General features: G+C 60.9%; 108 protein-coding genes and 4 pseudogenes (2 of these 112 only partly in view). 56 read left to right on the top strand and 56 right to left on the bottom strand.

Annotated features, from left to right (window positions below; translation table 11 throughout):
• On the top strand, nucleotides 1–780 hold the 3' portion of the coding sequence (gene cls / locus ACMGGN_RS22360) for a cardiolipin synthase (RefSeq protein ID WP_046786766.1). 660 nt of this gene lie to the left of the window's left edge; only the last 780 of its 1440 coding nucleotides appear in the window; its start codon lies beyond the left edge, outside the window; its stop codon occupies nucleotides 778–780.
• Between the two features lie 35 nt (nucleotides 781–815).
• Here cls and cfaB read toward each other — a convergent pair whose 3' ends face one another.
• Nucleotides 816–2000, bottom strand: a complete 1185-nt coding sequence (gene cfaB / locus ACMGGN_RS22355) for a C17 cyclopropane fatty acid synthase CfaB (RefSeq protein ID WP_237859666.1) — start codon at nucleotides 1998–2000, stop codon at nucleotides 816–818.
• Nucleotides 2001–2201: 201 nt separating this feature from the next.
• Between cfaB and lpdA the strand changes: the two genes are divergently transcribed.
• Both lpdA and ACMGGN_RS22345 read left to right on the top strand, forming a co-directional pair.
• Nucleotides 2202–3602, top strand: coding sequence for a dihydrolipoyl dehydrogenase (lpdA, locus tag ACMGGN_RS22350; RefSeq protein ID WP_046786768.1), 1401 nt, complete (start codon nucleotides 2202–2204; stop codon nucleotides 3600–3602).
• Between the two features lie 203 nt (nucleotides 3603–3805).
• Entirely contained in the window at nucleotides 3806–4714 is a 909-nt protein-coding gene (locus ACMGGN_RS22345; RefSeq protein WP_115273191.1) for a LysR substrate-binding domain-containing protein, read from the top strand.
• Nucleotides 4715–4781: 67 nt separating this feature from the next.
• Here the strand turns inward: ACMGGN_RS22345 and ACMGGN_RS22340 are convergent, their stop codons facing one another.
• On the bottom strand, nucleotides 4782–6485 hold the full coding sequence (locus tag ACMGGN_RS22340) for a BCCT family transporter (protein WP_174142383.1): 1704 nt from the start codon (nucleotides 6483–6485) through the stop codon (nucleotides 4782–4784).
• A gap of 397 nt (nucleotides 6486–6882) precedes the next feature.
• Between ACMGGN_RS22340 and ACMGGN_RS22335 the strand changes: the two genes are divergently transcribed.
• The 13 genes and pseudogenes from ACMGGN_RS22335 to arsJ all read left to right on the top strand — a co-directional run bounded on the left by ACMGGN_RS22335 (nucleotide 6883) and on the right by arsJ (nucleotide 17749).
• Nucleotides 6883–8073 carry an aromatic ring-hydroxylating oxygenase subunit alpha gene (locus ACMGGN_RS22335; RefSeq protein ID WP_281869701.1) on the top strand — a complete coding sequence of 397 codons (1191 nt, stop codon included), beginning with the start codon at nucleotides 6883–6885 and terminating at the stop codon, nucleotides 8071–8073.
• 10 nt (nucleotides 8074–8083) lie between these two features.
• Nucleotides 8084–9529, top strand: coding sequence for an aldehyde dehydrogenase family protein (locus tag ACMGGN_RS22330; RefSeq protein ID WP_115273194.1), 1446 nt, complete (start codon nucleotides 8084–8086; stop codon nucleotides 9527–9529).
• A gap of 12 nt (nucleotides 9530–9541) precedes the next feature.
• A pseudogene (locus tag ACMGGN_RS22325) lies at nucleotides 9542–9703 on the top strand (rubredoxin); the annotation flags it as partial.
• Complete coding sequence (locus ACMGGN_RS22320) at nucleotides 9692–10927, top strand: FAD-dependent oxidoreductase (protein WP_223255142.1); 1236 nt, start codon at nucleotides 9692–9694, stop codon at nucleotides 10925–10927. The pseudogene ACMGGN_RS22325 and the gene ACMGGN_RS22320, both read left to right, overlap by 12 nt.
• A 9-nt stretch (nucleotides 10928–10936) precedes the next feature.
• Complete coding sequence (locus tag ACMGGN_RS22315) at nucleotides 10937–12265, top strand: NAD(P)/FAD-dependent oxidoreductase (RefSeq protein WP_414156305.1); 1329 nt, start codon at nucleotides 10937–10939, stop codon at nucleotides 12263–12265.
• Nucleotides 12262–12633, top strand: coding sequence for an ethanolamine utilization protein EutQ (locus ACMGGN_RS22310; RefSeq protein WP_119687993.1), 372 nt, complete (start codon nucleotides 12262–12264; stop codon nucleotides 12631–12633). The genes ACMGGN_RS22315 and ACMGGN_RS22310 overlap by 4 nt, the downstream gene beginning before the upstream one ends.
• Nucleotides 12634–12661: 28 nt before the next feature.
• Nucleotides 12662–13819, top strand: coding sequence for an MFS transporter (locus ACMGGN_RS22305; RefSeq protein ID WP_115273195.1), 1158 nt, complete (start codon nucleotides 12662–12664; stop codon nucleotides 13817–13819).
• Between the two features lie 170 nt (nucleotides 13820–13989).
• Nucleotides 13990–14185: pseudogene (locus ACMGGN_RS22300) on the top strand (hypothetical protein).
• Between the two features lie 8 nt (nucleotides 14186–14193).
• Nucleotides 14194–14550, top strand: a complete 357-nt coding sequence (locus tag ACMGGN_RS22295) for a metalloregulator ArsR/SmtB family transcription factor (RefSeq protein ID WP_115273196.1) — start codon at nucleotides 14194–14196, stop codon at nucleotides 14548–14550.
• A pseudogene (locus ACMGGN_RS22290) lies at nucleotides 14516–14647 on the top strand (arsenate reductase ArsC); the annotation flags it as partial. The gene ACMGGN_RS22295 and the pseudogene ACMGGN_RS22290, both read left to right, overlap by 35 nt.
• A 17-nt stretch (nucleotides 14648–14664) precedes the next feature.
• The gene (gene arsH / locus ACMGGN_RS22285) at nucleotides 14665–15381 is read left to right on the top strand and encodes an arsenical resistance protein ArsH (RefSeq protein ID WP_414156304.1); all 717 of its coding nucleotides are present in this window, start codon (nucleotides 14665–14667) and stop codon (nucleotides 15379–15381) included.
• A 121-nt stretch (nucleotides 15382–15502) separates the two neighbouring features.
• Nucleotides 15503–16507 carry an ArsJ-associated glyceraldehyde-3-phosphate dehydrogenase gene (locus tag ACMGGN_RS22280; RefSeq protein WP_237859675.1) on the top strand — a complete coding sequence of 335 codons (1005 nt, stop codon included), beginning with the start codon at nucleotides 15503–15505 and terminating at the stop codon, nucleotides 16505–16507.
• 9 nt (nucleotides 16508–16516) lie between these two features.
• A complete protein-coding gene (gene arsJ / locus ACMGGN_RS22275; protein ID WP_174142379.1) occupies nucleotides 16517–17749 on the top strand; it encodes an organoarsenical effux MFS transporter ArsJ in 1233 nt (410 codons plus the stop codon).
• A gap of 59 nt (nucleotides 17750–17808) precedes the next feature.
• On the opposite strand, the gene ACMGGN_RS22270 is transcribed toward arsJ, so the two are convergent.
• The 3 genes from ACMGGN_RS22270 to ACMGGN_RS22260 all read right to left on the bottom strand — a co-directional run bounded on the left by ACMGGN_RS22270 (nucleotide 17809) and on the right by ACMGGN_RS22260 (nucleotide 21381).
• Nucleotides 17809–18684, bottom strand: a complete 876-nt coding sequence (locus ACMGGN_RS22270; RefSeq protein ID WP_115273200.1) for an isocitrate lyase/PEP mutase family protein — start codon at nucleotides 18682–18684, stop codon at nucleotides 17809–17811.
• A gap of 117 nt (nucleotides 18685–18801) precedes the next feature.
• Nucleotides 18802–20109: a C4-dicarboxylate transporter DctA gene (gene dctA, locus ACMGGN_RS22265; RefSeq protein WP_115273201.1), complete on the bottom strand. Its 1308-nt coding sequence runs from the start codon at nucleotides 20107–20109 to the stop codon at nucleotides 18802–18804.
• A gap of 102 nt (nucleotides 20110–20211) precedes the next feature.
• Complete coding sequence (locus ACMGGN_RS22260) at nucleotides 20212–21381, bottom strand: mandelate racemase/muconate lactonizing enzyme family protein (protein ID WP_089230364.1); 1170 nt, start codon at nucleotides 21379–21381, stop codon at nucleotides 20212–20214.
• 99 nt (nucleotides 21382–21480) lie between these two features.
• On the opposite strand from ACMGGN_RS22260, the gene ACMGGN_RS22255 reads away from it, so the two are divergent.
• A complete protein-coding gene (locus tag ACMGGN_RS22255) occupies nucleotides 21481–22374 on the top strand; it encodes a LysR family transcriptional regulator (RefSeq protein ID WP_115273202.1) in 894 nt (297 codons plus the stop codon).
• A 223-nt stretch (nucleotides 22375–22597) separates the two neighbouring features.
• Here the strand turns inward: ACMGGN_RS22255 and glmS are convergent, their stop codons facing one another.
• The 21 genes from glmS to rpmH all read right to left on the bottom strand — a co-directional run bounded on the left by glmS (nucleotide 22598) and on the right by rpmH (nucleotide 42855).
• Nucleotides 22598–24433: a glutamine--fructose-6-phosphate transaminase (isomerizing) gene (gene glmS / locus ACMGGN_RS22250; protein WP_046786781.1), complete on the bottom strand. Its 1836-nt coding sequence runs from the start codon at nucleotides 24431–24433 to the stop codon at nucleotides 22598–22600.
• Between the two features lie 2 nt (nucleotides 24434–24435).
• Nucleotides 24436–25212, bottom strand: coding sequence for a DeoR/GlpR family DNA-binding transcription regulator (locus ACMGGN_RS22245; protein WP_039602579.1), 777 nt, complete (start codon nucleotides 25210–25212; stop codon nucleotides 24436–24438).
• A gap of 214 nt (nucleotides 25213–25426) precedes the next feature.
• Nucleotides 25427–26794 (bottom strand): bifunctional UDP-N-acetylglucosamine diphosphorylase/glucosamine-1-phosphate N-acetyltransferase GlmU, encoded by a 1368-nt coding sequence (glmU, locus tag ACMGGN_RS22240; RefSeq protein ID WP_046786782.1) that lies wholly within the window; start codon nucleotides 26792–26794, stop codon nucleotides 25427–25429.
• 120 nt (nucleotides 26795–26914) lie between these two features.
• Nucleotides 26915–27334 (bottom strand): F0F1 ATP synthase subunit epsilon, encoded by a 420-nt coding sequence (locus ACMGGN_RS22235; protein WP_012316945.1) that lies wholly within the window; start codon nucleotides 27332–27334, stop codon nucleotides 26915–26917.
• 43 nt (nucleotides 27335–27377) lie between these two features.
• A complete protein-coding gene (gene atpD, locus ACMGGN_RS22230; RefSeq protein ID WP_016489910.1) occupies nucleotides 27378–28754 on the bottom strand; it encodes a F0F1 ATP synthase subunit beta in 1377 nt (458 codons plus the stop codon).
• A gap of 27 nt (nucleotides 28755–28781) precedes the next feature.
• Entirely contained in the window at nucleotides 28782–29642 is an 861-nt protein-coding gene (gene atpG / locus ACMGGN_RS22225) for a F0F1 ATP synthase subunit gamma (RefSeq protein WP_414156303.1), read from the bottom strand.
• 48 nt (nucleotides 29643–29690) lie between these two features.
• Nucleotides 29691–31235 (bottom strand): F0F1 ATP synthase subunit alpha, encoded by a 1545-nt coding sequence (gene atpA, locus ACMGGN_RS22220; RefSeq protein ID WP_021785310.1) that lies wholly within the window; start codon nucleotides 31233–31235, stop codon nucleotides 29691–29693.
• Between the two features lie 21 nt (nucleotides 31236–31256).
• Nucleotides 31257–31793 (bottom strand): F0F1 ATP synthase subunit delta, encoded by a 537-nt coding sequence (locus ACMGGN_RS22215; protein WP_003253191.1) that lies wholly within the window; start codon nucleotides 31791–31793, stop codon nucleotides 31257–31259.
• A 12-nt stretch (nucleotides 31794–31805) separates the two neighbouring features.
• Nucleotides 31806–32276, bottom strand: coding sequence for a F0F1 ATP synthase subunit B (locus ACMGGN_RS22210; RefSeq protein ID WP_003253189.1), 471 nt, complete (start codon nucleotides 32274–32276; stop codon nucleotides 31806–31808).
• Nucleotides 32277–32332: 56 nt separating this feature from the next.
• The gene (gene atpE / locus ACMGGN_RS22205) at nucleotides 32333–32590 is read right to left on the bottom strand and encodes a F0F1 ATP synthase subunit C (protein ID WP_003097235.1); all 258 of its coding nucleotides are present in this window, start codon (nucleotides 32588–32590) and stop codon (nucleotides 32333–32335) included.
• Between the two features lie 143 nt (nucleotides 32591–32733).
• Entirely contained in the window at nucleotides 32734–33603 is an 870-nt protein-coding gene (gene atpB / locus ACMGGN_RS22200; RefSeq protein ID WP_003260030.1) for a F0F1 ATP synthase subunit A, read from the bottom strand.
• Nucleotides 33604–33619: 16 nt separating this feature from the next.
• Nucleotides 33620–34027 (bottom strand): F0F1 ATP synthase subunit I, encoded by a 408-nt coding sequence (locus ACMGGN_RS22195; RefSeq protein WP_012316950.1) that lies wholly within the window; start codon nucleotides 34025–34027, stop codon nucleotides 33620–33622.
• 149 nt (nucleotides 34028–34176) lie between these two features.
• Complete coding sequence (locus ACMGGN_RS22190) at nucleotides 34177–35049, bottom strand: ParB/RepB/Spo0J family partition protein (protein ID WP_046786784.1); 873 nt, start codon at nucleotides 35047–35049, stop codon at nucleotides 34177–34179.
• 9 nt (nucleotides 35050–35058) lie between these two features.
• Entirely contained in the window at nucleotides 35059–35850 is a 792-nt protein-coding gene (locus ACMGGN_RS22185; protein WP_012316952.1) for a ParA family protein, read from the bottom strand.
• Between the two features lie 18 nt (nucleotides 35851–35868).
• The gene (gene rsmG / locus ACMGGN_RS22180; RefSeq protein ID WP_115273204.1) at nucleotides 35869–36519 is read right to left on the bottom strand and encodes a 16S rRNA (guanine(527)-N(7))-methyltransferase RsmG; all 651 of its coding nucleotides are present in this window, start codon (nucleotides 36517–36519) and stop codon (nucleotides 35869–35871) included.
• Nucleotides 36516–38408 (bottom strand): tRNA uridine-5-carboxymethylaminomethyl(34) synthesis enzyme MnmG, encoded by a 1893-nt coding sequence (mnmG, locus tag ACMGGN_RS22175; protein ID WP_012316954.1) that lies wholly within the window; start codon nucleotides 38406–38408, stop codon nucleotides 36516–36518. Before mnmG ends, rsmG begins: the two co-directional genes overlap by 4 nt.
• 514 nt (nucleotides 38409–38922) lie before the next feature.
• Nucleotides 38923–40293: a tRNA uridine-5-carboxymethylaminomethyl(34) synthesis GTPase MnmE gene (mnmE, locus tag ACMGGN_RS22170; RefSeq protein WP_115273205.1), complete on the bottom strand. Its 1371-nt coding sequence runs from the start codon at nucleotides 40291–40293 to the stop codon at nucleotides 38923–38925.
• Nucleotides 40294–40379: 86 nt separating this feature from the next.
• Complete coding sequence (gene yidC / locus ACMGGN_RS22165) at nucleotides 40380–42062, bottom strand: membrane protein insertase YidC (RefSeq protein ID WP_012316956.1); 1683 nt, start codon at nucleotides 42060–42062, stop codon at nucleotides 40380–40382.
• A 2-nt stretch (nucleotides 42063–42064) separates the two neighbouring features.
• Nucleotides 42065–42310, bottom strand: a complete 246-nt coding sequence (gene yidD, locus ACMGGN_RS22160; protein ID WP_174141100.1) for a membrane protein insertion efficiency factor YidD — start codon at nucleotides 42308–42310, stop codon at nucleotides 42065–42067.
• A complete protein-coding gene (rnpA, locus tag ACMGGN_RS22155) occupies nucleotides 42303–42707 on the bottom strand; it encodes a ribonuclease P protein component (protein WP_080516507.1) in 405 nt (134 codons plus the stop codon). Before rnpA ends, yidD begins: the two co-directional genes overlap by 8 nt.
• Before the next feature lie 13 nt (nucleotides 42708–42720).
• Entirely contained in the window at nucleotides 42721–42855 is a 135-nt protein-coding gene (gene rpmH, locus ACMGGN_RS22150; RefSeq protein WP_003253163.1) for a 50S ribosomal protein L34, read from the bottom strand.
• A gap of 583 nt (nucleotides 42856–43438) precedes the next feature.
• On the opposite strand from rpmH, the gene dnaA reads away from it, so the two are divergent.
• From dnaA to gyrB, 4 genes are read left to right on the top strand one after another with little or no spacing between them, the layout of a single operon-like run.
• Nucleotides 43439–44974: a chromosomal replication initiator protein DnaA gene (gene dnaA / locus ACMGGN_RS22145; RefSeq protein WP_046786788.1), complete on the top strand. Its 1536-nt coding sequence runs from the start codon at nucleotides 43439–43441 to the stop codon at nucleotides 44972–44974.
• A gap of 40 nt (nucleotides 44975–45014) precedes the next feature.
• Nucleotides 45015–46118, top strand: a complete 1104-nt coding sequence (dnaN, locus tag ACMGGN_RS22140; RefSeq protein ID WP_012312006.1) for a DNA polymerase III subunit beta — start codon at nucleotides 45015–45017, stop codon at nucleotides 46116–46118.
• Nucleotides 46119–46133: 15 nt separating this feature from the next.
• Complete coding sequence (gene recF / locus ACMGGN_RS22135; RefSeq protein ID WP_115273207.1) at nucleotides 46134–47237, top strand: DNA replication/repair protein RecF; 1104 nt, start codon at nucleotides 46134–46136, stop codon at nucleotides 47235–47237.
• Between the two features lie 4 nt (nucleotides 47238–47241).
• Nucleotides 47242–49662, top strand: a complete 2421-nt coding sequence (gene gyrB / locus ACMGGN_RS22130; RefSeq protein ID WP_046786790.1) for a DNA topoisomerase (ATP-hydrolyzing) subunit B — start codon at nucleotides 47242–47244, stop codon at nucleotides 49660–49662.
• Nucleotides 49663–49715: 53 nt separating this feature from the next.
• Here gyrB and ACMGGN_RS22125 read toward each other — a convergent pair whose 3' ends face one another.
• The 3 genes from ACMGGN_RS22125 to ACMGGN_RS22115 all read right to left on the bottom strand — a co-directional run bounded on the left by ACMGGN_RS22125 (nucleotide 49716) and on the right by ACMGGN_RS22115 (nucleotide 52973).
• On the bottom strand, nucleotides 49716–50993 hold the full coding sequence (locus ACMGGN_RS22125; RefSeq protein ID WP_204919236.1) for a DUF2254 domain-containing protein: 1278 nt from the start codon (nucleotides 50991–50993) through the stop codon (nucleotides 49716–49718).
• 115 nt (nucleotides 50994–51108) lie between these two features.
• A complete protein-coding gene (locus ACMGGN_RS22120; protein ID WP_115273209.1) occupies nucleotides 51109–51534 on the bottom strand; it encodes an RcnB family protein in 426 nt (141 codons plus the stop codon).
• 134 nt (nucleotides 51535–51668) lie between these two features.
• A complete protein-coding gene (locus ACMGGN_RS22115) occupies nucleotides 51669–52973 on the bottom strand; it encodes a sigma-54 interaction domain-containing protein (RefSeq protein ID WP_414156302.1) in 1305 nt (434 codons plus the stop codon).
• Nucleotides 52974–53196: 223 nt separating this feature from the next.
• On the opposite strand from ACMGGN_RS22115, the gene ACMGGN_RS22110 reads away from it, so the two are divergent.
• Genes ACMGGN_RS22110 through ACMGGN_RS22100 form a run of 3 tightly spaced genes read left to right on the top strand, consistent with a single transcriptional unit; the run spans nucleotide 53197 to nucleotide 56207 of the window.
• Nucleotides 53197–54081: an MBL fold metallo-hydrolase gene (locus tag ACMGGN_RS22110; protein ID WP_046786793.1), complete on the top strand. Its 885-nt coding sequence runs from the start codon at nucleotides 53197–53199 to the stop codon at nucleotides 54079–54081.
• Between the two features lie 39 nt (nucleotides 54082–54120).
• A complete protein-coding gene (locus ACMGGN_RS22105) occupies nucleotides 54121–55392 on the top strand; it encodes an FAD/NAD(P)-binding oxidoreductase (RefSeq protein WP_237859679.1) in 1272 nt (423 codons plus the stop codon).
• On the top strand, nucleotides 55389–56207 hold the full coding sequence (locus tag ACMGGN_RS22100; RefSeq protein ID WP_119689102.1) for a sulfite exporter TauE/SafE family protein: 819 nt from the start codon (nucleotides 55389–55391) through the stop codon (nucleotides 56205–56207). Before ACMGGN_RS22105 ends, ACMGGN_RS22100 begins: the two co-directional genes overlap by 4 nt.
• On the opposite strand, the gene ACMGGN_RS22095 is transcribed toward ACMGGN_RS22100, so the two are convergent.
• Nucleotides 56196–57083, bottom strand: coding sequence for a LysR family transcriptional regulator (locus ACMGGN_RS22095; protein ID WP_251962160.1), 888 nt, complete (start codon nucleotides 57081–57083; stop codon nucleotides 56196–56198). The two genes, ACMGGN_RS22100 and ACMGGN_RS22095, sit on opposite strands and share 12 nt — an antisense overlap.
• A 126-nt stretch (nucleotides 57084–57209) precedes the next feature.
• Here ACMGGN_RS22095 and ACMGGN_RS22090 point away from each other — a divergent pair, with 126 nt between their 5' ends.
• Complete coding sequence (locus ACMGGN_RS22090) at nucleotides 57210–58856, top strand: GMC family oxidoreductase (protein WP_414156301.1); 1647 nt, start codon at nucleotides 57210–57212, stop codon at nucleotides 58854–58856.
• A 97-nt stretch (nucleotides 58857–58953) separates the two neighbouring features.
• Complete coding sequence (locus tag ACMGGN_RS22085; protein WP_046786798.1) at nucleotides 58954–60573, top strand: MFS transporter; 1620 nt, start codon at nucleotides 58954–58956, stop codon at nucleotides 60571–60573.
• Between the two features lie 177 nt (nucleotides 60574–60750).
• Here ACMGGN_RS22085 and ACMGGN_RS22080 read toward each other — a convergent pair whose 3' ends face one another.
• Genes ACMGGN_RS22080 through glyQ form a run of 4 tightly spaced genes read right to left on the bottom strand, consistent with a single transcriptional unit; the run spans nucleotide 60751 to nucleotide 65108 of the window.
• A complete protein-coding gene (locus ACMGGN_RS22080) occupies nucleotides 60751–61521 on the bottom strand; it encodes a lysophospholipid acyltransferase family protein (RefSeq protein WP_046786799.1) in 771 nt (256 codons plus the stop codon).
• 60 nt (nucleotides 61522–61581) lie between these two features.
• The gene (gene gmhB, locus ACMGGN_RS22075) at nucleotides 61582–62109 is read right to left on the bottom strand and encodes a D-glycero-beta-D-manno-heptose 1,7-bisphosphate 7-phosphatase (RefSeq protein ID WP_046786800.1); all 528 of its coding nucleotides are present in this window, start codon (nucleotides 62107–62109) and stop codon (nucleotides 61582–61584) included.
• A 3-nt stretch (nucleotides 62110–62112) separates the two neighbouring features.
• Nucleotides 62113–64164: a glycine--tRNA ligase subunit beta gene (glyS, locus tag ACMGGN_RS22070; RefSeq protein ID WP_414156300.1), complete on the bottom strand. Its 2052-nt coding sequence runs from the start codon at nucleotides 64162–64164 to the stop codon at nucleotides 62113–62115.
• Nucleotides 64161–65108: a glycine--tRNA ligase subunit alpha gene (gene glyQ, locus ACMGGN_RS22065; RefSeq protein ID WP_012312032.1), complete on the bottom strand. Its 948-nt coding sequence runs from the start codon at nucleotides 65106–65108 to the stop codon at nucleotides 64161–64163. The genes glyS and glyQ overlap by 4 nt, the downstream gene beginning before the upstream one ends.
• A gap of 83 nt (nucleotides 65109–65191) precedes the next feature.
• Between glyQ and ACMGGN_RS22060 the strand changes: the two genes are divergently transcribed.
• Both ACMGGN_RS22060 and ACMGGN_RS22055 read left to right on the top strand, forming a co-directional pair.
• Nucleotides 65192–65743, top strand: a complete 552-nt coding sequence (locus ACMGGN_RS22060; protein WP_115273214.1) for a DNA-3-methyladenine glycosylase I — start codon at nucleotides 65192–65194, stop codon at nucleotides 65741–65743.
• A 41-nt stretch (nucleotides 65744–65784) separates the two neighbouring features.
• Nucleotides 65785–66672 carry a lysophospholipid acyltransferase gene (locus ACMGGN_RS22055; RefSeq protein WP_012312034.1) on the top strand — a complete coding sequence of 296 codons (888 nt, stop codon included), beginning with the start codon at nucleotides 65785–65787 and terminating at the stop codon, nucleotides 66670–66672.
• Nucleotides 66673–67004: 332 nt separating this feature from the next.
• On the opposite strand, the gene ACMGGN_RS22050 is transcribed toward ACMGGN_RS22055, so the two are convergent.
• The 5 genes from ACMGGN_RS22050 to def are packed head-to-tail and all read right to left on the bottom strand — an operon-like array spanning nucleotide 67005 to nucleotide 71526.
• Complete coding sequence (locus tag ACMGGN_RS22050) at nucleotides 67005–67313, bottom strand: tetratricopeptide repeat protein (RefSeq protein WP_046786802.1); 309 nt, start codon at nucleotides 67311–67313, stop codon at nucleotides 67005–67007.
• Nucleotides 67314–67324: 11 nt separating this feature from the next.
• Nucleotides 67325–68698, bottom strand: a complete 1374-nt coding sequence (gene trkA, locus ACMGGN_RS22045; RefSeq protein WP_012312036.1) for a Trk system potassium transporter TrkA — start codon at nucleotides 68696–68698, stop codon at nucleotides 67325–67327.
• Between the two features lie 22 nt (nucleotides 68699–68720).
• Nucleotides 68721–70031 (bottom strand): 16S rRNA (cytosine(967)-C(5))-methyltransferase RsmB, encoded by a 1311-nt coding sequence (gene rsmB, locus ACMGGN_RS22040; protein WP_414156299.1) that lies wholly within the window; start codon nucleotides 70029–70031, stop codon nucleotides 68721–68723.
• Nucleotides 70028–70960, bottom strand: coding sequence for a methionyl-tRNA formyltransferase (fmt, locus tag ACMGGN_RS22035; RefSeq protein ID WP_039603240.1), 933 nt, complete (start codon nucleotides 70958–70960; stop codon nucleotides 70028–70030). Before fmt ends, rsmB begins: the two co-directional genes overlap by 4 nt.
• Before the next feature lie 59 nt (nucleotides 70961–71019).
• A complete protein-coding gene (def, locus tag ACMGGN_RS22030; protein ID WP_012312039.1) occupies nucleotides 71020–71526 on the bottom strand; it encodes a peptide deformylase in 507 nt (168 codons plus the stop codon).
• A 206-nt stretch (nucleotides 71527–71732) separates the two neighbouring features.
• Here def and dprA point away from each other — a divergent pair, with 206 nt between their 5' ends.
• The 3 genes from dprA to ACMGGN_RS22015 all read left to right on the top strand — a co-directional run bounded on the left by dprA (nucleotide 71733) and on the right by ACMGGN_RS22015 (nucleotide 74112).
• On the top strand, nucleotides 71733–72830 hold the full coding sequence (dprA, locus tag ACMGGN_RS22025; RefSeq protein ID WP_012312040.1) for a DNA-processing protein DprA: 1098 nt from the start codon (nucleotides 71733–71735) through the stop codon (nucleotides 72828–72830).
• Between the two features lie 38 nt (nucleotides 72831–72868).
• Nucleotides 72869–73426, top strand: coding sequence for an L-threonylcarbamoyladenylate synthase (locus ACMGGN_RS22020; RefSeq protein WP_012312041.1), 558 nt, complete (start codon nucleotides 72869–72871; stop codon nucleotides 73424–73426).
• A gap of 383 nt (nucleotides 73427–73809) precedes the next feature.
• Nucleotides 73810–74112: a hypothetical protein gene (locus ACMGGN_RS22015; protein ID WP_046786804.1), complete on the top strand. Its 303-nt coding sequence runs from the start codon at nucleotides 73810–73812 to the stop codon at nucleotides 74110–74112.
• A gap of 107 nt (nucleotides 74113–74219) precedes the next feature.
• Here the strand turns inward: ACMGGN_RS22015 and ACMGGN_RS22010 are convergent, their stop codons facing one another.
• Complete coding sequence (locus tag ACMGGN_RS22010) at nucleotides 74220–75197, bottom strand: NADPH:quinone reductase (RefSeq protein WP_115273216.1); 978 nt, start codon at nucleotides 75195–75197, stop codon at nucleotides 74220–74222.
• Nucleotides 75198–75331: 134 nt separating this feature from the next.
• On the opposite strand from ACMGGN_RS22010, the gene hemF reads away from it, so the two are divergent.
• On the top strand, nucleotides 75332–76243 hold the full coding sequence (gene hemF / locus ACMGGN_RS22005) for an oxygen-dependent coproporphyrinogen oxidase (RefSeq protein WP_414156298.1): 912 nt from the start codon (nucleotides 75332–75334) through the stop codon (nucleotides 76241–76243).
• 25 nt (nucleotides 76244–76268) lie between these two features.
• A complete protein-coding gene (gene aroE / locus ACMGGN_RS22000) occupies nucleotides 76269–77093 on the top strand; it encodes a shikimate dehydrogenase (RefSeq protein ID WP_046786807.1) in 825 nt (274 codons plus the stop codon).
• A 91-nt stretch (nucleotides 77094–77184) separates the two neighbouring features.
• Here the strand turns inward: aroE and ACMGGN_RS21995 are convergent, their stop codons facing one another.
• From ACMGGN_RS21995 to betC, 3 genes are all read right to left on the bottom strand, one after another.
• Nucleotides 77185–78750: a SulP family inorganic anion transporter gene (locus ACMGGN_RS21995; RefSeq protein ID WP_119688012.1), complete on the bottom strand. Its 1566-nt coding sequence runs from the start codon at nucleotides 78748–78750 to the stop codon at nucleotides 77185–77187.
• A gap of 153 nt (nucleotides 78751–78903) precedes the next feature.
• On the bottom strand, nucleotides 78904–79827 hold the full coding sequence (gene choX / locus ACMGGN_RS21990) for a choline ABC transporter substrate-binding protein (protein WP_115273218.1): 924 nt from the start codon (nucleotides 79825–79827) through the stop codon (nucleotides 78904–78906).
• Between the two features lie 14 nt (nucleotides 79828–79841).
• Nucleotides 79842–81359: a choline-sulfatase gene (betC, locus tag ACMGGN_RS21985; RefSeq protein WP_414156297.1), complete on the bottom strand. Its 1518-nt coding sequence runs from the start codon at nucleotides 81357–81359 to the stop codon at nucleotides 79842–79844.
• Between the two features lie 109 nt (nucleotides 81360–81468).
• Between betC and ACMGGN_RS21980 the strand changes: the two genes are divergently transcribed.
• Nucleotides 81469–82368 (top strand): choline sulfate utilization transcriptional regulator, encoded by a 900-nt coding sequence (locus ACMGGN_RS21980; RefSeq protein ID WP_414156296.1) that lies wholly within the window; start codon nucleotides 81469–81471, stop codon nucleotides 82366–82368.
• A gap of 93 nt (nucleotides 82369–82461) precedes the next feature.
• Here the strand turns inward: ACMGGN_RS21980 and ACMGGN_RS21975 are convergent.
• Nucleotides 82462–83020, bottom strand: a pseudogene (locus tag ACMGGN_RS21975) (NAD(P)H-binding protein).
• Between the two features lie 53 nt (nucleotides 83021–83073).
• Here ACMGGN_RS21975 and ACMGGN_RS21970 point away from each other — a divergent pair.
• The gene (locus tag ACMGGN_RS21970; RefSeq protein WP_012312051.1) at nucleotides 83074–83406 is read left to right on the top strand and encodes a DOPA 4,5-dioxygenase family protein; all 333 of its coding nucleotides are present in this window, start codon (nucleotides 83074–83076) and stop codon (nucleotides 83404–83406) included.
• A 48-nt stretch (nucleotides 83407–83454) separates the two neighbouring features.
• Here ACMGGN_RS21970 and trpA read toward each other — a convergent pair whose 3' ends face one another.
• Both trpA and trpB read right to left on the bottom strand, forming a co-directional pair.
• Entirely contained in the window at nucleotides 83455–84264 is an 810-nt protein-coding gene (trpA, locus tag ACMGGN_RS21965) for a tryptophan synthase subunit alpha (protein WP_115273221.1), read from the bottom strand.
• Nucleotides 84261–85478, bottom strand: coding sequence for a tryptophan synthase subunit beta (gene trpB, locus ACMGGN_RS21960; protein WP_039603723.1), 1218 nt, complete (start codon nucleotides 85476–85478; stop codon nucleotides 84261–84263). The genes trpA and trpB overlap by 4 nt, the downstream gene beginning before the upstream one ends.
• Before the next feature lie 110 nt (nucleotides 85479–85588).
• Here trpB and ACMGGN_RS21955 point away from each other — a divergent pair, with 110 nt between their 5' ends.
• Entirely contained in the window at nucleotides 85589–86485 is an 897-nt protein-coding gene (locus ACMGGN_RS21955) for a LysR family transcriptional regulator (RefSeq protein ID WP_046786814.1), read from the top strand.
• Here ACMGGN_RS21955 and ACMGGN_RS21950 read toward each other — a convergent pair.
• Nucleotides 86482–86805, bottom strand: a complete 324-nt coding sequence (locus ACMGGN_RS21950; RefSeq protein ID WP_012312055.1) for a DUF883 family protein — start codon at nucleotides 86803–86805, stop codon at nucleotides 86482–86484. The two genes, ACMGGN_RS21955 and ACMGGN_RS21950, sit on opposite strands and share 4 nt — an antisense overlap.
• A gap of 150 nt (nucleotides 86806–86955) precedes the next feature.
• On the opposite strand from ACMGGN_RS21950, the gene ACMGGN_RS21945 reads away from it, so the two are divergent.
• Nucleotides 86956–87171: a dodecin gene (locus tag ACMGGN_RS21945; RefSeq protein ID WP_012312056.1), complete on the top strand. Its 216-nt coding sequence runs from the start codon at nucleotides 86956–86958 to the stop codon at nucleotides 87169–87171.
• A gap of 102 nt (nucleotides 87172–87273) precedes the next feature.
• Nucleotides 87274–87495, top strand: a complete 222-nt coding sequence (locus ACMGGN_RS21940; RefSeq protein ID WP_046786815.1) for a DUF1161 domain-containing protein — start codon at nucleotides 87274–87276, stop codon at nucleotides 87493–87495.
• A 97-nt stretch (nucleotides 87496–87592) separates the two neighbouring features.
• On the opposite strand, the gene ACMGGN_RS21935 is transcribed toward ACMGGN_RS21940, so the two are convergent.
• The gene (locus tag ACMGGN_RS21935) at nucleotides 87593–88597 is read right to left on the bottom strand and encodes an LLM class flavin-dependent oxidoreductase (protein WP_125924435.1); all 1005 of its coding nucleotides are present in this window, start codon (nucleotides 88595–88597) and stop codon (nucleotides 87593–87595) included.
• A 154-nt stretch (nucleotides 88598–88751) separates the two neighbouring features.
• Between ACMGGN_RS21935 and ACMGGN_RS21930 the strand changes: the two genes are divergently transcribed.
• A complete protein-coding gene (locus tag ACMGGN_RS21930) occupies nucleotides 88752–89177 on the top strand; it encodes an OsmC family protein (RefSeq protein ID WP_204919256.1) in 426 nt (141 codons plus the stop codon).
• A gap of 73 nt (nucleotides 89178–89250) precedes the next feature.
• Nucleotides 89251–89481 (top strand): DUF1161 domain-containing protein, encoded by a 231-nt coding sequence (locus tag ACMGGN_RS21925; RefSeq protein WP_046786817.1) that lies wholly within the window; start codon nucleotides 89251–89253, stop codon nucleotides 89479–89481.
• Between the two features lie 40 nt (nucleotides 89482–89521).
• Here the strand turns inward: ACMGGN_RS21925 and ACMGGN_RS21920 are convergent, their stop codons facing one another.
• Both ACMGGN_RS21920 and ACMGGN_RS21915 read right to left on the bottom strand, forming a co-directional pair.
• Nucleotides 89522–89935 (bottom strand): lipoprotein, encoded by a 414-nt coding sequence (locus tag ACMGGN_RS21920; protein ID WP_046786818.1) that lies wholly within the window; start codon nucleotides 89933–89935, stop codon nucleotides 89522–89524.
• A gap of 55 nt (nucleotides 89936–89990) precedes the next feature.
• On the bottom strand, nucleotides 89991–90404 hold the full coding sequence (locus ACMGGN_RS21915) for a hypothetical protein (RefSeq protein WP_046786819.1): 414 nt from the start codon (nucleotides 90402–90404) through the stop codon (nucleotides 89991–89993).
• Between the two features lie 84 nt (nucleotides 90405–90488).
• Here ACMGGN_RS21915 and ACMGGN_RS21910 point away from each other — a divergent pair, with 84 nt between their 5' ends.
• Nucleotides 90489–91562: an aminopeptidase gene (locus ACMGGN_RS21910; RefSeq protein ID WP_237859691.1), complete on the top strand. Its 1074-nt coding sequence runs from the start codon at nucleotides 90489–90491 to the stop codon at nucleotides 91560–91562.
• Between the two features lie 55 nt (nucleotides 91563–91617).
• Here ACMGGN_RS21910 and ACMGGN_RS21905 read toward each other — a convergent pair whose 3' ends face one another.
• The gene (locus ACMGGN_RS21905; protein ID WP_237859798.1) at nucleotides 91618–92268 is read right to left on the bottom strand and encodes an HAD family hydrolase; all 651 of its coding nucleotides are present in this window, start codon (nucleotides 92266–92268) and stop codon (nucleotides 91618–91620) included.
• A gap of 20 nt (nucleotides 92269–92288) precedes the next feature.
• Complete coding sequence (locus ACMGGN_RS21900; RefSeq protein WP_039603776.1) at nucleotides 92289–92837, bottom strand: gamma carbonic anhydrase family protein; 549 nt, start codon at nucleotides 92835–92837, stop codon at nucleotides 92289–92291.
• 102 nt (nucleotides 92838–92939) lie between these two features.
• On the opposite strand from ACMGGN_RS21900, the gene prlC reads away from it, so the two are divergent.
• The 6 genes from prlC (at nucleotide 92940) to ACMGGN_RS21870 (ending at nucleotide 101198) form a co-directional block, all read left to right on the top strand.
• Nucleotides 92940–94991, top strand: coding sequence for an oligopeptidase A (prlC, locus tag ACMGGN_RS21895; RefSeq protein ID WP_256672043.1), 2052 nt, complete (start codon nucleotides 92940–92942; stop codon nucleotides 94989–94991).
• Nucleotides 94988–95269, top strand: coding sequence for a YheV family putative zinc ribbon protein (locus ACMGGN_RS21890; RefSeq protein WP_046786820.1), 282 nt, complete (start codon nucleotides 94988–94990; stop codon nucleotides 95267–95269). The genes prlC and ACMGGN_RS21890 overlap by 4 nt, the downstream gene beginning before the upstream one ends.
• Nucleotides 95270–95369: 100 nt before the next feature.
• The gene (locus tag ACMGGN_RS21885; RefSeq protein WP_414156295.1) at nucleotides 95370–97364 is read left to right on the top strand and encodes a M3 family metallopeptidase; all 1995 of its coding nucleotides are present in this window, start codon (nucleotides 95370–95372) and stop codon (nucleotides 97362–97364) included.
• A 65-nt stretch (nucleotides 97365–97429) separates the two neighbouring features.
• Complete coding sequence (locus ACMGGN_RS21880; RefSeq protein ID WP_281869644.1) at nucleotides 97430–98488, top strand: PA0069 family radical SAM protein; 1059 nt, start codon at nucleotides 97430–97432, stop codon at nucleotides 98486–98488.
• Between the two features lie 271 nt (nucleotides 98489–98759).
• On the top strand, nucleotides 98760–99479 hold the full coding sequence (locus ACMGGN_RS21875) for a carbonic anhydrase (protein WP_012312070.1): 720 nt from the start codon (nucleotides 98760–98762) through the stop codon (nucleotides 99477–99479).
• Nucleotides 99480–99671: 192 nt separating this feature from the next.
• Nucleotides 99672–101198 carry a SulP family inorganic anion transporter gene (locus ACMGGN_RS21870; protein WP_046786823.1) on the top strand — a complete coding sequence of 509 codons (1527 nt, stop codon included), beginning with the start codon at nucleotides 99672–99674 and terminating at the stop codon, nucleotides 101196–101198.
• Between the two features lie 2 nt (nucleotides 101199–101200).
• Here the strand turns inward: ACMGGN_RS21870 and ACMGGN_RS21865 are convergent, their stop codons facing one another.
• Together ACMGGN_RS21865 and ACMGGN_RS21860 are read right to left on the bottom strand one after the other, a co-directional pair.
• The gene (locus ACMGGN_RS21865) at nucleotides 101201–102289 is read right to left on the bottom strand and encodes a hypothetical protein (RefSeq protein WP_115273254.1); all 1089 of its coding nucleotides are present in this window, start codon (nucleotides 102287–102289) and stop codon (nucleotides 101201–101203) included.
• A gap of 117 nt (nucleotides 102290–102406) precedes the next feature.
• On the bottom strand, nucleotides 102407–103048 hold the full coding sequence (locus ACMGGN_RS21860) for a hypothetical protein (RefSeq protein WP_012312073.1): 642 nt from the start codon (nucleotides 103046–103048) through the stop codon (nucleotides 102407–102409).
• Nucleotides 103049–103417: 369 nt separating this feature from the next.
• Here ACMGGN_RS21860 and coxB point away from each other — a divergent pair, with 369 nt between their 5' ends.
• Genes coxB through ACMGGN_RS21840 form a run of 4 tightly spaced genes read left to right on the top strand, consistent with a single transcriptional unit; the run spans nucleotide 103418 to nucleotide 107659 of the window.
• Nucleotides 103418–104545: a cytochrome c oxidase subunit II gene (gene coxB, locus ACMGGN_RS21855; protein ID WP_115273255.1), complete on the top strand. Its 1128-nt coding sequence runs from the start codon at nucleotides 103418–103420 to the stop codon at nucleotides 104543–104545.
• Nucleotides 104546–104588: 43 nt separating this feature from the next.
• On the top strand, nucleotides 104589–106178 hold the full coding sequence (ctaD, locus tag ACMGGN_RS21850; protein ID WP_012312075.1) for a cytochrome c oxidase subunit I: 1590 nt from the start codon (nucleotides 104589–104591) through the stop codon (nucleotides 106176–106178).
• Between the two features lie 10 nt (nucleotides 106179–106188).
• The gene (locus tag ACMGGN_RS21845; protein WP_046786827.1) at nucleotides 106189–106755 is read left to right on the top strand and encodes a cytochrome c oxidase assembly protein; all 567 of its coding nucleotides are present in this window, start codon (nucleotides 106189–106191) and stop codon (nucleotides 106753–106755) included.
• Between the two features lie 16 nt (nucleotides 106756–106771).
• Complete coding sequence (locus ACMGGN_RS21840) at nucleotides 106772–107659, top strand: cytochrome c oxidase subunit 3 (RefSeq protein ID WP_046786828.1); 888 nt, start codon at nucleotides 106772–106774, stop codon at nucleotides 107657–107659.
• A 149-nt stretch (nucleotides 107660–107808) separates the two neighbouring features.
• Here ACMGGN_RS21840 and ACMGGN_RS21835 read toward each other — a convergent pair whose 3' ends face one another.
• Nucleotides 107809–108012: a twin transmembrane helix small protein gene (locus tag ACMGGN_RS21835; RefSeq protein WP_414156294.1), complete on the bottom strand. Its 204-nt coding sequence runs from the start codon at nucleotides 108010–108012 to the stop codon at nucleotides 107809–107811.
• Nucleotides 108013–108063: 51 nt separating this feature from the next.
• On the opposite strand from ACMGGN_RS21835, the gene ACMGGN_RS21830 reads away from it, so the two are divergent.
• From ACMGGN_RS21830 to ACMGGN_RS21810, 5 genes are read left to right on the top strand one after another with little or no spacing between them, the layout of a single operon-like run.
• Nucleotides 108064–108804, top strand: coding sequence for an SURF1 family protein (locus ACMGGN_RS21830; RefSeq protein ID WP_042111038.1), 741 nt, complete (start codon nucleotides 108064–108066; stop codon nucleotides 108802–108804).
• Nucleotides 108770–109354 carry a hypothetical protein gene (locus tag ACMGGN_RS21825; RefSeq protein WP_115273256.1) on the top strand — a complete coding sequence of 195 codons (585 nt, stop codon included), beginning with the start codon at nucleotides 108770–108772 and terminating at the stop codon, nucleotides 109352–109354. Before ACMGGN_RS21830 ends, ACMGGN_RS21825 begins: the two co-directional genes overlap by 35 nt.
• Before the next feature lie 10 nt (nucleotides 109355–109364).
• Nucleotides 109365–110438: a COX15/CtaA family protein gene (locus ACMGGN_RS21820; protein WP_115273257.1), complete on the top strand. Its 1074-nt coding sequence runs from the start codon at nucleotides 109365–109367 to the stop codon at nucleotides 110436–110438.
• A complete protein-coding gene (gene cyoE, locus ACMGGN_RS21815) occupies nucleotides 110423–111316 on the top strand; it encodes a heme o synthase (protein WP_115273258.1) in 894 nt (297 codons plus the stop codon). The genes ACMGGN_RS21820 and cyoE overlap by 16 nt, the downstream gene beginning before the upstream one ends.
• Nucleotides 111313–111945: an SCO family protein gene (locus tag ACMGGN_RS21810; protein ID WP_115273259.1), complete on the top strand. Its 633-nt coding sequence runs from the start codon at nucleotides 111313–111315 to the stop codon at nucleotides 111943–111945. The genes cyoE and ACMGGN_RS21810 overlap by 4 nt, the downstream gene beginning before the upstream one ends.
• 97 nt (nucleotides 111946–112042) lie before the next feature.
• Here ACMGGN_RS21810 and ACMGGN_RS21805 read toward each other — a convergent pair whose 3' ends face one another.
• On the bottom strand, nucleotides 112043–112113 hold the final stretch of the coding sequence (locus ACMGGN_RS21805) for a polyamine ABC transporter substrate-binding protein (RefSeq protein WP_115273260.1). The gene runs 1033 nt beyond the window's last position; the window shows 71 of its 1104 coding nt (coding positions 1034–1104); its start codon lies beyond the right edge, outside the window — the gene reads right to left on this strand; the stop codon is at nucleotides 112043–112045.

Raw genomic sequence — 112113 nt, 5'->3', positions numbered from 1 at the left:
CGTAACCACCGCAAGATTGTCGTGGTCGATGGGGTCACCGGTTTCATCGGCGGGCACAACGTCGGTGATGAATACCTTGGCGGCAACCCCCAGCTCTCGCCCTGGCGTGATACCCACGTGCAGATCGGCGGCCCGGTGCTGGCCTGCCTGCAGGAGTCTTTCGCCGAAGACTGGTACTGGGCAACGCGTCAGCTACCGCCACTGATCCTGCCGGACACCTATCCTGACAATGGTGTGCTGTGCCAGGCCCTGGCCAGCGGGCCGGCAGATTCCCAGGAAACCTGCTCACTGTTTTTCATCGAAGCCATCCACTCCGCGACTCGCCGCGTATGGATCACCAGCCCCTACTTCATTCCCGACGAGGCCGTGTTCGCCGCACTGCGTCTGGCCGTGCTGCGCGGTGTGGATGTGCGCATCCTGATTCCAGCGCGGCCTGACCATCGGATCGTTTACGCAGCCTCCAGCCTGTTCGCCTTCGAGGCCGTACGGGCGGGGGTACGCATGTTCCGCTATCAGCCAGGTTTCCTTCATCAGAAGGTGGTGTTGGTGGACGACGAGGTCAGTGCTATCGGTAGTGCCAACCTGGACAACCGGTCGTTCCGGCTCAACTTCGAAATTACCCTGCTGACCGTGGATCGAGATTTCGCGGATCAGGTCGAAACGATGTTGACCACTGATTTCGAGAAGGCCAGGGAAATTACGCCTGAGGACAGCAGTAAAACCCACCGCATTCAACAGCTAGGGATGCGTATTGCGCGGTTGATTTCGCCGATACTCTGATAGGTAACCGGGGCCACTGAAGCGCCCCGGGGGAATCAGCGATACAGGTCTTCACGCGTCCAGGGCAGGTCATGATGCCCATCGGCGTAGGGTTTGACGGCAAGGATCTGATGCAGGTTGATCCAGCCCTTCTGGAATGCGTAGGCGCAGCCGGCCAGGTACAGACGCCAGATGCGCAGGGTCTTTTCCGGCACCAGCGCGGCAGCCTTGTGCAACTGGTTCTCCAGGTTTTCGCTCCAGTGGTGCAAGGTCTTGGCGTAATGCAGGCGCAGGCTCTCGACGTCGACGACCTCCAGCCCGGCCGCACAGATACTTGCACTGATCATCGACAAGTGCGGCAGCTCACCGTTGGGGAATACGTAACGGTCAATGAACTCACCCGCCCCTCGCCCCACCGGACGGCCATCGACATGCTTGGCGGTGATGCCATGGTTCATCACCAGGCCGCCCTCTCGCACAGCGCCGAACAATTTCTGGCTATACAGCGCCAGGTTGGCATGCCCGACATGCTCGAACATGCCAACGCTGACCACCTTGTCGAAGCGGCCATCCTGAGGAAGGTCGCGATAGTCGAGGATCTGCAGGTCGACCCTGTCGGCCAGGCCTTCTGCCTTGACCCGTTGCCGCGCCAGCTTGAGCTGCTCTTTGCTCAAGGTAATGCCGAACACTTTCGCCCCGTACTCGCGTGCGGCAAAGCGTGAAAGCCCCCCCCAACCGCAGCCGACGTCCAATAGGTAGTCATCGGTTTGCAGGCGCAGCTTGCGGCACAAGTGGTCAAACTTGTCCTGCTGTGCCTGATCGAGGGTGTTGTCCTGCTCACGGAAGTAGGCGCAGGAATACGCCATGTCCTGATCGAGCCAGAGTTGATAGAACGCGTTGGAGACGTCGTAGTGATAGGAGATGGACTTGGCGTCTGTGCTCTTGTCGTGAGCCACACGCTGTGGCGGTGCATCATCTTCCCCCGTCAGCAAGGCTTCGCTCAGCTCATCGCACACCCGAATGGCTTCACCGATATCGCCCTCCAGCTCCAGCTTGCCTTCCACGAACGCGGCGCCCAGCTGGTCCATGGTTGGATGGGTCAGCTGAGCGATCAACTGAGGCTCCTTGACGAGGATGGTGACCTGCGGACTGGGCCCCAGATCGAACTGGTTACCGTCCCACAATTTCAGACGAAGTGGCAGATGCAGGCTCTGCAGCGCCGGCGGAAGTTGCGCAAGCATGAACGACCCTCCTTCTGGGCTCGATACATGAAATTTCGAACACCACCGAAACAGGGTAGTTCATTCGTGCGAAGTTTCCGCTGAACGAGACCAAGGTCTAGAACCAACTGATCTTATGAATACCTCAGATTGTATACAACTTAACGCTCTCAGCTTAACCTTGTGTCCATCTCGCGCTTCTTCATCTGGAGTAGAAAACCCATGAAATCCTATGACGTGGTGATCATCGGCGGTGGCCCCGGCGGCTACAACGCGGCGATTCGTGCCGGGCAACTGGGCCTGAGTGTCGCCTGTGTGGAAGGCCGCTCGACCCTTGGCGGTACCTGCCTGAATGTCGGCTGCATGCCGTCAAAGGCATTGCTGCATGCCTCGGAGTTGTATGAGGCTGCCAGCGGTGACGAGTTTGCCCACCTCGGCATCGAAGTGAAGCCAACCCTGAACCTCGCCCAGATGATGAAACAGAAGGACGAGAGCGTGACTGGCCTGACCAAGGGCATCGAGTACCTGTTTCGCAAGAACAAGGTCGACTGGATCAAAGGCTGGGGCCGCCTCGATGGCGTCGGCAAGGTCATTGTCAAAGCCGAGGACGGCAGCGAGACGCCGTTGCAGGCCAAGGACATCGTCATCGCTACCGGCTCCGAGCCCACTCCCCTGCCAGGCGTGACTATCGATAACCAGCGCATCATCGATTCCACGGGCGCCTTGGCCCTCCCCGAGGTGCCCAAGCACCTGATCGTGATCGGCGCTGGCGTCATCGGCCTGGAGCTGGGTTCGGTGTGGCGTCGCCTGGGCAGCCAGGTCACCGTCATTGAATACCTCGACCGCATCTGCCCCGGCACAGATGAGGAAACCGCAAAGACCCTGCAAAAGGCCCTGGCCAAGCAAGGCATGGCCTTCAAGCTCGGCAGCAAGGTGACCCAGGCGACGGCCTCGCCCGACGGGGTCAGCCTGACGCTGGAACCGGCCGCCGGCGGCGCTGCAGAAACACTGCAAGCCGACTACGTACTGGTTGCCATCGGCCGTCGTCCTTATACCCAAGGCCTGAACCTGGAAAGCGTCGGGCTGCAGACCGATAAACGCGGCATGCTCACCAACGAGCATCATCGCACCTCGGTGCCAGGTGTCTGGGTCATTGGCGACGTCACCTCCGGCCCGATGCTGGCGCACAAGGCCGAAGACGAAGCGGTCGCCTGCATCGAGCGCATCGCCGGCAAACCCCACGAGGTCAATTACAACCTGATCCCCGGCGTGATCTATACCCGCCCCGAGCTGGCCAGCGTCGGCAAGACTGAAGAGCAACTCAAGGCAGAGGGCCGCGCCTACAAAGTGGGCAAGTTCCCCTTCACCGCCAACAGCCGCGCGAAGATCAACCATGAGACCGAAGGCTTCGCCAAGGTCCTCGCCGATGCCAACACCGATGAGGTACTGGGCGTGCATCTGGTCGGCCCGAGCGTCAGCGAGATGATCGGCGAGTTCTGCGTGGCGATGGAATTCTCGGCCTCGGCTGAAGACATCGCCCTCACCTGCCACCCGCACCCGACCCGCTCCGAGGCCTTGCGCCAGGCGGCGATGAATGTGGATGGGATGGCGATGCAGATCTGAGGTTCGAAACCCCGGAACGACGCCCCTCTCACTGAGGGTTGTTACAGTGAGTTCGAAGAACTGAAGCTGTTGCGGCAGGCCCCAAATCATGGGGCCTGTGGTCTGGTCCAGTCTTCAAAATATTTCTCCCGACTGCCCCCTGGAGACTGAACGGATCATTAATATAGAGCGGCTGATAATAATAATGAGTGGAACCCCAAGCCGTGAAAATCCAGCCTCTTCCGCCGCTCAACAGCCTGCATGCGTTTGAGTCTGCAGCCCGCCATTTGAGCTTTACCCTTGCTGCCAAAGAACTGAACGTCACCCAGGGTGCCATCAGCCGTCAGGTTCGCCTGTTGGAAGACTACCTGGGCAAGGCACTGTTCACCCGCACCACCCGCACCATGACCCTCACCCATACCGGCACGCAGTACTACGAAACGGTGCGCGAGTGCATGTTGCACCTGGCCCGTACCACGGGCGAGATTCGCCAGTGGCATGGCAACCAGCAAGTGACGGTGGCCACCAGTACCGCCATGGCCTCACTCTGGTTACTGCCCAAGGTGTCGGAGTTCCAGAGTGCCCATGAAGACATCGATCTGCGGATCATCGCCCACGATCATGTGAAGGATTACGCCAGGCTCGAGAGCGACCTCGCGCTGTACTACTGCAACCCACCGCCCAAGGACATGACTGTCACGCCGCTGTTCTCGGAAAAGATCTTTCTGGTATGCAGCCCGGCCTATCTGGCCAGGCATCCGCAACTGAGCAGCATCGAAGGCTTGTCGACGTGCACCTGGCTGTGGCTTGAAGACTCCCAGCGCGACTGGGTAGGTTGGCCGGAGTGGTTCAAGCGCCTGGGGTATCAGCCGATGACGCCCAAGCACCGCGTGAACATCAACAGCTACAGCATGTTGATCCAGTCGGCGATCAGTGGCCAGGGCGTGGCTCTGGCCTGGGGCAACCTGGTGGACGATGCGTTGAGCAGCGGCGCGCTGGTCATGCCCAACGATGTGGTGCTGCAGACCGATGCCAAGTTCTGCCTGCTGGAGTCGACCAACGAGCGGGGCCCCCGTGAAAGCGTGCGGCTGTTCCGAGACTGGTTGATGGCCCAGCCATCCGTACAGAAATAGCCTGCCAGAAAGCACAAGACCGACAGCGGATGACTGCCGGTCTTGGGTATTCCATACCGGGTTGGGGTCAGCTGGCTTTCTTCGCCGTCAGCCCCCCATCAAGACCCCCGCCCGTCAGTGTGCCAGTCACCGGAGTGATGCCCTGAGGGATGATCTGCGGGATTGGCATGCGCCCGCCCGGCGGTGTATCGAGCACGCCATCAGCCATTTCCTGGCGCAAGCTGCGCATCAGGGTGTAACTGATCAGCAGGATGAACCCCGCAATGGGCAAGCCCGCTGCGATGCTTGCCATCTGGATCGCCTTGAGCCCTCCCGCCATCAGCAGGGCTGTGGCAATGGCACCCTCCAGAATGCACCAGAGCAGGCGGATACTCTGCGGCGGATTGGCACTGCCCATGGAGTTCAACGTACACAGCACCTGGGTGCCGGAGTCAGCCGAGGTGATGAAGTACGTCGCCAACAGGATGCAGACCAGCACGCTCAGCACCTTGCCCAACGTACCCGCGTCGATCTTGTGCAGCAGGGTGAACATGGCCGCAGTGGTTTCCTGCTTGGTCGCCAGCAATACCGTGCCACCTTCGAACTTGGCCTTGTCGCCCTGCAGCTCGCCGCTGGCTACCCGCAGCTCGTGGTGCTGACGGTCGACCTGCTCGGTCTTGAGGGCCGCGCCGCCGAACACTGACATCCAGACGATGGTCACCAAGGTTGGCACCAACAGCGCGCCGGCAATCAGTTCTCGAATGGTACGGCCCTTGGAGATGCGGGCGATGAACAGGCCTACAAACGGCCCCCAGGTCATCCACCATGGCCAGTAGAAGGCCGTCCACCAGTTCTGCCAGCCACTGTCTTTCTGGGCATCGCTCCAGAAGCTCAAGCCGACGATGTGCTGGGCATAGTCGCCGGTGCTTTCAAGCATCAGGTTGAGAATGTAGCGAGTCGGCCCAAGCAGCAGGATCAACACCACCAGTATCACCGACAGCAGCATGTTCCATTCCGACAGGCGCTTCATGCCGCGCGATACACCAGCCATCACCGATACGGTGGTCACCAGGGTAATGAGCACGATCAAGGTGACTTGCACCCCGAGGCTGATGGGCAGGTCGAACACCTGGCTCAAGCCAGTGTTCATCTGCACCACACCCAGCCCCAACGACTGGGAGACACCGAATGCAGTGATCACCACTGCAAGGATATCGACCACGTGACCGATAGGCCCATAGATGCGCTCACCGATCAGTGGGTAGAGGATCGAGCGCATGCTCAGCGGCAAGCCCTTACGATAGGCAAAGTACGCAAGACCAAGGCCCACGATGGTAAAGATTGCCCACGGATGCAGGCCCCAGTGGAACAAGGTGATGCGCATGGCGGTGGTCGCCGCTTCGTCGGTCAGGCCCGTGGCAAAGGGGTTGCCCGCGTAATGCCACATGGGCTCTGCAACCGACCAGAAGATCAGGCCGATGCCCATGCCACCACTGAACAACATGGCGATCCAGGAGCCGAAGCTGAACTCAGGCTTGTCGTCGTCACGCCCTAACTTGATGTGCCCGAACTGGCTGCACATGAGATAAAACAGTAACCCCAACACACCAGTGACCGAGATCAGGTAGAACCATTTGAAGTTCTGCAAGATAAAGTCGGAGGCACGTTGAAAGGCAGCAGCCGCGTGTTCTGCGAACAGGGCGCAAAACAGCACGAAAAGTACAACGGCCAGCAACGACCATATCGTCACGGTGGGATTGAGGCCTTTGAGCAGGCCAGATTCGGCACGCATGGGTTATCCCCTATTGTTTTTGTTCAAGGGTTTTATGTCACGGCTGGATAGCGCCGCTGCCACAGGCAGGTGCCAGATCCCTGGCGGCGGTCCTCCCGTAGGCCCAAGGCACGGCACGCTCCCTTGGGCCCTGACAAAATGGGAGAATCACCCACACTTCGACAAACTATTTCTTGTCATCAATTGATTACAAAAAATCATAAACGTGGGCAATCCAGAAGATGACCGTTCATCAACTATTCCTTTGCGAAGACCCTAACCTGCGCGCAAATCATTAATGATTAAAACTGATAAATAACGCTGAAATAAATCGTTTGTCGAGCCCTCCTTCTCTTGCTGAAACTGGCGCCAGGCATCAAGGCACTGCCTGCCGTGCATCTGACAAGAGAAAACAAAAATGACCGTATCGACTGATTCCCGCCTTATTCCCGTCCACGCCCTGGAAACCGTTCTGGCACCGATCCATGAAGCCCATGGCCTGACCAATGAGTTCTACACCGACCAGCGCTATTTCGAGCTTGAGCGCGATGAAGTGTTGGGGCGCAACTGGGCCTGTATCGGTTTTGCCAGCGACCTGCCGACCACCAGCTACGTCAAGCCTGTGGACTTCATGGGCCTGCCGCTGTTGATGATGCGCAACCGCGAAGGCCTGGTGCAGGTGTTCCATAACGTCTGCAGCCACCGCGGCGTGAAACTGGTGCAGCAGGCGGGTGAAGTGCAGGGCGTGATCCGCTGCCCCTACCACTCCTGGACCTACGACCTCAATGGCGGCCTCAAAGGCACACCGCACGTCGGCGGGATCAATCAGCACAAGGACGAGCGTTTCGCCTGCGAAAAGCATGGCCTGAAGGCACTGCGCACCACGATCTGGATGGACATGGTGTTCATCAACCTGTCCGGCGATGCACCGGCCCTTGAAGATCAACTCAAACCGCTGACCGAGCGCTGGGCCCAGTTCCTGGGCAGCGACGGCATGAACTTGCTGCGCCGTGAAGCGAACAGCGGCGCCATGAGCATCGAGGTCAACTGCAACTGGAAGCTCGCGGTCGAGAACTACTGCGAGGCCTACCACTTGCCGTGGGTACACCCGAGCCTGAACAGCTACTCGCGCCTGGAAGACCACTACAACATCATGTTCGAGGAGTTCGCCGGCCAGGGCAGCCACGCCTACAACCTCTCGGCCGTTGCCGGCACCCATTTGCCGATCTTCCCATCCTGGCCACAGGAGCGCCTGCGCACCGCCGAGTACGTGGCGTTCTTCCCCAACGTGCTGCTCGGCATCCAGGCCGACCACGCCTTCGCCATGATGCTGGAGCCCGTGGCCCCAGGCAAAACCATCGAACACCTGCGCCTGTTCTATGTCGGCGATCAGGCCCTGGACAGCCACTACGACGCCTCGCGCAAAGCCGTGATGGAGTCCTGGCGCGTGGTGTTCGCCGAAGATATCGCTTCGGTCGAAGGCATGCAGAAGGGCCGCCTCTCCCCTGGCTATAGCGGTGGCGCATTCTCGCCGGAAATGGACCTGCCGACCCACTACTTCCACAAGTGGGCTGCCCGCCAATTGCTCGACTGCGCGCAGCGCGCCTGAGGTGATCACCATGCATTCGATAGCCCCGCACTGGCTGAACTTCATCGACGGCCAGTGGACCGACAGTGAGCAGCACCTGACCATCCACAACCCCGGCACCAGCGCACCTGTGGCGACCGTCGCCCAGGCCAGCGTGGCCGACGCCGAACGCGCCCTGCAGGCCGCCCGACGCTGTGTCGACAGCAATGTGTTGAGCCGCGTGCGGCCGGCGCAGCGTGTGACCTGGCTGCTTGAGATTGCGGCGCAGATTCGTGCAATCACCGATGAAGGCGCCTGGGTGCTGTGCCAGGAAAACGGCAAGAGCCTGCGTGATGCGCGTGACGAATTCGTCGAGGCTGCGCGCTACTTCGAGTATTACGCCGGCATGGCCGACAAGATCGAAGGCAAGTCGATTCCGCTGGGCGACGGCTACATGGACTTCACCGTCTACGACCCGATGGGCGTGTCGCTGCAAATCGTGCCGTGGAATTTCCCGGTGTCGATCTGCGCGCGCTCCCTGGCCCCGGCCCTGGCGGCGGGCAACGCTGTGGTGATCAAGTCGCCGGAGCTGTCGCCGCTCGGCCTGTGCGTGCTGATGCAGGCCATCGAGCGTGCTGGCCTGCCACAGGGTGCGGTCAACCTGATCTGCGGCCGGGGCCGTGAAGTGGGGGCCTATTTGGCCGGCCATCGCGACGTCGACCAGATCGTCTTCACCGGCTCTGTTGCTACCGGCCAGAGCATTTTGCGTTCCGCCGCCGACCACGCGACCCCCAGCGTCATGGAGCTGGGCGGCAAGTCGGCTGCCCTGGTGTTCCCCGATGCCGATCGCGAGCAAGTGATCAACAGCGTGAAAAGCGGCATTTTCTTCAACGCCGGCCAAGTATGTTCGGCCATGTCACGCCTGTTGGTGCATCGCTCGGTCTACGACGATGTCGTCGCTGATGTCGTGGCAATGGCAGAGGGGTTGAGCGTCGGCCTGGGCCAGGACAACCCGGACCACACACCGGTGATCTCTGCAGGCCAGCTCGAGGGTATCGAAGCCCTGTGCCAGCGGGCCCAACAGCAAGGCGCCGTCGTCGCAACCGGCGGCGAGGCCATCTCTGGCCTGCGTGGGCACTACATGGCGCCGACGGTACTGCGCGATGTAACCCCGGACATGGAGATCGCCCAGGCCGAAGTGTTCGGCCCGGTGTTGGCAGTGATGCCCTTCGACAGCGAAGAGCAGGCCATCGCCATTGCCAACGGCACCGTCTTCGGGCTGGTGGCAGGCGTGTTCACCCAGGACCTCAACCGCGCTCTGCGCTGCGCACGGCGCCTGTGCGCCGGCCAGGTGTTCGTCAACGAGTGGTATGCCGGCGGCATCGAAACCCCGTTTGGCGGGGTCGGGCTCTCGGGCTTCGGACGCGAAAAAGGCCAGGAGGCGCTCTACAGCTACGTCAGGACCAAAAACCTGGCCGTACGTATCAAGGGCGAGTGAGGAGGTAACGCGATGAAAACCTGGCTCTGCATCATCTGTGGCCTGATCTACGACGAAGCCAAAGGCTGGCCCGACGACGGCATCGCCCCCGGCACCCGCTGGGAAGATGTGCCCGAGGACTGGCTGTGCCCTGAGTGCAAGGTCGGCAAGGCCGACTTTGAAATGATCGAACTGAGCACTCCGATTGCTGCTGTGGCGGCGGCGCCGGTCATCCAGGCGCAACCTGTGGTCGTCGCCCGCCCGGCGCAACCGGTGGTCATCATCGGTAGCGGCCATGCCGGCTATGGCCTGGCACAAGCCCTGCGCAAGGCCGACCCGCAGCTGGAGATTCGCGTACTGACCCAAGAGTCGGGGCATATCTACTCCAAACCTGCCTTGTCGATCGCCCTGGCCCAAGGGCGCACTGCTGCAACCCTGGCAACTGAAAGCCCGCTGGCGATCGAGCAGCGATTGGGCATTCGAATCTATGCCGGATGCAAGGTCGAGCGTATTGATACCCAGGCGCGACGGCTGCATACCAGCCTAGGCGAAATGGACTACGGCCAACTGGTACTGGCCAGCGGTGCTTCTGCGGTGCGGTTGCCTATCGAGGGGTGCGCCGAGGCCCTGCTCAGCGTCAACAACCTGCACGATTACCAGGCGTTCCGCCAACGTCTCAAAGATGTAAAGAGCGTGGCAATTCTGGGTGACGGATTGATTGGCTGCGAGTTCGCCAACGATATGGCGAGCAATGGCTACAAGGTGCGGGTGATCGGCCTGGGCGCCTGGCCCATGGAGCGCCTGCTGCCCGAGGCGGCAGGCCAGCACTTGCAGCAGGCGCTTTCGGGCCTTGGCGTGCAATGGAATCTGCGCACCACCTTGCAGCGCATCGAGCGCAACAGCGACGGCTACCAACTGACTCTGGCCGACGGTCAAGTGGTCGAGGCAGACCTGGTGCTCAGCGCAGTGGGCTTGCGCCCCAACCTTGAACTGGCGCTAGAGGCCGGCCTGGACTGCGGCCGGGGGATCAAGGTCGATGCACAACTGCAGACCTCGCACCCGGGCATATACGCCTTGGGTGACTGCGTCGAGATCAATGGCCAGTTGCTGCCCTACCTGGCGCCGATCAACGAGGGTATTCGTGCCCTGGCCAAGACGTTGCTGGGTCAACCGACCGCTGCCCACTACCCACTGGCGCCTGTGACCGTGAAAACCCCGGTTGCCCCACTGTGCCTGCTGACGCCACCCGGTGACTGTCAGGGGCAATGGCGTTGCGATCCGACCAGCGATGGATTGAGCGCGGCGTTCCACGACCACGCCGGTGCCCTGCGCGGGTTCGTGCTGCTCGGGCGCCAGGCGCAACTGCAACGTAATACCTGGCTGCAAAGCTGCCAGGACACCCAGCAACATGTGGCCTGAGGCCGAACCATGAACAGTATTGTCAATCTGCCTCACGACGACCGCAGCTGCGGTTGGTACGCCGCGCTGCCTGAGCCGGCACCGAGCAAGCGCCTGAGTGGCGAACAGAATGCCGACCATGTAGTGATCGGTGCAGGCTTCGCCGGGCTTGCCGCCGCACGGCGGCTGGCCGAGCACCTGCCACAGGCGCGCATTATCCTGGTGGATGCCCAGCGCATCGCCTACGGCGCCTCGGGGCGCAACTCGGGCTTTGTCATCGACCTGCCGCACAAGTTCGCTCTGGAGCACCCCGACCCGCAACACAAGCAGCGCCTGCTGGGGCTGAACCGGGCCGCCATCGACCAACTGCAGACCTTGATCGACCGTCATGGCATCGAGTGCCAGTGGTCTCATGCGGGCAAGTACCAGGGTGCGGTGGGCGAGCGTGGCCAGGGCTACCTGGACCATTTCGAAAAACTCATGGCCGACCTGGGTGAGCCCTATCGCGTGGTGGAGCGTGACGAACTGGCCGGCGTACTCGGTAGCCGCTACTACAGCCGTGCTATCTATACCCCGGGTTGTTACTTGATGCAACCTGCCGCCCTGGTCCGTGGCCTGGGTGGTGCGCTGCCGGCCAACGTCGAAGTGCTTGAAGAGTCGCCCATCCGCTCACTCGAGAAAGACCCCAGCGGCAAGTGGCTGCTGCGCGGCGACAACGGCCTGATCCGTACCCCGCAGGTATTGCTGGGCACCAGCATTTTCACCCAGGAGTTCGGTTACCTGCGCAACCGCCTGCTGCCGGTGATGACCTTCGCCAGCTGGACACGGCCGCTGAGCGATGCCGAGATGGCAGCAATCGGCGCCCAGGCCGACTGGGGGCTTACCCCTGCCGACCACGCCGGTACCACGGTGCGCATGACCCAGGACCGACGCCTGATCATTCGTAATACTTACAAGCACGTTCCTCGCTACGGTCGCAGCATCACCGATGCCGCCCGCAGCAAGATTCGCGATGATCATCGCAAGGCGTTCGAGGCGCGCTATCCACAACTCAAACAGGTGCCGTTCACGCATACCTGGGGCGGTGCCTATGCGATCTCGCGCAACTTCACCAATTACTTCGGTCAACTCGATGACGGCGTCTACGCAACCGCCTGCGACAACGGCGTTGGTGCCGCCTGGGGCACCATTTCCGGCACGCTGCTGGCCGACATGGCAGTGGGCGCGGACTCGCGACAGTTGAGCGACATCCGCGCCGTGACCGGGATGCCCTCACGCAACCCGCCTGAGCCGTTCCTGGGCCTGGGCGTGCGCACTCGGATTCGCTGGGCAGCATTCAACAGCAGGCGCGAAGTATGAGCCGCGTGCCAAGCGGCAAAGGCCCGGTACGACTGGTCGATCATCGCGACCTGGATTTTGCCCAGCGTGGCGGCCCGCCGGGTGACGCATGGGTCGCACGCGCCATCAGCAACGAAGTGTCGCCCAACCTGGGCATCGGCTTTGCCCGCTGGGCAGGTGCCGAAGTGGCCTGGACGGTGCTTTACGACGAAGTGATTTTCATCATCGAGGGCTGCTTTGAGCTCCAGGCCAACGGCGAGCTGTATCGGGTATCGCCTGGCCAGGTGTTGTGGATTCCCGAAGGCACGCAACTGGTTTATGCAGGCCACGCGCTGTTCGGCTATGTGGTGTACCCGGGCGACTGGAAACAGCGTCACGGCCTTGCCTGACTACCGACCCTCTCCCTGGGGAAGCCAATTGTTCGCACTAAGTAAAAGGTTCGGCACGATTTATGTCGCTGCCTTGTTGATGCAACTGGGCTCCAGCCTGCTGATGACCTACCTGGCCCTGCGCCTGGATGCAGCCGGAGTGGCACAGTTGTGGGGCGGCGCGCTGATGGCCGCAAACGCGTTGGGGATGGTGTTCGGAGCCCGCTCCGGCTACTGGCTGATTGGCCTGGCCGGCCATGCGCGGGCCTTTGTGGTGAGCGCCGGGGTGATAGTGACCGCGGTGCTTACGCACCAGCTCAGTGATGGCTTGCCGCTGTGGCTTGCCCTGCGGTTTATCGTGGGGGCAGCGATGATGTGCCAGTTGATGGTCATCGAGAGCTGGCTCAACGACTGTGCTCCGGTTAACCGGCGAGGCGGCGCCATGTCGCTGTACATGGTGGCCAGCTATGTCGGCATGATGCTTGGCCAGCTGATGCTCAGCCTTGGAGATGGGTTGCACACACTGGCGCTGACAGGCGTGGCCATTGCCTTTGCCATTGGCTTGATCCCAGTGGCCCTGCACAGCGGCGCCCAGCCGAGCGGTATCAGCCAGGCTCGGATCAAACCGATGCTGTACCTGCGCCGGCTTCCTCAATCGTTGTTCACCATCCTTGCTTCGGGATTGCTGAACGGCTGCCTGTATGGGCTGACCCCAATCTTCGCCGCGCAACTGGGCTTTACCCCGGCGCAGGTTGGGCAGTTCATGGCCATCAGCATTGCCGCCGGGCTGCTGGCGCAGCTGCCGCTGGGCAAACTGTCGGATCATTTTTCGCGCATCACGCTGATCCGGGCTACGGCCTTATTGCTGTGCATCGCTTACCTGCCGCTGGCTCTGGGCCTGGCATCAGGGCAGCTGTGGATAATTTTGGCGGGCGCCACCATCGGTTTCTTGCAGTTCTGCCTGTATCCACTGGGTGTGGCGCATGCCAACCACAATCTGGAGCCTGAGCTGCGTGTAGCGGTGGCTGGGGTATTGCTGATGACGTTTGGCATTGGCGCCACCATCGGGCCCTTGATTGCCAGTGCGATGATGGAGCAATCCGGCCCGCAGGCGCTTTATATCTTCAGCATTGGCGTGGCGGCGATGGTGACGTGTTTTATAAGAGAGAAGCGCAGCGTGGGTGGGTCACTGGCAGGGGCAGCATAGCCTTAGGTGTGCATGTTGCGTTTTCCGCTGGGCGAACAACTGCAGGCTGTCGCAGTAGCTACGCCAGTTCCCGCCTGGGGGTGTCTGCTCATCCAGGATGAGTACACCCATCATCGAAGGGTTGCGATATATTCGGAAAAGCGTATATTCGAAAAAACATATAGGCGCGGATTGGCAAGATCCGCGTCCTGTTTGTTTGTACCGCAAACGCAGCTCGCTCGCCAAGCTTTGCTCCGGCACACGAACCCTGTGCATTTCGACGCTTTCAGCGCAGCGACCAGTGACAAACACGATGCCTTCCGACACACCCTTCACGAGATCCATGAGCGCATCAAGCTGCTCGTCCTTGTGAATACCAAACACTGAGTAACCCCATGACTGACTCGCTGACCCCTACCAAGGTCTTCAAATGCCTCGCCGACGAAAACCGCATTCGGATGATGCTGCTGATCGCTCGCGAGGAAGAACTCTGCGTCTGTGAACTGACCTGCGCGCTGGAAGAAAGCCAGCCCAAGGTTTCCCGCCACTTGGCGCAGCTGCGCACCTGTGACCTGGTGGAAGACCGCCGCCAGGGCCAGTGGGTTTATTACCGGCTGCATCCATCGCTTCCCGCCTGGGTACGTGAGGTCCTGGCAACGACGCTGGAGGCCAACCGTGAATGGCTGAGTACCAGCACCAAACGACTGGACTCCATGGGTGACCGCCCACAACGCGTCGCCTCGTGCTGCTGATCCTTGCCGAGAAGAACCGATGAAAGTCCTGTTCCTCTGCACAGCCAATAGCTGCCGCAACACCCTCTGCGAGACCGCTTTCAGCCACCTGGCGCCTTGTCTCAGGAGTAAATCATGACCGAACACCACATCCCCAACATCGACAACGACCTGGTCGACCTGCCGACCGCAGACAAACTGGCAGTCGAGCAAAAGTCCACCCATAAGCCTCGCATTCTGCTGCTGTACGGATCGATCCGAGAACGCTCGTTCAGCCGCCTGCTGACGGAAGAAGCAGCACGCCTGCTGGAGCACTTCGGTGCCGAGACGCGCATCTTCAATCCGTCCGGCCTGCCATTGGCGGACGACGCCCCCGATGACCACCCCATGGTCAAGCAGCTGCGCGATCTGGTGCTGTGGTCCGAAGGCATGGTCTGGTGCTCGCCAGAACGCCACGGTGCAATGACTGGCGTGTTCAAGTCGCAGATCGACTGGATTCCACTGAGCATGGGCGCCGTGCGCCCGACCCAAGGCAAAACCCTTGCGGTGATGCAGGTCTGCGGTGGCTCGCAGTCGTTCAACGTGGTCAACCAGCTGCGCGTCCTCGGCCGCTGGATGCGCATGTTCACCATCCCTAACCAGTCGTCCGTGCCGAAGGCCTATCTGGAATTCGATGAGGCGGGCCGCATGAAGCCCTCTTCGTACTACGACCGTGTCGTCGACGTGATGGAGGAGCTGGTGAAGTTCACCCTTCTGCTTCGTGACCGCTCCGACTACCTGGTCGATCGCTACTCCGAGCGCAAGGAGTCGGCAGAGGAACTATCCAAGCGTGTCAATCAACGATCCATTTGAGGCTTTCTGAGCAGGCAACTGCACACGTATTCCGTGCTGGCAACGCTGCGCACGTTGGGTACATCAACCAGTTCAGCGACACCCTCTGACCTTTCGCTAATCGCGATCCGAGAACAAGAACATGGCTATCAAAGTAGGTATCAACGGGTTTGGCCGTATTGGTCGCTTGGCGCTCCGCGCGTCCTGGGACTGGCCAGAATTCGAGTTTGTGCAGATCAATGACCCGGCCGGTGACGCCGAGACCCATGCCCATCTGATCAACTTCGATTCGATCCACGGACGCTGGCACCGTGAAGCCCGCGCAGAAGGTAACGTGGTAGTGATCGAAGGCAAGCGCATCAAGGTCACCGCGAACAAGACCATCGCGGACACAGACTGGTCGGGCTGCGATCTGGTCATCGAGGCCAGCGGCAAGATGAAGTCGGTAGCCGTGCTCCAGGCCTACCTGGATCAGGGCGTCAAACGTGTGGTGGTCTGCGCTCCAGTGAAGGAGAAAGGCGCACTGAACGTGGTGATGGGCGTCAACCAGCACCTGTTCGACCCGGCGCAGCACCGTATCGTCACCGCCGCTTCTTGCACCACCAACTGCCTGGCCCCGGTGGTCAAGGTGATTCACGAGAACCTGGGCATCCGCCACGGCTCGATCACCACCATTCACGACCTCACCAATACCCAGAGCATCCTCGATACACCGCACAAGGACCTGCGGCGCGCGCGTGCCTCGGGCATGAGCCTGATACCGACCACCACAGGCTCGGCCACCGCAATCGCCGAGATCTTCCCCGAGCTGCGCGGCAAGCTGAATGGTCACGCCGTGCGTGTACCGCTGGCCAATGCCTCGCTGACAGACTGCGTGTTCGAAGTGGAACGACAGACGACGGCTGAAGAGGTCAACGCGCTGCTGAAAGCCGCTGCCGAAGGGCCGCTGAAGGACATCCTGGGCTACGAAGAGCGCCCCTTGGTGTCCATCGACTACCGCACCGATCCACGCTCCTCAATCATCGATGCGCTGTCCACCCTGGTGGTCAATGGTTCCCAGGTGAAGATCTACGCCTGGTACGACAACGAGTGGGGCTACGCCAACCGTGCAGTTGAGCTGGCACGCTTGGTCGGCGCAGCGGAGTAAACAGCGATCATGAAGGCGTTGTCAGCCCTGCCTGCACAAGTGCGTCAGTACCTGCTGGTTACCGGCAATTACTGGGCCTTCACCCTCACCGACGGCGCATTGCGCATGCTGGTGGTGCTGCACTTCCATTCGCTGGGCTACACGCCGCTGCAGATCGCGGCGCTGTTCCTGTTCTACGAAGTGTTCGGTGTGATCACCAATCTGGTGGGCGGTTACCTCGGCGCCCGCCTGGGGCTCAACCGCACCATGAACATCGGCCTTGGCATGCAGGTTGTGGCCTTGCTGATGCTCACGGTACCGGCAGCCGGGCTGACGGTGCCGTGGGTGATGGCCGCCCAGGCGCTATCCGGCATCGCCAAGGACCTGAACAAGATGAGCGCCAAAAGCTCCATCAAGCTCCTGGTCCCGGACAGCCAGCAAGGCACGCTCTACAAGTGGGTGGCCATCCTCACGGGCTCCAAGAACGCGCTCAAAGGCGTCGGCTTCTTCCTCGGGGGAGCACTGCTTGCGCTGCTTGGTTTCACCCTGGCGGTGCTGGCCATGGCAGCAGTACTGGCTCTGATCTGGATCGGCAGTTTGATGCTGCTGAAAAAGGACTTGGGCAAAGCCAAGGCCAAACCGAAGTTCCGCGACATGCTGTCCAAGAGCCGGGCCATCAACATCCTCTCGGCCGCACGGCTGTTTTTGTTCGGTGCGCGGGACGTCTGGTTCGTGGTGGCGTTGCCGGTGTACCTGAGCACGGCGTTTGGCTGGGACTTCTGGCTGGTCGGTGGTTTCTTGGCCGCGTGGGTGATCGGCTATGGCATCGTCCAGTCGCTTGCTCCTCACATCACCGGCAAGAAGCGCGGTCATGTGCCCGATGGCAGAGCGGCCTTCATCTGGGCAATCGCCCTGGCCGGGCTCCCTGCGCTCATAGCCGTGGGCCTGTCGGCAGGCTGGTCGGCGCAAATAGTGCTGCTTGGTGGGTTGATGCTGTTCGGCGTGCTGTTCGCGGTGAACTCATCGCTGCACAGCTACCTGATCGTCAGCTATGCCAAGGAAGACGGCGTCTCCCTGGATGTAGGCTTCTACTACATGTCCAACGCCCTCGGTCGCTTGGTCGGCACGTTGCTGTCAGGTTGGGTGTTCCAAGCTTATGGGTTAGAGGCTTGTTTGTGGGTCTCCAGCATCTTCGTATTGGCTGCCGCACTCATCTCGATCGCACTGCCTAGGCACAGTGAGATTGCACACCAGGCAAACTGATCAGTGAGGAAATGCGGGGGCCGTCAGGCCTCCGCTTTCACCGGGCCGCGTGGGATGACTCAGCGTGGCGAGTCGTGCCCTACCTTCAGATACGTCTTCGTCCACTCTCGATAACTTTCGACGCGCGTGTACTTCGAAATCAGCTCAGGGAGGGAGAGTTCGCGCCCCTGTGAACCGCTTTGCTCACGCAGCGCTTGGTAGATCGACTTGATCGCTGAAAAATAAGGAGTATGCCCATTGACCACGATGCGCACATTGGCCGCGCTGAGTTTTTCAACATCACTGAGGGCCGGATTACCGTAGTTGATAAGCATGATCGGCGTGGTGAGGTGTTCCGTGAGTGCCGCTAGGTGATGGAAGTCTTTGACCCCGACCAAGCAGATAGCATCTGCACCCGCTTTCTCATAGGCCGCAGTACGAGCGATAGAATCTTCCAGAGTGGTTGCGGCCACGTTCGTTCTGGCGATGATGCTGAGGCTGTCATCCGAGCGGGAAAATCGAGCAGCGTAGATCTTGGCTGCTGCCTCTTCCCCTCCGATCAACGCCGGCGATTGCTCTTCGTATCTGGCCGGCAGATGAGTGTCTTCCAAAGTCAACGCGGCAACGCCGGCTTTCTGTAACTCAGTGACTGTGCGCATGACATTCAGCGCATTCCCAAACCCATGGTCAGCGTCAGCGATGATAGGGATTTGGCTCGCACGCCCAACTCTGTTGACCTGCTCGACATACTCATCAAGCGTCAGGAGTGCAATGTCCGGTGCCCCAAGCACTTGAAGCGAGGCGACAGACCCTCCCTGTATACCCACCTCGAAACCGAGGTCGGATGCCATACGCACCGATATGGGATCGAATACGGAAGCAGCAAATTTACAGACATGTCCTTGAAGCAAATCACCAAACGCCTTGCGCAATTCATGATGCGATCGCTCGATCATATTCGGCTCCATCAAATTCATTCAGCTGGTGCAGAGCACGCTTTGCGGGGCTAAAGAAACCAGATCACAACCGATCATCGCCGACTTTCAAGCGCGATGACCGGAAGTGAAGGTGAGTCACTTATGCGCCAGCAAGGCCTTCCTTGCCGCCTTTTCCTGTTTCATGGCTGCGATTTCTCGTTCACAAGCTTCGACATCAAAGGAGTTGTCCCACTTGGCGATCGCGATGGTGCCGATGCCATTACCGATCAGGTTGGTCACCGCCCGCGCTTCGTTGAGGAACCGATCGATGCCCAGCAGCAGCACAAGGCCTACCAGCGGAATGGAATGGATAGTTGTGAGCGTTGCAGCCAGCGTTACAAACCCCGCACCCGCAACGCCAGCCGAGCCTTTGGAGGTCAGCAGGAATACGGCCAGCAGAATCATTTGATCCATGAATGTCAGCGGCGTGTTGGTCGCTTGGGCGATGAAGATGGCAGCCATTGTGAGGTAGATGCATGTGCCGTCCGCGTTGAAGGTGTAGCCCGTAGGCAGCACCATGCCGACCACCGATTTCTTGCAGCCAAGCTTCTCCAGTTTCACCATCATTCTCGGAAGCACGGCTTCGGTTGAGCAGGTACCTAGGGTGATGAGAATTTCATCTTTGAAGTAACGGAGGAACTGCATCAGCGGCATTCCGGACCATCTGGCGACGGCACCGAGCACGACCACAATGAATATCAGAGTGGTGATATACAGTGCGATCAGCAATTGGCCGAGTGACAGCAACGTGCCGATACCGTACTTGCCAATGGTGAATGCCATGCCGGCACCGGCGCCGATCGGAGCGAGGCGCATGACCATTGCGACGATTTTGAACAGGCCTTGAAGGAACAAGTCGATGGTATTGATCAGCGGCTTGCTGGTTTCACCCATCTGCACCAGAGCGACGCCCATCAAGACAGAAAGCAGGATCACCTGCAGCATTACGCCGTTGGAGAAAGCGCCGACGAAGGTATGCGGGATGATATTGAGGAAGAATTCGATCGTGCCGCCTTGTTCACTCGCGGCTTGGCTGTATTTGCTGATGGCACTGCCATCGAGGGCGTTGGCATTGATGTTCATGCCTTCGCCGGGTTTAACGATGTTGACCACAATGAGGCCGACGACCAAGGCAATGGTCGACAGTATCTCGAAGTAGATAAGCGCCTTAACGCCAATTCGGCCAACCTCTTTGATGCTGCCCATCTTGGCGATACCAACAACGACAGTACCGAAGATGATCGGTGCCAAGAGCATCTTGATCAGTTTGATGAAGCCATCGGCGAAAGGTTGGAGCTTGGCACCGATATCGGGTAAGAAGTAACCGATTGCCGCGCCGATCACGATGCCGATCAGCACTTGCACATACAGCTGGCCGTACCAGCGGGATTTGGAAATTTCCACGAAAGCACCTCATTTTATTTTTGTGATGGGCATGTGGCTTGGCGGTGCTGCGCTCCGCCTGGTACTGCGGCCTCTTCTACAGAGACCGCATACCGAGGATGATCAACCCTCGCCCAGCTCACGCATCACTGCGTACAAGGCGGATTTGGCTTCAAAGCCCACACCCGGAATGTCGGGCAGGCCGACGTAGCCGTTTTCAACCTTGATACCGTCCGCGAAGCCGCCGAACGGCTGGAAAACATCCGGGTACGACTCGTTACCACCAAGGTGCAGGCCGGCGGCAATGTTGAGCGACATCTGGTGGCCACCGTGGGGTACAACGCGGCGGGAAGACCAGCCCATTTCTTCCATCACCTTGAGGGTGCGCATGTATTCGACAAGGCCGTAAGACAGCGCGCAGTCGAACTGCAGATAGTCACGATCAGGTCGCATACCGCCGTGGCGCAGCAGGTTGCGGGCGTCCTGATGAGAGAACAGGTTTTCGCCAGTGGCCATAGGCAGTTCATAGTGATTTGCCAGCTCAGCCTGCAGCGCGTAGTCGAGCGGATCACCGATCTCTTCGTACCAGAACAGGTTGTATTTCTTGATGGCTTCGGCGTAGGCGATGCCGGTCTGCAGATCGAAGCGCCCATTGGCATCGACGGCCAGGCGGCGGCCGTCGCCAACCACTTCAAGCACGGCTTCGATACGGCGGATGTCCTCGTCCAGCGGGACCGCGCCGATCTTCATTTTCACGACGTCGTAGCCGCGGTCGAGATAGCTCTGCATCTCGGCTTTGAGCTTGGTTTGATCTTTGCCAGGGTAGTAATAGCCGCCGGCTGCGTACACCCAGACTTTATCGTCGGCGACGCCGTTGCGGTAACGATCAGCGAGCAAGCGGTACAGCGGTTTTCCTTCGATTTTTGCTACGGCATCCCAAACCGCCATGTCGATGGTGCCCACGGCGACAGAGCGCTCACCGTGACCTCCTGGTTTCTCGTTGGTCATCAGGGTTTTCCAGATGGCAAACGGGTCCAGGTTGTTGTTTTCGTGGTCGATGAGAGTCTCTGGGTCTGCTTCAGTGATACGTGCAAGGAAGCGGTCACGCATCAAAGCGCCTTGGCCATAGCGACCGTTGGAGTTGAAGCCATAGCCGATGACCGGCTTACCGTCGCGAATCACATCCGTGACAACAGCGACGACCGAGCAGGTCATCTTGGAAAAATCGATATAGGCATTGGCGATTGGCGAGGCAATGGAAACGGTTTTTTCACGGATGTCGACGATACGCATGACGGGTTCCTCTTGTTGTATGTGACCCCACGTTATGCTTTGAGGTAGCGCTCGCCCAATGCTATTAATGCCGGACCCTATGCACAGGAGGCATGGCCCTTGGAACTTGTTTGGCTAGAAGATCTTTCAGCGCTGGCGGAGTACGGAAGCTTCGTGCGGGCGGCCGAAGCGCGACACGTAACCCAGCCGGCCTTCAGCCGCAGAGTCCGCTCTCTTGAGAACTGGATGGGAGTTGAGCTGTTCGTGCGCTCACCACATGGAGCCACGCTCACCGAGGCTGGCAGGCATATCTTGCCCAGTGCCCAAGAAGCGGCCCGATCCTTGTACCGGATACGCAGCGAAGCTCAAGAGGTCGCAGGGGTAGCAGCCAGGTCACTACAATTCGCAGCGACACACTCCCTCTCGTTTACATTCTTCCCGAAGTGGCTCCGGAGTTCCGAAAGCGGTGCGCCAATCGAGGCAGTTCAACTGCACTCAGATAGCATGGCCGTTTGTGAGCAAATGCTGATTCATGGCCAGGTTCAGTTTTTGCTATGCCACCGCCACCCCGACGTACCGCCGCTATTGGCACCCGAACAGTTCACCAGCAAGAAGGTAGGCGAAGACACTCTCGTTCCGCTTGCCAGTGCCCGCGCTGACTTCGGTACTTCTCCTGCGGCATTGCCTTACCTCGCCTACACCCATGAATCCGGACTGGGCCGTATCGTCGCGCACAGACTGCGCGGCAAAGAAGATTACCTTCACCTCAAGCCCCTGTTCACCAGTCACCTTGCAGCGGTGTTGATGTCCATGGCCTTGGAAAGCAAGGGCGTGGCGTGGCTACCCAAGAGCCTTACGGAGCAGGAGATACTGGACGGGCGTTTGATCCGGGCGCTCGATGAAAGCTGGGACATTCCCCTGGAAATTCATCTGACCCGGCCAAAAGCAACCCTCAGTCAGTCTGCAGAAACATTCTGGGCCAGGGCGGGAGTTGATCAGTCGCCTGCAATGTAAGGCGACGCGGGATGGCGCTTGTCACGTACGACGAAAGAGTTTCATCAGCCTTAATTGGGAAGGCTGCGAGAAAACGCCAGTCTGAGGTAGGGGAGAAGCAGGGAGGCTTGTAAAACCGCCGGTAGAGGAAAAGCGAACGCTTCCCCCTCTACCGGCGGCAGTTTCAATTGTTCGACGACCGTTTTAATTCAACGAAACCAATTGGCCTCTTGGCCGCCGATGCTTATTCCACCGTCACCGACTTAGCCAAGTTACGCGGCTGGTCAACATCAGTGCCCTTGAGCACCGCCACGTAGTACGACAGCAACTGCAGTGGAATGGTGTACAGGATCGGTGCCAGCGCGTCAGCGATGTGCGGTACCTTGATTACATGGGTACCTTCGCCGTTGCTCATACCGGCGTGCTCATCGGCGAACACCACCAGCTCACCACCCCGGGCGCGGACTTCCTGCAGGTTCGACTTGAGCTTCTCCAGCAGCTCGTTGTTCGGCGCTACCGTTACCACCGGCATGTCGTTATCCACAAGCGCCAGCGGGCCATGCTTGAGCTCACCCGCCGGGTACGCTTCGGCGTGGATGTAGGAAATCTCTTTGAGCTTGAGCGCACCCTCCATCGCAACCGGGTACTGCGCACCACGGCCCAGGAACAGGGTGTGGTGCTTGTCGGCGAACAGCTCGGCGATCTTTTCGACGGTGTGGTCCATGGCCAGGGCTTCGCCCAGGCGTGCCGGCAGGCGACGCAGCTCTTCGACCAGCTCCGCTTCCACACCAGCCTCGAGGGTGCCACGCACCTGGCCCAGGGCCAGGGTCAGCAGCATCAGCGATACCAGCTGGGTAGTGAACGCCTTGGTCGACGCCACGCCGATTTCCGGGCCGGCCAGTGTCAGCAGGGTCAGGTCGGATTCGCGTACCAGCGAGCTGATACCCACGTTGCAGATGGCCAGGCTGCCGAGGAAGCCCAGTTCCTTGGCATTGCGCAGGGCAGCGAGGGTGTCGGCAGTTTCGCCAGACTGGGAAATCGAAACGAACAGGGTGTCCGGCTGGACCACCACCTTGCGGTAGCGGAACTCACTGGCGACTTCGACCTGGCAAGGGATGCCGGCCAAGCTTTCCAGCCAGTACCGGGCAACCATGCCTGCGTGGTAGCTGGTACCACAGGCCACGATCTGCACGTTGCGCACCTTGGCGAACAGTTCAGCAGCCTGTGGGCCAAAGGCCTGGACCAGCACATGGTCCTTGCCCAGGCGGCCTTCCAGAGTGCGCTGAACCACGGTCGGCTGCTCGTGAATCTCCTTGAGCATGAAGTGGCGATATGCGCCCTTGTCAGCGGCTTCGGCGCCTTCGTGATACTGCACGGTTTCGCGCTGGACCGCGTTGCCGGCCTGATCCCAGACCTTCACCTGGTCACGGCGGATCTCAGCGATGTCGCCCTCCTCCAGGTACATGAAGCGGTCAGTGACCTGGCGCAGCGCCAACTGGTCGGAAGCCAGGAAATTCTCACCATGGCCAAGGCCAATCACCAACGGGCTGCCACTGCGCGCGGCAACCAGACGATCGGGTTGTTTCACGCTGATCAGCGCCAGGCCATAGGCACCGTGCAGGCGCTTGACCGCTGACTTCAGTGCGTCCGCCAGGTCCGGGATGGTCTTGAGGGTATGGTGGATCAGGTGGACGATAACCTCGGTATCGGTTTGCGAAACGAACACATAGCCAAGGCCTTTGAGCTCTTCGCGCAGCTCTTCATGGTTTTCGATGATGCCGTTGTGTACCACTGCCACTTCTTCACCCGAGAAATGCGGGTGCGCATTGCCCTCGGTCGGTGCGCCGTGGGTAGCCCAACGGGTGTGGGCAATGCCCAACTGGCCGATCAGCGGGTCGGCAGCGTTGGCAGCGTCCAGTTCAGCGACCTTGCCGATGCGGCGCCGGCGCTGCAGTTCACCTTGCTGGGTATAAACGGCAAGGCCGGCGCTGTCGTAGCCGCGGTACTCGAGCCGCTTGAGGCCTTCGATGAGAATGGCGGTGATGTTGCGTTCAGCTACGGCGCCAACGATTCCACACATGATTATTTCTCCTGGCTGATCGCGGCGCAGATCAGGTTGACGCCGCGGGCTTGAATCTGTTCGCGTGCCGCTGCTGGCAGGCGTTCGTCTGTAATGAGGGTGCTGACACTGCCCCAAGGCAGTTCAAGATTGGGGATCTTGCGCCCGACCTTGTCGGATTCGACCATCACGATCACCTCGCGGGCCACTTCGGCCATGACTCGGCTCAGGCCCAGCAGCTCATTGAAAGTCGTGGTGCCGCGGTTGAGGTCGATGCCATCTGCGCCGATGAACAACTGGTCGAAATCGTATGAGCGCAGTACCTGCTCGGCGACCTGGCCCTGGAACGACTCGGAGTGCGGGTCCCAGGTGCCGCCGGTCATCAGCAGTACCGGTTCATGCTCAAGCTCGCTAATGGCGCGGGCCACGTTCAAAGAGTTGGTCATCACCACCAGGCCTGGCTGGCGACCGAGCTCCGGGATCATCGCGGCAGTAGTGCTGCCACTGTCGATGATGATCCGCGCGTGTTCACGAATACGGCCGACAGCAGCGCGGGCGATGGCTTTCTTGTAGGCAGACACTGGCTGTGCGGTTTCCCCAAGCATCTCCTGCGGAACCGGTACCGCGCCGCCGTAACGACGCAGCAGCAAACCATTGGCCTCTAGGGCCGCGAGGTCCTTGCGTATGGTGACTTCCGACGTTTCAAAGCGCTTGGCCAACGCGTCCACACTGACCTCACCTTGCTCGCTGAGCATGGCCAGGATGTTGTGACGGCGTTGGGGGGTATTTCGTTTCGACATGGGCGCTTAAGTTTCGATTCGAAAGATAATAATTGCAATCAAAACCTATGAGAGAGATTTCGTCAAGGCTGTCGATCTGAAAAATCACCGGCCTGTGGATAAATAAATGCCACCGATCGCGGTGCAGCGGCTTGCCCCTCCGATGCCTTTACAGCCAATAAAAAAGCCGACTTATTCACACAAGTCGGCTTTCGATCGAACGGGCTGTGGATAATCAGCCCTTCTTGATCTTCTCCGGCCGCTTCCAGCCCTCGATGTTGCGTTGACGCGCACGTCCCACGGCAAGTTGCCCAGCCTCGACAGTCTGGGTAATCGTCGAACCCGCCGCAGTCGTGGCCCCTGCCTTGATATCCACAGGCGCCACCAACGAGTTGTTCGAACCGATGAACACATCCTCGCCCATCACAGTCTTGAACTTGTTGGCGCCATCGTAGTTGCACGTGATGGTGCCAGCACCAATATTGGTGCGTGCCCCGATCTCGGCATCACCCAGGTAGCTCAAGTGACCCGCTTTGGCGCCTTCACCCAGGTGGGCATTCTTCAGTTCGACAAAGTTACCCACATGGGCCTTGGCATCCAGCACGCTGCCCGGGCGCAGGCGCGCGAACGGGCCGGCATCGCTACCCTCGCCCATCACGGCGCCTTCAATATGGCTGTTGGCCTTGACCACCACGCCTTTGCGCAGGGTGCTGTCCTTGATCACGCAGTTAGGCCCAATCTGAACGTCGTCCTCGATCACGACCTTGCCTTCGAGGATGACGTTGATATCGATCAGCACATCGCGACCAACGGTCACTTCACCACGCACGTCGAAACGAGCCGGGTCACGCAGGGTCACACCCTGTGCCATCAATCGTCGGCCTTCGCGCAGTTGATAGTGGCGCTCGAGTTCGGATAGCTGGCGCCGGTCATTGGCACCCTGCACTTCCATCGGGTCGTGCGGTTGTTCGGTAGCCACCACCAGGCCATCAGCCACTGCCATGGCGATGACGTCGGTCAGGTAATACTCACCTTGGGCGTTGTTGTTCGACAAACGCCCCATCCAGTCGGCAAGGCGAGCGGCTGGCAGGGCCAGGATGCCGGTATTGCCTTCCTTGATCGCTTTCTGCACATCGCTGGCGTCCTTGTGCTCGACGATCGCAGTCACCTTGCCTTGGGCATCACGCACAATGCGCCCGTAGCCGGTCGGGTCTTGCAGGTTAACGGTGAGCAGGCCCAGCTGCTGGTCGGTGGCCTTGGCCAGCAGGCGTTGCAGGGTTTCCACTTCAATCAGCGGTACGTCGCCATACAGCACCAGCACCGTGTCGGCAGTGATCGCCGGCAGCGCTTGGGCAACGGCATGCCCGGTACCCAGTTGCTTGTCTTGCATAACGAAATTCAGGTCGTCGGCTGCCAGGCGCTCACGCACCTGCTCCGCACCATGGCCAATCACTACGTGAATGCCTTGAGGCTGAAGCTGCCGTGCGCTGTGGATAACATGACCGAGCATGGAATTGCCGGCCACCGGGTGCAGCACCTTGGGCAGCGCCGAGCGCATGCGGGTACCTTGGCCGGCGGCGAGAATAACGATATCGAGTGACATTGACTGGCTACCAATCCTGGGCGGTCAGAGAAATGACCGAGGGGGAATTCGGAAAAAGAAAAAGGGTAGCCGAGGCTACCCTTTTACTCAATCGCAACAGCAGTGATCAGCCGGGGCCGATTACTTGCCTTTGCGCATTTGCTGGACGGTACGCAGCTGAGCTGCGGCCTCGGCCAGACGTGCGGCGGCGGCGCCGTAATCGAAGTCCGCGCCTTTCAGACTCAGGGCGTTCTCGGCAGCCTTGAGGGCTTCCTGAGCCTGAGCTTCATCCAGGTCTGTAGCACGTTGCACGGTATCGGCAAGCACCTTGACCATGTTCGGCTGAACCTCGAGGAAACCACCAGAGATGTAATACACCTCTTGGGCGCCACCCTGCTTGGTCAGCGTGATCGGACCTGGCTTCAGATTGGTGATCAGAGGCGCGTGGCCTGGAGCGATACCAAGATCACCCAGGTTACCGTGCGCAACCACCATCTCGACCAGACCGGAGAAAATCTCTCCTTCCGCGCTGACGATATCGCAATGGACTGTCATAGCCATCTGCTTGCCTCAACCTGATAGCGCCCCTTGCGGGGCGCAGGAATTACAGTTTCTTGGCTTTCTCGATCGCTTCGTCGATGCTGCCGACCATGTAGAACGCTTGTTCTGGCAGGTGGTCGTAGTCACCTTTGAGGATGCCGCTGAAGCCAGCGATGGTGTCTTTCAGGGAAACGTACTTACCTGGCGAACCGGTGAAAACTTCGGCCACGAAGAACGGCTGCGACAGGAAGCGCTGGATCTTACGAGCGCGGGCTACCAATTGCTTGTCGGTCTCGGACAGTTCGTCCATACCCAGGATCGCAATGATGTCCTTCAGCTCTTTGTAGCGCTGCAGAACATACTGAACGCCACGAGCAGTGTCGTAGTGCTCATTGCCGATCACGTTCGGGTCCAGCTGACGCGAAGTCGAGTCCAGTGGGTCGACCGCTGGGTAGATACCCAGGGAGGCGATGTCACGGGACAGAACGACGGTGGCGTCCAGGTGGGCGAAGGTGGTCGCTGGCGACGGGTCGGTCAAGTCGTCCGCTGGTACGTATACGGCCTGGACGGAGGTGATCGAACCTTCCTTGGTGGAGGTGATGCGCTCTTGCAGAACGCCCATCTCTTCAGCCAGGGTCGGCTGGTAACCTACTGCCGAAGGCATACGGCCCAGCAGTGCGGATACTTCGGTACCGGCCAGGGTGTAACGATAGATGTTGTCGACGAACAGCAGAACGTCGTTACCTTCGTCACGGAACTTCTCAGCCATGGTCAGGCCGGTCAGCGCTACGCGCAGACGGTTTCCTGGTGGCTCGTTCATCTGACCGTAGACCAAGGCTACTTTGTCGAGAACGTTGGAGTCCTTCATCTCGTGGTAGAAGTCGTTACCCTCACGAGTACGCTCACCCACACCAGCGAACACGGAGTAACCGCTGTGTTCCATGGCGATGTTACGGATCAGTTCCATCATGTTTACGGTCTTGCCGACACCGGCACCACCGAACAGACCAACCTTACCACCCTTGGCGAACGGGCAAACCAGGTCGATAACCTTGATGCCGGTTTCCAGCAGGTCGTTGCCGCCTGCCTGGTCAGCGAACGAAGGCGCTGGCTGGTGGATACCGCGACGCTCTTCTTCGCCGATCGGGCCGGCTTCGTCGATCGGGTTGCCCAGTACGTCCATGATACGGCCCAGGGTGGCCTTACCAACAGGAACGGAAATGGCAGCACCGGTGTCGACGACATCCAGACCGCGCTTCAGGCCTTCGGTCGAGCCCATCGCAATGGTACGAACCACGCCGTCGCCCAGCTGCTGCTGAACTTCCAGGGTGGTTTCCGCGCCTTGTACTTTCAGCGCGTTGTATACACTCGGCACGACGTCACGTGGGAATTCCACGTCGATGACGGCGCCGATGATTTGAACGATACGTCCGCTACTCATAGCTGGATCCTCTGAATATGTGAACCGTTAAACCGCGGCAGCGCCGCCGACGATTTCCGAGATCTCCTGGGTGATCGCAGCCTGACGCGCCTTGTTGTAGATCAGCTGGAGCTCTTTGATCAAATCACCGGCGTTGTCTGTGGCGTTCTTCATCGCGATCATCCGGGCCGCTTGTTCAGCAGCGTTGTTCTCGACCACCGCCTGGTATACCTGCGACTCCACGTAACGCACCATCAAGCCGTCCAGCAGCTCTTTTGCGTCGGGTTCGTACAGGTAATCCCAGTGGTGCTTGAGTTCCTGATCCGGGGTTGCCACCAACGGTACCAATTGCTCGACCGCCGGCTTCTGGGTCATGGTATTGATGAACTTGTTCGAAACCACGCAGAGGCGATCGATACGGCCGTCCAGGTAGGCGTCCAGCATCACTTTGACGGAGCCGATCAGATCGTTGATCGATGGCTCTTCGCCCAAGTGGCTGATCGCGGCTACGACGTTGCCGCCAAAGATGCGGAAGAAAGTCGCACCCTTGCTGCCGATCACGCACAGGTCGATTTCCACGCCCTGTTCGCGGTTCGCGTTCATGTCCTTGACCAGGGCCTTGAACAGGTTGGTATTCAAGCCACCGCACAGACCACGGTCACTGCTCACCACAATATAACCGGCACGCTTTACAGGGCGCTCGATCATGAAGGGGTGGCGGTATTCCGGGTTGGCGTTGGCCAGATGACCGATCACCTGGCGGATACGCTCCGCGTAAGGACGGCTAGCAGCCATGCGCATTTGTGCCTTGCGCATCTTGCTGACCGCCACTTTCTCCATGGCGCTGGTAATTTTTTGCGTGCTTTTGATGCTCGCAATCTTACTGCGAATCTCTTTTGCGCCTGCCATGTATCACCTATCAGGTTAGCAAGCGGGGGCCTGAGCCCCCGCTGCGGCTTACCAGGTCTGGGTGGCCTTGAACTTCTCGATACCGGCTTTCAGGCCTGCGTCGATTTCGTCGTTGAAGTCACCCTTCACATTGATCTTCGCCATCAGTTCAGCGTGATCACGGTTGAAGAAGGCGATCAGTGCTTGCTCGAAGCTGCCGATCTTGGAGACTTCTACGTCAGTCAGGAAACCACGCTCAGCGGCGTACAGCGACAGGGCCATGTCCGCGATGGACATTGGCGCGTACTGCTTCTGCTTCATCAGCTCGGTAACGCGCTGACCATGCTCCAGCTGCTTGCGGGTCGCTTCGTCCAGATCGGAGGCGAACTGGGCGAATGCAGCCAGTTCACGGTACTGAGCCAGAGCGGTACGAATACCACCGGACAGCTTCTTGATGATCTTGGTCTGAGCAGCACCACCTACGCGGGATACCGAAACACCGGCGTTCACTGCAGGACGGATGCCCGAGTTGAACATGGCCGATTCCAGGAAGATCTGACCGTCGGTGATGGAAATCACGTTGGTCGGAACGAACGCGGAAACGTCGCCAGCCTGAGTTTCGATGATCGGCAGCGCAGTCAGGGAACCGGTTTTGCCAGTTACAGCACCGTTGGTGAACTTCTCGACGTACTCTTCCGAAACGCGCGATGCACGCTCCAGCAGGCGGGAGTGGAGATAGAACACGTCGCCTGGGTACGCTTCACGTCCTGGTGGACGGCGCAGCAGCAGGGAGATCTGACGGTAGGCAACGGCCTGCTTGGACAGGTCATCGTAAACGATCAGTGCGTCTTCGCCGCGGTCACGGAAGAACTCGCCCATGGTGCAACCGGCGTATGGCGCCAGGAATTGCAGTGCGGCGGATTCCGAAGCACTGGCAACCACCACGATGGTGTTGGCCAGGGCGCCGTTTTCTTCCAGCTTGCGAACGATGTTGGCAACGGTGGAACGCTTCTGGCCGACAGCAACATAAACGCAGAAAATACCGGAGTCTTTCTGGTTGATGATGGCGTCGATGGCCATGGCGGTCTTGCCGATCTGACGGTCACCGATGATCAGCTCACGCTGGCCACGGCCGACCGGGATCATGGCGTCGACGGACTTGTAGCCAGTCTGTACAGGCTGGTCTACCGACTTACGCCAGATCACGCCTGGAGCAACTTTCTCGACCGCGTCGGTCTCGGTGTTGCCCAGAGGACCTTTGCCATCGATCGGGTTGCCCAGTGCGTCGACTACGCGGCCCAGCAGTTCCTTACCAACCGGAACTTCCAGGATGCGGCCGGTGCACTTGGCGCTCATGCCTTCGGCGAGGGTGTCATAGGCACCCAGGATCACTGCACCTACGGAGTCTTGCTCCAGGTTCAGGGCCATGCCGTAGACGCCGCCAGGGAACTCGATCATTTCGCCGTACATGACGTCGGCCAGACCGTGGATCCGCACGATACCGTCGGAAACCGAAACGACGGTACCTTCGTTACGGGCTTGGGAGCTCACATCGAGGTTGTCGATGCGGCCCTTGATGATTTCACTAATTTCGGAAGGATTGAGTTGCTGCATTGCTCTGCTGCCCCTTCAAACTCAAGATTTCAATGCTTCGGCCAGTTTCGCGATTTTGCCGCGAACAGAGCCATCGATTACCAGGTCACCAGCGCGGATGACGACGCCGCCAATCAGGCTGGCATCCTCCGACGCGTGCAGGCGCACTTCCTGGCCTAACCGTGCACTGAGAACCTTGGCGAGTTTGTCTTGCTGTTCTTGGTTCAACGCGAAGGCACTGGTGACTTCCACGTCCACGGATTTCTCTTGCTCGGCCTTGTACAGGTCGAACAGAGCGGCAATCTCCGGCAGAAGCAGGAGACGGTCGTTTTCCGCGGCAACATGAATGAAATTCTGTGCCTGTGCATTGAACTTGTCACCGCACACGTCAATGAACGTGGCGGCCTTTTCTGCGCTCGTCAGTCGCGGGGCCTTGAGCAGGCGCTGCATGGTGTCGTCTTGCGACACCGCAGCAGCCAGGCCGAGCATGGCTGACCAATTGGCCAGTTGCTGATGGGCCTGGGCATGCTCAAAGGCAGCCTTAGCGTAAGGTCGGGCCAACGTGGTCAGTTCTGCCATGATCGCCCTCGCTTAAATTTCAGCGGCCAGTTTGTTAACCAGCTCCGCATGCGCGTTTTGATCGATTGTGGCGCCAAGGATCTTTTCAGCACCGCCAACGGCCAGGGCACCCACTTGGGCACGCAGGGCGTCTTTGGCACTGTTCAGTTCCTGTTCGATCTCGGCCAGAGCCTGAGCCTTCACACGGTCAGCTTCGACGCGGGCCTGTTCACGGGCTTCCTCGACAAGCTGAGCAGCGCGTTTCTTGCTTTGCTCAATGATTTCGGCTGCCTGTGCTTTAGCTTCACGCAGTTGCTGACCCGCTTTCTCTTGGGCCAGCTCCAGGTCGCGAGCTGCGCGGTTGGCAGCGTCCAAGCCGTCGGCAATCTTCTTTTGGCGCTCTTGCAGAGCAGTGATGACCGGAGGCCATACATACTTCATGCAGAAGAGTACAAAAATCAGGAAAGCAACGGATTGGCCAATCAGGGTTGCATTAATGTTCACGCCAACACCTCGCTCGGTCTTAATTCATACAGCCATCAACTCGTGAATACGAGTGATTAGCCGGCGATCTGACCAACGAACGGATTCGCGAAGGTGAAGAACAGAGCGATACCAACACCGATCATGGTTACGGCGTCGAGCAGACCGGCAACGATGAACATTTTGACCTGCAGCATCGGAACCATCTCAGGCTGACGAGCAGCGCCTTCCAGGAATTTGCCGCCCAGCAGGCCGAAACCAATGGCGGTACCCAGAGCACCCAGGCCGATCAGCAGAGCAACAGCGATAGCGGTCAGACCAACTACAGTTTCCATCTTTCCTCCCGACTTTTACGTCGTATTGGTTAGGTTTTTAGTTTGAAGCGGTAAAACAAATCGTTTGGAACAGCTGCCCTTGCGGACTTTTAAAGCCCTCCCCCCAAACGAGCGGGGAAGGCTATCAGACACGCCAGGCGGTCTTAATGGTTATCTTCGTGAGCCATCGACAGGTAGACGATGGTAAGCATCATGAAGATGAAAGCTTGCAGGGTGATGATCAGGATGTGGAACACAGCCCACGCCCACTGCAGCACCACACCCAGGCCGCTCAGCCACAGAAGGCCGGAGCCGAACATCACGGCGATCAGGATGAACACCAGCTCGCCGGCGTACATGTTGCCGAACAGTCGCAGCGCCAGCGAGATCGGCTTGGCGATCAGGGTGACGAACTCGAGCAGGAAGTTGACCGGAATCAGCAGGATCTGCACGAAGATGTTCTTGCTGCCGAACGGGTGCAGGGTCAGCTCACCGATGAAGCCGCCCAGGCCCTTGACCTTGATGCTGTAGAAGATGATCAGGGCGAACACGCAGAAGGCCATTGCCAGCGTCGCGTTCGGGTCGGTGGTCGACACGGCGCGGAACGGAATGTGCGGATCACCGGAAATCAGGATGGCCAGCTGAGGAATCCAGTCGACCGGTACCAGGTCGACGGCGTTCATCAGGAATACCCAGACGAAGATGGTCAGTGCCAGCGGCGCAATCACCGGGCTACGGCCGTGGAAGGAGTCCTTCACGCTGCCGTTGACGAAATCGACCATCACTTCGACGAAGTTCTGCAGACCGCCAGGCTGGCCGGAGGTCGCCTTCTTCGCCGCCATGCGGAAGATGAACAGGAAGATCAGACCCAGCGCGACGGACCAACCCAGGGTGTCCAGGTGGAACGCCCAGAAGCCCATTGCCTTGGCTTCTGCAGCCGAATGGGCGAAGCCCCAGCTGCCGTCTGGTAGTTGACCGTAGGTCAGGTTCTGCAAGTGGTGCTGGATATAGCCCGAAGCGGTTTCTGCTGCCATGGTTGCCTCAAACGCCCTAAGGTCTCGAAAGTCTTTTATTCATCAGCAGGGGCGCAAACCAGCTGACCAAAAGGGTCAACACGAAGACGCCGAAGACTGCTAACGGCGCCAGTGGCTTCACTCCTGCGAAGGTCAGTGCGAACAGCACTGCCGTCAAAATCATCTTGCCGGCCTCGCCTGCGTAAAACGACTTGACGATGGCCTGCGCCGCCCGGGCTCCGCTAAAGCGAAAAGCCTTCCAGGCGAAATACATATTGGGCAGCCAGGCAATCAAACCTCCGCAGAGACCTGAATATCCACTGACTGCCCCTTTCCACTGCCACAACACCAATGTTGCCAGCAGCAGCACGACAAATTGAGCCAGCAGTACCGGAAAAACCGCCCAGCGATGGAAAGGCAGGCGGTTTGGCGTGCGGATTTCCATCACAACTGCTCCTCAGAAGTCGACCAACAAGTCAGTAACGACTTGGCATAAATTGTGCCGACAAAATGCGCGCAGAGTATAGGGGTGGATTAACCCCTATTCAACTCTTGGGTAGTGATTTCCGACTGCGCGCTACAACTGGAATTGTTTCAGCGGATGTGAGCAAGGACGCCCTGCAACTCGTCGAGCGAGTTATAGCGAATAACCAACTGGCCTTTTCCCTTGTTTCCGTGACGAATCTGCACCGCGGAGCCCAGGCGCTCTGCGAGCCTCTGTTCAAGGCGCTCGATATCCGGATCAGGTTTGCTCGGTTCTACCGGGTCAGGTTTGCCACTGAGCCACTGGCGCACCAGTGCCTCGGTTTGGCGCACGGTAAGCCCACGTGCGACAACATGACGCGCCCCTTCTTCCTGGCGATCTTCTTCAAGACCGAGCAAAGCACGTGCGTGGCCCATCTCCAGATCACCATGGGCAAGCATGGTCTTGATCGCTTCAGGCAGCGAGATCAGGCGCAGCAGATTGGCCACGGTAACCCGCGACTTGCCTACGGCATCGGCTACCTGCTGCTGGGTCAGTTCGAACTCCTGTTGCAGGCGCTGCAGGGCCAGGGCCTCTTCCAACGGGTTGAGGTCCTCTCGCTGGATGTTCTCGATGAGGGCCATGGCGATGGCCGCTTCATCAGGCACTTCCCGCACCATCGCCGGGACGGTGTCCAGGCCAGCCTGCTGCGTGGCCCTCCAGCGGCGCTCACCGGCAATGATCTCGTAGCGGTTGCCATCGATCGGGCGCACCACGATCGGCTGCATCACACCGTGCGTGCGAATCGAGTGCGCCAGTTCTTCCAGCGCCTGCGGATCCATGTCACGGCGCGGCTGGTATTTACCGCGCTGGATCAACTCGACCGGCAGGTGTTGCAGTTCTTTCTGGTCGATCTTGACAGCCTGCTCTTCGAGCGCGCTGACGGAAGGACCACTGAGCAGTGCATCCAACCCACGTCCGAGACCCCGTTTCTTAACGGCCATGCGGATTCCTTAAGTTGTTTGTGCAGTGCGTGATTGACGGCGTTGACGGCGAACCAGTTCCCCGGCCAGGGCCAGATAGGCCAGTGCGCCACGCGATTGCTTGTCGTAGGCCAGCGCCGGCATGCCAAAGCTCGGTGCCTCGGCCAAGCGGATGTTGCGCGGAATGACGGTATCGTAAAGCTGCTCGCCGAAGTGCTCCTTGAGCTGCGCCGATACATCGTTGTTCAGGCTAAGACGCGGGTCGTACATGGTGCGCAGCAGCCCTTCGATCTTCAGCTCCGGGTTCAGACGGGCGGCAATGCGCTTGATGTTATCCACAAGGTCGCTGAGACCTTCCAGTGCGTAATACTCGCACTGCATCGGAATGATCACGCCATCGGAGGCGACCAGGGCATTGAGCGTCAGCATCGACAGCGACGGTGGGCAATCGATGAGGATGAAGTCGTAATTCTCGCGGATAGGCGCCAGGGCGTTGCGCAGGCGGCTCTCCTTGACCTGCATTTCCAGCAGCACCACTTCCGCGGCAGTCAGGTCGCGGTTGGCCGGCAGCAACTGGAAGCCACCATGCTCGGAGTAGTGCATGGCCTGGGCAAGGTCGCATTCCCCGATCAGCAGGTCGTAGACCGAGTGTTCGAGTTCGTGTTTGTCCACACCGCTGCCCATGGTGGCGTTGCCCTGCGGATCGAGGTCGATCAGCAGCACACGACGCTTGGTCGCAGCCAGCGATGCGGCGAGATTGATACAGGTGGTGGTTTTACCCACTCCACCTTTCTGGTTCGCGATTGCGAATACCTTAGCCATTGTTGCGTGTGTTCCCAGTCATGCCTTGCGGCGCAGTATCAGCAGATGGCGCTGGCCCTGGCAACCTGGAACGGTCAGGGCCTGCTCGCTTTCCACTGTGAAGTCTGCGGGCAATGCTACCAGTTCATCGGCAGGATGCAGCCCCTTCATTGCAAGCCATTGCGTCCCGGTGTCGCCCAAGTGGCGGGTCCAGTTGGTGAAGTTCTCCATGCTGCTGAAGGCGCGAGAGATGATGCCCTTGAACGGCTGTGCTGGCTGGAAGGCCTCGACCCGGCTGTGGATAACCGTGAGGTTGTCCAGTTTCAGCTCCATCTTCACCTGGGTGAGGAAGCGGGTTTTCTTGCCGTTGGCGTCCAGCACGGTTACGCGTTTGTGCGGATGCAGGATAGCCAATGGAATCCCGGGCATGCCACCGCCGCTGCCGACATCGAGCCAGCTATCGCGATCGCTGTGGATAAAACCCATTACGCTGAGGCTGTCCAGCAGATGGCGCGAAACCATCTCGTTCGGGTCGCGCACGGCCGTCAGGTTGTAGGCTTTGTTCCATTTGATCAACAGGGCCAGGTAGCCAAGCAGCCGTTCGTGCTGCTCGGCGCTCAGCTCGACACCGAGCTGGCGTGCACCTGTGGACAACTCTTCAGCGTGTTGCGGGGTGACCAGGGAACTCAAGCGCTTTGCTCCAATTCGCGGCCAGCGCCGCGTTTTTTCAGATGTATCAACAACAGGGAAATTGCCGCTGGTGTCACGCCAGGGATCCGCGAAGCCTGGCCCAGCGTCTGCGGGCGAGTCTGGCCGAGCTTGCCCTGGATTTCCTTGGACAGGCCGGAAATCGAGGTGTAGTCGATATCCACAGGCAGGCAGGTGTCTTCACTGGCACGCAGGCGAGCGATCTCGTCCTGCTGGCGATCGATGTAGCCAGCGTACTTGGTCTTGATTTCGACCTGTTCGGCAACCTGTGGATCGATCTGTTCGCCGCCGGTCGCTTCGATCAGCCCGGCGTAGTCCACTTCCGGTCGCGCCAGCAGGTTGAGCAGGCTGTATTCGTGGCTCAGCGGGGTACCGAACTTATCCACAACGGCCTGGCCCTGCGGTGTATTCGGGCGTACCCAGGTCGATTTCAAGCGCTGTTCCTCACGCTCGATGCCGTCACGCTTGGCGCAGAACGCGGCCCAGCGCTGGTCGTCGATCAGACCAAGCTCACGACCTTTCTCGGTCAGGCGCAGGTCGGCGTTGTCTTCGCGCAGGATCAACCGGTATTCGGCTCGCGAAGTGAACATGCGGTACGGCTCCTGGGTACCCAGGGTAATCAGGTCGTCGACCAGCACTCCGATGTACGCCTCGTCACGGCGCGGGCACCAGCTTTCGCGGCCCTGCGCGCGCAGTGCGGCGTTGGTACCGGCCAGCAGGCCTTGGGCGCCGGCTTCTTCGTAACCGGTAGTGCCGTTGATCTGGCCAGCGAAGAACAAGCCACCGATAACCTTGGTCTCGAGGCTGTACTTGAGGTCACGCGGATCGAAGTAGTCGTATTCGATGGCATAGCCCGGGCGCACGATGTGCGCATTTTCCATACCGCGAATCGAGCGCACCAGCTCCAGCTGCACGTCAAACGGCAGCGAAGTGGAAATGCCGTTGGGGTACAGCTCATGGGTGGTCAGGCCTTCCGGCTCGATGAACACCTGATGGCTTTCCTTGTCGGCAAAGCGATGGATCTTGTCCTCGATCGACGGGCAGTAACGCGGGCCGACACCTTCGATGACGCCCGAGTACATCGGCGAACGGTCGAGGTTCGAAGCGATGATTTCGTGGGTACGCGCATTGGTGTGGGTAATCCAGCAGCTGACCTGACGCGGGTGCATCGCGGCGTTGCCCATGAACGACATGACCGGGATTGGTGTGTCGCCCGGCTGCTCGGTCATCACCGAAAAGTCCACCGAACGACCGTCGATACGCGGAGGTGTACCGGTTTTCAGACGACCGACGCGCAGCGGTAATTCACGCATGCGGTGGGCCAAGGCAATCGACGGTGGATCGCCAGCGCGGCCGCCGGAATGGTTCTGCAGGCCGATGTGGATAAGGCCACCCAGGAAAGTGCCGGTCGTGAGCACCACCGAATCGGCGAAGAACCGCAGCCCCATTTGCGTAACCACGCCTTTGACCTGGTCTTGCTCGACGATCAGGTCGTCACAGGACTGCTGGAATATCCACAGATTTGGCTGGTTTTCCAGGATTTCGCGAACCACGGCCTTGTAGATGGCGCGGTCGGCCTGTGCACGGGTGGCGCGAACAGCCGGGCCCTTGCGGTTGTTCAACACGCGGAACTGGATGCCGCTCTTGTCAGTGGCCAGTGCCATGGCACCGCCGAGCGCATCGATCTCTTTGACTAGATGGCTTTTACCGATGCCACCGATGGCCGGGTTGCAGCTCATGTGACCGAGGGTTTCCACGTTATGGGTCAGCAGCAGGGTTTTCACACCCATGCGTGCAGACGCAAGCGCAGCCTCGGTACCGGCATGGCCGCCGCCGATGACGATCACTTCAAAACGGGAAGGGAAATCCACCACGCACCTCGTGCCTGTTTTTGCGAATAGAGAAGGTAAGCGGACAAGTATAGGGACTTCACCCCCTCTAAAGAAACCTTTTGCGCAAATTTTGACCAGGCTGTGGATGAGTGGCTGATAACAGAAACTAGAGAGAAGAAATTTAAAAAAGCTTTGTTTTTATGTTTATTCTTATGCACGCACCAATCTGTGGATAACGTTCTACATCCCTCTGGATTCGCCATGTAGAAGAAAATTAAACCCTGTGGTTGGAGTGCCATGAGGGCTATGGATAACCGGATTTAGCCTGTGGATGAAATGCCTACTTACCCACAGGGCAGGTTTTCCTCAGAAAAAAAGCATGCTTATCAACGGAGCTGAAGCCGACTTTTCCACAGGGCTCATGAGCGCTTTTTCAGGCCGGTGATTAAAAATCTGCAGCTACAAAACCCTGTACGAGACGCCCGAGCCCCAAATCTCAGGCAAAAAAAAGCCGCTCCAGGAAGAGCGGCGTCGTGAATGGTTTGGCTAAAAGCTACTTACCGATGCAGAAACTAGAGAAAATCCGCCCCAGCAGGTCATCCGAACTGAACGCGCCCGTGATTTCCCCCAGCGCGTGCTGGGCCTGGCGCAGGTCCTCAGCCAACAGCTCTCCGGCCCCCGCCAAGGTCAATTGCGCACGACCGTGCTCCAGATGAGCACTGGCCTGGCGCAGGGCATCGAGGTGCCTCCGGCGTGCGCTGAAGCCACTCTCTGCAGTCTGTTCATAACCCATGCAGGCTTTGAGGTGATCGCGTAACAGCAGCAAGCCCTGATCGTCACCTTTGGCGCTCAAGGTGATGGTTACATGACCGTCATCGCACTGTTCCAGCCCTACGGGTTCGCCGCTGAGGTCGGCTTTGTTGCGAATCAGTGTGACCTTGCCCGGATCAGGCCTTTGATCAAGAAACTCCGGCCACAGGGCGAACGGATCACTGGCCTCAGGGGCGGTGGAGTCGACCACCAACAACACTCTGTCGGCTTCGCCTATGGCCTTGAGTGCGCGCTCGACGCCTATCTTTTCCACATGGTCGTCGGTGTCGCGCAAACCGGCCGTATCGACGACGTGCAGCGGCATGCCATCGATGTGGATATGTTCACGCAGGATATCCCGCGTAGTACCTGCGATGTCGGTGACGATTGCCGCCTCACGACCGGCCAGTTGATTCAGCAGGCTCGATTTGCCTGCATTCGGCCTGCCGGCGATCACCACCGTCATGCCGTCACGAAGCAGCGCACCCTGCCCGGCCTCACGCTGCACTGTGGACAACTCGGCACGCACTGAGTCGAGCATCGACAGGACGTGGCCATCGGCAAGAAAGTCGATTTCCTCCTCGGGGAAGTCGATCGCTGCCTCGACATAGATCCGCAGCGCGATCAGTGCTTCAGTCAGGCTGTGCACACGTTTGGAGAACTCCCCTTGCAACGAGCGCAGGGCGTTGCGTGCTGCCTGGCTGGAGCTGGCTTCGATCAGGTCGGCAATCGCTTCGGCCTGGGCCAGGTCGAGCTTGTCGTTGAGAAACGCCCGCTCACTGAACTCACCCGGGCGGGCCAAGCGGCAACCCACCTGCACGCAGCGTTGCAACAGCATGTCCAGTACGACCGGGCCACCATGCCCCTGCAATTCGAGCACGTCCTCACCGGTGAACGAGTTGGGTCCGGGGAAGAACAGTGCAATACCTTCATCCAGCACCAGCCCTTCCTGGTCGCGAAATGGGCCGTAATGGGCATGGCGCGGTGTCAGTGTGCGGCCGGTTATGAGCTGGCCAGCCTTGGCCGCCAATGGGCCGGACAGCCTGACAATACCCACCCCTCCACGTCCTTGTGCGGTTGCGATGGCAGCGATGGTTTCACGCACAGTGTTCATGCTCGAAAGCCTCTACGACAAAAACGACAGATAGCAAAAACGCCCCCGAGGGGGCGTTTTTATTCACAGGCTAGCGCAGTAGCCCGTCAAGCAGCAGCTTTTTTGGTCGCTGCTTCAATACGGCGGGTGATGTACCACTGCTGCGAAATCGACAGGCAGTTGTTCACAACCCAGTACAGCACCAGGCCAGCCGGGAACCACAGGAAGAAGAAGGTGAAGATGATCGGCATCATTTTCATCACCTTGGCCTGCATCGGATCCGGCGGCGTCGGGTTCAGGCGCTGCTGGATGAACATGGTAGCGCCCATGATGATCGGCAGGATGAAGAACGGATCCTTGATCGACAGGTCGGTGATCCACAGCATCCATGGGGCCTGGCGCATCTCGACGCTTTCCAGCAGCACCCAGTACAGGGCCAGGAACACCGGCATCTGTACCAGGATCGGCAAGCATCCACCCAGTGGGTTGATCTTCTCTTTCTTGTACAGCTCCATCATCGCCTGGGACATCTTCTGGCGATCGTCACCGAAGCGTTCCTTCAGTGCGGCGAGCTTCGGCGCCACGGCACGCATGCGCGCCATCGAGCGGTAGCTGGCGGCCGACAGCGGGAAGAACAGGCCCTTGATGAGCATGGTCAGGACAATGATCGACCAGCCCCAGTTACCCAGCAGGCTGTGGATATGTTGCAGCAACCAGAAGATCGGCTGGGCAATGAACCACAGGAAGCCGTAATCGACGGTCAGTTCCAGGCCTGGGGACAATTCCTTGAGCTTGGACTGGATCTTCGGGCCGGCATACAGCATGGCGCTGGTTTCGGCCTTGCCGCCAGCCGGTACGCTGATGGCCGGGCCGGTGTAGCCGATGATGTAGTTGCCCTGGCTGTCCTTGCGGGTCTGGACGACATTGTTGTCCGACTTGGCAGGGATCCAGGCAGTTACGAAGTAGTGCTGCAGCCAGGCAACCCAGCCGCCAGACACATTTTCTTTCAAACTACCTTTGTCGATGTCCTTCATCGACACTTTCTTGTACGGCTCGCCAGCTGTCCACAGGGCAGCACCCAGGTAGGTGGCGGTACCGGTGGCGGTGCTCGAGGACGGATCACCACTGGCGTCACGCTTGAGCTGGGCAAACATGTTGCCGCTCCAGGCCTGGCCGCTCTGGTTGTCGATCAGGTAGCTGACGGACAGGTCGTACTCACCGCGCTTGAAGCTGAAGCGCTTGATGTAGTTCACACCGTTGTCGCTGAACTTCAGGTCGACCACCAGTTGTTCCTGGCCATCAGCCAGCTGGAAGGACTTCTGCTCTGCGGCGTACAGCGGACGGCCGGTGGAGCGCGCATCCGGGCCGTTGGCACCGGTCAGGCCGCTCTGGGCCAGATATACGCGCTCGCCACCGTTGTCGAACAGCTGGAACGGAATGTCCGGATGATCCTGGCGACGCGGGTACTTCGGCAGGTTCAGCTGGACGATGTCACCGCCGACTGGATCGATAGCCAGTTCCAGGACATCGGTCTTGACCCGGATGAGATCCTTGCTGAGTGCAACAGGTGCCAGTTCGGCAGGGCTCGACTCGGCGTTGGCGCTCGGTACATCGGCGCTGGCGCCGTTGTTAGCGGCCGGTACGCCATCGGGCAGGCCCGGAGCAACAGTGCTGGCAGCAGTATTCTGAGTCGGCAAGGCAGCCTGGCCGTAGTCATCGTTCCACTTCAGGACCATGACGTAGGACACGATTGCCAGGGCGGCGATCAGGATCGTGCGTTTAATATCCATGATTACTCGGCTATCGAAGAAGTTCGGGAGGAAGGCGCGGGGGGAACGGGATCGAAACCGCCGTCGTTCCACGGATGACAACGCCCCAGGCGACGAACGGTTAGCCACCCGCCACGCAAGAGGCCATGGGTTTCTATGGCTTCCAACGCATAACAGGAGCAACTGGGGTAGAAACGACAGTGGCTGGCCATCAGAGGACTGATGGCGTAACGGTAAAACTGGATCGGAATGAGTGCCAGTTTACGCATCTTGGCTGTCTACCCCTGCGGAATCGGCGTTAGCCGCTGGAGTGGGCCGGCTGCGCGCCAGGCGTTTCCAGAGCTTGCCAAAGTGTTGGTGCAATTCCGGGTTTTCTATCTCACCCAATCCCTTGCGCGCGACGATCACTATGTCCAGGCCAGCGAGCATTTGCTGGTGCAGACGGAAGGAATCGCGCATCAAGCGCTTGAGGCGATTGCGTTGAACGGCAAGTTTGACGCTCTTCTTGCCAATCACCAAGCCAAGGCGTGGATGATCGAGACCGTTCTCGCGAGCAAGGATCAGCAGGTTTTTCCCTGGAACCTTGCCGGTTGGGGAGTCGAAGACCGCTTTGAAATGCCGGGGTGTAAGCAGTCGCTTTTCCCGACTGAAGTCCTGACTCACCACCTTTGCCGAAGAATCAAATGGCCAGACGCTTACGGCCTTTGGCACGACGACGCGACAGAACAGCACGGCCGTTCTTGGTAGCCATACGGGCACGGAAGCCGTGGGTGCGAGCGCGCTTGATGGTGCTTGGTTGGAAAGTACGTTTCATGGCGTGTTACCTGGTTTGTCGACAACGGGCCGGAATGGCCCCCTTTTTAAGAGATCGGCGATTCTAGAGAAAGCAAGCCAATAGGTCAATTTCCAACCAGCCTTTCCTTATGGAAGGTGCTTTCAGCGATCGAGCGGGGCGGCGTCTGGTCGGGCAGGCAAACGGATGACAAAACTAAAAAAAAGAAGAGACATATAAAAAGCTTTTTTGAATAACTTATAAATCTTAGGTGGATAAGTTTCTGTGGATAACCTTCTGCAGGCCAAAGATTACGGGCTGTACAGCGATCAGAAACATTGTCCACAACCCGTGCTGCGCTTGTGCTGGGCCTGCGTACAGCCTGTGGATGAAAAGGCTCATTATCCACAGGTGAGTTATCAACAGGTCTTGACCCTGGGTTGTGCATAGCCCTTATGGTGGGTTATCCACAGAGCTTATTCACAGTCCTTCAGGGTCGTTTTGGTCGCTAAATGGCTGTTTTGCCATGGCTCATAATGTTTCCACATGTGGATAACTGATCGCTTGACCGGTACAATGGCCGTTTGTTTTTGCCTCATCCGGCTTTCAAACTCAGGGGATATCCGTGTCAGTGGAACTTTGGCAGCAGTGCGTGGAGCTTCTGCGCGATGAACTGCCTGCCCAGCAATTCAACACCTGGATCCGTCCGCTACAGGTCGAAGCCGAAGGCGACGAGTTGCGCGTGTATGCGCCTAACCGTTTCGTTCTCGATTGGGTGAATGAAAAGTACCTCGGCCGTCTGCTCGAACTGTTGGGTGAGAACGGTAGCGGCATCGCGCCTGCCCTTTCCTTATTAATAGGTAGCCGTCGCAGCTCCGCACCGCGGGCCGCGCCCAATGCCCCGGTCAGCGCTGCAATGGCTGCGTCCCTTGCGCAGAGCCACGCGCAGCCAGCAGCCGCGCCAGTCATGGCTGTTGCTGACCCGGTCTCGGTGCCCACTGCTGAACCTGCGCAGGCCACCGACATGGCCGAGGCGTCGTCGCGAGGCAGCTATGATTCGATGGCGGACAGCGCTCCGGCACCTGTCGCGCCGGGGCGTACCGAACAGCGCAACGTTCAGGTGGAGGGTGCGCTCAAGCACACCAGTTATCTGAACCGTACGTTCACCTTCGAAACCTTTGTCGAAGGTAAATCGAACCAGTTGGCCCGGGCAGCCGCCTGGCAGGTTGCCGACAACCCGAAGCATGGCTACAACCCACTGTTCCTTTACGGTGGCGTGGGCCTGGGTAAAACGCACTTGATGCATGCTGTGGGTAACCACCTGCTGAAGAAGAACCCGAATGCCAAGGTGGTGTACCTGCATTCCGAGCGCTTCGTCGCGGACATGGTCAAGGCGTTGCAGCTCAACGCGATCAATGAGTTCAAGCGCTTCTACCGTTCGGTCGATGCGCTGCTGATCGACGATATCCAGTTCTTCGCCCGCAAGGAGCGTTCACAGGAGGAGTTTTTCCACACCTTCAACGCATTGCTCGAAGGTGGCCAGCAGGTGATTCTCACCAGTGACCGCTACCCGAAGGAAATCGAAGGTCTGGAAGAGCGACTGAAGTCGCGTTTCGGCTGGGGGCTGACGGTGGCTGTGGAGCCGCCGGAGCTGGAGACCCGCGTGGCGATCCTGATGAAGAAGGCCGACCAGGCCAAGGTCGAGTTGCCGCACGATGCCGCTTTCTTCATCGCTCAGCGTATTCGCTCCAACGTACGTGAGCTTGAAGGGGCATTGAAGCGCGTCATCGCCCACTCGCACTTCATGGGCCGCGACATCACCATCGAGCTGATTCGCGAGTCGCTGAAGGACCTGCTGGCGCTGCAAGACAAGCTGGTGAGTGTGGATAACATTCAGCGCACCGTGGCCGAGTACTACAAGATCAAGATCTCCGATCTGTTGTCCAAGCGCCGTTCGCGCTCTGTAGCGCGCCCGCGTCAGGTGGCCATGGCGTTGTCCAAAGAGCTGACCAACCACAGTCTGCCGGAGATCGGCGACATGTTTGGCGGCCGTGACCACACCACCGTGCTGCACGCTTGCCGCAAGATCAACGAACTGAAGGAATCCGACGCGGACATCCGCGAGGACTACAAGAACCTGCTGCGCACGCTCACCACCTGATGGCCGCCAGCGCAGCTAATTGAAGGCAAGGGACTAGACCATGCATTTCACCATTCAACGCGAAGCCCTGTTGAAACCCCTGCAACTGGTCGCCGGTGTCGTCGAGCGCCGTCAGACCTTGCCGGTCCTGTCCAACGTACTGCTGGTCGTGCAAGGCCAGCAGCTGTCGTTGACCGGTACCGACCTGGAAGTCGAACTGGTAGGCCGCGTCCAACTGGAAGAGCCGGCCGAGCCTGGCGAAATCACTGTCCCGGCGCGCAAGCTGATGGACATCTGCAAAAGCCTGCCGAACGACGTTCTGATCGATATCAAGGTCGACGAACAGAAGCTGTTGGTCAAGGCCGGCCGTAGCCGTTTCACCCTGTCGACCCTGCCAGCTAACGACTTCCCCACTGTGGAAGAAGGCCCAGGTTCGCTGACCTGCAACCTTGAGCAGAGCAAACTGCGTCGTTTGATCGAGCGCACCAGCTTCGCCATGGCTCAGCAGGATGTACGTTACTACCTCAACGGTATGCTGCTCGAAGTGTCGCGTAATACCTTGCGTGCCGTGTCTACCGATGGGCATCGTCTGGCGCTGTGCTCCATGAGCGCAGCCATCGAGCAGGATGAGCGTCATCAGGTCATCGTGCCACGTAAAGGTATCCTCGAACTTGCGCGCCTGCTCACCGACCCGGAAGGCATGGTCAGCATCGTCCTGGGCCAGCACCACATCCGTGCGAACACAGGCGAGTTCACCTTCACGTCCAAGCTGGTCGATGGCAAGTTCCCTGACTATGAGCGTGTACTGCCCAAGGGTGGTGACAAGCTGGTCATCGGCGATCGCCAGGCCTTGCGTGAAGCGTTCAGCCGTACCGCAATCCTTTCCAACGAGAAGTACCGCGGTATCCGCCTTCAGTTGGCTGCCGGTCAGTTGAAAATCCAGGCAAACAACCCGGAACAGGAAGAGGCGGAAGAAGAGATCAGCGTGGACTATGACGGTGCATCGCTTGAGATTGGCTTCAACGTCAGTTACCTGCTGGACGTATTGGGTGTGATGACAACGGAACAGGTTCGCCTGATTCTCTCCGATTCCAATAGCAGTGCTCTGCTGCAGGAAGCCGGCAATGACGACTCGTCTTACGTTGTCATGCCGATGCGCCTGTAACCTGTAGCAGGCCAAATGTCCCTTCGACGTATCATGGTCACCGCGGTGCGCAACCTGCACCCGGTGACCCTCTCACCCTCCCCCCGCATCAATATCCTCTACGGCGCCAACGGCAGCGGCAAGACCAGTGTGCTGGAAGCTGTGCATTTGCTCGGGTTGGCCAGATCGTTTCGCAGTACCCGGCTCAATCCCGTCATTCAGTACGAGCAGGCTGCGTGTACGGTTTTCGGCGAAGTACAGTTGGGCGAAGGCGGCACCAGCAACTTGGGTGTGTCGCGCGAGCGGGCGGGCGACTTCACTATCCGTATCGATGGGCAGAATGCCAAGAGCGCCGCGCAGCTTGCAGAACTACTGCCCCTGCAGCTCATCAACCCAGACAGTTTCAGGTTGCTTGAAGGCGCGCCGAAGATCCGTCGCCAGTTTCTGGATTGGGGAGTGTTCCACGTGGAACCTCGCTTCATGCCAGCTTGGCAGCGTCTGCAGAAGGCGTTGCGGCAGCGGAACTCATGGTTGCGGCATGGTACACTTGACCCAGCTTCGCAAGCCGCCTGGGACCGGGAATTGTGCCTGGCCAGCGCGGAAATAGATGAATACCGTCGCAACTACATCAAGGCCTTGAAGCCCGTCTTCGAGCAAACCCTGAGCGAACTGGTCGAGCTGGACGGGTTGACCCTTAGCTACTACCGAGGCTGGGACAAGGACCGGGAACTCAACGAAGTACTCGCCTCTTCTCTCCTTCGCGATCAGCAGATGGGCCATACCCAGGCCGGTCCGCAGCGTGCTGATCTGCGTCTTCGTCTGGCTGCCAACAACGCAGCCGACATCTTGTCGCGTGGTCAGCAAAAGCTGGTGGTTTGTGCATTGCGCATCGCCCAAGGCCACCTCGTTAGTCAGGCTCGCCGCGGCCACTGTATTTATCTGGTGGATGACTTGCCGTCCGAGTTGGACGACCAGCATCGCCGTGCACTGTGCCGCTTGCTAGAAGAATTACGCTGCCAGGTGTTTATCACCTGTGTAGATCACGAATTACTGAGGGAAGGCTGGCAGACGGAAACGCCAGTTGCTTTGTTCCACGTGGAACAAGGCCGTATCACCCAGACCCACGACCATCGGGAGTGAAGGCATGAGCGAAAATCAAACGTACGACTCTTCAAGCATCAAGGTGCTGAAAGGTTTGGATGCCGTGCGCAAGCGTCCCGGCATGTACATTGGCGACACCGATGACGGTAGCGGCCTGCACCACATGGTCTTCGAAGTGGTCGACAACTCGATCGACGAAGCCCTCGCCGGGCACTGCGATGACATCACCGTCATCATCCACACCGATGAATCCATCAGTGTGCGCGACAACGGTCGCGGCATTCCGGTCGACGTGCATAAAGAAGAAGGCGTTTCTGCAGCCGAGGTCATCATGACCGTACTGCACGCCGGCGGTAAATTTGATGATAACTCCTACAAAGTTTCCGGCGGCCTGCACGGTGTAGGTGTTTCGGTAGTAAACGCCCTTTCGGAAAAGCTGGTGCTTACCGTTCGCCGTAGCGGCAAGATCTGGGAGCAGACCTACGTTCATGGTGTTCCACAGGCGCCGATGGCCGTTGTGGGTGAAAGCGAAACCACCGGCACCCATATTCATTTCAAGCCTTCGGCTGAGACCTTCAAGAATATTCACTTCAGCTGGGACATCCTGGCCAAGCGTATTCGTGAACTGTCCTTCCTGAACTCTGGCGTTGGCATCCTGCTGAAAGACGAGCGCTCGGGCAAAGAAGAGTTCTTCAAATACGAAGGCGGCCTGCGTGCATTCGTTGAATACCTGAACACCAACAAGACTCCGGTCAACTCCCAGGTGTTCCATTTCAACGTCCAGCGTGAAGATGGCGTGGGTGTTGAAGTTGCCCTGCAGTGGAACGACAGCTTCAACGAAAACCTGCTGTGCTTCACCAACAACATTCCGCAGCGCGATGGCGGTACCCACCTGGTTGGTTTCCGCTCTTCGCTGACCCGTAGTCTGAACAGCTACATCGAGCAGGAAGGCCTGGCCAAGAAGAACAAGGTTTCCACCACCGGTGACGATGCTCGTGAAGGCCTGACCGCAATCATTTCGGTCAAGGTGCCGGATCCGAAGTTCAGTTCGCAGACCAAGGACAAGCTGGTCTCCTCGGAGGTGAAAACCGCCGTGGAACAGGAAATGAACAAATACTTCGCCGACTTCCTGTTGGAAAACCCCAACGAAGCCAAAGCGGTAGTCGGCAAGATGATCGACGCTGCCCGTGCCCGTGAAGCGGCGCGCAAAGCGCGTGAAATGACTCGCCGTAAAGGCGCGCTGGATATCGCGGGCTTGCCGGGCAAACTGGCGGACTGCCAGGAGAAGGACCCTGCCCTTTCCGAACTGTACCTGGTGGAGGGTGACTCCGCAGGTGGCTCGGCCAAGCAAGGTCGTAACCGTCGTACCCAGGCGATCCTGCCGCTGAAGGGCAAGATTCTCAACGTCGAGAAAGCACGCTTCGACAAGATGATCTCCTCCCAGGAAGTGGGCACACTGATCACCGCACTGGGCTGTGGCATCGGCCGCGAAGAGTACAACATCGACAAACTGCGCTATCACAACATCATCATCATGACCGATGCTGACGTTGACGGTTCGCACATCCGTACCCTGCTGCTGACCTTCTTCTTCCGTCAGCTGCCAGAGCTGGTCGAGCGTGGCTACATCTACATTGCCCAGCCACCGCTGTACAAGGTGAAGAAAGGCAAGCAGGAGCAGTACATCAAGGACGACGAGGCCATGGAAGAATACATGACCCAGTCGGCCCTCGAAGATGCCAGCCTGCACCTGGATGAGTCTGCGCCGGCCGTTTCCGGCGTTCAGCTGGAGGTTTTGGTCAACGAGTTCCGCGGTGTGATGAAGACCCTCAAGCGTTTGTCTCGCTTGTACCCGGAAGAGTTGACCGAGCACTTCATCTACCTGCCGGAAGTTACCCTGGAGCAATTGGGCGACCATGCCGTCATGGAGAACTGGTTGGCCAAACTGCAGGAGCGCCTGAGCAACAGCCAGAAGTCTGGCCTGATGTACAAGGCCACCCTGCGCGAGGACAAGGAGCGCAATGTGTGGCTGCCTGAAGTGGAAATCACCTCGCACGGCCTGGCCAGCTACATCACCTTCAACCGCGATTTCTTCGGCAGCAACGACTATCGCACGGTGGTCAACATTGGCTCCAAGTTGTCGAGCCTGCTGGGTGAAGGTGCTTACGTACAGCGCGGTGAGCGTCGCAAGGCGATCGTCGAGTTCAAGGAAGGCCTGGATTGGCTGATGAACGAGACCACCAAGCGTCACACCATCCAGCGATACAAAGGGCTGGGTGAGATGAACCCGGACCAGTTGTGGGAAACCACCATGGACCCAACTGTACGTCGCATGCTCAAGGTCACCATCGAAGACGCGATTGCCGCCGATCAGATCTTCAACACCTTGATGGGTGACGCGGTTGAGCCTCGCCGCGACTTCATCGAAAGCAACGCGCTGTCGGTTTCTAACCTGGACTTCTGATCAGGTTGTTCTTACCAAAAAGCCCGCGCAAGCGGGCTTTTTGGTTTGGGCTGTCATTCAATCGTCCTGAGCTTCACGTGCACTGACCTCAGCTGATCTTTTTCATGCGCGAGTGTAAGTGACGCCTCTGCACGCATGACAAGCTGCTCCCCATGCCTGATGCAACTCTGCTTGAAAAGCGCGGGGTTTATCTGGGCCAGGCTGACAAGTGCCTTGAGCAACCGAAGGTCGACTTCTAGAAGAGCGGCGCCGTCTCTGCTGATAGGGGCAAAAAAATCGTCGAACAAATCGTCCACCGTCAACCCTCGCAGGTGGACCCACTCGCAGCTTTTTTCCTGGTCCGGTTCGCAAGCGTGTGCTTTGCCCCAGTACGTCAAAGTTCTAAGGCCCCTGCCAATCACATCAATAGCGGTGCCCGGATCATTGACCGCTGGTGACAACGCGCGGGATGCGATTTCCGATAGCACGCATAGCCCAAACCTCGGGTCATGTTCAAAGGTTCTTCGGGTGCCTATGGTCAACGTCGCCAGCGTGTCCTTGAGGCTTTGCTCATCAGGATGCTTGTCACTCAAAGGCACAATGCGAGCGACCGGCATACCGATGTGGACAAAACTACCTGGGAGAACTTCCACATAGATCCGGATCTGTAGCGCGTTGGAAATGGCGCCCAAGGCTTGCACATCGATATGTTGGACGTAGCCAGTCTGGTTGCTGGCAATGGTTTGCGCGGATAGCGGTAGTACAAGGTCTACCGGGTACGCTGAGCCTCCCAGATAGGGCCAGCGAATGCGATGAGCCATGGCCTCTATCGCCGCCTTTTCCACACGGTCAATGGTTTCTCCAACCCGTCCGAGTTTGGAAAGGTGGTCTATCCAGCGCAGCAGTGTGTAAATGATCAGCGTCACGACAGCTAGCGTCACCGCAAAAAGCACGACTCGGCCCTGGCTTCCATAGAGGCCGGTACTCAGGGCAATGATGCCAACCAGGCTGAAGAGAAACGAACCGATGAATGTGGCCAGCGCGTTCTGGGTCGTGGTGTCTTCCATGACCAGCGTTGTGGCACGCGGGGTCACCCCGCTACTTGCGGCCCCGTAGGCGGTGACCATCGTGCTCAATGAGAAGGTGGTCACAGCCAGCATGCTGGAGGCAATGATCCCGAGAATCTTGTCCACTGCATCTGCGCCGATGCGCGCTGGCAAGGTTTGCGGGATGAAGTCTCTGAACAGGATGGCAAGCAATGCAGTCGCCACACCCAGAATGGAGAACAGAGAGGCTCTGAACCAGAGTCGCTTGGTGAGTTGACCCGCTACCCAACGCCAACGCGCAATCATGTGCAGTACCTTCAAGAGACTGATCGAATAGTTAACAGACTAGAAGTTTCAATCCACAACCCAGCAAAAAACCCGCGCAAGCGGGCTTTTTGTTGGCGGCTGGTTTTATACGGCCTTAGTAACCGCTGAGGATGTTTACGATCACCCCGGAAGCAATGGCCACCAGCACGTAGTCGCCGTTGACGTACAACCAACGGTGGTCGCGGGGCGGCGGCGAGAGGTGCCGGGCGCGCCAGTCGGTCACCCAGTAACGGTCATTGCGATAGTGCGGGTCTACCACATGGCCGCGCTTCCATTGCTGGTGAGGTACCGGCATCCCCGGTTGTGGACGGAAGTTCGGATTACGGTAGGACTGAGCCTGGCCGTTGCCGGGTTTGCCATGTTGTTGCGGATGGCCTTGCTGCTTGCTCTGCTGCGGATGACCTTGGCCCTGATGCGAGCGGTCGCCATCGTGCCCTTGAGGCGGGCCGGGCTGGGCGAAGCTGGCCAGTGGTACGCTGAGCATCAAGGTAGCGCAGAGCACAGAGAGGCTTTTTTTCATCGTATGTCGATCCTTTGCATGTTCACGTCCGGCGGGTTTCAACGAGACGCCGATTACGGTTAATGCTTCAGACCGTGATTCGCGATGAGTAATCCCTGGCAAGAGGTAAAGGTCCGGTAAAGAATCGCCGAGCACTAAGCCGGATTCAGCCCCAGCGCTTTCAAGCGCCGATACAGCGTACGTTCACTCATCCCTAAGTGGCGCGCCAGTTCGCTACGCGGGCCCTGAAACTGTTCCAGCGCTTGTGCCAGATCACTCAGGTCGCTGCGAGCGCGCCCCTTGTTCGCACCGGTTGCGATTTGCGGGCCTACATCTTCCGGCAGATGCTCAGGCCGTATCAGCCCATCATCGGCAAACAGCCGCGCCCGTTCCAGGATGTTGCGCAGCTCGCGGATATTGCCTGGGAACGTATGCAGGGCCAATTGTTGAAGCGCAGCGTCAGTAAGGCTCGCGGCAGGTTTGCCTGCCATGCGTTGCAGCAGGCTCTGCGCAAGCAGCGGCAGATCCTCTACGCGTTCGCGCAAGGCAGGCAGGCGGATGGGAAAGCCACTGATGCGGTAATACAGGTCTTCCCGGAACGTACCCTCGGCAACCATCTGCTTGAGCGGTTTGTGTGTTGCAGACACCAGGCGGAAGTCCGCATGCACGGTGCGCAGGCTGCCAACCGGGCGCAAGGTGCCGGATTCGATCAGGCGCAGCAATTTGACCTGCATCGCCAGTGGCACCTCACCAATCTCGTCGAGGAACAGCGTGCCGCCGTGGGCCGCTTCTGCCAGGCCGATCTTGCGCTGGTTGGCACCGGTAAAGGCTCCCTTCTCATAGCCGAACAGCTCGCTCTCGAACAGTGACTCGGTCAAGCCGGTGCAGTCGACCACCACCAAAGGGCCATTCGCCCGTGGGCTACCCATATGGATCGCCCGGGCGAAAAGCTCCTTGCCTGTACCGGATTCACCCTGGAGCAATACCGGGATCTGTGCGGGTGCCGCACGTTGCAGGCTGGCCAATGCCGTTTTGAATGCTGGCGCCCGGCCGACCAGGCCCTGTTGCTGAGGTTGCGCCGAGGCTAGTGTGACCGTTGTCAGGCGTTCTACGAAGGCGACCACCCTGCCCTGCTCATCGAGGATCGGCCGTAGTTCCACATCCACATGCTCAGGCCCGCGCGGGGTGTGATGAATGTGCAGTACCCGTTCCGGCAGTTTGCTGCCCCAGGCCTTGCGCATGGGGCAATGCTCACCGGCCTGGTCGCAAGGCACGGCGTAGTGATGGGAAACCCGGTGGCACTTCTCACCCAGTGGCGCACGGTCGTCACGGCCGAACTGCCGACGATAGGCGGCATTGGCTGCGAGGATGTTGTAGTCGGTGTCCAGCACGATGGTAGGCAATGCATCGTGTTCGAGGTAGGAAACCAGAGCTAGGATGAGGGGATGGGATTCAGGCATGACGGCACCGATTGGATAAGCCGTTGAGGGTAACAAGGACTGCCAAACACTGCCATTGGCTGACAGTCGACTGCCAGGGCAGCTGACAAACCGGCCTGCCTTGCGCCATCAGGGGCCGATTTCACTGGCCTTGGCACGGGTTAAACCCCTGGCATGCATCTTGATAAACCACCCGTCACTGCCTACGCCTCTAAAAGGCGGGGTGGATTATTTGGAGAACGTGATGATCATCGGCAACAACCTTCAGGTGGAAGCCTTTTTCGACGACGCCACCTCGACCATCAGCTACCTGGTACTGGACCGCGAGACCAACCAGTGTGCGTTGATCGACAGCGTACTGGACTATGACCCCAAGTCAGGCCGCACCTGCACCGAGTCTGCAGACCGTCTGATTGATCGGGTACAGAGCCTGGGCGCCAAGGTGCAGTGGATTCTGGAAACCCATGTACACGCCGACCACCTTTCAGCTGCGGCGTATCTCAAGGAAAAGCTCGGCGGCCACACCGCCATTGGCGCCGAGATCACCAAGGTACAGAAAGTCTTCGGCGACTTGTTCAACGCCGAGCCGGGCTTCGCCCGTGATGGCAGCCAGTTCGATGTGTTGCTCATGGACGAAGAAGGCTTTCGCATAGGTAACCTGCACGCCCGCTCGTTGCACACGCCTGGGCATACCCCCGCTTGCATGAGTTACCTGATAGAGGATGCGGGAGAAAAAGCACTGTTCGTGGGCGACACCCTGTTCATGCCCGACTACGGTACCGCACGCTGTGACTTCCCAGGCGCTGATGCTCGCACCTTGTACCAATCGATCCGCCGCCTGCTGGCCTTCCCTGACCAGACTCTGCTGTTCATGTGCCATGACTACCTGCCGGGCGGGCGTGACATGCGTTATGTCACCACCGTTGCCGAGCAGCGCGCCAGCAACATTCATGTTCACCAGGGCATCGATGAGGACAGCTTTGTCGCCATGCGTGAAGCGCGTGACAAGACCCTCGAGATGCCCGTCCTGATCCTGCCTTCGGTGCAGGTCAACATGCGCAGTGGCCATTTTCCGCAGCCGGAATCCAACGGCGTGAGCTACCTGAAGATCCCGTTGAACAAGCTCTGAGCGCCCTGCCCCATCATTAGAATTCCCAGGATTTACGCCATGCCTGCCTTGTTGTCCCCTGCTAATTCCGACCACCACAAGGTGGTCATCGTCGGTGCCGGCGCTGCCGGCATCGCCACTGCTTCCAGCCTCATCAGCCGCGACCCGTCACTGGATATCGCGGTGGTCGACCCTGCCGACGTCCATTACTACCAGCCCGGCTGGACCATGGTCGGTGCGGGTGTGTTCAAGGCACCGAGCACCGCGCGCACCATGGCCTCGACCATCCCCCGTGGCGTGCGCTGGATCAAGGCGCGCGTGCAAGGGTTCGACCCGCTGGGCCAGCTGGTCATGCTCGAAGATGGTCGCACCATCAGCTATGAACAGCTGGTGGTCTGCCCCGGCCTCAAGCTCGATTGGGCTGCCATTGACGGGCTCAGTGATACCCTGGGGCGCAACGGCGTCACCTCGAACTACCGCTACGACCTGGCACCCTACACCTGGGAGCTTGTGCAGAACCTCAAGCAAGGCCGCGCCCTGTTCACTCAGCCGCCCATGCCGATCAAGTGCGCCGGTGCGCCGCAGAAGGCGCTGTACCTGTCCTGCGACCACTGGATGCGCCAGGGGCTGCTGGGCGATATCAAAGCCTGCTTCTTCAATGCCGGCGCAGTGCTGTTCGGTGTTCCCGATTACGTGCCGGCCCTGATGGCCTACATCGACAGGTACGGTGTGGACCTCAATTACAGCCACCGTCTGGCTGCAGTAGATGGCCCGAACAAGCGCGCCACCTTTGTCCGCACCTTTGCCGATGGCAGCACTGAAACCCGCACTGAAGCTTTCGACATGCTGCACGTGGTGCCGCCACAGGTTGCCCCGGACTTCATTCGTCAAAGCCCATTGGCCGATGCCGCTGGCTGGGTCGATGTCGACCCGCATACGCTGCGTCATCGTCAGTTTGCCAATGTCCATGCCCTTGGCGATGTGGCCAGCACCAGCAACGCCAAGACTGCGGCCGCTGCGCGCAAGCAGGCTCCGGTGGTTGCCAACAACGTGCTGGTGGCGCTGGGCAGGCTGGCTAACCTTGCCCAGTACGATGGCTACGGCTCCTGCCCGTTGACGGTCGAGCGCGGCAAGATCGTGCTTGCCGAGTTCACCTATGGCGGCAAGGTCGCGCCGAGCTTCCCGCGCTGGTTGCTGGATGGCCGCCAGCCGACGCGCCTGGCCTGGCTGCTCAAGGCACGAGTGCTGCCGCCGCTGTACTGGCAAGGCATGCTGAAGGGACGAGAGTGGCTGGCACGCCCGCAACCGCTGGCGGCCGAGGCATCACGGTGATCGAACATCAACTGCTCGGTGCCGGGCTGGGCGCGATCATTGGCGCAGTGCTGGCGCTGACTGGCGCGGGGGGCGGCATCCTGGCGGTGCCGCTGCTGGTGTTTGGCCTTGGTCTGTCGATGGTCGAAGCTGCGCCCATTGGCCTTCTTGCCGTAGGGCTTGCCGCTGCCGTGGGGGCGATCCTCGGCTTGCGCCAAGGGCTGGTGCGTTATCGCGCCGCGCTGTTCATCGCCCTGATCGGCATCGCTGCTGCACCGCTCGGGCTGATGCTCGCCCATCGTCTGCCCGACACACCCTTGGCCTTGGTGTTCGCCGGCGTGCTGGTTTACGCATGCCTGCGCATCTGGCGCAAGGCTGCCAGCGAGCTGCGTGGCGAGGCCAACGACGCGCACCGTTTCATCGAACCGTGCGTGCTCAACCCGCTGCAGGGCCGTTTGCGCTGGACACTGCCCTGCGCGCGGGCGCTGGCCATGACCGGAGCGCTTTCGGGATTGTTGTCCGGCTTGTTGGGGGTGGGGGGTGGCTTCGTGATCATCCCTGCCTTGAACCGCTACACCAACCTGCGTATGAAGAGCATCGTCTCGACCTCGTTGGCGGTGATCGCCCTGGTGTCTACAGGTAGCGTGGTCAGTGCCAGCCTGGCCGGCGTTATGCACTGGCAGGTGGGAGCACCTTTTGCCGTGGGCGCGGTGCTTGGCCTGCTGCTGGCGCGGCCACTGGCGACGCGGCTGGCCGGGCCTCGCCTGCAGCAGCTGTTCTCGGTGGCCGGCTTTGCGGCTGCCCTGCTGCTGGCCGGCAAGGCGCTACTCGGCTAGCAGCTCGGCCTGTTCCTGCGCACACAGCGCCAGCAGGTAATCCCAGACCACCCGCAGGCGTACCGACTTGTGCAACTCACGACGGGTGCATATCCAGTAGCTGCGCTGGATGGTTTCGCTGGGCAGCACGCGCACCAGTGTCGGGTCGTGGCGAGCCATGTAGTTGGGCAGCACGGCGATACCCAGGCCGGCGCGCGCAGCAGTTTGCTGGGCGATTACGCTGGTGCTGCGAAAAGCCACATTGGGCGCCCGGCAGAAGCTGTTGAGAAACAGCAGCTCCTGGCTGAACAGCAGGTCGTCGACGTAGCCGATCCAGCTGTGCCGGGCCAGATCTTCACGGTTGCGTAAAGGTGGCGCGCGGTCCAGGTAAGCCTGGCTGGCATACAGGGCCAGGCGGTAGTCGGTGAGTTTGCGGGTAATCAGCAGGTCGGCACCGGGACGTTCCAGGTGAATGCTGATTTCCGCCTCGCGGTTGAGGATGCTGACAAAGCGAGGCACGGCCACCAGCTCCACTTCCAGGCCCGGATACCGATCGAACAGCGCATTCATGCGTGGGGTGAAGAACATGATGCCGATGCCTTCGGTGACCCCAAGGCGAATCTTGCCCAGCGGTGTGATGGCCTGGGTGATTTCTTCCTGCGCCAGCAACGCGACATTCTCCATGGCTTCGGCGTGCTTGAGCAGCGCCTGGCCGGAGGGCGTCAATTCGTAGCCCTGCGCGTGTTGCACGAACAGTGGGGTGCCCAGGCTTTTCTCGATGCTCTCGATATGCCGGGCAACCGTGCTATGGGTCGTGTTGAGACGCTTGGCAGCGCTGAGCAGGCGGCCACTGCGCTGCAACTCGAGGAAAAACCGCAGATCATTCCAGTCGAACATGCATCCTTTCCCTGTTTTTCGCTGTGCTAAAACGCACAACGGCTGCGCGAAATCTCGTGTTTCCTCAGCGAAATTAATCAATAAGATGTACGACGACAAGAATAAAAATCAGGCGCGAGGTTGCACATGCCATCAGCCGATTCTGTCTTCGACTACGTTATCGTGGGTGCCGGTCCTGCCGGTTGCCTGCTGGCCAATCGATTGTCCGCCGACCCGTCCCGCCGCGTGTTGCTGCTGGAAGCCGGGGGCCGCGACAATTACCCCTGGATTCACATCCCCGTCGGTTACCTTTACTGCATCGGCAACCCCCGCACTGACTGGTGCTTCAAGACCGAAGCGCAAAGCGGCCTGGGTGGTCGTAGCCTGGGTTATCCCCGGGGCAAGGTGCTGGGGGGCTGCTCATCGATCAACGGCATGATCTACATGCGTGGCCAGGCTGCGGACTATGACCATTGGGCCGAACAGGGCAATGACGGTTGGGCCTGGAAGGACGTGCTGCCGCTGTTCAAGGCCAGCGAAAATCACTTTGCAGGCAACAGTGATCACCATGGCGCCACTGGCGAATGGCGGGTGGAACGCCAGCGCTACAGTTGGCCGATCCTCGATGCCTTCCGAGATGCCGCCGAACAGAGCGGCATCGCCAAGGTCGATGACTTCAATACCGGCGACAACCAAGGCTGTGGATATTTTCAGGTCAACCAGCGCAGCGGTGTGCGCTGGAACGCATCCAAGGCTTTTTTACGACCTGTACATAACCGTTCCAACCTCACCGTGCTGACCGGCGTGCAGGTTGACCAAGTGCTGCTGAACAACACCCGCGCCCGCGCAGTGAGAGCATTTTGGCAAGGCGCCTGGCACGAGTTCGCTGTGCGCCGCGAGATCATCCTGTGTGCAGGGGCGGTGGGTTCGCCCGGCATCCTGCAGCGCTCCGGCATTGGCCCGCGCACGTTGCTGGAAACGCTCGGCATCGGCGTACGGCACGATATGCCCGGTGTCGGTGGCAATCTGCAAGACCACCTGCAATTGCGCCTGATCTACCAGATCCGCAACACCAGAACGCTCAACCAGATGGCCAACAGCCTGTGGGGCAAGATGGGTATGGGCCTGCGTTATCTCTACGACCGCAGCGGCCCGCTGGCCATGGCGCCGAGCCAACTCGGGGCGTTCGTGCGGTCCAGCCCGGAGCAGGCCACCGCCAACCTGCAATACCACGTACAACCCCTGTCGCTGGAACGCTTCGGCGAGCCGCTGCACCGCTTCCCCGCCTTCACCGCTTCGGTGTGCAACCTGCGCCCGGCTAGCCGTGGGCGCATCGACATCCGTAGCTCGGACATGAACAGCGCGCCACTGATAGACCCCAACTACCTCAGTGACCCTGAAGACCTGCGCGTTGCCGCCGACGCCATCCGTATCACACGCCGCATCGTCCAGGCCCCTGCCCTCGCCGCTTTCGATCCGCAGGAATACCTGCCAGGCCCTGCCCTGCAGACCGAGGAAGACCTGTTCGAAGCGGCAGGCAAGATCGGCACCACCATCTTCCATCCGGTCGGGACCTGCCGTATGGGCAGCGGCCCGCTGGACGTTGTGGATAACCAGCTGCGTGTACGCGGCATCCCCGGCCTGCGCGTGGCGGATGCTTCAATCATGCCGCAGATCACCTCCGGCAATACCTGTTCACCCACCCTGATGATCGCCGAGAAGGCGGCCCAACTCATTCTCAAGGGAGCTGCTACCCAGACCTACCTGAACGAAGACGCGTTACCGACGCCCTGACCCGGGTGCGTGCAGTACCGGCGGCTTGCGGTCAGAAGCTGCCGACAGTGGAACAACAAGAATAATCACTGTGGCCTGCGGGCCGAGGACAGCAACGATGTCGGATTACATCCAAGAGCAGGGGGCGACGGCGAGCAGCCCAAGCCGTCGTGAAGAACGCAAGATCATTTTCGCGTCATCCCTCGGGACGGTTTTCGAGTGGTATGACTTTTTTCTCTACGGTGCGCTGGCGGCAGTGATCAGCAAGCAGTTCTTTGCTGGCGTCAACGACACCACCGCTTTCATCTTCGCCCTGATGGCATTCGCCGCCGGCTTCCTGGTACGGCCCTTCGGCGCGCTGGTGTTCGGCCGGCTGGGTGACATGATCGGGCGAAAATACACCTTCCTGATCACCATCGTGCTGATGGGCTTGTCCACCTTCGCCGTTGGTTTGCTGCCCACCTATGCAAGCATCGGCATTGCCGCGCCGATCATCCTGGTGGTACTTCGCATGCTGCAGGGGCTGGCACTGGGGGGCGAGTATGGTGGCGCGGCGACGTATGTGGCCGAACACGCACCGCCCGGCAAGCGCGGCTTCCACACGGGCTTCATCCAGTCCACTGCTACCCTCGGGCTGCTGCTGTCGTTGCTGGTGGTGCTGGGCAGCCGCTACATCACCGGCGATGAGTTCGAAACCTGGGGCTGGCGCTTGCCGTTCCTGCTGTCGATCGTGCTGCTGGGCATTTCCACCTGGATCCGCATGAGCATGCATGAGTCGCCGGCCTTCGTGAAAATGAAGGCCCAGGGCAAGATCAGCAAATCGCCAATCCGCGAGTCGTTCACCTCCTGGCCAAACCTCAAGGTGGTGCTTACCGCACTGTTCAGTATCAACGCCGGCCAGGCCGTGACGTTCTACACGGCGCAGTTCTACGTGCTGTTCTTCATGACCCAGATGCTCAAGATGGATCCGGCCCAGGCCAATACCTTGCTGATCATCAGCGTGGTGATCGGTGCGCCGTTCTTCGTGTTCTTCGGCTGGCTGTCCGACCGCATCGGCCGCAAGCCTATCCTGATGCTCGGCCTGCTGCTGGCCACGGTGTTGTACTTCCCGCTGTTCAAGGCCCTCAGTCACTACGCCAACCCGCAGATCGACGCAGCGAGCCGTCAGGCGCCGATCGTGGTCACCGCTGACCCGCAAGGTTGTACCTTCCAGTTCGACCCGGTCGGCAAGGCGCGTTTCGACAGCCCGTGCGACAAGGTCAAGACCTTCCTGGTCAAACAGGGCCTGCCGTACAGCTCGGTGAATGTGGCGGGCAGCCAAGTGGTGGTGAACATTGGCGACAAGACCATCAACGGGTTTGACGAAACAGCCATGCGCACAGCCATCGAGCAGGCGGGCTACCCGGCCAAGGCGGACCCGTCGCAGGTCAACCAGGTGATGGTGGTGGTGCTGATCGTTGCAATGATCCTGATCGCAACCATGACTTATGGCCCGCTGGCGGCGGTGATGGTGGAGCTGTTTCCGACGCGTATCCGCTACACCTCGATGTCGCTGCCCTACCACATTGGCAATGGCTGGTTTGGCGGTTTCCTGCCCACGGTTTCGTTCGCGCTGGTGGTGTACACCGGGGATATCTTCTACGGCTTGTGGTACCCGGTGCTGGTAACCGGGATCAGCCTGGTGGTGGGAATCTTCTGCCTGAAAGAAACCAAGGATGTGGATATCGACAAGGTCTGATGATGTCGTGAAGCCATAAAAAAACCGGCTGTAAAAGCCGGTTTTCTTATGCCTCAAAAAAACTTATGCACGCTTTTCAGAAAAATGTCATACACAAAAATAAATAGGCAATTCATAGACTTAGCTATCAAACGAGGCATTTCATCCAAAAATTGCTAACACGTTATCCACAGATCGTCAGGCAATCTGCTCGTGTGGTTTTTCATCTACCGGTGGCAACGAGCCCAAGCGGCGCTGAGTCGCTTCGTTCCACGCCGCGGCACGGTCATTCAACTCTGCAATGGCACGCGGGCCGGTACCATTGGCATACATCGGCTCCCCGATGACCACCTCGATGGTGCCAGAGCGCTTGCCCCACCCTGACTTGGGCCAGTACTTGCCGGCGTTATGCGCGATCGGCAGCACGGGCAGCCCGGCATTTACCGCCAGCGCGGTACCGCCACGGGAAAACTTGCCCACGGTGCCAAAGGGTACCCGAGTACCTTCCGGGAAGATCAGCACCCAGACCTTCTGCTTGAGCAATTCGTCACCCTTGCTCGCCACCTGGCGCAAGGCTTCCTTGGGGTTGTCGCGGTTGATCGCGATCGGCCGCAGCATGGCCATGGCCCAGCCAAAGAACGGCACGTACAGCAGTTCACGCTTGAGCACCTGGCTCAATGGCGAGAAATAGGCTGACAGGAAGAACGTCTCCCAGGTGCTCTGGTGGTTGGACAGAATCACACAGGGCTCTTTGGGCACGTTCTCGGCACCGGTGACCTTGTAGTGGATACCCAGAATCACCCGCGCCAGCAGCACGGCAAAACGGCACCAGTAGACGTTGATGAAGCGGTAGCGCTTGTGAAACGGCAAAAATGGCGCGATAAAAAAGCTCAGCGAGCACCACAGCAGGGAACTGGTGCCCAGCAGCAGGTAAAAAAGAAAGATTCTGATCGCCCGCAGGATCGACATAGTGGCATGTACCGTTGCGGGCTTGCCCGCCTGATAAAAATGCGCCCTTGGGCGCATTGTTTAGATTAGTTCTCTGGCGATAGCTGCCAGATCGTCGAAAATCAGTGTGGTTTGCGCGACACCCTTTTCAAGCGTCCGCTCGCCTTTGCCGGTTTTCACCAGCACCGGTTGTGCACCGACGGCCAGGGCGGCCTCCAGGTCACCTTTACTGTCGCCGACAAACCATACGCCGCGCAGGTCGGCCTGATAATGGTCGGCGATTGCCCGCAGCATGCCAGGCTTGGGCTTGCGGCAGTCACAACCCTCGTCCGGCCCATGCGGGCAATACACGATGTGGCCGACTTCGCCGCCGTGCCCTGCCACCAGCGTGCGCAGACGCGCATGCATGGCTTCGAGGGTTGCCAGTGAATAGTAGCCACGGGCAATGCCGGACTGGTTGGTGGCCACGGCCACCGTCCAGCCCGCTTTGCTCAACTGCGCGATGGCCTCGATCGAGCCGGGGATCGGGATCCACTCCTCCAGCGACTTGATGTAGGCGTCGGAGTCCTGGTTGATCACCCCGTCACGATCGAGAATCAGCAGTTTCAAGGCTTACCCCAGCAGCGAAATGTCAGCAACGCCCAAGAACAGGCCGCGCAGGCGGCTGAGCAGGGCATAACGGTTGGCGCGAACCTTGGCATCCTCGGCGTTGACCATCACCGCCTCGAAGAAGGCGTCGACCGGGTCACGCAGGGCCGCCAGGCGGGCCAGCGATTCGCTGTACTGACGTGCGGCAGCCATCGGTTGCACAGCCTGGTCGGCCTGCTGGATGGCCGAATACAGCGAGAACTCGTTGGCGTTGTCGAAGTACTTCGGCTCGACCTGTTCGGCAATGGCGCCTTCAGCTTTGCTCAGCAGGTTCGACACACGCTTGTTCACTGCGGCCAGCGCCTCGGCTTCCGGCAGCTTGCGGAAGGCCTGCACGGCCTGCACACGCTGGTCGAAGTCCAGGGCCGAACCCGGCTTCAGGGCACGTACCGACAGGTAGGTGGCAACGTCGATGCCTTCGTCTTCATAACGTGCACGCAGGCGGTCGAAGATGAACTCCAGCACCTGCTCGGCCAGGCCTGCGGCCTTGACCTTGGCGCCGAACTGCTTGACCGCGAACTCCACCGCAGGGGTCAGGTCCAGGTCCAGTTGCTTCTCGATCAGGATACGCAGCACGCCCAGGGCGGCGCGGCGCAAGGCATATGGGTCTTTGCTGCCGGTGGGCAGCATGCCGATGCCGAAGATACCGACCAGGGTGTCGAGCTTGTCGGCGATGGCTACCGCAGCACCGGTCAGGGTCTGTGGCAGCTCGGCGCCAGCACCGCGCGGCATGTACTGCTCGTTCAGCGCCAGGGCCACGTCTTGCGGTTCGCCGTCGTTGAGCGCGTAGTAGTAACCGGCAACGCCCTGCATCTCTGGGAATTCGCCGACCATTTCGGTGGCCAGGTCGCACTTGGACAGCAGCCCGGCACGGCCGGCGCGCTGGGCGTCGCCGCCGATCAGCGGGGCAATGTACGCGGCAAGCCGGGATACGCGCTCGGCCTTGTCGTAGACGGTGCCCAACTGCGCCTGGAAGACTACGTTCTTCAGGCGTTCGTTGAAGGTTTCGAGCGGCTGCTTCTTGTCCTGCTTGAAGAAGAACTCGGCGTCGGTCAGGCGCGGGCGCACGACCTTCTCGTTACCCGAGACGATCTGCTTGGGGTCACGGCTTTCGACGTTGGCCACGGTGATGAAGCGCGGCAGCAGCTTGCCTTCGCTGTCCAGCAGGCAGAAGTACTTCTGGTTGTCCTGCATGGTGGTGATCAAGGCTTCCTGCGGCACCTCGAGGAAACGCTCCTCGAACGAGCACACCAGCGGTACCGGCCACTCGACCAGCGCAGTCACCTCATCCAGCAGCGCTGGCGGTACGATGGCAGTGCCTTCCTGCTGCATGGCCAGTTCGGTGGTGCGCTTGGCAATCAGCTCGCGGCGTTCGGCGAAGTCGGCCAGCACGTAGGCTTTGCGCAGGTCTTCGACGTAGTTGGCCGGGGTGGTGATGACCACGTTCTGCGGATGGTGGAAGCGGTGCCCACGGGATTCACGGCCGGCCTGCTGCGACAGGATGGTGCAGTCGACGACCTGATCGCCCAGCAGCATCACCAGCCACTGGGTCGGGCGTACGAACTCTTCACGGCTGGCGGCCCAGCGCATGCGCTTGGGGATCGGCAGGTCGTTGAGCGAATCTTCGACGATGGTCGGCAGCAGGCTGGCGGTGGCCTTGCCCGGGATATGCTGGGAGAAGCGCAGCTTGGCGCCGCTCTGGTCGATTTCCGACAGCTCTACCCCGCACTTCTTGGCAAAGCCCAAGGCAGCCTGGGTCGGCTCGCCGTCCTTGAAGGCAGCCTGCAGGGGCGGGCCGTCGATATTGATGCTGCGGTCAGGCTGCTGTACATCCAGCTGGCGAATCAGCACGGCCAGGCGACGCGGCGCGGCGTACACCTGTTTGCCGGTGTAGTTCAGGCCGGCGGCCAGCAGGCCTTTTTCGATGCCGGCCAGGAAGGCGTCACCAAGGGTGGCCAGGGCTTTGGGTGGCAGCTCTTCGGTGCCCAGTTCTACCAGGAAATCTTGAGCACTCATTGTGCAGCCTCCAGCTTCGCCAACACTTCGTCACGCAGTTCAGGGGTAGCCATCGGGAAGCCCAGGCGTGCACGGGCTTGCAGATAGCTTTGCGCCACGTCCCGGGCCAGGGTACGTACGCGCAGGATGTAACGCTGGCGCTCGGTCACCGAGATGGCGCGACGGGCGTCGAGCAGGTTGAAGGTGTGCGAGGCCTTGAGCACCATTTCATAGGTCGGCAGCGGCAGGTCCAGCTTGATCAGGCGGTTGGCTTCGCTTTCGTAGAAGTCGAACAGCTCGAACAGTTTCTCGACGTTGGCGTGCTCGAAGTTGTAGGTCGACTGCTCCACCTCGTTCTGGTGGAACACGTCGCCGTAGGTGACCTTGCCGAACGGGCCGTCGGCCCAGACCAGGTCGTACACCGAGTCGACACCCTGGATGTACATGGCCAGGCGCTCCAGGCCGTAGGTGATTTCACCGGTGACCGGGTAGCACTCGATGCCGCCTACTTGCTGGAAGTAAGTGAACTGGGTCACTTCCATGCCGTTGAGCCAGATTTCCCAGCCCAGGCCCCAGGCGCCCAGGGTCGGCGATTCCCAGTTGTCTTCGACGAAACGGATATCGTGGACCAGCGGATCCAGGCCGATGGCTTTCAGCGAGCCGAGGTACAGCTCCTGGAAGTTGGCCGGGTTGGGCTTGAGCACCACCTGGAACTGGTAGTAGTGCTGCAGGCGGTTGGGGTTTTCGCCATACCGCCCGTCGGCAGGGCGACGGCTGGGCTGCACGTAGGCGGCGTTCCAGGTTTCTGGGCCGACGGCGCGCAGGAATGTAGCGGTATGGAAAGTGCCGGCGCCTACTTCCATATCGTAGGGCTGAAGCACCACACAACCTTGAGCTGCCCAGTAGTTCTGCAGGGCGAGGATCAGGTCTTGGAAGGTACGCACGGCTGGCGTAGGCTGGCTCACGAAATTCACCTGTATCTGGGGATGCGGATGTAAAGAGCGGGAGTATAACCTGATTCGCCTCGCCCTCTACTCATTGGAGCCTTATGCCACGCTGCTTTTGGTGTACCGACGATCCGTTGTACCAGGCCTATCACGACCAGGAATGGGGAACACCGCAGCGTGATCCGGCGTTGCTGTTCGAGATGCTTTTGCTCGAAGGGTTCCAGGCCGGCCTGTCATGGATCACCGTCTTGCGTAAACGCGAGCGCTATCGCGAGGTGCTGGATGGCTTCGACCCGGTGAAGCTTTCGCAGATGAGCGATGAGCGCATCGAAGAGCTGATGCTCGATGCCGGCATCATCCGCAACCGCCTCAAGCTCAAGGCTGTCCGGCGCAATGCCCAGGCCTGGCTGGCTGTGGATAACCCGGCCGAGTGGCTCTGGTCGTTCGTCGGCGGCGAGCCGAAGATCAACCATTTCAGTGCCCGAAGCCAAGTGCCGGCGGTCACCGACGAGGCCAAGGCGATGAGCAAGGCGTTGCAGAAAGCCGGCTTTACATTCGTCGGCCCGACCATCTGCTACGCCTTCATGCAGGCTACCGGCATGGTCATGGACCACACCACCGATTGTGATCGTTACGCCGCCTTGCTGCGCTGAGGGGTTACAATGCGCGCCTTGCTGAAATAAGGAATTGGCCTGTGGAAAAGTTCAAGGGCGCCCTGATGGTCGGGGTGCTGCGTCTGTTTGCCAAGCTGCCCTGGGGCGCGGTGCAGCGCGTCGGTGCCGGGATCGGCTGGCTGATGTGGAAAGTCCCCAACGGTTCGCGCAATGTCGTGCGCATCAACCTTGCCAAGTGCTTTCCTGAGATGGACCCGGTCGAGCGCGAGCAGCTGGTCGGCCGTGCGCTGAGAGACATTGGCAAATCCTTTGTCGAAAGTGCCTGTGCCTGGATCTGGCCGCCACAGCGTTCGCTTGAGCTGGTCAAGGAAGTGCACGGCCTGGAAGTGCTGGAGCAGGCCCTGGCCTCAGGCAAGGGTGTGGTCGGCATCACCAGCCACCTGGGTAATTGGGAAGTGCTCAACCACTTCTACTGCAACCAGTGCAAACCGATCATCTTCTACCGCCCGCCGAAGCTCAAGGCCGTGGATGACCTGCTGCGTGAGCAGCGGGTGCAGATGGGCAACCGTGTGGCGCCTTCGACCAAGGAAGGCATCCTCAGCGTGATCAAGGAAGTGCGCCGCGGTGGGCAGGTGGGGATTCCCGCCGACCCGGAGCCGGCGGAATCGGCTGGTGTATTCGTGCCGTTCCTGGGCACCCAGGCGCTGACCAGCAAGTTCGTGCCGAACATGCTGGCCGGTGGCAAGGCGGTGGGGGTGTTCCTGCATGCCCTGCGCTTGCCGGATGGCTCGGGCTTCAAGGTGTTTCTCGAAGCTGCGCCAGAAGAAATGTACAGCACGGATGTGAACGTGTCGGCGGCGGCCATGAGCAAGGTGGTCGAGCGTTATGTGCGCGAATACCCGAGCCAGTACATGTGGAGCATGAAGCGCTTCAAGAAGCGCCCGCCTGGCGAGGCGCGCTGGTACTGAGATTTTGGGGCGCCTTGCGCCCCTTTCCCCACAGCTACCCCGCTGCTCTCAAGCTCAGCGCAAACCCAGTGGGAGATTCTATGGTTATCAGCAAGCCATTTTCGCGCATTTGGTGACCTATTCGTCCTGATTTTTCATCAGGGCGAATGCCGCTCGTGCGAACTTTCTAGCCAGGATTACCTTTGCGGGGCTTTCCTTTGAGTCTTGCATCGGATTTACCGGCCCTATCGCCGGCAAGCCGGCTCCCACAGGGAACGCGCAGTTCTTGAGGCCTGCACTGTACTTGTGGGAGCTGGCTTGCCGGCGATGGGCTGCAAAGCAGCCCCGGCATTTCAGGCTTTATTCAGCTTCTTGAGAAACACCGCCATCTCTTTCTCGGCCTGCTTGTCCCCATGGGCCTGCGCCGCCACGATCCCGTCTTCCCAGGCCTTGCGCGCCGCCGTCAGGTCGCCCTGCAGTTGATACGCCTTGCCGAGCAGCTTCCACGCTGCCGAATACTTGGGGTCCTGTGCCACGCAACTGGCCAGGTGCACTGCCGCTTCGGCGCCGTTGCCCTCGTCCAGCCAGGCCTTGCCCAGGCCGAACCGCAGCAGCGGGTTATCCACACCCTTGGCCAGCATTTTCTCCAGCGATTCGCGCATGCCCGCCTCCCCTAGAAGAAACTCAAGCCGACGTGGAACAGCTTCTCCACGTCGCGAATGTGTTTTTTATCCACAACGAACAGGATCACGTGGTCACCCGACTCGATCACTGTGTCGTCGTGGGCGATCAGCACCTGCTCGTCGCGGATGATCGCGCCAATGGTGGTGCCCGGCGGCAGGGCGATATCTTCGATGGCCTTGCCGATCACCTTGCTCGATTTCGAGTCGCCATGGGCCACCGCCTCGATGGCCTCTGCCGCACCGCGGCGCAGGGAGTGCACGCTGACGATATCGCCACGGCGCACATGCGCCAGCAAGGTACCGATGGTTGCCAGCTGGGGGCTGATGGCGATATCGATTTCGCCGCCTTGCACGAGGTCTACGTAGGCCGGGTTGTTGATGATCGTCATTACCTTGCCCGCGCCCAGGCGCTTGGCCAGCAGTGACGACATGATGTTCGCCTCGTCATCATTGGTCAGGGCCAGGAAGATGTCGGCATCGGCAATGTTCTCTTCGAGCATCAGGTCCTTGTCCGAGGCGCTGCCCTGCAGCACCACGGTGCTTTCCAGGGTGTCGGAGAGGTGCCGGCAACGGGCCGCGCTCATCTCGATGATCTTCACCTGGTAGCGGCTTTCGATGGCCTCGGCCAGGCGTTCGCCGATCTGCCCGCCCCCGGCGATGACCACACGCTTGTTGGTCTCGTCGATGCGGCGTAGCTCGCCCATCACGGCGCGGATGTCTTTCTTCGCGGCGATGAAGAACACCTCGTCATCGGCCTCGATCACGGTGTCGCCCCGTGGGGTGATCGGCCGGTCACGGCGGAAGATCGCGGCCACGCGGGTATCGACGTTGGGCATGTGCGCGCGGATCTGGCGCAGCTGCTGGCCCACCAATGGGCCGCCGTAATAGGCCTTGACTGCCACCAGTTGCGCCTTGCCCTCGGCAAAGTCGATCACCTGCAGCGAACCTGGGTGTTCTATGAGCCGCTTGATGTAGTTGGTCACCACCTGTTCGGGGCTGATCAGCACGTCCACCGGGATGTGGTCGTTGTCGAACAGCTCCTCGCGGGTGAGGTAGGCCGATTCACGCACCCGGGCAATCTTGGTGGGCGTGTGGAACAGCGAATAGGCGACCTGGCAGGCGACCATGTTGGTTTCGTCGCTGTTGGTTACCGCCACCAGCATGTCAGCGTCATCGGCACCGGCCTGGCGCAGGACCGTCGGCAGCGAGCCGCGGCCTTGCACGGTACGGATATCCAGGCGGTCGCCCAGGTCACGCAGGCGGTCGCCGTCGGTATCGACCACAGTGATGTCGTTGGCTTCGCTGGCCAGATGCTCTGCCAGCGTACCGCCCACCTGGCCTGCGCCAAGGATGATGATCTTCATCCGCTACTCCCTAACTTTTTTCTTAACCGCGCGAGGCGGCGATCTTGATCAGCTTGGCATAGTAGAAACCGTCATGGCCGCCTTCCTGGGCCAGCAGCTGGCGGCCATGGGACTGGCGGATACCAGCTTCGGTGGCCAGGTCCAGCTCACGGGCGCCCGGCGTGCGGGCAAGGAAGGCCTCGATCACTTCGGTATTCTCGGTCGGCAGGCTGGAGCAAGTGGCGTACAGCAGCATGCCGCCGACTTCCAGGGTCGGCCACAGGGCATCGAGCAACTCGCCCTGCAGCGCGGCCAGCGCCGGAATGTCGTCAGCCTGGCGGGTCAGCTTGATGTCCGGGTGGCGGCGAATGACGCCGGTAGCCGAGCACGGCGCGTCGAGCAGGATGCGCTGGAACGGCTTGCCGTCCCACCAGCTGGCGGTGTCACGGGCGTCGCAGGCGATCAGTTCGGCGTCCAGCTGCAGGCGGTCGAGGTTCTCGCGCACCCGGTTCAGGCGCTTGGCTTCCAGGTCGATGGCCACCAGGTGCGCAAGGCCCGCTTCTGCCTCGAGCAGGTGGCACGTCTTGCCGCCTGGAGCGCAGCAGGCATCGAGCACGCGCTGGCCGGGGGCCAGTTCAAGCAGGTCGGCCGACAGCTGCGCGGCTTCGTCCTGAACGCTCACCCAGCCCTCGGCAAAGCCCGGCAGGCTGCGCACGTCGCAGGCCTCAGTCAGCACAATGCCGTCGCGGCTGAACTGGCAGGCGCTGGCGCCAACGCCGGTTTCGGTCAGCAGGGCAAGGTAGCCATCGCGGCTGTGGTGGCGGCGGTTGACCCGCAGGATCATCGGCGGGTGAGCGTTGTTGGCCGCGCAAATGGCTTCCCACTGCTCGGGCCAGAAAGCCTTGAGCGCTTTCTGCAGCCAGCGTGGGTGGGCGGTGCGCACAACCGGGTCGCGTTCCATGCCGGCGAGCAGTGCCTCGCCTTCACGTTGGGCGCGGCGCAGCACGGCGTTGAGCAGGCCCTTGGCCCACGGTTTTTTCAGTTTGTCGGCGCAACCGACCGTCTCGCCGATGGCGGCGTGGGCCGGGATGCGCGTGTAGAACAACTGGTACAGGCCTACCAGCAGCAGTGCCTGCACATCGGCATCAGCGGCCTTGAACGGCTTCTGCAGCAACTGGGCTGCGAGCAGGTCCAGGCGTGGCTGCCAGCGGGCGGTACCGAACGCCAGGTCCTGGGTCAGGCCGCGGTCGCGGTCCTCGACCTTGTCCAGTTGCGCCGGCAGCGAGCTGTTCAGCGAGGCCTTGCCACTGAGCACAGCGGCCAAGGCACGGGCGGCGGCGAGGCGTGGGTTCATTGGCCAAGCACCTTGCCGGTGGCGAACTTCTCGCGGCGGCTATTGAACAGGTCGCTGAAGGCCAGGGCCTTGCCGCCAGGCAATTGCAGGCGGGTAAGGCTCAAGGCCTGGTCACCGCAGGCGACCACGAGGCCGTCTTTGCTGGCTGACAGGATCTCGCCAGGGGCGCCTTCACCTGTGGACAATCTGGCGGCCAGCACCTTCACGCTTTCGCCATCCAGAGTGCTGTGGCACACCGGCCAAGGGTTGAAGGCGCGGATCAAGCGCTCAAGCTCCACGGCCGGGCGGCTCCAGTCGATGCGTGCCTCGTCTTTGTTCAGCTTGTGCGCATACGTGGCCAGGGCGTCGTCCTGCACCTCGCCTTGCAGGCTGCCGTCGGCCAGGCCGGCGATGGCTTGCACCACGGCTGGCGGGCCCATTGCGGCGAGGCGATCGTGCAGGCTGCCGCCGGTGTCTTCGGCACTGATTGGCGTGACGACCTTGAGCAGCATCGGGCCAGTGTCCAGGCCTGCTTCCATGCGCATCACGGTCACGCCGCTCTCGGCGTCGCCGGCTTCCACGGCGCGCTGGATCGGCGCCGCGCCGCGCCAGCGTGGCAGCAGGGAGGCGTGGCTGTTGATGCAGCCCAGGCGTGGGATGTCCAGCACCACCTGGGGCAAGATCAGGCCATAGGCGACCACTACCATCAGGTCCGGCTTGAGCGCGGCGAGTTCCGCCTGGGCATCTTCATTGCGCAGGGTTGGCGGCTGGAACACCGGGATGTCATGGGCCACCGCCAGTGCTTTGACCGCGCTTGGCATCAGCTTCTGGCCACGGCCGGCCGGGCGGTCGGGCTGGGTGTAGACGGCCACGATCTCGTAGGGGCTGTCGAGCAGGGCCTTGAGGTGTTCGGCGGCAAACTCTGGAGTGCCTGCAAAGACGATGCGCATGGAGTTCTCGCTTCAAAAAAGAAAAAGGCTTGCCGGAGCAAGCCTTCTGGAAGGTGGGATCAGGCTTGCTGGCGGTGCTGCTTTTCCAGCTTCTTCTTGATCCGGTCGCGCTTGAGCTGCGACAGGTAGTCGACGAACAGCTTGCCGTTGAGGTGATCGAACTCGTGCTGCACGCATACCGCCAGAAGGCCTTCGGCTTCGAGCTCGAAAGGCTTGCCGTCACGGTCCTGCGCCTTGACGCGCACACGCAGCGGACGGTCGACGTTCTCGTAGAAGCCCGGCACCGACAGGCAGCCTTCCTGGTACTGGCCCATGTCGTGGGTCAGCTCTTCGACCGACGGGTTGATGAAGACCCGCGGCTCGCTGCGGTCTTCGCTCAGGTCCATGACCACAATCTGTTTGTGGACGTTGACCTGGGTGGCAGCCAGGCCGATGCCAGGCGCTTCGTACATGGTTTCAAACATGTCGTCGATCAGCTGGCGCAGGGCGTCGTCGAACTCCGTCACCGGTTTGGCGATGGTGCGCAGGCGCGGGTCTGGGAATTCGAGAATGTTCAAAATGGCCATAGGGTCAGGCAATCACTGTGCGTTCGGTTGAAAACTGAGCATACATAATAAAGGGAATCGACGATTTCGGCACCTGGCAAGCTCGTCTAGGGTGTTTATGGGCTTGATAGCGTCCATTTAATGGACAGCTTTTCAAAGTGTTACCCACAAACTTATCCACAGGTTGTGCCACGTAAATGGCCCTGTTTCGATCAAGGATGATCTCTATGCCGTTCCACCATTCGTCGCTTTGCCCGCCTGCCGAACTGGAAGCGCGGTTACGTCTACACCGCCTGCCCGAGACGGGATTGCGTCGTTTTCACACCTTGCTGCAAGCCTTTGGCAGTGCGTCTTCAGCGCTCAGTGCACCGGCGGGTGCCTGGCGTGCGCTGGGCATTGCGCAGGCCACCATCGACGCCCGGCGCAGTGCCGAAGTACGCGACGGGGCGCTGGCTGCAATGGCCTGGATAGAGCATCCGGGCCAGCATTTGCTGATGTGGGACAGCCCTGGCTACCCCGCGCTGCTGGGCGAAATCGATGATGCCCCGCCGCTGCTTTTCGTCGCAGGCGACCCGGCTTTGCTCGAACGGCCACAGCTGGCAATAGTGGGCAGCAGGCGTGCTTCACCCCCGGCGCTCGACACCGCCAAGGCATTTTCCCGTTACCTCTCGCAGGCTGGCTTCACCATCACCAGTGGGCTTGCTTTGGGCATCGACGGTGCCGCTCATCGGGCCGCATTGCAGGCCGGGGGAGGCACGATCGGTGTGTTAGGCACCGGGCTGCAAAAACTTTATCCACAGCGCCACCGTGACCTGGCCAAAGCGATGATCGACAGCGGTAGCGCGCTGGTTTCCGAGTACCCGCTCGATGCCGGGCCGCTGCCGGGTAACTTTCCGCGACGCAATCGCATCATCAGTGGCCTGTCACTTGGCGTGCTGGTGGTTGAGGCGAGCCTGGCCAGCGGTTCTTTGATCACTGCCCGCCTGGCCGCCGAGCAAGGCCGTGAGGTTTACGCCGTTCCCGGCTCGATCCACCACCCCGGTGCCAAAGGCTGCCACCAGTTGATTCGCGACGGCGCACTGCTGGTTGAAAGCGTGGGGCAGATACTGGAAAGCTTGCAGGGTTGGCAGAACCTGCCGCCGGCAGTTGTGGATAAACCGTCCCATCCATTGCTTGCCTTGCTGCATGCTGCACCGCAGACCAGCGAGGCACTGGCTGCTTGTAGCGAGCTGCCCTTGGCGCAAGTACTGGCGCAATTGACCGAGCTGGAGCTCGAGGGCCGGGTGACCAATGAAGCCGGGCGTTGGTTTGCCCGCGCTGGCTAAGTAAACTGCGCGCATGGCTTAAATGCGGAGAGACACAAATGGTGAGCAGTTGGCGTGTGCAACAAGCCGCGCGTGAGATTCGGGCTGGTGCGGTGATCGCCTACCCGACTGAAGCGGTCTGGGGCCTGGGCTGCGACCCATGGAACGAGGACGCGGTGTATCGCTTGCTGGCGCTCAAGTCGCGGCCTGTGGATAAAGGGCTGATCCTGGTCGCCGACAACATCCGCCAGTTCGACTTCCTGTTCGAGGATTTTCCAGAGGACTGGATCGACCGCATGGGCAGCACCTGGCCTGGGCCCAATACCTGGCTGGTGCCGCACCAGGACCTGTTGCCGGAGTGGGTGACGGGGCAGCATGACACGGTGGCACTGCGGGTCAGTGATCACCCGCAGGTGCGCGAGTTGTGCGCGCTGGTCGGGCCGTTGATTTCCACTTCTTGCAACCCGGGCGGGCGCCCGGCGGCGAAGAGCCGGTTGCGAGTGGAGCAGTATTTCCATGGTGACCTGGACATGGTGCTGGGTGGGGCGCTGGGTGGGCGGAAGAATCCGAGTGTGATTCGTAACCTGGCCACGGGCGAGATCGTTCGCCCGGGTTGACGCTGGCGAGGGCTGCGCCCTCGAATCGCCGGCAAGCCGGCTCCCACAGGGGTTGCGTGTAAGCCGGCTTGCCGGCGAATGGGCCGCAAAGCGGCCCTGAATGCTGCCAGCACATCAGTTTGGGAAAACTCCTACAACCCGCATCGAATACCATCACCTTCTCAGTGGGAAGTCCTGTCTCTAGGCTTCAGACCGTCGCCGAACAACTTGGCGATCGGGTGTGGTAGCCCGGATGCATCATTTCCATGACAGTCTATGGCGGCTGTACGCGGGAGGCTTTCGAGCCTGCCTGGATTGGAAAATGCCCGGGTCTACCACCTCGCGGACAGTCGCCACCCAATTCACGTGGTAGTGATTGGTAGCGGCATTGAGGAGCATTTTCCATGGTCAAGAAACTCGTCCCAGATCCACCACTTCCCTGCACTTCCACCCGCCCCTTCGGCCGCTGCGACGCCGGCCATTCAGCGCTGTTCAGCGTAAACCCCAACATTTCCGCCGCCGACGCCTTGGTCCACGTAGCGCTCTACCTGCGCTGTGCCTACGAGACTGGCTACAAGACCCTCGATTACCTGCGCGAAGAAGGCCGCGGCATGTACTGGTCGAACCTGCATGCGATCGAGATGGCGGAGGGGTTGGTAGAGGCGATGCTTGAAGGTATCGAGTCAGCGCCTGCGCAGCAGAGGTAGCTGTGAGGCTTGCAGGTGCTCGCCTTGGTTTTTGCATTGTTGCGTAGAACGAGCGCCGTCCACACGGCGCTCTATCTCAAAGGCTCTAAAAGCGCCAAGCCAGGCACTCAAGGCAACAAAACAGTCGAACCCACCGTCCGCCGCGCCGACAGTTCGCTCTGCGCCTTGGCCGCCTCGCTCAACGGATACCGCTGCTGGATATCCACAACCACCTTGCCACTTGCGATCACCGCAAACAGGTCATCTGCCATGGCCTGGGTGTTCTCGGCATTGTTGGCATAACTGGCCAAGGTCGGCCGTGTGACATACAGCGACCCTTTCTGCGCCAGGATCCCCAGGTTCACCCCGCTCACGGCGCCCGACGCATTGCCAAAGCTCACCATCAAGCCGCGCGGTTGCAGGCAGTCCAGCGAGGTCAGCCAGGTGTCGGCACCCACGCCGTCATACACCACCGGGCACTTTTTGCCATCGGTCAGCTCCAGCACCCGCTTGGCCACATCCTCGTGGCTGTAGTCGATGGTCTCCCAGGCGCCCAGTGCCTTGGCCCGCTCTGCTTTCTCGGCCGAACTGACGGTACCGATCAGCTTGGCCCCCAGCGCCTTGGCCCATTGGCACGCGAGCGAGCCGACGCCCCCGGCGGCGGCGTGGAACAGGATCACATCGCCCGGCTGCACGGCGTAGGTCTGCTTGAGCAGGTACTGCACGGTCAGGCCCTTGAGCATCACCGCCGCCGCCTGCTCGAAGCTGATGTTGGCGGGCAGCTTGACCAGGTTGGCCTCCGGCAAGGTGTGCACCTCGCTGTAGGCGCCCAGCGGGCCGCCGCCATAGGCCACGCGGTCGCCCACTTTCAGGCGGGTGACGCCCTCACCTACCGCCTCGACTACCCCGGCACCCTCGGTGCCCAGGCCTGAAGGCAGCGCAGGCGGGGCATACAGCCCGCTGCGGAAATAGGTGTCGATGAAGTTCAAGCCGATCGCATGGTTACGCACTCGAACCTGCTGCGCCCCGGGCGGTGCCGGGTCGAACTCCACCAGCTGCAATACTTCCGGGCCGCCATGCTGGCTGAACTGGATACGCTTGGCCATCTCGCACTCCTGTTGTCGGGATCGGGAAAGGCCTTCTATCGGACGCCTTTGCTTGATCGCCGTCAACTGCGGCGCGCCAGCTGCCGGTGGTATGCTACGCGGCGAATTCTTCCCTGCCCGTTCCTGGTGACCCGATGACTAGCCGCACCGAGGCCGTGAAAGCCTACCTGCTCGACCTGCAAGACCGCATCTGCTCTGCCCTCGAAACCGAGGACGGGGGCGCCCGCTTCGTCGAGGATGCCTGGGTGCGCGAAGCCGGTGGCGGGGGCCGCACGCGGGTGATCGGCGACGGCAAGCTGATCGAGAAAGGCGGCGTCAACTTCTCCCACGTGTTCGGTAGCGGCCTGCCTCCGTCGGCCAGCGCCCACCGCCCCGAGCTGGCAGGCCGTGGCTTCGAGGCCTTGGGCGTGTCGCTGGTGATCCACCCGCATAACCCGCACGTGCCGACTTCCCACGCCAACGTGCGTTTCTTCATCGCCGAAAAAGAAGGTGAAGAGGCTGTGTGGTGGTTTGGCGGCGGCTTCGACCTGACCCCCTACTACGGCAACGAGGAAGACTGCATCCACTGGCACCGTGTGGCCGAGCAGGCCTGCGCGCCGTTCGGCGCCGACGTGTACCCGCGCTACAAGGCCTGGTGCGACCGTTACTTCCACATCAAGCACCGTGGCGAGCCGCGCGGTATCGGCGGGCTGTTCTTCGATGACTTGAACGAGTGGGGCTTCGATACCTGCTTCGCCTTCATCCGCGCCATCGGCGATGCCTACGTCGACGCCTACCTGCCGATCGTCCAGCGCCGCAAGGACACGCCCTATACCGCTGAGCAGCGCGAGTTCCAGGAGTACCGCCGCGGGCGCTATGTGGAGTTCAACCTGGTGTATGACCGTGGCACCCTCTTCGGCCTGCAGTCCGGTGGCCGTACCGAGTCGATCCTGATGTCGCTGCCGCCGCTAGTGCGCTGGGGCTACGACTGGAAGGCCGTACCTGGCAGCGAAGAAGCGCGCCTGACCGAGTACTTCCTGCAAGACCGCGATTGGCTTGCACAGTAAGCTTGTGGATAACCGAGGAGCCCTCATGGACCAGTACGTCGTATTTGGTAACCCAATCGGCCACAGCAAGTCGCCGTTGATTCACCGCCTGTTCGCCGAACAGACCGGCCAGGACCTGGAGTACGCCACCCTGCTGGCGCCGCTTGACGAGTTCAGCGACTGCGCCCGGGGCTTTTTCAAGCAAGGCAGTGGCGCCAACGTGACCGTGCCATTCAAGGAAGAGGCCTACCGCCTGTGTGACAGCCTCACCCCGCGCGCCCAACGGGCCGGGGCGGTGAACACCTTGAGCAAGCTGGCCGATGGCTCGCTGCGGGGCGATAACACCGATGGCGCGGGCCTTGTGCGCGACCTTACAGTGAATGCCGGGGTTGAACTGACTGGCAAACGTATTCTGATCCTTGGCGCCGGGGGCGCAGTGCGCGGCGTGCTGGAGCCGATCCTGGCGCATGACCCTCAGTCCTTGGTAATTGCCAACCGCACACTGGAAAAGGCCGAGCAGCTGGCACGCGAGTTCGATGAGATGGGGCCGGTGATGGCCAGCGGTTTCGCCTGGCTGCACGAGCCGGTGGACGTGATCATCAACGCCACGTCGGCGAGCCTGTCCGGCGAGCTGCCGCCGATTGCCGACAGCCTGGTCGAGGCCGGGCGCACCGTGTGCTACGACATGATGTATGGCAAGGAGCCGACGCCATTCTGCCAGTGGGCCAGCAAGCTGGGGGCGGCCAAGGTGCTGGATGGGCTGGGCATGTTGGCAGAGCAGGCGGCGGAGGCGTTCTTCATCTGGCGTGGGGTACGTCCGGAAACGGCGCCGGTGCTGGCTGAGTTACGCCGGCAGCTCGCTCGGGGCTGAGATTTATGGGGCCGCTTTGCGGCCCATCGCCGGCAAGCCAGCCCCTACAGGTACAGCGCCGGCCTCAGGCCTTGGCAAGCAGCCCCGACGATCACTCCGCAAATTGGATGGGGCAAAGCTCCACCCCTTCCAGCTTCTGCAATTCCTCGACCACCTGCGGTCTTGCCCGAAGCAAGGTCAGGCTCCCTCCGGCCCGGCGCAACCGCCGTGCCTCGCGGTGCAACATGTCCACACCCGAGTAATCGATGAAATTCACCTGGCGTGCATCGATCACCACATGCGGGCCCTGGCAACGCTGCAGGCGCACCTGCAGGTAGTGCGCCGCACCGAAGAAGATCGACCCGCCCACCCGCAGCACGTCGGCCTGCCCTTCGCGGCTCTGCTGTACGCGTGGCCGTGAAGTGCGCTTGAGGTAGAAGAACAGCGAAGCCAGCACACCGGCATAAATCGCTGTCTGCAGCTCCAGCAGCAAGGTTGCTGCAGCGGTCAGGGCCATAACCAGGAACTCCGACCGGCTGACCCTGAACAGCGCACGGATGCCCCGGTGGTCCACCAGGCCCCAGCAGATCAGCAGGATACTGCCGGCCATGGCCGGTATCGGCAGGTGTGCAATCAACCCTGCACCGGTGACGGCGAACAGCGCCACCCAAAGCGCCGAGAACACCCCGGCCATGGGCGAACGGGCGCCAGCGTCGTAGCTGAGCCCAGAGCGGGTGAAGGAGCCAGAAGACAGGTAGCCTGAAAAGAATGAACCGACGATGTTCGACATACCTTGGGCGCGGATTTCCTGGTCGGCGTCGATCAGCTGTTCGGAGCGTGCCGACAGCGAACGGGCAATCGACAGGCTGGTTACCAGGCCCAGCATGCCCACCGCTACGGCACTGGGCAGCAGGCGCAGCATCAGCTCCACATCCAGTAGCGGCAGTGGGCTGAGTGGGGGGAGCTGGCCGGTGAACGCTGGCACCCGCGGTACATGGCCAAAGAAACCAGGCAGCGACCAGGCCACCAGGCTGATTACGATGAGGCTTATCAACAGGCTCGGCCAGCGTGGCCGCCAAAGTTTGAAGGCCACACCGACAAGGACGGTGCCCAAGCCCAGGATCAGGGACGGCAAGTCGACCTCACCAGCATGGCTTGCCAGGTCTTGTACTGTTTTAAACGCCGTGGCCTGGCTCGGCAAATCCATACCCAGCAGGTTGGGTAACTGGCCGAGGGCAATGACGATGGCGGCGCCCAGGGTGAAGCCAAGCACCACCGAATGGGAAACGAAGTTGACCAGTGCGCCGAAGCGCAGCAGCCCGAGCAGCAACTGGAAGATGCCGGCGAGGAAGGTCAGCAGCAGCACGAGGGTCACGTAATCGGCACTACCGGCCACCGCCAGGGGGCTGATGCTGGCGTATAGGACGATGGAGATGGCGGCGGTCGGCCCGCAAATCAGGTACCAGGACGAGCCCCACAGGCAGGCGACCAGTACCGGCACGATGGCCGCATAAAGACCGTATTCGGCAGGCAGGCCGGCGATCAGGGCGTAGGCGATCGATTGCGGCAGGGCAAGGATGGCACCGCTCAGGCCGACCAGCAGGTCCTCGCGCAGGCTGCGGCCCGATTGACGGGGCAGCCAGGTCAAGAAGGGCAGCAGGTGGTTTAAGCGGGGCATGGGCAGTTCCTGATTCAAGAGCGCAGGCGAGGGCTTTGCCCTCGTTTCGCGACACAAGGCCGCTCCTACGCCAAATCGTACCCTGCGTGTAGGAGCGGCCTTGCGTCGCGAATGGGGCGCAACGCGGCCCCAGCAACCTAACAGATAAACCAATCAGAGTTTGGCGTTGACAGCCTCTTTGGCATCGCCGCCAGAAGTGGTGGTCACTCCATCAAGCCATTTTTGAAGCAGATCTGGATGCGCCTTGACCCACGCCTTGGCCGCTTCATCGAAACTGATCTTCTTATCCACAACCTCCGCCATGATGCTGTTTTCCATGTCCAGGGTGAATGTCAGGTTACCCAACAATTTTGCGGGGTTAGGGCAGGCTTGTGGATAACCTTTGCGCGTCAGGGTATAGACCTCACCCTTGCTGCCAAACCACTTCTCCCCGCCCGTCAGGTAATGCATCTTCAGTTTTACGTTCATCGGGTGCGGGGTCCAGCCCAGGAAGGTGATGAACTGCTTCTTCTTCACGGCGCGGTCGACCTGCGCCAGCATTGCCTGTTCGCTCGACTCGACCAGCTTCCATTGGCCGAGGTCGAATTCATTCTTGTCGATGATTTCCTTCAGCGACAGGTTGGCGGGCGCGCCTGAGCCGATTCCGTACAGCTTCTTGTCGAATTGATCGGCATGCTGTTGCAGGTCGGCGAAGCTTTTCACGCCGGCATCCCACACGTAATCGGGGACCGCCAGGGTGAACTCGGTGCCTTCAAGGTTGCGCGACAGCTGCTGCACATCGCCATTGGCAACGAACTTGTCATGAAAACCCTGATGCGCCGGCATCCAGTTACCCAGGAAGGCATCGACCTTACCGTCCTTGAGGCCGCCGTAGATGATCGGCACCGCCAGGCTGTCGATCTTCACCTGATAGCCCAGGCTCTCCAGAAGCAAGCGGGCGATGGCGTTGGTGGTGGCGATATCGCTCCAACCAGGGTCGGCCATCCTTACGGTGCTGCATTGCGCGTCTTCGGCGTGGGCCGTGGCGGTGCCCAGGCTCAGGGCCAGGGCGAACACGATGGTGGAGAACTTCTGCATGGCGGCTTCTCTTCTCAATCCAGGGGTGCGGGCTGTGGATAACGTGCCTTGCGCTCGAGGTCGTCGAGATCGATGTGGTTGCGCATGTACTGTTGGCTGGCATCCACCAGCGGTTGGTGGTCCCAGCTTTTAAGTTTGCCGATGGCCAGCGCTTCGGCCACCAGGCGGCGGCGCCGCTGGCTGGCCAGTACCTGCTGGCGCAGGCTGGGGATATCCCAGCGCTGGCGTGCTTCGTCGACAAATGCCTGCAGCAGCACCTGATGGTCCGGGCTGCCGGTGAGGTTCTCCCGCTCGTGCGGGTCGCGGCTCAGGTCATAGAGTAAACATGGGTCGTCTTCGCTGTACACGAACTTGTACGAGCCACGGCGGATCATCATCAATGGTCCGACGGTACCCTCGGCCATGTACTCGCCGATCACTTGGTCGTGGCCACCCTGCCCTTGCAAGTGGCCGAGCAGCGATTGCCCATCCAGATGCAAGCTTTTATCCACAGTACCGCCGGCAAGCTCGACCAGCGTCGGCAGCAGGTCGCAGGTCGATACCGAGGCACTGACCCGGGCCGGGGCGAAGCGCTTGGGCGCGTGGACCAGCAGCGGCACCCGCGCCGACATCTCGAACCAGTGCATCTTGTACCAGAGCCCGCGCTCGCCAAGCATGTCGCCGTGATCGCCAGAGAAAACCACCAAGGTGTCGTCGGCCAGGTCGCACTCCTCCAGGGTCTGCAACAGCTGGCCGATGTTGTCGTCGATGTAGCTGCAGGCACCGAAGTAGGCACGACGTGCATCGCGGATCTTGTCCACAGGCAGGGGCTTGTTCCACAGGTCGTACACCTTGAGCAGGCGCTGTGAGTGCGGGTCGAGCTCGTGCTGGCCGAACTCGGCGCGGGGCATGGGGATATCCACACCCTCGTAGCGATCCCAGTAGCGCTTGGGGATGGTGTACGGGTCGTGGGGGTGGGTCATGGACACGGTGAGGCAGAACGGCCGACCATCGTTCTCGCGGACATGGTCGTAAAGGTACTGACGGGCCTTGAATACCACTTCTTCGTCGAAATCCAGCTGGTTGGTACGCACGCAAGGGCCGGCCTGCAATACCGATGACATGTTGTGATACCAGCTTGCGCGCTCGTCCGGGGCATCCCAGTTAACTGCCCAGCCGTAGTCGGCGGGGTAGATGTCGCTGGTCAAGCGTTCTTCGTAGCCGTGCAATTGGTCCGGGCCGCAGAAATGCATCTTGCCCGACAGCGCGGTGCGGTAGCCGAGCCGGCGCAGGTAGTGGGCGTAGGTCGGGATATCGGCCGGGAAGTCGGCAGCGTTGTCGTAGGCGCCAATACGGCTGGGCAACTGGCCGCTTACCAGGGTAAAGCGCGAGGGTGCGCACAGCGGGCTGTTGCAGTAGGCCGAATCGAACACCACCGCCTGATCGGCCAGGCGGCTCAGGTGGGGCATCTGGATTGGTGAAGGGCCATATATCGGCAAGAGCGGCGCGGCCATCTGGTCGGCCATGATGAACAGGATATTCGGGCGCGTCATGGTTGGCTTCCATCGTTGAAGGTTATGCGAATAGCTTGCCTATCAAGATGCGACTGCAAGTAACATGGGTAAAGCCCATGGCGGGCAATGTCTGGGATTAGTTAAGCTTATGTTTGATCACCTGACCGACTTGTCGCTCGACGCACTGCGCGTTTTCGAGGCCGCTGCCCGCTTGCGTGGTTTCACGGCTGCGGCCCTGGAGTTGGGCACTACCCAGCCGGCGGTAAGCCAGCAGATCAAACGGCTGGAGGCTCGGTTGAACACGCGTCTGTTTGACCGTATCTACCGCGGCATCGCGCTGACCGATGCCGGGCAGGTATTGTTCGAGCAGGTTCATCAAGGCCTGCAGGCCATGGATGACGGCATTGCCCTGGCCAGCGGGCGCAGCCAGCGCGAGGTGCTGCAGGTGGCCACCGACTTTGCCTTCGCAGCGTTCTGGCTGATGCCGCGGTTGCAGCGGTTTCACGAGGCTTATCCACAGGTGGACGTTAGCCTGGTGACCGGCGAGCGCAGCCAGGGGATGCTGCGGCCGGACATCGATGTGGCGGTGTTGTTTGGGGATGGGCGGTTCCACCAGGGCGAGAGCCGCTGGCTGTTCGATGAAGAAGTATTCCCGGTCTGCAGCCCTCGGCTGACTCGTGGCAAACCCTTGTCAGCCGTGGCTTTGCAACGTTTGCCTCTGCTTCATCTGCGCGGCGAGCAGGCCAGCCGCTGGTTCGACTGGGCGGGGGTGTTTCGTGGCTTTGGCGTGGAAAGCCCGCCGCCGCCCGGGCAGCTACGGTTCGATAACTACACGCTGATGGTTCAGGCGGCAATTGCCGGGCAAGGGGTGGCGATCGGCTGGCGGCATCTGGTCGATGGGCTGGTCGAGCAAGGGTTGCTGTGCCGGCCGCTGGAGGGGAGCCTGCGCTCGGCGCGGGGCTATTACGTGGTGTTGCCGCCGCGCAAGCGGCGTGGGGCGCTGATCGAGCGGTTTGTGGGTTGGCTGGAAGATGAGCGGAGTCAGTGATTGGGGCTGCTGCGCAGCCCATCGCCGGCAAGCCAGCTCCCACAGGTCCGTGGCAGGACTTGAGCTTGCGCAGTACCTGTAGGCCCTGGGGCTCTACGTCACGAAGTTCAGATGCTCGCCCCGATGCAGATCCAGCTCGAGCATATCGGCCATCCCCGCTGCCATTCGCTCCAGGTCCATGAGTGCCTGTGGCGCATTGATCAACGTCCAGTGCAATGGGCTGCGTTGCAGCGCATCCACAACCTGGTCCACGCACTCACGTTCTGCTTCGGTGTACTTGCCCGGCGCATCCAGCACATCAAAATCGCCCACCAGCAGCACCCGGCGTATAGTCGTGCGAGAAAGCCCGGCCACCAACGCTTCGCTCATCTGCCCTTGCGCTGCAAGGTCACCCGGCGCCAGCGCCGACAACAGGGCAATCACCGCCGAGCCCCCTGCTGCGCCCTGCTGCGCCCTGCTCCGCCTGGTCGGCATCACCCAGCCCGCCTATCTTGAAATGCAGGCCCGGGCGCGGCGCATGGCGGTTGAGGTCATCGACCACGGCAGTGACCTCGTGCTGACGTGACAGCAACTCGACCATCAGGGCACTGCCCAGGCTGCTTTGAGCCCCGAACAGCACCAGCTTGAATACTGGGGTTTCGGCATTTTTCACTGCATCACTCCCCTTGCAGGTGGGTGATGGTTTGACCGCAATCAGGAGACATCGTGCAGAGGATCAAGGGCTATCACGCCCACGTTTATTACGACGCATCGACTATCGAGCAAGCGCGTGAGCTGTGCGAGGAGGCGGCGCGGCTGTTCCCCGTGACCATGGGGCGCATGCATGAGAAGCCGGTAGGGCCGCACCCGGACTGGAGCTGCCAGCTGGCGTTCGGGCCGGAGGTGTTGGGGGTGGTATTGCCGTGGTTGGCGTTGTATCGCAAGGGGTTGGTGGTGTTTCTGCACCCGCTGACTGGGGATGAGCTGGCGGATCACCGCGATCATGCGATCTGGATGGGGGCTTTGCGGCCTTTGAAATTATCGGTTTTTGGCGGTTAGCGATGTGTTGGCTTCTTCGCGGACAAACCCGCGAAGAAGCCACACGGCTCAGCGCCGAGCGCCGCGCACACCTTCAGCCAGCGCAGAGCACAGGCTCAATACATCGGCAACAGCCTGATCGGCGTCTTTGGCCTGGGCGATCTTGTCGACCAGCGCCGAACCTACCACCACGCCATCAGCCAGGCGCGCAATCGCTGCGGCCTGCTCTGGCGTACGAATGCCGAAGCCAACGCTGATCGGCAGGTCGGTATGCCGACGCAGGCGGGCGATGGCTTCGGTGACGTGCTCGGTGGTTGCCGAGCCGGCGCCGGTCACGCCTGCCACCGACACGTAATAGACGAACCCCGAGCTGCGCTCCAGCACCCGTGGCAGGCGCACATCGTCGGTGGTCGGGGTGGTCAGGCGAATGAAGTCGATGCCAGCGGCCTGGGCCGGGGTAGCGAGCTCAGCATCGTGCTCCGGCGGCAGGTCGACGATGATCAGGCCATCGACACCCGCTTCTTTGGCTTCTGCGACGAATTTCTCTACGCCAAAGCGGTGGATCGGGTTGTAGTAACCCATCAGCACGATCGGTGTGGCCTGGTTGTCGACGCGGAATTCACGCACCATCTGCAGGGTCTTGGCCAGGTTCTGGCCTGCTTCCAGCGCACGCAGCGTGGCCAGCTGGATGGCTACGCCATCGGCCATCGGGTCGGTGAACGGCATGCCCAGTTCGATCACATCGGCACCGGCCGCCGGCAGGCCCTTGAGGATCTGCAGCGAGGCATCGTAGCCAGGGTCGCCGGCAGTGACGAAGGTGACCAGTGCGGAGCGGCCTTCGGCTTTCAGCTCGGCAAAGCGTTGTTCAAGACGGCTCATGCCTGTTTCTCCTGGGCGGCCATGTGGTTCATCACGGTTTGCATGTCTTTGTCGCCACGGCCTGACAGGCAGATGACCATCAGGTGGTCCTTGGGCAGGTTCGGCGCGCGCTTGATCGCTTCAGCCAGGGCGTGCGAGGTTTCCAGGGCCGGGATGATGCCTTCCAGGCGGCAGGTGGCGTGGAACGCGTCGAGGGCCTCATCGTCGGTGATGCTGACGTACTCCACACGCTTCACTTCATGCAGGTAGGCATGCTCGGGGCCGATGCCCGGGTAGTCGAGGCCGGCCGAAATCGAGTGGGCGTCAGTGATCTGGCCGTCACCGTCCTGCAGCAGGTAGGTGCGGTTGCCGTGCAGCACGCCGGGTACGCCACCGTTGAGGCTGGCCGCATGCTTGTCGGTGTGCACGCCATGGCCACCGGCTTCCACACCAATGATCTTGACGCTCTCGTCTTCGAGGAATTCGTGGAACAGGCCCATGGCATTGGAGCCACCGCCAACACAGGCAATCAGGCTGTCGGGCAGGCGGCCTTCCTTCTCTTGCAACTGGGCGCGGGTCTCTTTGCCGATGATCGACTGGAAATCGCGAACCATTGCAGGGTACGGGTGCGGGCCGGCCACGGTACCGATCAGGTAGAAGGTGTCGTCGACGTTGGTGACCCAGTCGCGCAGGGCTTCGTTCATGGCGTCTTTCAATGTGCCGGTGCCGGCTGTAACCGGAACGATCTCGGCGCCCAGCAACTTCATGCGGAACACGTTGGCCTGCTGGCGCTCGATGTCGGTGGCACCCATGTAGATCACGCAGGGCAGCCCGAAGCGTGCGGCGACGGTGGCAGTGGCCACGCCGTGCATGCCGGCGCCGGTTTCGGCGATCAGGCGTTTTTTGCCCATGCGCTTGGCCAGCAGCACTTGGCCGATGCAGTTGTTCACCTTGTGCGCGCCGGTGTGGTTGAGCTCTTCACGTTTGAAGAAAATCTTGGCGCCGCCGCAATGCTCGGTCAGGCGCTCGGCGAAATACAGCGGGTTGGGGCGGCCGATGTAGTCGCGCTGGAAGTAGGCCAGTTCTTCGAGGAACTTGGGGTCGGCCTTGGCGGCTTCATATTCGCGGGCCAGATCCAGCACCAGCGGCATCAGGGTTTCGGCCACATAGCGGCCACCGAACGAGCCGAACAGGCCGTTGGCGTCGGGGCCGGGGCGGTATTGGGACTGGGTCATGGGGCGCTCCAGGGCGTAATGAATGAGTGATGGGCTTTACTCTAACCACGGCAAGCCCGGCTGAAAACCGATAAGATTGCGCAAACCTGTCAGGAAAACTCACACGTAAAATGGCCCACGACCTCCCTCCCCTGAACGCCCTGCGGGCCTTCGAAACCACCGCCAGGCTCAATAGCGTCAGCCAGGCTGCCGAAGCGCTGCATGTGACTCATGGCGCCGTGAGCCGGCAGATCAAGGTGCTGGAGGAACACCTGGGCGTGGCCTTGTTCGTCAAGGACGGGCGTGGCATCAAACTCACAGATGCCGGCGTCAGGCTGCGTGATGCCAGTGGTGAAGCGTTCGACAGGCTGCGCAGTGTCTGCGCCGAACTCAGCCGGGATGTCAGCGAGGCGCCATTCGTGCTGGGGTGCTCGGGTAGCCTGCTGGCGCGATGGTTCATTCCCCGGCTTGGGCGCCTGAAGGCGGATTTGCCAGAGCTGCGCCTGCATCTGTCAGCAGGGGAAGGCGACCTTGATCCGCGTCGGCCGGGGCTCGATGCGCTGTTGGTGTATGCCGAACCCCCTTGGCCTGCGGACATGCAGGTACATGTACTGGCCGAAGAGCGTATCGGGCCTGTGTTGAGCCCACACTTTACCGGTTTCGAGCGGTTGCGCAGTGCGCCCGCCGTGGCGCTGCTGGACGAAGCCTTGCTGCATACCACTTCACGCCCGCAGGCGTGGCCGACCTGGGCCGGACAACAGGGGTTGGACCCGGCTGCACTGCAGTACGGGCAGGCCTTCGAGCATTTGTATTACCTGCTGGAGGCGGCCGTGGCAGGGCTGGGGGTGGCTATCGCACCGCAGCCGCTGGTGGCGGATGACTTGCGTGCCGGGAGACTCAGCGCACCGTGGGGCTTTTCCCCTACTGCAGCGGCGCTGGCGCTGTGGGTGCCACGGCGCGCCGCAGACGGGCGCGCCGAGCAGCTGGCGCAGTGGCTGCGCCGCGAACTGGAGCGGCAGGCAGGTTAGTTGCGGCGGTACAACAGGTAGGCCGCGAGCAGGCCGAGCGCGCCGATGGCTACGCCAGCAGTGGTCACCGGGTGCTCCTGAGCATAATCACGGGTTGCGATACCGGTCTGGCGGGTGCGGGTCTTCACTTCCTCATAAGCATCGCTAAGCAGGCTGCGCGAGTGTTTCAACGCGCTTTCGGCGTTGCTGCGGATTGCCTTCACGGACTTCTGCGACTCCTCCGACGCATCATGCTTGAGGCTCTCCAGGCTCTTAAGGAGGCTTTCGATCTCCGCTTCCATGCTTTCCAGGGATGTTTTACGCAGCGAATTGCGGTGCATGGTGACTCTCCTTTGCAGTATGGACTGTATGGATTGCGACTGCGGCCCGGGGCGAAAGTGCGATCGAACTTTCGCCCAGCCTGACGGCTCGCAGGTAAACCAGGCCGGCACTGCTAGGCTCAATTTCACTGTCACCCAAGGAGAGCGCTCATGACCGATCATCACACCTACAAGAAGATCGAGCTGGTAGGTTCCTCGACCACCAGCATCGAAGACGCCATCAACAATGCGTTGGCCGAAGCGGCCAAGAGCATCAAGCATCTGGAATGGTTCGAAGTGGTCGACACCCGTGGCCACATCGAAGGCAACAAGGTGGCGCACTTTCAGGTCACGCTCAAAGTGGGCTTTCGCATCGCCAATAGCTGAAACAGGGTCGGGCTGGCAACGGCCGGCGTGATGGCGTTATACAGACAGGGGCGCCTTTGCTGGCGCCCCTTCCCATTTTCATCTGCACAAGGAAAGCGAGTGATGAAGAAACTGATTCTGGCGGTGGGCCTGATGATGCTGGCGGGTGGCGCGCTGGCGGCGGGCAAGCCTTGCGAGGAGCTCAAGGCCGAGATTGCCGCGAAGCTGGATGCCAAAGGTGTGAAGGGCTACACACTGGAGATCGTCAGTAAGGGCGATCCCGCTGGCAAGGTTGTGGGGAGCTGTGAAGGTGGAAGCAAGGAAATTGTCTACCGGCGGGGTTGAGCGCTGGCCCAATCGCCAGCAAGCCTGCCCCACTGCGTTTCCAATATCTCGCGGCCTTGGAGTTCCCAGTGGGAGCCGGCTTGCCGGCGATTGGGGCCTACTCAGATTTCAAGGCTTGCGCCAACAATTCATAAGACCTGATCCGGTCCTCATGCTCATACAGGTCGCAGGTAAAGATCAGTTCGTCCGCCCCGGTCTGCTCCAGTAGCACCTCGACCTTGGCCCTCACCTTCTGCGGGCTGCCGATCATCGCCAGGCCCAGGAAACTACCCACCGCATCGCGCTCATGTGGCAGCCACAGCCCATCCATGCTCGGTACCGGCTTGCGCTGCATCAGGCTCTGCCCGCGTATCAGGGCAAGAATACGCTGGTACACCGAAGTGGCCAGGAACTCGGCCTTGTCGTCGGTTTCGGCCACCACCATCGGAATGCCCAGCATCACGTATGGCTTGTCGAGCGTGGTAGAGGGCTTGAAATGGTCGCGGTAGATACGGATCGCCTCATGCATGTAGCGCGGCGCGAAGTGCGAGGCGAAGGCGTAGGGCATGCCGCGCATGCCGGCCAGCTGTGCGCTGAACAGGCTGGAGCCCAGCAGCCACATCGGCACCTCGGTGTCGTGGCCAGGTACGGCGATCACTTTTTGATCATCTGTGCGCGGGCCCAGGTAGCGCGACAATTCTTCGACATCGTCCGGGAAATCGTCGGCGCTGCCCGAACGCTCTCGGCGCAGGGCGCGTGCGGTCATCTGGTCGGAGCCCGGCGCACGGCCCAGGCCCAGATCGATACGCCCTGGATAAAGGCTGGCCAGCGTGCCGAACTGCTCGGCGATCACCAAGGGGGCATGGTTGGGCAGCATGACGCCACCCGAGCCGACACGGATGGTTGAAGTACCCCCCGCCAGGTAACCGATCAGCACCGAGGTCGCGGAGCTGGCGATGCCGTCCATGTTGTGGTGTTCGGCAACCCAGAAGCGGTTGTAGCCAAAACGCTCGACATGCTGGGCCAGGTCCAGCGAATTGCGCAACGCTTGCGCCGGGCCGGAGTCGGCCCGCACTGGCACCAGGTCGAGGGTAGAAATTTTCAGGTCACGCAGCTGCGTCATTGGAGCCTCCGCAAAAGTGATTGGCCGAAGGCCTTTTAAACTCTGTATGGGCACATTCGGAAGATTCAATGCTTGCGGTGCGATTGATCTGAACTTGCCGAAGGTGAGTAGCCTCTGAACCCATAGATACGTAACAGAGTGACCAGGAGGCATCATGAAAAAGACTGCATCGGCGATCTGGCAAGGTGGCTTGAAGGACGGCAAAGGCGTTATTTCGACTGAAAGCGGCGCGCTAAAGCAGAACCCCTATGGTTTCAACACCCGCTTCGAAGGCTCGCCCGGCACCAACCCAGAGGAGTTGATCGGCGCGGCCCATGCCGGCTGCTTCTCGATGGCGCTGTCGATGATGCTCGGCGAGGCGGGGCTGACGCCCGACCGTATCGATACGATCGCTGAAGTGACCTTGGAAAAACAGCCCGATGGCTTTGCCATCACTGCTGTGCACCTGGTGCTGAAGGCCAAAGTGCCTGGCGCCAGCCAGGCCCAGTTCCTTGAAATCGCCAATAAGGCCAAAGCAGGCTGCCCGGTGTCCAAGGTGTTGAACGCGAAGATCAGCCTGGACGCCACCCTGGTGGGCTAAGCGGCGCAACAGCTTCGGTTTGCTGTAGTCTAAACAGCATCGGCAGCGCAGCTGCCCATCCAGGAGCCGTGCCATGATACGCGTCGCAATCGCCGTGTTGGCGTCTCTGTTGGCCACATCTGCCGTGGCGGCGGTCAAGCCGTGTGAGGAACTGAAGGCCGAGATCGAAGCCAAGATCCAGGCTCAGGGTGTGCCGTCGTACACGCTGGAGATCGTGCCCAACAGTGAGGTCAAGGATCAGAACATGATCGTTGGCAGCTGTGATGGCGGGACCAAAAAGATCATTTATCAGAAGAACGAATGATCGCCAATTGAAACCGGGGCTGGTAAGCAGCCCCCCGGTTTCAGGGAATGCAGAACACATTGCTGGGTTCGTTGACCACCACTGTGCGGTTGGCGTCGTACAGCAGCACCTGTGGTTCCATTACTGGTGCACGCGCCTCCAGGCGATAGCGTTCGCCTGCCTTGAAATCGTCAAAGCGCACGGTCAGGTAACAGGTCCGATCCCTGGGCTGGCTCATCATGCCGCCCCCGTAGATTTCATAATCGAAGCGCACCACCAGTTCGTGCTTGCCAGGTGTGACCTGGAAGTAACGGCCGTCCTCCAGGCGCTTGCCATCGAGCTTGTCCGCCATGATGACTCGGCCGGGCGTGATGGTGTAGAGGTCGACCCAGGCCTGCTTGGGGTCTACGGGGGGCAAGGGGCTGGCGCATGCCCCCAATGCACTGAGGGCCATCAGCATCATGGGCTGGCGCATGGCGAAACTCCCACTTGCGATTCACAAGTTACAAGCATAGCGCCGTTTGCGGGCTTCAGGTGCGTTGGCAGCCCGCCGGCAGGCCTTGGCTGAGCAGTTTCTGCTGGTGGTCATAGAGCTTGATCCAGGGCCGGAAGCCGATGCTGCCTGCTTGCAGTTGATAACGCTGGCCGGCGTTGAAGCCCTTGAAGGTCAGATTGAGCTGGCAGTCGCGCCACAAAGGTTCCCCGACCGGGCCGATATTGCTGGGTGTGACCGGGAACTGGTAGCGGACGGTCAGCTCGTGGCTGCCGGGCTGAACCTCGAAATAGCGGGTGTCTGCCCAATCGCGCTCGTCCACCTGCACCGCGTGCAGCGAGGTTTCGTCGTGCGGGGTGAGATCGATCCATGCCTGGTTCGGGTCCGGGTCGGGCAGGGTCGAACAGGCAGACATCAGCAGCATTGAGCTGGCGATGAACAGTGCACGCATGGCGAAACTCCCCCTTGGCGAGATAGTCTTGGAGCGCATCGGCCGTGAGCGAATGGATAGCCCAAGATGGTCTGGTTTTTTCTTTTGAAGCGCTCAGGCCCTGGGCCACTCGACCGCGTTTTCAGCACTTTGGTTCCCGTGCTGGGCGCCTTTCTGCTCAGTGGTTGCAGCAGCCTTGCCTATTACGGCCAGTTGGCCGATGGCCAGTGGCAACTGTTGCGTGCACGTCAGCCGGTGGAGCGAGTACTCGCCGACCCGGCCACCAGCCCGCAGTTGCGGGCCCGTCTGCAACACGCCGAGCAGGCGCGGCTGTTCGCCAGCAAACGACTGGGCCTGCCGGACAACGGCAGCTATCGGGTGTATGCCGACCTTGGGCGGCCCTATGTGGTGTGGAATGTGTTTGCTACCCCTGAGCTCTCGCTGCAACCGGTGACGCACTGTTTCCCTGTTGCCGGTTGCGTCGCCTACCGCGGCTATTACCAACAGGGCGCGGCCCGCGGCGCGGCGGCGGTGATGCGCCAGGCGGGCATGGATGTCTATGTGAGCGGCGTCGAGGCGTATTCGACGCTTGGCTGGTTCGACGACCCGATCCTGTCGTCGATGGTCGGCTGGGGTGATGAGCGCCTGGCCACGTTGATCTTCCACGAACTGGCGCATCAGCGCGTCTATGTGCAGGACGACACGGAGTTCAACGAGTCCTTCGCCACGTTCGTCGAGCAGGAAGGAACGCGGCAATGGCGCGCCGCTCGTGGGCTTGAAGCGACTCAGGGTGAGCAGAGCCTGCAGCGTGACCAGTTCATACGGCTGATTCTGGCCAGCCGCGAGCGGCTGCAGGCGCTCTATGCCGGGCCGCTGGATGATGCGCACAAACGTGCGGCCAAACAGGCAGAATTCGACCGGTTGAGGCGCGATTATCGCCAGGTTCGAGATAGCCAGTGGGCTGGGGACAAGCGTTATGACGCCTGGATGTATGGGCCGATGAGCAATGCCAAGCTATTGCCGTTTGGGCTGTATGACCAATGGGTGCCGGCGTTTGCGGCGGTGTTTCGCGAGGTTGGTGGGGATTGGGTACACTTCTATCGGAAGGTAGAAGCGTTAGGACGGTTGCCAGCCGAGCAGCGCAAGGCGGTGTTGGCTCGATTGGTGGCCAGTCAGTGAGCGCTGGGGGCCGCTTTGCGGCCCATCGCCGGCAAGCCGGCCCTTACATACGCGCTCAGGCCCTGATGAACGCTTGATGCATCTCAGCCAAGGTGGCGTAGTGGAATTCAGGCGTGTGGGCCTTCAGTTCTTCTTCGCTGCCGAACCCATACCCCACTGCCACTGCCTGCAACCCATTGCTGCGCGCCCCGATCAGGTCGTGCTTGCGGTCGCCGATCATCAGGGTCTGCGCCGCGTCCAGCCCTTCCTCGTCCAGCAGGTGGCGAATCAGCTCGACCTTGTTGGTGCGGGTGCCGTCCAGTTCGCTGCCGTAAATCACCTTGAAGTGATGATCGAAGGCGAAGTGCCTGGCGATCTCACGGGCGAACTCCCAGGGCTTGGACGTCGCGATGTAAAGCGTGCGGCCCTGACCGTTCAGGGCCTGGAGCAGTTCCGGCACACCTTCGAAGACCAGGTTTTCGTAAAGGCCGGTGACACGGAAGCGCTCCCGGTAAAAATTCACCGCCTCCCACGCCTTGGCTTCATCGAAGCTGTAGAACTGCATGAAGGCCTGTAGCAGGGGTGGGCCGATGAAGTGCTCGAGGCGCGCCAGGTCCGGCTCGTCGATGCCCAGTTTGGCCAGGGCGTACTGGATCGAACGGGTAATGCCCAGGCGCGGGTCGGTCAGGGTGCCGTCAAGGTCGAAAAGGATATTCTGCTGGTGCATGGTGGTCTCGGTAGTCAGGTTCATTCCGGGCGGTCGTAGCCTTCGGCCAGGTGCTGGTCCTTGAGCTTCACGTAGTTACCGGCGCTGTAAGGGAAAAAGGCGCGTTCCTTGTCGGTCAGTGGCCGTGCCTGCTTTACCGGGCTGCCCACATACAGGTAGCCGCTCTCCAGGCGCTTGCCGGGCGGCACCAGGCTACCTGCACCGATGATCACCTCGTCTTCGACGATGGCGCCATCCATGATCGTGCTGCCCATCCCGACCAGAATGCGGTTGCCCAGGGTACAGCCATGCAGCATGACTTTGTGGCCGATGGTCACTTCGTCGCCGATGATCAGCGGGAAGCCGTCCGGGTTGAACGGGCCGGCGTGGGTAATGTGCAGCACACTGGCGTCCTGCACGCTGGTCCTTGCACCGATGCGGATGCGGTGCATGTCGCCGCGAATCACCGTCAAAGGCCATACAGAGCTGTCTTCACCGATTTCCACGTCACCCAGAACCACTGCCGAACGGTCGACGAAGGCCCGTGGCCCAACTTTCGGAGTGTGTTGCTGGAAGCTACGAATGGCCATGATAGGGTCTCTCATCTGTGCCGATAGGCAGGCTGCCTGCTGCGGTCGGCGTCGATTGTAATTAAGATGGGGCAGTGTTTCTTCTGCCAAGGTAGCCAAACCGTGAGTGCGAACAACCCGCTTCTGCAGTCTTATGATCTGCCGCCCTTCTCGGCGATCCGTGCCGAACACGTGCTGCCGGCGATCGAAGAGATCCTGGCCGATAACCGTAAAGCCATTGCCCAGATCCTCGAAAAGCAAGGCAAGAACCCCACCTGGGCCGGCCTGGTGCTGGCCATGGACGAGCTCAATGACCGCCTGGGCGCTGCCTGGAGCCCGGTCAGCCACCTCAATGCGGTGTGCAACAGCAAAGAGCTGCGTGAGGCCTACGAGTCCTGCCTGCCGGCGCTCAGTGCCTACTCTACCGAACTGGGCCAGAACCGTACGCTGTTCGAGGCCTATGAGGCACTGGCCAACAGCCCTGAGGCCGCAGGTTTCGATGTGGCGCAAAAAACCATCCTCGAGCATGCACTGCGTGACTTCCGCCTGTCTGGCATCGACCTGCCACCTGCCCAGCAGCAGCGTTACGCCGAAGTGCAGAGCAAGCTCAGCGAGTTGGGCAGCCGTTTCTCCAACCAACTGCTCGACGCCACCCAGGCCTGGACCAAGCACGTTACCGACGAAGCCGCGCTTGCCGGCCTGACCGATTCGGCCAAGGCGCAGATGGCTGCTGCCGCCCAGGCCAAAGGCCTCGATGGCTGGCTGATCACCCTGGAATTCCCCAGCTACTATGCGGTGATGACCTACGCCAGTGACCGCGCCCTGCGTGAAGAGCTGTACGCGGCCTACTGCACCCGCGCCTCCGACCAGGGCCCGAATGCCGGCCAGTTCGACAACGGCCCGGTGATGCGCGAGATCCTCGACCTGCGCCAGGAACTGGCCGGGCTGCTGGGCTACAAGAACTACGCCGAGCTGAGCCTGGCCACCAAGATGGCTGAGTCCAGCGATCAGGTGCTGAGCTTCCTGCGCGACCTGGCCAAGCGTTCCAGGCCGTTTGCCGCCCAGGACCTGGCGCAGCTCAAGGCCTATGCCGCCGAGCAAGGTTGCCCCGAGCTGGCCAGTTGGGACGCCGGTTACTTCGGTGAGAAGCTGCGCGAGCAGCGCTACAGCGTGTCCCAGGAAACCCTGCGCGCCTACTTCCCGATCGACAAGGTGCTGTCCGGCCTGTTCAGCATCGTCCAGCGCCTGTACGGCATCGAAATCGCCGAGCTCAAGGGTTTCGACAGCTGGCACCCGGACGTACGCCTGTTCGAAATCAAGGAAAACGGCCAGCACGTCGGCCGCTTCTTCTTCGACCTCTATGCCCGCGCCAACAAGCGTGGCGGTGCCTGGATGGATGGTGCCCGCGACCGTCGCCGTACCGCTGGTGGTGAGCTGCAAAGCCCGGTGGCCAATCTGGTGTGCAACTTCACGCCCGCTGCGCCTGGCAAGCCTGCGTTGCTGACCCACGACGAAGTCACGACCCTGTTCCACGAATTCGGCCACGGCCTGCACCACCTGCTGACCCGTATCGAGCATGCTGGCGTGTCTGGCATCAATGGCGTGGCCTGGGATGCGGTCGAGTTGCCGAGCCAGTTCATGGAAAACTGGTGCTGGGAGCCGGAAGGCCTGGCACTGATCTCCGGCCATTACGAAACGGGGGCTGCCCTGCCCCAGGACCTGCTGGACAAGATGCTGGCGGCGAAGAACTTCCAGTCCGGCATGATGATGGTGCGCCAGCTGGAGTTCTCGCTGTTCGACTTCGAGCTGCACGCCAGCCACGGCGACGGCCGCAGTGTGCTGCAGGTGCTTGAAGGCGTGCGCGACGAGGTGACGGTCATGCGCCCACCGGCGTACAACCGCTTCCCGAACAGCTTTGCGCACATCTTCGCTGGCGGTTACGCGGCGGGCTACTACAGCTACAAATGGGCCGAAGTACTGTCGGCTGATGCCTTCTCACGGTTCGAGGAAGAAGGCGTGCTCAACGCCGAGACAGGCCGCGCCTTCCGCGAGGCCATTCTGGCCCGTGGCGGTTCGCGCGAGCCGATGGTGCTGTTCGTCGACTTCCGTGGCCGTGAGCCTTCCATCGATGCATTGCTGCGCCACTGTGGGCTGAGTGAGGACGCGGCGGCATGAGCGAGGTAGCTGTGAACAAAACCAAGAAGCGCTTCATCGCCGGGGCGGTCTGCCCGGCGTGCAGTGAGCCGGACAAGCTGATGATGTGGAGCGAAGACGACGTGCCGCACCGTGAGTGCGTAGCCTGTGGCTTCACCGACACCTTGAATGAACAGGGCCTGTCGGTACCCAAGGAACTTGGGACGCGGGTCAACCACCTGGCGCCCAAGGCGGCGCCGGCCAAGGTGCAGACGGTGCAGTTCTTCCCCAACCCGAAGCTCAAGAAACCGGCCGAGTAAGGCCTGCCCGCCTGCGTCGGGGTGGTAGATATTCAAGCCTCTACCGCTCCGCCAGGCAGGCATGCTCGCCCGCTCATGAACCTGAGCAAGGCGATGCACCATGAACAATCCCCTCCTGCAAAGCAGCAACGCCCCTATTGATTTCCCTTCGATAACCCTGCAAAACATGGCCGCTGCTTTCGACCATGTGTTTTCGGCGCATGAGCAAGGTATCGCGCGCATCATCGAACGACAGCAGGCACAGCCCACCTGGGACGACCTGGTGCTCGCCGTGGATGAGCTGGACGCGCAGTTGTCGGGCACGTTGTATACCGTCATCCCGCTCGTGGGCCGGGACCAGGACTGGGCCGAATCCATTCTGGGGTTCTATGGCAGAACAGTTGCGCGTTTCGAGCAGAAAGATACCGACAGCAGGCTGCATGCCTTGTATGAACGGTTGGCGCGCAGTGACATCGGCATCAACCTGGCCGCGATGAAGCGCGCTACCTTGCGCTGGCATCTCGACAGGTTTGCAACCAGTGGCGCAGCGTTGGACGAACACGACAAAGCCCGCCTCGCCGAGCTGCAAGCGCAGATCGGTACGTTGCGGGAGGCCTTTGTGCGCGATATCGACCGGCCGGGGTTGCTGATCGAGGACGAGGCCGAACTGATTGGTCTTTCGCAACGGTTGCGAGATGAGCTGGCCGCCCGGGCCAGCGAGGCTGGCTTGCAAGGTTGGCTGGTTGCCTGTGAAAGCGCCCCAACCGAGGCGGTGCTTCGGCAAGCGAAGCACCGCCCCCTGCGCGAAAAGCTCTACCGCGCCTTCCACACCCGTGGGGTCGATAATGACCTGCAGGAGGACAACGGTACGCGTTTGCAGCGTTTGGCCGAACTGCTGGATGACAAAGCCCGCCTGCTCGGCTTTGCCAGCCACCTCGAGCTGAGCCTGAGTACCAAAAGTGCCGGCTCGGTCAGCGCTGTTCGGGGTTTTCTGCAAACCCTCGCAGCCAGCGTACGACCCGCCCTGCAACGATGGCGTGAGGGCGTTGGGCAGAAGGCGCTCGTGCAGGGCCTCACGCGCGTGCAGCCTTGGGATGTCATTCACCTGCAGGCATTGCCGGCGCATGCGCAACCGAGTGAGGTGTTTCGCGAGCACTTCCCCTTGAGTGCCGTGGTCACTGCACTGGCCCGGCTGGCGCAGCAGCTGTTTGGGCTTGAGCTGCGTCCAGCCCGAATGCCTGCCTGGGATGCCAGCGTGCAGACCTTTGAGGTCTGGCAAGACCACGCGCCTATCGGCCTGTTCTATCTGGACGCCGTGCAACACGCCGGGAAACAGGCTGACGCCGTGTTCACCACGTACGTGCGCAACCGGCGTATTGATGCCGAGGGTATCTACCATGCAGCGGTGGTGGTGGTGAACAGTGACATCCCGGCAGCGCTGGGCGAGAGTGAGCCGCTTTTGGACCACCTGGCATTGCGCAAGCTTTATCACGAGTTTGGCCATGCCTTGCATCACTTGCTGGTCCGCACCAGCAACAATGTCATGTCCAATGTTTCGGAGCTGGGCACCGATGGCATGGAACTGTTCGGCAAGTTGGTGGAGCGCTGGGTGTGGGATGCCGGCTACCTGGCCAGCATCGCCGTGCCGGACCAGTCTGGCAGCAGGCTGAGCAAGGCTGGCGCTGCAGCGTACCTGAAACAGTTCAAGCAGCAGGGGATCGAGGAAATTGGCCGCGACCTGAGCCTGGCGCTGTTCGACCTGGACCTGCACGGCACGCCGTATGACGGCAGAACGCTTGAGCAGCGGCTCGACGATGCCCGGGAGCGATGCGGCTATTGGCCATTGGCAGATTTCGAGCACCCCGCGCATGCCTTCGACCATCTGGTCAGCGGATACGATGCTGGCTATTACGCTTACCTGTGGGCCGATGTGCACGCGTTTGACCTGTTTACCCGTTTTGAAACGAACGGTTTGCTTGACCGCGCAACGGGCCAGGCGCTTGCGCAGGCATTGTTCGAGCCCGGCGCTTCGCGGCCACTGCGCGAGGGCCTTGAAGCCTTCCTTGGGCGCGCCCCAAGCCATGCCCCCTACCTGAGTTGGCACGGGCTGGCCTGACCGGAGGTGCTGGCAAGATGAGCCTTGCCCCTATACTGTTCATATATACAGCATAGGGCTTGGCGATGAATCCTCCAGCACCACAGAAAGGCCGTGGGACGGCGCATAATCCACACAACCGCTTCGCCCCGAGCCATTCGGTGGCTGAGGATGACGGCTGGCATCAGGAGGTTCCATTGACCCAAGGCACCGAGGTGCGGGTTGAAACGGCCAAGACGATCATCAGCCGCAACACCTCACCCGACCTGCCCTTCGATCGCTCCATCAATCCCTACCGAGGCTGCGAGCATGGTTGCATCTACTGCTATGCCCGCCCCTCGCACGCCTATTGGGACTTGTCCCCAGGGTTGGATTTCGAAACCAAGCTGATCGCCAAGACCAACGCCGCCGAGGTGCTTGCCGAGCAACTGCGCAAGCCGGGCTATGTGTGCGCCCCCATCAACCTCGGTGCCAACACAGACCCCTACCAGCCGATCGAACGTGAGCACCTATTGACCCGGCGCTTGCTGGAAGTCCTGTTGCGTTTTCGCCACCCGGTGACCATCGTCACCAAAGGTTCGCTGGTATTGCGTGACCTGGATTTGCTGGCCGAAATGGCCAGCCAGCGGTTGGTGCGGGTGATGATCAGCCTGACCACGCTGGACGACGGCCTCAAGCGAGTGCTCGAGCCGCGTGCGGCCTCGCCCAATGCCAGGCTGCGGGCAATCCGGGTGCTGCGCGAGGCGGGTGTGCCGGTGGGCGTGTTGTGTTCGCCGATGATTCCCATGATCAACGACAGCGAACTGGAGCACCTCTTGGAAGCCGCCAAGGAGGCTGGCGCGCAGAACGCAGCCTACATGATGTTGCGCCTGCCGCTGGAAGTGGCACCGCTGTTCGAGCAGTGGCTACAGGACCACTACCCTCAGCGCGCCAGCCATGTGTTGAGCCTGATTCGCCAGAGCCGGGGTGGCGAGCTGTATGACAGCCGCTTCGGTGCGCGCATGCGTGGTGAGGGCATTTTCGCAGAGCTGCTGGCGCAACGCTTTGCCAAGGCCATGCGCAAGCTGGGTTTGGAGGGGCGGGAGGGGCAAATGCTGGATTGTTCGGCGTTCTGTCCCCCCGGTGGGCAAATGGCATTGTTTTGACCCTCAATGCAACTAATCCAAGCACATAATCTTATTCAGGGCTCTTGGCATTTGATGTGTTTTTGCTATTATTCAATTCCCGCCTTATCTATCTGGAACACCCGTTCTAGAGCCTCCGAATTAAGTTTCAGTTAAGTTTTCCCCGCTAGCGTAGGAAACCAGTCCACGAAGACTGTGATCTATGGCCTGTGCGTGTCATCTAATTCCTCGCATAGCCAGAATCTTTCACCGGTAAAATGGATTTACCAACTCACCGTCAAGAGGATGAATCATGCCCGTCAAGGACCCATCCAAGGTCGTTCCGCAGGCCCCCGCGGAGAGCGCCGATGCCGCCCTCAAGCACATCGTCGACGGCTTCCTGCGTTTCCACCATGACGTCTTCCCCGAGCAGCAAGAGCTGTTCAAGAAGCTCGCCACCGCGCAAACGCCGCGCGCCATGTTCATCACCTGTGCCGACTCGCGCATCGTCCCCGAGCTGATCACCCAGAGCTCGCCAGGCGACCTGTTCGTGACCCGTAACGTTGGCAACGTGGTACCGCCGTATGGCCAGATGAACGGCGGCGTTTCCAGCGCCATCGAGTACGCCGTGTCGGCGCTGGGCGTGCACCACATCATCATCTGTGGCCACTCCGACTGCGGCGCGATGCGTGCGGTACTCAACCCGCAATCGCTGGCCAAGATGCCGACCGTTTCCGCCTGGCTGCGTCATGCCGAAGTGGCACGCACCGTGGTCGAGAACAACTGCTCCTGCGGCAGCGAGCATGAAACCATGCAGGTGCTGACCCGCGAAAACGTCATTGCCCAGTTGCACCACCTGCGCACCCACCCGTCGGTGGCGTCGCGCCTTGCGGCTGGCGAGCTGTACATCCATGGTTGGGTCTATGACATCGAGACCAGCCGGATCGAAGCCTACGATGCCGCCAGCGACAGCTTCATGCCCCTGGCCGCCGGTGAGCCGGTGCCCTGCGCGACTCCGAGAGGCCGCTACTAAGCGACCCATCCACCGCTAGAACCTTGATAGCCGGCTGCACCCCGCAGGGGTGTGGCGCGGCCTTCGGCTGCCTTGAATTCCCTGACTGCCCTGCCGGCATGCTCGCTGGCGGCCCGCGCCTGCGCGTTTGTCAGGGGCCAAACGTGCCCATGGCCAGAGGAAAGGCCATGTGACAGAGAAAGGAGAAACACGGTGAACATTACACAGTTGAAAGCGGCCTTGCCGCGAGAGTTGCTGGCGTCGGTTGTGGTCTTCCTGGTGGCCCTGCCCTTGTGCATGGGCATTGCGATCGCCTCGGGCATGCCTCCTGCCAAAGGCCTGATAACCGGCATCATCGGCGGTATCGTGGTGGGCTTTCTGGCCGGTTCGCCATTGCAGGTCAGTGGCCCTGCCGCGGGCTTGGCCGTGCTGGTGTTCGAACTGGTGCGCCAACACGGCGTTGCCATGCTCGGGCCGATCCTGCTGCTGGCGGGTTTGTTGCAATTGCTGGCCGGGCGCTTGCGCCTGGGCTGCTGGTTCCGCGTCACCGCCCCGGCGGTGGTGTACGGCATGCTGGCAGGTATCGGTGTGCTGATCGTGCTGTCACAGGTGCATGTGATGTTCGACACGGCGCCGCAACCTTCGGGCTTGCAGAACCTGATCGGGTTCCCCGCTACAGTGGCTAGCGCCCTGCCCTTTGAAAGTGCCGGCAGTGGCTGGCAGGCCGGCCTGCTCGGTGTGGGGACCATCGCCGTGATGTGGGGTTGGGAACGCTTGCGGCCACAGCGGCTGCGGTTCGTACCTGGGGCCTTGCTCGGTGTGGCGGGCATGACGTTGGTCAGCATGTGGCTGGCACTGCCCGTCAATCGCGTGCAAGTGCCGGCAGACTTGACCGAGGCCATCGACTGGCTGCGCCCCGAAGATTTGCTGCAACTGGCTGATCCGACCTTGCTGGTGGCCGCCTTCGCCCTGGCTTTCATCGCCAGTGCCGAAACGCTGTTGTCTGCCGCAGCGGTGGACCGCATGCACAGCGGCCAGCGCTCGGACTTCGACCGTGAACTTTCCGCGCAGGGTATCGGCAACATGCTATGCGGTGTATTGGGCGCGCTGCCGATGACCGGAGTGATCGTCCGCAGTTCGGCCAATGTGCAGGCAGGCGCGCAAACCCGTGCATCGGCGATCCTCCACGGCTTGTGGCTGTTGGCTTTCGTGGTGGTCTTGAGCAGTGTGCTGCAGCAGATCCCGGTGGCAAGCCTGGCGGGCGTGCTGGTTTACACCGGTATCAAGTTGGTGGACTTCAAGGCCTTTCGTGGGCTTGGCCGCTACGGTCGCATGCCCATGTTCACCTATGCAGCTACCGCGCTGGCGATCATCTTCACGGATCTGCTGACCGGTGTACTGCTGGGCTTTGCCCTGACGCTGCTGAAGCTGGCACTCAAAGCGGCCCGCCTGAAGATCAACCTGCTCAGCCTGGACCGGCCGGGGCACATGGAGCTGCGGCTCACCGGCGCCGCCACCTTTCTCAAGGTGCCGGCACTGACCCAGGTGCTGGAAACGGTGCCCCCTGGCACTCAGCTGCACGTACCTCTGGCCAACCTCAGTTACATCGACCACTCGGTACTGGAGTTACTGGAAGATTGGGGGCGTACACAGCGCAGCGCCGGATCACGCCTGCTCATAGAGCCGCGTGGGCTCAAGCGGCGTATCGAAGGGGGCTTGCGCACTGCGGCAGAGTGTTGAGGTCAGTCTTCCTCGACGACACGCATGGAGGGCGAGCCGGGCCAGGTACCGTACAGGTTGATGGTCCGGCTGCCGCCAACCCACTGGCTGAGGGGCGTCGCCCAGTGCCGCTTCAACGTTTGATTGGCGCCCAGGTTGACGAATTCGGCGCTGAAGTCGAGATTCCTGGCGCCGAGCGGAATGGTGAAGTTATGCGACAGGCCGCCGGAAATGGTCATCGGGCCAACCGTGGTGCGGCGTTCACCTGGCAGATCATAGGCAATCGATACCTTGGTGATGTAGGTGGTGGCGGAAGTGGCCTTGCTGTCGACATGCAGTTGCAAGCTGCCAACTTTGCGCACCCAGATCGGAATGATCATTCTGTCGGGGCCAAAAGAGGCAAAGCTGTAGGCCACAGGCAGCGGGATGGTCGCAACCTGGCCATCTTGAGCAGGCAGCGTGTGCGATTCCACCGAAGCGGTATCGCGGATGGAAATGAACGTTGCCCCACCTTTGCCTGAAATACCGTCTTCGCCCAGCAAGGTGTTCAGGCCGCTGGCTGAACCCGAAAGGGCGAATTTGGCATTCTTGCTCTTGGCCCCGGCATTCACGCCGCTACTGGCCAGAATGACGCTCGTTACCACGCCAAAACCTTCTGCAATCCTGCCATTGCTGGCCATGCCGACTTTCTCGGCCTGTGCATATAGCCAATCGTACTGGTCGTGGATCAAGGCCAGGTCACTCAGACGTTGCTCACCATGAAGGGCAAACTCCGAAGCGATCGACTCCTCTTTACCGAAGTTCCACTCTAGCGTCAGGTCTGGCTTGACCTGAGCGCCGGTGGCAGGGTCGATCACCGTCCCTGAAACATTGGCCTTGGTCTCCCTGCGTGATACGTCCTTGGAGCTGATGGCCCAGCGGCGCCCTTGCTGAACATTGGAAATCTGCACGGTGGGCAACGCTTCGTTGACCAGGGTGAAATCGCCGGAAGCCGGGTCGATGATGCCTACTGCACCGGGTTTGATGACCGGGTTGAGGGCCCAGTTGCCCCAAAGGGTGGAGCGGCTGCCGCGTAACAGGTCCGTGTAGAGCCTGTTCCATTTGATGCTCATGGTTCTTCCTCGCCTTGTTAGGTCAATGCCTACCCGATAGGGGGGGCGGGAAGAATCTATCCGTGCGCGGTACAGCCGATCAGTTGGAGCCTGTTCCCATGGGGCTGCTGGCAGCGCTCAGGCCGGCTGGCCCAGTTCGACACCCAGCTGGCGCGACAGGCATGGCCAGCGTTTCCAGGCCTCGCCAGTCTTCGGGCTGCTCAAGGTTTCCCGGTAGGCTTCTACGGATTCGGTAGCAAAGCTTTCCTCGTTGAGCATTTCATCCACCGAATGGTGCACCACCTCATCGAGCTGGTTGGCGAAGGTCTCTCCGATCAGTTGATGGGCAATCAAGTTGGCCATGGTGGTATCGAATGGGATCAGTGGTTGCTGGAAGTGGCGGATATAAAGGTCGTTCACCTCCTCCACCAGACGGTGCGCCAGGTAGGCTTCATCCAGCAGGCAGTCCAGGCCCACGTGCCCTTGCATCACGCTCGGCGGCTGCAGGAAATAGGCTTCGGCGATCTTCAGTACAGGTTTGATCTGCGACTCGATACCGGCCTCGAGCGCCACCGCGTGGGCAGCCTCCAGCAACTCCGGCACCTGGTCGATATAGGCGCTGACGAAGCGCGCCAAAGTACCCTGGGCGTCCTGCTCAGGCAGTTGGATCGAGGGGTGCAGATGGGGCAGTTGCAGCTCGAGACGCTCTTTCAGTTGGCCGGTATGGCGTTCGTGATCGTGGGCTTGGCTTATTTGCTCGCGTACAGCAGCGATGTTCATGACAACTCCAGGGACAATACGTTTCAAACGGAAGACACTAAATTAGCTCGGTATACAGAATACCTAAGACGCATTTGTTATAAATCGCGCAAACGTGTGCGCTGTTGGGTATATGCAGATGCCACCATTATGCCACTTAGCGTCTAGAGCAGGCCTTGCAGGCGATTTCGCGATTTCATGAAGATCATTTCACCTGCGTCGTTGCGTGCCATTGGTCGCTGTCTATACTCGGGTTGAACGTGATTCGCTGATGAGGCCCGACTGCTTTTCGCAGGGGCTCGGTCGTCGAAGCCAGGCAGTCTTGACCGCCGTTCCCTCTTGCCGCAGGCCACGCCTCCGGGACAACAAGAATTAGAAGGGGAACCCGCAATGATGCGACATCCACCAGTCTGGATGGGCCTCCTGTTGTGGTTGGTTTTAGGTCAGGCCAACGCCGCCTGGACCGTGAACATGGCGCCGGGGGCGACGGAAGTCTCCAACGCCGTGTTCGACCTGCACATGACCATCTTCTGGATCTGCGTGATCATCGGCGTCGTGGTGTTCGGCGCGATGTTCTGGTCCATGGTCATCCACCGCCGTTCCACCGGCCAGCAAGCTGCGCATTTTCACGAGCACACCTGGGTGGAAATCCTGTGGACCGTGGTCCCCTTGCTCATCCTGGTGGCCATGGCCATCCCCGCCACCAAGACCCTGATCGATATCTACGACGCCAGCGAATCGGACATTGATATCCAGGTTACGGGCTACCAGTGGAAATGGCACTACAAATACCTGGGCCAGGACGTGGAGTTTTTCAGCAACCTGGCCACCCCTGCCGACCAGATCCAGAACAAGGCGCCCAAGGATGAGCACTACCTGCTTGAGGTCGACCAGCCGCTGGTGCTGCCGGTAGGGGCGAAAGTGCGCTTTCTGGTGACGGCCGCCGACGTGATCCATTCCTGGTGGGTACCGGCTTTCGCGGTCAAGCGTGACGCCATCCCAGGCTTTGTCAATGAAGCCTGGACGCGCGTCGAGAAGCCCGGCATCTATCGCGGCCAATGCACCGAACTGTGTGGCAAGGACCACGGTTTCATGCCGGTGGTGGTGGAGGTCAAGTCCAAGGCCGACTACGACACCTGGCTCGGCGAGCGCAAGGCCGAGGCGGCCAAACTCAAGGAGCTGACCAGCAAGGAATGGACCCTTGAAGAGTTGGTCGCGCGCGGCGACAAGGTTTACCACACCACCTGCGTGGCCTGTCACCAGGCAGAAGGCCAGGGCCTGCCGCCGATGTTCCCGGCTCTCAAGGGCTCGAAGATCGCCACCGGCCCCATAGATGCCCACTTGAACATCGTCTTCCACGGCAAGCCCGGTACCTCCATGGCGGCCTTCGGCAAGCAACTGTCTGAAGTCGATATCGCCGCCGTGGTCACCTACGAGCGCAACGCCTGGGGCAATGACAAAGGCGACATGGTCACACCGAAGGACGTGCTGGCGCTCAAGCAGGCACAAGCGCAATGAACCGGGTTACTCGCGGCAGTCAGTGGGCTGCAGGAGACAGGACATGAGTGCAGTGATCGACGACCACGCCCACGGCCATGAGCATGCCCACGGCCCGGCAAAGGGCTTGATGCGCTGGGTGCTGACCACCAACCACAAGGATATCGGCACGATGTACCTGTGGTTCAGCTTCATCATGTTCCTTCTTGGCGGCTCGTTCGCCATGGTGATACGCGCCGAACTGTTCCAGCCCGGGCTGCAGATCGTCGAGCCGGCATTTTTCAACCAGATGACCACCATGCACGGCCTGATCATGGTGTTCGGCGCAGTGATGCCGGCCTTCGTCGGCTTGGCCAACTGGATGATCCCGCTGATGATCGGCGCGCCGGACATGGCCCTGCCGCGGATGAACAACTTCAGTTTCTGGCTGCTGCCGGCAGCGTTTCTGATGCTGGTATCGACCCTGTTCAGCCCTGGTGGCGGGCCGAACTTTGGCTGGACCTTCTACGCCCCGCTATCGACCACCTATGCCCCCGCCAGCGTGACCTTCTTCATCTTTGCCATCCACTTGATGGGTATCAGTTCGATCATGGGGGCCATCAACGTCATCGCCACCATTCTCAACCTGCGCGCACCGGGCATGACCCTGATGAAAATGCCGCTGTTCGTCTGGACCTGGCTGATCACGGCCTTCCTGCTGATCGCGGTGATGCCGGTGCTGGCCGGTGTGGTGACCATGATGCTGATGGATATCCACTTTGGCACCAGCTTCTTCAGTGCCGCCGGTGGCGGTGACCCGGTGCTGTTCCAGCATGTGTTCTGGTTCTTCGGCCACCCAGAGGTGTACATCATGATCCTGCCGGCCTTCGGCGCGGTCAGCTCGATCATCCCGGCGTTCTCGCGCAAGCCGCTGTTCGGCTACACCTCGATGGTTTATGCCACGGGTGCGATCGCCTTCCTGTCGTTCATCGTCTGGGCGCACCACATGTTCGTGGTCGGCATCCCGGTGGTGGGTGAGTTGTTCTTCATGTACGCGACCATGCTCATTGCCGTGCCCACCGGGGTGAAGGTGTTCAACTGGGTCAGCACCATGTGGGAAGGCTCGCTGACCTTCGAGACGCCGATGCTGTTCGCCATCGCCTTCGTCATATTGTTCACCATCGGTGGGTTCTCCGGGCTGATGCTGGCCATCGCGCCGGCAGACTTCCAGTACCACGACACCTACTTCGTGGTGGCGCACTTCCATTACGTGCTGGTGCCTGGGGCGATCTTCGGCATCTTCGCCTCGGCCTATTACTGGCTGCCGAAGTGGACCGGCCACATGTACGACGAAACCCTCGGCAAGCTGCATTTCTGGCTGTCGTTCATTGGCATGAACCTGGCTTTCTTCCCTATGCACTTCGTTGGCTTGGCCGGCATGCCGCGGCGCATTCCTGACTACAACCTGCAGTTCGCCGACTTCAACATGGTGTCATCGGTCGGTGCGTTCATGTTTGGTGCCACGCAGATCTTCTTCCTGTTCATCGTCATCAAGTGCATTCGCGGCGGCGCGCCGGCCCCGGCCAAACCCTGGGATGGTGCAGAGGGCCTTGAGTGGTCGGTCCCTTCGCCGGCGCCGTATCACACCTTCCAGACGCCACCGGATGTGAAATAGGTAACCGCCCATGACCGGCCAACCGCTCAAACGTCTGGTGCTGCGCCTGCTGATGCTGACGGTGGTGATGTTCGCCTTCGGCTTTGCCCTGGTGCCGATCTACGATGTCATGTGCAGGGCCTTCGGCATCAATGGCAAGACCGGCGGGCAGTATGAGGGTAGCCAGGTCAGCGATCCGACGCGTTCGGTGCGGGTGCAGTTCATGTCGACCAATGCCGGTGACATGGTCTGGGACTTCTATGCCACTGCCGACCAGCTCGCGGTCAACCCGGGGGCCGTCAACCAGATGATCTTCGTGGCTCACAACACCACTGACCGGCCGATGAGCGCCCAGGCCGTACCCAGTATCACACCGGCCGAGGCCGCGGCGTATTTCCACAAGACCGAGTGCTTCTGCTTTACCCAGCAGGTGCTGCAGCCCGGCGAACGTATCGAGATGCCTGTGCGCTTCATCGTCGACCGGGACCTGCCGGCCAGCGTGAAGCACCTGACACTGGCCTACACCTTGTTCGACATCACCGCTCGTCACCCGCCGGTCGCGCATGTCGCGCCCCAGGACGTTCAGGGCGCCCGTTAAGGGAAGGAGAACAGCAATGGCAAGTCATGACCACTACTACGTCCCTGCGCAGAGCAAGTGGCCGATCATTGCCACCATCGGCATGTTCGTCACGGTGTACGGCCTTGGCACGTGGTTCAACGACCTCAAGGCTGGCCACCCCGACTCCCATGGGCCGCTGATTTTCTTCGTCGGTGCGCTGCTGCTGGCCTACATGCTGTTCGGCTGGTTCGGGGCGGTGGTTAAGGAAAGCCACGCCGGGCTGTATAGCGCGCAGCTGGACCGCTCGTTCCGCTGGGGCATGAGCTGGTTCATCTTCTCCGAGGTGATGTTCTTCCTGGCCTTCTTTGGCGCGTTGTTCTACGTGCGGGTACTGGCCGGGCCATGGCTCGGTGGTGAAGGCGACAAGGGGGTCGCACACATGCTGTGGCCCAGTTTCGAATTCACCTGGCCCCTGCTCAATACCCCGGACCCCAAGCTGTTCCCGCCGGCCAAGGACGTCATCGACCCTTGGCACCTGCCTTTGATCAACACCATTTTGCTGGTCAGTTCGAGCGTGACCATCACCATCGCCCACCATGCACTGCGACGTGACCACCGTGGGGCGCTGAAGCTGTGGATGGCAATCACCATCCTGCTGGGGTTGAGCTTCATCGCGCTGCAGGCCTACGAATACTTCGAGGCCTACACCAAGTTGGGCCTGACGCTGGGCTCGGGGATCTACGGCGCAACCTTCTTCATGCTCACAGGCTTCCACGGTGCCCACGTTACCTTGGGCACGATCATTTTGATCGTCATGTTCGTGCGCATCCTGCGTGGGCACTTCAACCCGGACAAACACTTCGGCTTCGAGGCGGCAAGCTGGTATTGGCACTTCGTCGATGTGGTGTGGGTCGGTTTGTTCATCTTTGTATATGTGTTGTGAAGGGCGACGCAGCCCTTGTAGGAGCGGCCTTGTGTCGCGAAAGGGCCGCAGCGCGGACCCTGGATGTCGGCTCAAACGCATAAAGTGCCGGGGCTGCTCTGCAGCCCTTTCGCGACACAAGGCCGCTCCTACAAGTGGCGCAGAGAGGCTCAGAAAGGAGCGTGGGAGACCAGCTGGCCACTGATGAGGCCATAAGCAACCAAGGCGATGGTCAGGCAGGTCAAGGTGACACGCACGGTCAGTGCCTTGAGCAGGCGGGTCGAGTTTTCATCGTCCTTGACCAGAAACACCAGGCCGCTGAACAGGCTGGCAATGGTGGCCAACAGCATCATGACGATCGCGGCCTTGAGCATGGCGTTTCTCCGGGGGGATGCGGTGATGTGGATAAGTATAGCGAGGCGCCCGTGAGGCCGTTTCGCCCGGGCTGGGTACCCACCCTGGTAGTGCTTGCGCTGCTGCCGGGGTTGATTGCCCTTGGCTGCTGGCAATTGGGCCGAGCCGACGAAAAGCGCGCATTGCTGGCCAACCATGCCGAGCGCAGCGTCGACGCGCCGCTTTCCGCGGCCCAGTTGCAGTTGAGCAACGATACCGCCTTCCGCCGTGTGCACCTCTACGGCCGCTTCGATGCCGAGCACAGCGTGCTGCTGGACAATCGCATGCGCGACGGCCAGGCAGGCGTCGAGTTGCTGCAGCCCTTTCTCGACCAGCCCAGCGGCTTGTGGCTGTTGGTCAACCGTGGGTGGTTGCCCTGGCCCGACCGCCGCGTACCGGTGCCCTTCGACACCCCTGCGCAGGCTCTGGCCCTGGATGCCTCGGTATACGTAGCACCCGGCAGCACCTTTCAACTACACCCCGACCCCGTTGGGGGCCAGTGGCCGCACCTGCTGACGGCCGTGAACCCTGCACAACTGTGGCAACAGCTCCAGCGCGAAGGATTTGCCCATGAGCTGCGCCTGCAGCCCGGCCCGGCGGCTTACCGCCTGGACTGGCCAGTGGTGGCCATGGGGCCGGAGAAACACTTGGGCTATGCCGTGCAGTGGTTCGCCCTGGCCACCGCACTGGTGCTGCTCTACCTCTACTTTGGCTGGCACAACAAAAAGGAAAACCGCAATGGCCGCCACCACCACTCCACTGGACATGCCTGAACGTCGCAAACCCAGAGCCCGCGGGCGTTTGCAGCTGATTCTGATTCTGCTGGTGGTGCTCGGCCCGATGATCCTGGCCACCAGCATGTACAAGCTCAAGTTCTGGGTGCCGGATGGCCGAAGCTATCACGGGACGATGATCGGCAATGGCCAGAGCCGCAGCGATATCGGCATCGCTGGCGAGGACGCACGTTGGCAACTGCTGGTCAGCGCCCCAGAAAGCTGTGCCGAAGACTGCCAGCGCCTGGTTTACCTGGCGCGGCAGATCCAGATTGGCCTTGGCCGGGACGCCAGCCGTGCCAGCCATGCCCTGGCCGCTGCCCAACCGTTGAGTGCCGGCTACCAGGCCTTGCTGGGGCGCGAGTACCCACAGCTGCAGCGTTATCCACTCGATACACAGCGCTACCTTCAGAAGGTAGGAGACCCCGCGCCGCAGCTGTGGATCGTCGACCCGCACGGCAACCTGGTGCTGCGCTATGACGGCAAGGTCAGCGGCAAGCATGTACTGGATGACCTGCGCCACCTGCTCAAGCTGTCCAACATCGGCTAGGAGCCCTGCCATGGCCAGACCCGGATTCCGCCTCGCTGTGTTCGCCACCCTGCTGGCACTGCTGGTCGTACTGCTCGGTGCGTATACCCGTCTGACCCATGCTGGCCTGGGCTGCCCAGACTGGCCTGGCTGCTATGGCTTCATCAGCGTGCCGAAAACCGACGCGCAGCTGGCCCATGCCGAGCTGCACTTCCCCGAGCACCCGGTGGAGGTCGCCAAGGGCTGGGCCGAGATGGTCCATCGTTACTTTGCCGGCACGCTCGCCTTGGTGATTGCCTTGCTCGCCTTCCAGGCCGTGCGCCGGCATTCGCGCGACGGCCAGCCCTACCGCCTGCCGGTGCTGTTGCTAGGCGTTGTACTGGCCCAGGCGGCATTCGGCATGTGGACAGTGACCCTCAAGCTGTGGCCGCAGGTCGTCACCGCACACCTGCTGGGTGGCTTCACTACCCTGGCCTTGTTGTTCCTGCTGGCGCTGCGCCTGTCACGGGCCTTTGCACCGTTGCCTAAATTACCGCTGAGCTTGCGGCGGATTGCTGCCTTGGCGCTGCTGGTGGTGATCGGCCAGATTGCCTTGGGCGGCTGGGTCAGTTCCAACTATGCGGCCGTTGCCTGCACAGACTTGCCGACCTGCCATGGCCAGTGGTGGCCGGCAGCGGACTTCAGCAACGGTTTCCACCTGACCCAGCACGTCGGCCCCAACTACCTGGGCGGGCAACTGGACAGCGATGCGCGCACGGCCATCCACATCAGCCACCGCCTGGGCGCGCTGCTGGTCACTGGTGTGCTGCTGATGCTCAGCTGGAAGCTGCACCGCTGTGGCTTGCCTGGGTTGGGGCGCCTGGTACTGCTGGTGCTGGCGCTGCAGGTAGGCCTGGGCATCAGCAATGTGCTGCTGCACCTGCCTCTGGCGGTGGCTGTGGCGCATAACGCAGGCGGCGCCCTGTTGCTGCTGAGCATGGTGCTGGTCAACTACCGTATCCGCGTCGTCGACAAGGTGCGCGTGGGCCAGGGCTGGCGCCTGACGCCGGTGACAGGCGTGGGCGCGGCCCATCACTTGAGGAACGACTCGTGGCGACGCTTCTAACTGCGCAGCGTGCAGGCTGGCGCGACTATCTGGAGCTGACCAAGCCCAAGGTGGTGGTGCTGATGCTGATCACCTCGCTGGTGGGCATGTTCCTGGCGACCCGTGCCGGGGTACCTTGGAGCGTGCTGTTGTTCGGCAACCTGGGGATTGCCCTGTGCGCCGGGGGCGCTGCGGCGGTCAACCATGTGCTGGACCGGCGCATCGATGCGCTGATGGCCCGCACCCACAAGCGGCCGCTGGCCCAAGGGCGGGTCGCGCCACTGCCGGCGCTGCTGTTCGCCCTCGCCCTGGCGCTGCTGGGCATGGCCCTGTTGCTGGTGTTCACCAACGCCCTCGCCGCCTGGCTGACGCTTGCCTCCCTGCTCGGCTATGCGGTGCTCTACACCGGCTTTCTCAAGCGTGCGACGCCGCAGAACATCGTTATCGGTGGCCTTGCAGGCGCGGCCCCGCCGCTGCTTGGCTGGGTGGCAGTAAGTGGCCAAGTCAGTGCCGAGCCCTTGTTGCTGGTGCTGATCATCTTCGCCTGGACGCCGCCGCACTTCTGGGCCCTGGCCATTCACCGCAAGGAGGAGTATGCCAAGGCCGATATCCCGATGCTGCCGGTAACCCACGGCGAGCGCTACACCAAGCTGCACATCCTGCTCTATACCCTGATACTGCTGGCGGTGACCCTGCTGCCCTACGCCATCCACATGAGCGGCCCGTTGTACCTGGCCTGCGCCCTCGCCCTTGGCCTGCGCTTCCTGCAATGGGCCTGGGTGTTGTACCGTGGCAGCCGGCCGCACGCGGCGATCGGCACCTTCAAGTACTCTATCGGCTACCTGTTCGCGCTGTTCATTGCGTTGCTTGTTGACCACTACCTGTTGCTGAACCTATGACCCGAACCCAGAAAACCGTCTTCATCCTCGTTGCCCTGGTCGCGTTGATCATGGGCCTGACCGTCAACAAGGTGCTAAATGGCAGTGACCAGCCAAACCCCACCGAGCTGATCGATGCCGGCATCATCCTCTTGCCGCAGAGCCGCACAGTTGCCGACGTGACCATGACCAACCAGGACGGCCAGCCGGTGCAGCTCGACGATCTCAAGGGCAAGTGGTCGCTGCTGTTCTTTGGCTATACCTATTGCCCGGATATCTGCCCCACCACCCTGGCCCAGTTGCGCCAGGTGAAGAGCGAGCTGCCCAAGGAAGCGGTCGACCGGCTGCAGGTGGTACTGGTGAGTGTCGATCCGAACCGCGACACGCCGAACCAGCTCAAGCAGTACCTGGGTTATTTCGACAAGGATTTCGTCGGGGTGGTGGGGTCGATCGAGGATACCCAGAAGCTGGCCAATGCCTTGAGCATTCCGTTCATTCCGGCGGATACCAGCAAGCCCGGATATACCGTGGATCACAGCGGTAACCTGGCGATTGTCGGGCCGGATGGACGTCAGCGTGGGTTCATACGCGCGCCGTTCAACAACCAGAAGCTGGTGGCGCAGTTGCCGGGCCTTGTGAAGCGGGATTGAGATTGCTGGCCTGCTTTGCAGGCCATCGCGACACAAGGCCGCTCAACAAGGAACCGCGCTCTTCTGCAGGAGCGCGCGGTCCTGTTGCAAGACGGTATCAAGTCCCGGACTTGATCCTGGTCCAGGCCCGCGTCCTCGCCCGCTCTGCCTCACGCGTCAAAGGCTTGA

It is taken from the genome of Pseudomonas sp. BNK-30 (genome assembly GCF_047456185.1).
Lineage (GTDB): Bacteria > Pseudomonadota > Gammaproteobacteria > Pseudomonadales > Pseudomonadaceae > Aquipseudomonas > Aquipseudomonas putida_E.
Note: the sequence above shows the minus strand (reverse complement) of the source record. Positions and strands in the feature narration are given on the sequence as shown.

What these genes read in the sequence shown, in the direction of transcription:
- cfaB (WP_237859666.1), bottom strand. Translation starts at nt 2,000, where the DNA reads ATGCTTGCGCAACTTCCGCCGGCGCTGCAGAGCCTGCATCTGCCACTT.
- lpdA (WP_046786768.1), top strand. Translation starts at nt 2,202, where the DNA reads ATGAAATCCTATGACGTGGTGATCATCGGCGGTGGCCCCGGCGGCTAC.
- ACMGGN_RS22340 (WP_174142383.1), bottom strand. Translation starts at nt 6,485, where the DNA reads ATGCGTGCCGAATCTGGCCTGCTCAAAGGCCTCAATCCCACCGTGACG.
- ACMGGN_RS22335 (WP_281869701.1), top strand. Translation starts at nt 6,883, where the DNA reads ATGACCGTATCGACTGATTCCCGCCTTATTCCCGTCCACGCCCTGGAA.
- ACMGGN_RS22330 (WP_115273194.1), top strand. Translation starts at nt 8,084, where the DNA reads ATGCATTCGATAGCCCCGCACTGGCTGAACTTCATCGACGGCCAGTGG.
- ACMGGN_RS22320 (WP_223255142.1), top strand. Translation starts at nt 9,692, where the DNA reads ATGATCGAACTGAGCACTCCGATTGCTGCTGTGGCGGCGGCGCCGGTC.
- ACMGGN_RS22315 (WP_414156305.1), top strand. Translation starts at nt 10,937, where the DNA reads ATGAACAGTATTGTCAATCTGCCTCACGACGACCGCAGCTGCGGTTGG.
- ACMGGN_RS22310 (WP_119687993.1), top strand. Translation starts at nt 12,262, where the DNA reads ATGAGCCGCGTGCCAAGCGGCAAAGGCCCGGTACGACTGGTCGATCAT.
- ACMGGN_RS22295 (WP_115273196.1), top strand. Translation starts at nt 14,194, where the DNA reads ATGACTGACTCGCTGACCCCTACCAAGGTCTTCAAATGCCTCGCCGAC.
- arsH (WP_414156304.1), top strand. Translation starts at nt 14,665, where the DNA reads ATGACCGAACACCACATCCCCAACATCGACAACGACCTGGTCGACCTG.
- ACMGGN_RS22280 (WP_237859675.1), top strand. Translation starts at nt 15,503, where the DNA reads ATGGCTATCAAAGTAGGTATCAACGGGTTTGGCCGTATTGGTCGCTTG.
- arsJ (WP_174142379.1), top strand. Translation starts at nt 16,517, where the DNA reads ATGAAGGCGTTGTCAGCCCTGCCTGCACAAGTGCGTCAGTACCTGCTG.
- ACMGGN_RS22270 (WP_115273200.1), bottom strand. Translation starts at nt 18,684, where the DNA reads ATGATCGAGCGATCGCATCATGAATTGCGCAAGGCGTTTGGTGATTTG.
- ACMGGN_RS22260 (WP_089230364.1), bottom strand. Translation starts at nt 21,381, where the DNA reads ATGCGTATCGTCGACATCCGTGAAAAAACCGTTTCCATTGCCTCGCCA.
- glmS (WP_046786781.1), bottom strand. Translation starts at nt 24,433, where the DNA reads ATGTGTGGAATCGTTGGCGCCGTAGCTGAACGCAACATCACCGCCATT.
- ACMGGN_RS22245 (WP_039602579.1), bottom strand. Translation starts at nt 25,212, where the DNA reads ATGTCGAAACGAAATACCCCCCAACGCCGTCACAACATCCTGGCCATG.
- glmU (WP_046786782.1), bottom strand. Translation starts at nt 26,794, where the DNA reads ATGTCACTCGATATCGTTATTCTCGCCGCCGGCCAAGGTACCCGCATG.
- ACMGGN_RS22235 (WP_012316945.1), bottom strand. Translation starts at nt 27,334, where the DNA reads ATGGCTATGACAGTCCATTGCGATATCGTCAGCGCGGAAGGAGAGATT.
- atpD (WP_016489910.1), bottom strand. Translation starts at nt 28,754, where the DNA reads ATGAGTAGCGGACGTATCGTTCAAATCATCGGCGCCGTCATCGACGTG.
- atpG (WP_414156303.1), bottom strand. Translation starts at nt 29,642, where the DNA reads ATGGCAGGCGCAAAAGAGATTCGCAGTAAGATTGCGAGCATCAAAAGC.
- atpA (WP_021785310.1), bottom strand. Translation starts at nt 31,235, where the DNA reads ATGCAGCAACTCAATCCTTCCGAAATTAGTGAAATCATCAAGGGCCGC.
- ACMGGN_RS22215 (WP_003253191.1), bottom strand. Translation starts at nt 31,793, where the DNA reads ATGGCAGAACTGACCACGTTGGCCCGACCTTACGCTAAGGCTGCCTTT.
- atpE (WP_003097235.1), bottom strand. Translation starts at nt 32,590, where the DNA reads ATGGAAACTGTAGTTGGTCTGACCGCTATCGCTGTTGCTCTGCTGATC.
- atpB (WP_003260030.1), bottom strand. Translation starts at nt 33,603, where the DNA reads ATGGCAGCAGAAACCGCTTCGGGCTATATCCAGCACCACTTGCAGAAC.
- ACMGGN_RS22195 (WP_012316950.1), bottom strand. Translation starts at nt 34,027, where the DNA reads ATGGAAATCCGCACGCCAAACCGCCTGCCTTTCCATCGCTGGGCGGTT.
- ACMGGN_RS22190 (WP_046786784.1), bottom strand. Translation starts at nt 35,049, where the DNA reads ATGGCCGTTAAGAAACGGGGTCTCGGACGTGGGTTGGATGCACTGCTC.
- ACMGGN_RS22185 (WP_012316952.1), bottom strand. Translation starts at nt 35,850, where the DNA reads ATGGCTAAGGTATTCGCAATCGCGAACCAGAAAGGTGGAGTGGGTAAA.
- mnmE (WP_115273205.1), bottom strand. Translation starts at nt 40,293, where the DNA reads ATGAACACTGTGCGTGAAACCATCGCTGCCATCGCAACCGCACAAGGA.
- yidC (WP_012316956.1), bottom strand. Translation starts at nt 42,062, where the DNA reads ATGGATATTAAACGCACGATCCTGATCGCCGCCCTGGCAATCGTGTCC.
- yidD (WP_174141100.1), bottom strand. Translation starts at nt 42,310, where the DNA reads ATGCGTAAACTGGCACTCATTCCGATCCAGTTTTACCGTTACGCCATC.
- rpmH (WP_003253163.1), bottom strand. Translation starts at nt 42,855, where the DNA reads ATGAAACGTACTTTCCAACCAAGCACCATCAAGCGCGCTCGCACCCAC.
- dnaN (WP_012312006.1), top strand. Translation starts at nt 45,015, where the DNA reads ATGCATTTCACCATTCAACGCGAAGCCCTGTTGAAACCCCTGCAACTG.
- recF (WP_115273207.1), top strand. Translation starts at nt 46,134, where the DNA reads ATGTCCCTTCGACGTATCATGGTCACCGCGGTGCGCAACCTGCACCCG.
- gyrB (WP_046786790.1), top strand. Translation starts at nt 47,242, where the DNA reads ATGAGCGAAAATCAAACGTACGACTCTTCAAGCATCAAGGTGCTGAAA.
- ACMGGN_RS22125 (WP_204919236.1), bottom strand. Translation starts at nt 50,993, where the DNA reads ATGATTGCGCGTTGGCGTTGGGTAGCGGGTCAACTCACCAAGCGACTC.
- ACMGGN_RS22120 (WP_115273209.1), bottom strand. Translation starts at nt 51,534, where the DNA reads ATGAAAAAAAGCCTCTCTGTGCTCTGCGCTACCTTGATGCTCAGCGTA.
- ACMGGN_RS22115 (WP_414156302.1), bottom strand. Translation starts at nt 52,973, where the DNA reads ATGCCTGAATCCCATCCCCTCATCCTAGCTCTGGTTTCCTACCTCGAA.
- ACMGGN_RS22110 (WP_046786793.1), top strand. Translation starts at nt 53,197, where the DNA reads ATGATCATCGGCAACAACCTTCAGGTGGAAGCCTTTTTCGACGACGCC.
- ACMGGN_RS22105 (WP_237859679.1), top strand. Translation starts at nt 54,121, where the DNA reads ATGCCTGCCTTGTTGTCCCCTGCTAATTCCGACCACCACAAGGTGGTC.
- ACMGGN_RS22095 (WP_251962160.1), bottom strand. Translation starts at nt 57,083, where the DNA reads ATGTTCGACTGGAATGATCTGCGGTTTTTCCTCGAGTTGCAGCGCAGT.
- ACMGGN_RS22090 (WP_414156301.1), top strand. Translation starts at nt 57,210, where the DNA reads ATGCCATCAGCCGATTCTGTCTTCGACTACGTTATCGTGGGTGCCGGT.
- ACMGGN_RS22085 (WP_046786798.1), top strand. Translation starts at nt 58,954, where the DNA reads ATGTCGGATTACATCCAAGAGCAGGGGGCGACGGCGAGCAGCCCAAGC.
- ACMGGN_RS22080 (WP_046786799.1), bottom strand. Translation starts at nt 61,521, where the DNA reads ATGTCGATCCTGCGGGCGATCAGAATCTTTCTTTTTTACCTGCTGCTG.
- glyS (WP_414156300.1), bottom strand. Translation starts at nt 64,164, where the DNA reads ATGAGTGCTCAAGATTTCCTGGTAGAACTGGGCACCGAAGAGCTGCCA.
- ACMGGN_RS22060 (WP_115273214.1), top strand. Translation starts at nt 65,192, where the DNA reads ATGCCACGCTGCTTTTGGTGTACCGACGATCCGTTGTACCAGGCCTAT.
- ACMGGN_RS22050 (WP_046786802.1), bottom strand. Translation starts at nt 67,313, where the DNA reads ATGCGCGAATCGCTGGAGAAAATGCTGGCCAAGGGTGTGGATAACCCG.
- trkA (WP_012312036.1), bottom strand. Translation starts at nt 68,698, where the DNA reads ATGAAGATCATCATCCTTGGCGCAGGCCAGGTGGGCGGTACGCTGGCA.
- rsmB (WP_414156299.1), bottom strand. Translation starts at nt 70,031, where the DNA reads ATGAACCCACGCCTCGCCGCCGCCCGTGCCTTGGCCGCTGTGCTCAGT.
- fmt (WP_039603240.1), bottom strand. Translation starts at nt 70,960, where the DNA reads ATGCGCATCGTCTTTGCAGGCACTCCAGAGTTTGCCGCCGAACACCTC.
- def (WP_012312039.1), bottom strand. Translation starts at nt 71,526, where the DNA reads ATGGCCATTTTGAACATTCTCGAATTCCCAGACCCGCGCCTGCGCACC.
- dprA (WP_012312040.1), top strand. Translation starts at nt 71,733, where the DNA reads ATGCCGTTCCACCATTCGTCGCTTTGCCCGCCTGCCGAACTGGAAGCG.
- ACMGGN_RS22020 (WP_012312041.1), top strand. Translation starts at nt 72,869, where the DNA reads ATGGTGAGCAGTTGGCGTGTGCAACAAGCCGCGCGTGAGATTCGGGCT.
- ACMGGN_RS22015 (WP_046786804.1), top strand. Translation starts at nt 73,810, where the DNA reads ATGGTCAAGAAACTCGTCCCAGATCCACCACTTCCCTGCACTTCCACC.
- ACMGGN_RS22010 (WP_115273216.1), bottom strand. Translation starts at nt 75,197, where the DNA reads ATGGCCAAGCGTATCCAGTTCAGCCAGCATGGCGGCCCGGAAGTATTG.
- hemF (WP_414156298.1), top strand. Translation starts at nt 75,332, where the DNA reads ATGACTAGCCGCACCGAGGCCGTGAAAGCCTACCTGCTCGACCTGCAA.
- aroE (WP_046786807.1), top strand. Translation starts at nt 76,269, where the DNA reads ATGGACCAGTACGTCGTATTTGGTAACCCAATCGGCCACAGCAAGTCG.
- ACMGGN_RS21995 (WP_119688012.1), bottom strand. Translation starts at nt 78,750, where the DNA reads ATGCCCCGCTTAAACCACCTGCTGCCCTTCTTGACCTGGCTGCCCCGT.
- choX (WP_115273218.1), bottom strand. Translation starts at nt 79,827, where the DNA reads ATGCAGAAGTTCTCCACCATCGTGTTCGCCCTGGCCCTGAGCCTGGGC.
- betC (WP_414156297.1), bottom strand. Translation starts at nt 81,359, where the DNA reads ATGACGCGCCCGAATATCCTGTTCATCATGGCCGACCAGATGGCCGCG.
- ACMGGN_RS21980 (WP_414156296.1), top strand. Translation starts at nt 81,469, where the DNA reads ATGTTTGATCACCTGACCGACTTGTCGCTCGACGCACTGCGCGTTTTC.
- trpA (WP_115273221.1), bottom strand. Translation starts at nt 84,264, where the DNA reads ATGAGCCGTCTTGAACAACGCTTTGCCGAGCTGAAAGCCGAAGGCCGC.
- trpB (WP_039603723.1), bottom strand. Translation starts at nt 85,478, where the DNA reads ATGACCCAGTCCCAATACCGCCCCGGCCCCGACGCCAACGGCCTGTTC.
- ACMGGN_RS21955 (WP_046786814.1), top strand. Translation starts at nt 85,589, where the DNA reads ATGGCCCACGACCTCCCTCCCCTGAACGCCCTGCGGGCCTTCGAAACC.
- ACMGGN_RS21950 (WP_012312055.1), bottom strand. Translation starts at nt 86,805, where the DNA reads ATGCACCGCAATTCGCTGCGTAAAACATCCCTGGAAAGCATGGAAGCG.
- ACMGGN_RS21945 (WP_012312056.1), top strand. Translation starts at nt 86,956, where the DNA reads ATGACCGATCATCACACCTACAAGAAGATCGAGCTGGTAGGTTCCTCG.
- ACMGGN_RS21940 (WP_046786815.1), top strand. Translation starts at nt 87,274, where the DNA reads ATGAAGAAACTGATTCTGGCGGTGGGCCTGATGATGCTGGCGGGTGGC.
- ACMGGN_RS21935 (WP_125924435.1), bottom strand. Translation starts at nt 88,597, where the DNA reads ATGACGCAGCTGCGTGACCTGAAAATTTCTACCCTCGACCTGGTGCCA.
- ACMGGN_RS21930 (WP_204919256.1), top strand. Translation starts at nt 88,752, where the DNA reads ATGAAAAAGACTGCATCGGCGATCTGGCAAGGTGGCTTGAAGGACGGC.
- ACMGGN_RS21925 (WP_046786817.1), top strand. Translation starts at nt 89,251, where the DNA reads ATGATACGCGTCGCAATCGCCGTGTTGGCGTCTCTGTTGGCCACATCT.
- ACMGGN_RS21920 (WP_046786818.1), bottom strand. Translation starts at nt 89,935, where the DNA reads ATGCGCCAGCCCATGATGCTGATGGCCCTCAGTGCATTGGGGGCATGC.
- ACMGGN_RS21915 (WP_046786819.1), bottom strand. Translation starts at nt 90,404, where the DNA reads ATGCGTGCACTGTTCATCGCCAGCTCAATGCTGCTGATGTCTGCCTGT.
- ACMGGN_RS21905 (WP_237859798.1), bottom strand. Translation starts at nt 92,268, where the DNA reads ATGCACCAGCAGAATATCCTTTTCGACCTTGACGGCACCCTGACCGAC.
- ACMGGN_RS21900 (WP_039603776.1), bottom strand. Translation starts at nt 92,837, where the DNA reads ATGGCCATTCGTAGCTTCCAGCAACACACTCCGAAAGTTGGGCCACGG.
- ACMGGN_RS21890 (WP_046786820.1), top strand. Translation starts at nt 94,988, where the DNA reads ATGAGCGAGGTAGCTGTGAACAAAACCAAGAAGCGCTTCATCGCCGGG.
- ACMGGN_RS21885 (WP_414156295.1), top strand. Translation starts at nt 95,370, where the DNA reads ATGAACAATCCCCTCCTGCAAAGCAGCAACGCCCCTATTGATTTCCCT.
- ACMGGN_RS21880 (WP_281869644.1), top strand. Translation starts at nt 97,430, where the DNA reads ATGAATCCTCCAGCACCACAGAAAGGCCGTGGGACGGCGCATAATCCA.
- ACMGGN_RS21875 (WP_012312070.1), top strand. Translation starts at nt 98,760, where the DNA reads ATGCCCGTCAAGGACCCATCCAAGGTCGTTCCGCAGGCCCCCGCGGAG.
- ACMGGN_RS21865 (WP_115273254.1), bottom strand. Translation starts at nt 102,289, where the DNA reads ATGAGCATCAAATGGAACAGGCTCTACACGGACCTGTTACGCGGCAGC.
- ACMGGN_RS21860 (WP_012312073.1), bottom strand. Translation starts at nt 103,048, where the DNA reads ATGAACATCGCTGCTGTACGCGAGCAAATAAGCCAAGCCCACGATCAC.
- coxB (WP_115273255.1), top strand. Translation starts at nt 103,418, where the DNA reads ATGATGCGACATCCACCAGTCTGGATGGGCCTCCTGTTGTGGTTGGTT.
- ctaD (WP_012312075.1), top strand. Translation starts at nt 104,589, where the DNA reads ATGAGTGCAGTGATCGACGACCACGCCCACGGCCATGAGCATGCCCAC.
- ACMGGN_RS21845 (WP_046786827.1), top strand. Translation starts at nt 106,189, where the DNA reads ATGACCGGCCAACCGCTCAAACGTCTGGTGCTGCGCCTGCTGATGCTG.
- ACMGGN_RS21840 (WP_046786828.1), top strand. Translation starts at nt 106,772, where the DNA reads ATGGCAAGTCATGACCACTACTACGTCCCTGCGCAGAGCAAGTGGCCG.
- ACMGGN_RS21835 (WP_414156294.1), bottom strand. Translation starts at nt 108,012, where the DNA reads ATGCTCAAGGCCGCGATCGTCATGATGCTGTTGGCCACCATTGCCAGC.
- ACMGGN_RS21825 (WP_115273256.1), top strand. Translation starts at nt 108,770, where the DNA reads ATGGCCGCCACCACCACTCCACTGGACATGCCTGAACGTCGCAAACCC.
- ACMGGN_RS21820 (WP_115273257.1), top strand. Translation starts at nt 109,365, where the DNA reads ATGGCCAGACCCGGATTCCGCCTCGCTGTGTTCGCCACCCTGCTGGCA.
- ACMGGN_RS21810 (WP_115273259.1), top strand. Translation starts at nt 111,313, where the DNA reads ATGACCCGAACCCAGAAAACCGTCTTCATCCTCGTTGCCCTGGTCGCG.